The organism is Bifidobacterium sp. LH_426, from assembly GCF_056356875.1.
Genome location: NZ_JBKEVB010000004.1, coordinates 1 through 115,343, shown reverse-complemented (window position 1 = coordinate 115,343; position 115,343 = coordinate 1). Strand labels below are relative to the sequence as shown.

Below are 115,343 nucleotides of genomic sequence, written 5' to 3'. Positions count from 1 at the left end.
CGCGGCCGTCCTCCACCTGCAGGAACGGGCTCATCGCGGCGGCACGCTCACGCACCTCGTCGGTGATGCCGGTGGCGGGCGTCGCGCCCACGACGGCGGCGAACGGGCCGAAATAGTAGAGACGGAACGGGTCGTCCTCGTGGCCGAACGCGTCGACCGCCTCCGTCAGATCCGTGGGCGGGAAGCAGCTGACCACGAAATCCACGGCGTCGCTTTCGTCCGGCCAGGTGCCGTCCGCATAACGCGGGTCGTCGGCGGTCATGCCGACCAGCAGCGCCGTGTTGCCGCCCGACGACGTGCCCCAGATGCCGAGCCGGTCCGGGTCGACGTGCCATTGCGCGGCGTTCGCGCGCAGATAGCGGATCGCCGATTTCACGTCCTCGAGATATGCGGGGAACACGTGCTCCGGATTGCGCGAGGCGTTGCGATGGTTCACCGTGGCGACCACGTAGCCTTCACGCGCGAGCTCGGCGAGCTGCGGCAGCTCGTAGTCGCGGTCCGGCGTGGTCCACGCGCTGCCCTGCACGAACACGACGGTGGGGTAGCGGCGGTCGTCGGTGGGGTTGGTGGGGTTCTGCGGCGCGATGATGTCCATGACGAGATTGTCCGGTCCGGTCTTGTACGCCACGTTGCGCGTGACGCGAGCAAGTCCCAGCCGTTGCGGGTTCGCGGGAATGTGGACGGTGGACGCGGTTTGCGCGGTTTGTGCGATGGATTGCGGCGGGAGGGAAACGGTTTGCGATGATGCGGTCGGCATAGGATGCGCAGCTTTCGGTCGGAGTGGGTTGGGTGATGGGAAAGAGGTACGGATTGCTGCCCATGGTAGGCGACGTGCGATCACCGTTCCCGTAACGGTTCATAAAGGATGGATATAGCGGCACCGACCGGTTGCATCGTGTTTTCCGCTATCGTCATGCGCAACGGTACGGGATGGGGCCCGTACCCTCGCATGATTCGGGGGAAACATGACGACGATCGACAGTCAGCGCATCATATCGAAACATGAGCACGGGGAGGCCGACCCGTTGGCGGGATTCGTCACGGCCGACGACCTCGACGGCATCGGCGGTGCGAACAGGGAGGCCGAGAGCATCGTGAACGCCGGGGCGCGGCGTGCGTTCCTCGAGCAAGTGCGGGAGCAGCTCGGTGATGGCGTCATCGTCGACGAGTCCGACGCCATTGCCGAACTCGTGGCGTCGCATCATCATGCGTTCAGCCATGAGAACGCGCCGTTCGCCGTGCTGTTGCCGGGGTCGGAGCATGATGTCAGCGTGATTCTGCGCGCCGCGAACGAGCAGCGCATCGCCGTATATACGCGCGGAGCCGGTACCGGTCTCGGCAAACTGTCGACGATTACGTTGCCGGGGGTGCTGCTGCTTACCGACCGTCTGAATCGGATTCGTGAAATCAACCCGCTTGGGCATTACGCGGTCGTCGAGGCGGGCGTCATCAACGCACGCATCAACGAGGCGACGCGGCAGTACGGGCTGTATTATCCGCCGGATCCGGTCAGCTACGAACGTTCCACCATTGGCGGCAATGTGGCGACCAATGCGGGTGGACTGAAATGCGCGAAATACGGTGTGACCCGTGACTCGCTGCTGTCCCTGACCGTGGTACTCGCCGACGGGCGCATCATCGAGACCGGTCGTCCCACGATGAAGAACGTAGCCGGATTCGACCTGACCGCGTTGTTCACCGGTTCGGAAGGGTTGCTCGGCGTGGTCGTCGCCGCGACCATACGACTGCGGCCTATCCCGCGTGGATTGGCGAAGACCATCGTGTTCGCCGACGACCTGGACCAGGCCGGATTCGCCGTCGACACGGTCCTCGGCACGCAAGTGCAGCCGGCGTCCATGGAACTCATGTCCGCGCCTCCGGACGCCACCGACCTCGACGTGTTCGGCGAAGTGGCGTACGGTGCTCAATGGCTCATCGAAATCACGACGGATGGTGCTTCCGCTCGGCAGGATGCGGACGTTCTGGTTGACGCGCTCAATCGCGCCGGTGCATGCGTGCTGTTGGCGAGTGACGCACAGGCCGAGGCGTTCCTCGCCATGCGCAAGGCCGGCAAGGCGTTCCCGCGCGGCAAGGCGTGGATGGCGGGCAGCGACGTCGCCGTGCCGCTGGACCGCATCTCCGAATTTCTGCGTTATCTCGCCCGCCTCGCGGATGATGCCCACGCGAAACTCACCATCCTCGCCCACGTCGCCGACGGCAACACCCATACCGGGTTCATCCTGCCCAGGAATTCATCGGACGACGTGTTTCCGCCTGCGCTCGCCGAGGCGAACCGGCGGTTGTTCGACTACGTGCTCTCGCACGGTGGCACGATCACCGGCGAACACGGCATCGGACTCGAGCTCAAAGACCGTCTCGTCGCGCAGATCGGCGAAGACAATCTCGATCTGCAGCGTGCCATCAAACGCACGCTCGATCCGAACGGGATTCTCAATCCGGGGAAGTGGGTGTGATTGATGGACACTGGTATGACGATTCTCTCCGATACGGTTTCCGCTGATACGGCCGGTATCGGCACCGGTTCCGCGGCGTCGATTTCGTCTGACGCTCGCATTCGCCGTTCGGCGATTCTTGAAGCATTGCGTCCGGGGGATTCCCTGCGTGGTGGTGCCGTGCCGTCCGTCTCTGCACGCCGGCCTATCGACATCGCCGCCGGCTTGCCGGATGAGACGCTGCTTCCGCGTGAATGCATCGGTGAGGCATTCGCACAGGCGACGTATGCACCTGCGGCGTTGTCCTATCCGTCGCCGTTCGGAGTGGCCGCCTTGCGTGAGATCATCGCCCGTAGGCGCGGTGTGGATGTGGAATCAGTAATCGTGACGAACGGTGCGATGGGCGGCATTTTCCTGTCCATGATGGCGGTGACGAATCCCGGCGACACCGTGCTCGTCGAGAATCCGGCCTTCCCGCAGTGGGCAGGCACGTTCCGGCGGTTCGGTGTGCACGTCGAAGCCGTCGGTCTGACCGAATCGGGCATCGACGTGGACGACGTCGAACGTCGTCTGCGTGCCGGCGGCCGGTATGCGGCCATCTACACGATCCCCGACTTCCAGAATCCGACGGGCGTCGTCTCCTCGCCGGAGACCAAGCGCCGACTGCTGGATGTCGCCGCGCGGTACGGTGTGCCGGTCATCGCCGATAACCCGTACCGGGAGCTATGGTTCACACATGAGCCCGCCGAATTCCCGCGTGAATACCGTGGCACGGCGGGAAGCCCGTTGTTGGAGATCGGGTCGTTCTCGAAGTGGCTGGGGCCGGGGTTGCGCGTCGGCTGGCTTATCGCGGACCCGGATCTGATCGGACGCATCGCCGAATACCGTCTTGCGGTGGATGGTGGTGTCTCGGCGGTCACCCAGCATGCGTTGGCCTCGCTGTTGGCCGATGAGGGGTGGGCTGATGGGTTGCTGGCGGGGCAGCGGGCCGTGTATGCGGATAAAGCCGCCGCACTGGCCGGCGAACTCCGTCGGAATTTCGACGATGACATCCGCTTCGACCGACCGCAAGGCGGATACTTCCTGTGGGCGCGGCTGCCGCGATGGCTGCGCGTGGAGGATGACGCAGTAGCGCGCGAACTCGCGGCGGAGGGCATCAATCCAATCGGTGGCGAGGGGTTCTTCGTCGGCGGCGTGCCGGGTGGTCGTGATGCGGCATACGCCCGATTCTCCTTCGCACACGCGTCACAGGCCGATCTGGTCGAGGGAGTGGCGCGTCTGCGAACCGTGGCGGAACGGGTGCGCCCAAGGTTATAAATCCTGTTTATCACCATATACGCGTCTATAAGTCGGCTTTATGGCGAAATGGGGGAGAATCGGGATAACGAACAGGCGATTCACCAAGTGAAGCGTTGTTAGGCTGTCGGTACGACCTGCAACGGGGGGACACGGAGCAGGTCGGGGGAAACGACTTATCCGCAACATCGCAAAGGGGAATAACGTGAACGCGACGAACGGTTCGAAAGGCACTTGGAAGCAGGCGTGGAAGCTCGTCGCCGCCGGTATGTCGGCGACGGCGCTCATGGCCCTCGCCGCTTGCGGTTCCGGTTCGGCGGCGCAGACCGCGTCCGGCGACACCGGAACGCCGCAGCAGGGTGGTTCGGTGACCATCGTCGAATCGCCCGACAGCCTCCAGTGCATCGATCCGTTCCAGACCGCGTGGACCCAGTCGCGCACCATCGTGCGCAACTACGTGGATTCGCTCGTCGACCAGGATCCGAAGACCGGTGAGATCAAGCCGTGGCTCGCCAAGAGCTGGACCATCAGCGACGACGGCAAGACCTACACGTTCGCGCTCAAGGACGGCATCACCTTCTCCGACGGTTCCAAGTTCGACGCAGATGCCGTGGTGGACACCTTCACCGAGAACCTGGCCACTCTCAAGGAGAAGCCGGGCACGGTGGGCGGTTTCTACGTGCAGAACCTCACCGGCGTGAGCAAGGTGGACGACCACACCGTCAAGTTCGAGCTCTCCGCGCCGAACGCCAGCTTCCTGCAGGGGCTTGCGACGCCTACGCTCGGCATCATCTCGCGCGCCTCCGCCAAGCTCACCCCGCAGCAGCGCTGCGACGGTCAGGCGGTCGGCACCGGTCCGTTCACCATCGAGAAGTACGACGCCAAGACCGGCGTGACGTTGAAGAAGCGCACGGGATACACGTCCTCGTCGCCGCTTGCCGCGCATCAGGGCGACGCCTACCTCGACTCCATCACCATCTCCTACGTGCCGGAGAATTCGGTGCGCCTCGGCAACTTCGCCTCCGGCACCGCCGACATCGTGTGGACCGACTCCGACTCTCCGTTCGTGCAGAACGACATCACCCAGATCAAGCAGACCGGCGGCACCGTGCAGAGCCGCGCCCTGCCGGGAGCCACGTTCGGTCTGTTCCCGAACGTGCGCAACGGCGGCGTCCTCTCCGACAACGACGTGCGTCAGGCGCTGAGCCTGTCCATCGACCGTACCACCTACGGCAACACGGTGCTGCGTGACGGATATCCGACCGTCAAGGGCGTGATCAGCTCCACCACTCCCGGTTTCAAGGCGGAACCGTCCAGCGTCGAATACGACACGGCGAAGGCCGCGAAACTGCTCGACAAAGCGGGCTGGGAGAAGGGTTCCGACGGCTACCGCTACAAGGATGGCAAGAAGCTGACCGTCACTTTCCTCACCTCCGAGAAGGATGACGGCTATGAGCTCATCCAGGACGAACTCAAGAAGACCGGCTTCGACTTCCAGATCAAAGTGGTCACCAGCGCCCAGTACACGACGCTCACCAATGCCAACAAGTACGACCTTGTCTCGCTGACCTACACGCGCGCCGACCAGAGCGCCATCAACACGCTGCTCGACGAACGCTACGCCACCTTCAAGGCGATCTCCGGCAACACGCAGGATGCGGACTCCCAGGCCACGCTCGAAGCGGCATTCGACAAGGGCACCGCCACCACCGACACCAAGGAACGCACCTCCATCTACGAGGGTGTGCAAGACACGATCAGCAAGGAGAACATCATCATCCCGGTGTTCGAACGACTCCAGGACGTCGGCCTGTCCTCCAAGGTGCATGGCCTGCGCTTCACCGGCGAATCGTTCGGCGACTTCCACGACCTGTGGAAGGCCCAGTGACCGGAGCGAATCGGCTCGGCCGATAAATACGACGCAAGGAATCGAGGGAACCGATGAGAACATCGAAACTGTGGTACGTGCTCGGACGCATCGCGCAGGCGGTGCTGGTGCTGTGGGCCGCGTACACCGTGTGTTACGTCATCCTGAACCTGCTGCCCGCCGACCCGCTGGCGCTCGTCCTGCAGGCCAAGGGAACGGACATCGGCTCCCTCAGCGCCGACCAAGTGGCGACATTGCGTCATTCATACGGGCTTGACGCCAACCCGGTGCAGCAGTACTTCACGATGCTGTTCGCCGCCCTTCACGGTGATTTCGGTACCTCCTACACGCTGGGACAGCCGGTGCTGCCGCTGCTCGTCTCCCGAGTCTCCAGCACGCTGCTCGTCAGCCTGCTCGCGCTCGTCGTCGCCGTGGCGTTCGCCTTCGCGCTGGCGTTCATCGCCGTGTTCACCCGCAATCGCGTGATTCGCGACGTGCTCAGGGCGATTCCGGTCGTGGGCATGTCGGTGCCGTCCTTCTGGGTGGGACTGCTGCTCATGCAGGTATTCAGCTTCTCGCTCGGGTGGTTCCCGTCCATGGGCATGCAGGGATGGAAGAGCCTTGTGTTGCCCACCATCACGATGGCCATCCCCACGGGCGCGCTGCTCGGTCAGCTGCTGCTCAGCGAATTCGACGAGGTGCTGGACAGCCCGCAGGCCGTGGTCGCCAAGGCACACGGGCTGAGCCGCACGCAGGTCATCGTCCATCACGTCATCAGGAACGCGTCGCTGCCGTCCCTCACTATTCTGGGTCTGCTCGTCGGAGACACGTTCACCGGCGCGATCATCGCCGAAACCATCTTCGCCCGACAGGGTCTGGGCATGCTGATCCAGCAGGCCGTCACCCAGCAGGACATCCCGATCGTGCAGGGGGCCGTTGTGCTCGCCGCCGGCGCGTTCGTCCTGGTCAACCTCATCGTCGACCTGATCTATCCGCTGCTCGATCCGCGCATCCGCATCTGACGTTCCAAGGAGACCTGCCATGACCACCCAACTCACACTCGACCTGACCCGTCCCGAACCGAAGGCCGCGCGTCTTCTCGGAGAAACGTCCGTCGTCCGTCGCCGCCGCGGGCGGATCGCATCCGCGTTGCGCAAGACCGCCGCACTGGCACGCAACCATGTGGCCGCCTCGATCGCCGCGCTCTATGTGGCGCTCGTCCTCGTCTCCGCGTTCCGTCCCCAGTGGTTCGCCCATACCGACCCGTATGCCACCGCTCCGGCACAGAGCATGCAGGCGCCCTCCGCCGCGCACTGGTTCGGCACCGACAAGCTCGGACGAGACGTGTTCAGCCGCGTGATCTATGGTGGCCGCACCACGATCACCGCCAGCCTGGTCGCGCTCGCCATCGCGGTCGTCGCCGGACTGCTGCTCGGCGTGGTCGCCGGATACTTCGGAGGCGTCCTCGACGCGCTGCTCATGCGTTTCGTCGACGTGTGGCTCGCCATTCCGGGACTGTTGCTCGCCATCACCATCGTCACGGCCATCGGCTTCGGCACCATGCCGGTCGCCATCGCCATCGGCGTGGGCATCTGCCCGACCTTCGCCCGCACCACGCGCTCGCAGGTGCTCCGCGTCAAGCAGGAGGACTACATCGAAGCGGCGCGCACCAGCGGCTCGTCGAACCTCTCCATCATCGTCAACCACATCCTGCCCAATTCGTTCGGCCCCGTCGGCGTGCTCGCGCTGCTCGACTTCGGCGGCATCATCATGGCCGTCGCCACGTTGAGCTTCCTTGGCTTCGGCGTCAAGCCGCCGGAGGCGGAATGGGGCTCGCTCATCAACGACGGCCGTGACTACCTGCTCACCTCGCCGTGGCTGTCCGTCCTGCCCGGTCTCGTCGTCGTCGCCACCGTGCTCGCCATCACCGTGCTCGGCAACGCCGTGAAGAAGGAGCTGAAATGACCGACGCAACCACTACTGCGGCGCAGAACGCTCCGCTGCTCGACATCGTCGACCTGCGCGTCTCCTACACTTCGCGCCGCCGTTCCATCGACGCCGTGCGCGACGTCACCTTTGCCGTGAAGCAAGGCGAGCGTGTGGCGATTGTCGGCGAATCCGGCTCCGGCAAATCCACGATTATCCGCACCGTGCTCGGCATCCTGCCGGAGAACGCGACCGCCACAGGCAGCGTGCTGCTCGACGGAAGCGACCTGCTCAAGGCCGACGACCGACAGTGGCTCGAAGTAAGACGCACCGCCATCGGCTTCATTCCGCAGGACCCGCAGACCAGTCTCGATCCGACGCTCACCATCGGCCGTCAGTTGGGGCTCATCGTCCGGCTCAAGGAGCATCTTGACGGTGACGCGCTCCAGACGCGCGTCGAGCAGCTGCTCGAGGAGGCCGGCTTCGACAAGCCCGCGCTGCGCGCCAAGCAGTACCCGCACGAACTGTCCGGTGGTCTGAAGCAGCGTGCGCTCATCGCCGAAGCGCTCGTCGGCGACCCGAAACTGCTCGTCGCCGATGAGCCCACCAGCGCGCTGGACGTCACCGTGCAGAAGGAGATTCTCGACCGCATCGACGAACTTGTGCGTGCCAAGGGGCTGTCCCTGCTCATGGTCACCCATGATTTGGCCGTGGCTGCCGACCGTGCCGACACGATCGTCGTCATGCACAACGGCGTCATTGTGGAACAGGGTGAGTCCGACCACGTCGCACGGCATCCGCTGGAGCAGTACACCATCGATCTGTTCAATGCCGCGCCCGCCCACCGTCTCGACGTGCTCACCGCACAGGCGGAGAATGCGGAAGGCTCGAAGGATACGGGTGTAGAGAAGGTCTCCGGCGAATCCGGCCCTGTCGAAGAATCTGCGGTGCGTTGGCATAACGTGACCAAACAGTTCGCGTTGCGGCGCACGCAAGGCGGTGCCGGTGCCCGCACGTTCAAGGCACTCGACGACGTGACGCTCGATGCGCCACGAGGCCGGACCTTGGCGATCGTCGGCGAATCCGGCTCCGGCAAGTCCACGCTGCTCAAGATCGCGCTCGGCCTCGAGAAGCCGGAGAACGGCTACGCGGAGGTCAATGGGATCAACATCACCAAGACCGGCGGCCGTGAGCTGCGCAATGCGCGCCGCACGTTCCAGCTCGTGCAGCAGAATCCGTTCGGCTCACTCGACCCGACCAAGAAGATCTCGCAGATCATCTCCGAACCGCTCAATGCGTTCCATGAAGGTGACAGGGCATCACGTCGTCGCCGTGTCGCCGAACTGCTCGACCGTGTGGCATTGCCCGCAAGCGTGGCGAATGCGAAGCCGAAGGAACTGTCCGGCGGACAGTGCCAGCGCGTCGCCATCGCCCGTGCGCTCGCCATCCGCCCGAACACGTTGTTCCTCGACGAACCGGTGTCCGCGCTGGACGTGACCGTCCAGTCACAGGTCATCGACCTGCTCATCGATCTGCAGAAGGATCTGGGATTGAGCTACGTGTTCGTCACCCATGATTTGTCCGTCGTCTCGCAGATCGCGCACAGGGTGGCCGTCATCGAACGCGGGCATCTCGTCGAGCAGGGACCCGTCGAGCAGGTGCTCACGCATCCGAAGAACGACTACACGAAGCGACTGCTGGCCAGCGTTCCCGGCCAGCGTCACTGACATATCAGATATCAGATTTTCCGGGAATTATTTCCACAACCACATAGCAAACAAGGGGGAAACCATGTCCGAGTGGAGCAAGATCGATCGACTGAACGCGGTCTTCAAGGGGGAGAAGGCCGATCGTCCGCCGGTCAGCTCGTACACGCACGAAGTCGCCGCCGAACGCAACGGCGACGACCTGGTCGCGGCCACGCTGCGCAACGCGCGCAAGTGGGATTGGGACTGGATCAAGCTCAACCCGCGCACCGTCCACTACGCCGAGGCGTGGGGCAACGAGTACGACTACAACGACTACCCAGTGCCGTTCCTGCCGATTCCGGCCCAGAAGAAGGCGATCGTCAATACGCCCGACGACCTGTGGAAGGTGAACGAGCTCGACATCGCCGGCAACGCACCAATCGAGGAACAGGTCGACGTGATCCGCAAGGTGAAGGAAGGCGCGCCGGACACTCCGGTGTTCGCCACCCTGTATTCGCCGATCAACGTGCTCAGCAAGCTCGCCGGTCTGCCGCTCGCGCCCGGTCTGCCCGCGCCCGGCTCCACCACCACGCTCACCATCCACGATCTCTTCAAGGAGAACCGCGCCGGCGCGCACCATGCGCTCCACGCGATCGCCGAGACGCTCGCCAAGTACGCCGCGGCCCAGAAGGAGGCGGGCGCGGACGGCCTCGTGTTCGTCGTCGCCGGCATCACCAACCCTGGCTTCCTGAGCGAAGCCGAGTACAACGAGTTCTCCCGTCCCTACGACGATATCGAGCTTGAGGGCGCGGACGGCCTGCTGCGCATCGTGCACACCTGCGGTGCCGAATCCCATCCGCAGTGGTTCCAGGAGTTCCCGCTGGAGGGCATCAACTGGGATCACGAGGATCCCAGCAACCCGGGCATCGACGTGGCGCTCGACAAGACCAAGGTCGGTGGCGTCAACCACAACCTGCTCGCGCAGGAGCCCACCGTCGAAGTGCTCGACAAGATCCGTCAGGAGGTCACCGAGGCGAGGAAGGTCACCGGCGACGTGCTCGTCGTCGCGCCCACCTGCTCCGTCTCCTCCAAGGCGTCTGACGAGGCGATTGCCGCCTACAAGGAGGCCGCCGTCGCCTGACATCGGGTGCCTCGGTGCAAGCACGCAAGCAACTACGTAATCATCACGGTCGAATCATCCGACACGGCCGAATCATCCCACCACTACACATAAGAAAGCACACGTAAGGAGCGAATATCATGACCTACTTCATCACCGGCGCCACCGGTCACTACGGATCCGCAGTCGTCCGTGAACTCATCGCGCTCGGCACGCCCGCCGACCAGATCATCGCCGCCGGTCGCAACGCGGACAAGCTTGCCGCGCTGAAGAACGAACTCGGCGTCAACACCGCCCAGGTCGACAACGACGATCCGGCGGCTCTCGACAAGGCGCTCGAAGGCGTCGACAAGGTGCTGCTCGTCTCCGGAGGCGACTTCGCCAAGCGCGCCCAGCAGCACCGCAACGTCATCGACGCTGCCAAGAAGAACGGCGTGAAGCTCCTCGCCTACACGTCCGTGCTCAAGGCGGACACGTCGCCGCTGCTCGTCGCCGTCGACCACCGCGCCACCGAAGCCTACCTCGAGACTGCGGGCGTGCCCTACGTGAGCCTGCGCAACACCTGGTACGCCGAGAACTTCATCGACGAGGTGAAGCAGGCCGGCGCGAGCGGCGTACTCGAAACCGCCGCGGGCGACGGTGCGATCGCCGCCGCGTCCCGCGCGGACCTCGCCGCCGTCGGCGCCAAGGTGCTGTTTGACGGCACGCTCGTCAACGCAACCCTCGAACTCAGCTCCGACGCGACGTTCACCTACGCTGACCTCGCACGAATCGCCGGTGAGATTTACGGCAAGGAAGTCGCCTACAAGCCGGTTTCCGTCGAGCAGCGTGGCGAGGACCTCAAGGCGGCCGGCGTGCCGCAGGGTGGCATCGACTGGGTCACCAAGCTCGACGGCGACATCGCCGCCGGTGCGCTCGCCGGACCCACCGGCGGTCTGTCCGCGGTGATCGGCCGCGCGCCGCAGACCATCGAGGACGTGCTTAAGGGTGCGCTCAAGGCCTGAACGAACGGGTCAAACCGAACCGGAACCGGAAACTCACGCAGGGAGGGACGCATGGAAATCGTCGAAGCCACGCCGGAACGCTACGGGGACGTCGCCGACGTCCTGGTGGACGCCTTCGGCTCCACCATCGAACTGTCGTCGTTCTATGAGGCCGACCTGCGCAATGTCGCCGAGCATGCGAAGGAGTACCACGTCTGGATCGCGCAGGAGGACGGCGACATCGCCGGCGTGGTCCTGACGCCGCGTACCACGCTCGGCGACGCGGACGAACTCGCGTTCACCCGACCCGGCGAACGCGAGTTCCGACAGCTGGGCGTTTCGCCGAGGTGCCGGGGGCGAGGCGTCGCGCGTGCGCTCATCGACCATGCGGTGCGCAGTATCGGTGCGCTCGGCATCGGCACGGTGGAGATCCATACTGGCCTGCGCATGGTCGGCGCGCGGCGGCTGTACGAATCCTACGGATTCGAGCGGCGTCCTGAACGCGAGACGTTCGTCGTGGACGGCGGCTACAGGATCGTGACCTACACATACCGGATTCCGGAACAATATGTCGCGCACGACCCGACCGTCGACGAGTGGGAGCGCACGCGGCCATACCGCGGCGACACGGTCGTGGACGGTCCGGGGTCGATCGCCGGATTCGCGCGTGCGCTTGGCGCCGCCGGACTGGGGCGTGTGGTCTCCACCGATCCGGCGGATATCGCCCGTTACGAGTTCCACCGCAGTGAGGCCGACGAGGAACACGGTTTGGCTGTCGCCTGGCCGATTGACACCGAACAGGCTTCGGAGTTGCGGCGTGTGGCCGAACGCTACGGTGTGCCCGTCACGTTGTGGCGTGCGGATACGGTCGTTACCGAACCGCCCGCACGCAGCGGGTTGATCGTGGTGGAGGCGGCTTAGACGATGGGCGAAATCGGGGCGGACGCGTTCGATACCGATGTCCGTCTGTGGAAGAAACTGTTCAACAAGGTGAAGTGGGGGTAGGAATCGAGTATTTCTGACGTACTTGGTGCATGGTGATGACGATGGTGTTATCACCTATACCTATAGCAGGGTACGGCGCTATAAGACGCCTTTATCGTTGTGTGGCGGGAATGGCGATAATAGGACCACCGTGTCGGAATCCCAAGTCGCATAAATTGTGAGCAATGGCCGCGAAGGGCGGTCTGGCACATATTCGACGTGGGATTGGGGCGTTCTGCATGGCCAAGAATCTATTCGATATCAACGGTAAGGTGGTGTTCATCACCGGTGCCGGTTCTGGACTGGGCCGTGACGCAGCGCGCGGATACGCCGAGGCCGGGGCTTCGGTCGTGCTGGCCGACATCGCCTTGGATCGCATTGAAGCCTTGGCTGAAGAGCTTGAATCGGCCGGTCATCCGGCTCTGGCCGTGCAGACCGATGTGTCGCTGGAATCCAGTGTGAAGGCGGCGTTCGAGGCTGCTCATCAGCGTTTCGGCCGTGTCGATATCCTGCTCAATGATGCCGGTATTTGTCCTTCCGACAGCGTGGAGAACTTCTCCGAAGAAGAGTGGAACCAAGTCGTCGGTGTCAACGTCAATGGTATCCGCAACACCGTCAAATACGTGCTTCCTGAATTCAAAGAGCGCGGGTACGGCAAAATCGTCAATATCGCTTCTGTGGTCGCCATCCAATATGATGCTTCGGAACGCTTCGTCAAAGATTCATACTACGTCACGAAGGCGGCGGTCGTGGGTCTAACCAAAGCTCTGGCTGCGCGGTATGCGAAGTATGGCATCACGGTGAACGCTGTGGGACCGGGGCTATACAAGTCGCACATGACTGAGGAATTCTACAACAACCCTGATCGCATCGCCGCCAGTGCCCGTAACAATCCTTCAGGACGTGTGTCTAAGCCCGGGGATCTGAACGGTGCGATTCTGTTCCTTTCATCGGGGGCATCCGATTTTGTGCAGGGGCAGGTCATCTATGTGGATGGCGGCGTCTCGTTGCTGTAATCGATGGCTTCGCCTCGATTCGATGATTCATTAGAGCGCATATCAATATAGGAACGGAACAGACATGGGAATTTTCGCAGACAAATATGGATTCGCGCTGGGGAAGGCATACCCGACGGTGATCCCTTCGGGGCCGAAGGCGTATCTTGATGCCGCCGAACGAGGTGAACGCGTCATCGCCACCCGCCAGCGTAACGCGTATGACGGCGTGTATTGGCTAGGCACCGATACCAGCGCCATTGACTACACGCTGTATCGAGGCATCACTGGACTGGCGTACTTCTATCTGAAGCTTCATACGGTGGCGGGAGGTGAACGATACAGGAACATCGCCGTCCAGTCGTTGGATTACCTGGCTGAGCATTGGCCGACCGTACCGGCCACGCCGAATGATGTCTGGCTCAAGCATCGTGAAAAAGGCTTGTACGGTGGTGCCGCCGGTGTCGGTGCCGTATTGCTGGAGGCTTGGCGCGTTTTCGGCGATGACAAGTATCGTCAGGCGGTGCTGGACATCCTGCAGTGGTATGTGGATAACGCCGAGCATGACGAACATGGTGCTTTTTGGTGCGACAACACATCTGTCATGCTGGACACCGGTGCCGTGCTGTTCCTGATTGATGCATATAGAAAGCTGGAACTGGACGACGAACGTTTGCGTGCGACCATCATTGCGGCGGGTGACCGCGTCCTTGCCACCGGGCAGGCCACAGCTGATGGTGGATTGTGGTTCGATGTGTTCGATGGTGTGGAGGACTTCATCGAACCGGGCTTTGAGCTGGGATCGGCAGGCGTTGGATTCCTGCTCGTGAATCTCTACAAGTTCACCGGTGATCAGCGTTATCTGGATGCGGCAAGGCGCATCGATGCCTACTTGGAAAAGCTGTATGTGCCGCAGACGAAGGGGGCTCTGCTGCCGTACCGTTTCGACAAACAGGGCAATCCGTTGGTGGAGAACGGCAACATCGTCTACTACCTTGGCAATTGCCACGGTCCTGCAGGAACCGCTCGTTTCTACTACGCGTTGGAACAGGCCACCGGTGACACCTCGTATCGGGAGAAGATTGTCCGGTTGGTGGACGGCCTTGAATCATTGGGTGCTCCGGAGCGTCAGAGCGCAGGTCTGTGGAATTCGGTGAACTACTGCTGCGGCCATGCTGGTCTGATTCACTTCTTCATCGGATTGTATGCGGCCGACCATGACGACCGTTGGCTTGACCTAGCCCGGCGTAGTGCCCATGTGGTGCTTGGGCAGGAAGAGATTCTTCCGAACGGTTCCTCTGATTGGCCACTTGCGTTCACACGTGTGGAACCGGATCAGTACACCCGCCCCGTTGGATATTTCGACGGTATCGCTGGAATCGCCGCGTCTCTGCTGGAGCTGTATGCAGTGGAGGAGGGGCAAGAAGCATGGCTGCGTCTTGCGGATGATCCGTTCCCGGAGCATTTCGCTTGATTCTGCCATGACGTTGTAGCCGTTTTTCGTCCATAGAACTTACTCCCGCATAATCCGTTTCAGGAAGAAAGAAAGATCCGCATCATGACCGTTGCATCGCAATTGCGCCGTATCCTCGCTCTCACCGTAGCGGCGGCATCCCTTACATCGCTCGCCGCTTGCGGCCATGTCTCCGATAGCGCCAATGAATCGACCGATAACAACGCGGATGCCCAGACGGTGGTCATCGGTGAGAACACCAAGACCAACAAGCCGTTCAATTACCTCAACGATGCTGGCGAAATCGACGGATACGAGGCGCAGGTCCTGCGCGCGGCGGATAAGCTGTTGCCGCAGTACAAGTTCGAATATCGTTCCTTGGATTGGGCCAACTTGCTGGTCTCCCTGGACACCGGCAAAATCGACGTGGCCGCCAGTTCGTTGCAGCTGAATGACGAGCGCGTCAAGAAATACGGTCACACTACTGTCCCCGCCAACAACTACATCGTCAAACTGGTCGTTCCGGAGAAGAGCGACATCACCAGCATCGACGATCTTGCGGGGAAGACCATGTATGTGTGGAACGGCGAAGCCACCACGAAGTATCTGGAGGATTGGAACGCCGCCCATCCGGACAAGAAGATCAATCTCAAGTACGGTGATTGGACATTCGAACAGGCCGATGCTGCGTTGAAGAGCGGCCAGTCGGCAGCCAAGACCGGTCCGGGTTGGCGCGTCATCAGTGACAACAAAGATAATCCGGATTTCCCGGTCAAGTCCGTTGGAGAGCCGCTACAGCAGGACAACTCCTACTTCCTGCTGGACAAGAAGGACACCAAACTCGCCAAGGCGCTCGATGGTGCCATCACCAAGCTTCGCGAGAACGGTACGCTCAAGAAGCTGTCCGAGAAGTACCTCGGTGATGATTTCACCGAGCCTGTCAAGGATAAGTATTCCTCGGTGTCTGAGTGACGTCGGATAGCGTATCGGATTGGAGCGCCTCGGATGGGTGAGTACTTTTCATGGGATAGGTTGGTTGCGGCCTTCCCCAAAGTGTTGGAGTATCTTCCCGACACGCTCATGATGGTGGGATATGCGCTCGCCATCGGCATTCTGTTGGGACTGGCTTTGGCATATGTGCGCATGTTCCGTGTGCCGGTGCTCAACCAGATTGCCATCGTATTCATCTCGTTCATTCGAGGCACGCCTGAAATCGTCCAGCTGTTCATCGTCTATTACGGCACTCCTCTGCTGGTCTCGGCGCTTACCGGCGTGAATATCGACGACGTTCCCGCGTTCTACTTCGCTGTGCTTGGTCTCGGACTCAACCAGGCAGGATTCATGGCAGAGCTGTTCCGCGGTGCGTTCGAAGCGGTGCCGGTCGGTCAGTTCGAGGCTGGGTATGCAGCTGGATTGACATGGTGGCAGACGTTCCGCAGAGTCGTCATTCCGCAGGCGATTCGCGCCGTTATCCCCGGATTGGGCATCATGACCGTCGGTCTGTTCCAGACCACTGTTCTCGCTTCAGCTCTCGGAGTTATGGATGTTTTGGGCCGTGCGATCGCTATTGGCAACGCCACGTCGCACAGTCTCGAACCGTATGCGGCAGCGGCCATTATCTTCGTCACGGTCAGCGTGCTGCTGGAGTGGTTCTTCCGCTTCATCGACAGGCGCTTCAGCTTCGGAAGGAAGGCTCAGGCATGATTCGCCCGTTCAATTGGGGACAGATATGGTCCAGCATCGCCGCCGCCGTGCAGTTCATTCCGCAGACGCTCATCCTCTCCCTCGCTCCGTTTGCCATTGCGTTGATGTTGGGGACGCTCGTCGCGATAGCCCGTATCTGGAAGGTACCGGTGCTCTCCCAACTGTTCGCAGTGGTGGTCACGGTGCTCAAGGGTATTCCTACCTATTTGCTGCTGGTCGCCGCAAGCTTGATTTCCACGCTGTATTACCGGCAAATCGCCGCTGCTTTTGGGCTTAAGGCAGGGCAGGACGGCATCAATGGAATCGTTCTGGGCGTCATCGTACTGAGTTTCGCCGCGGTGCCCACTGTCTCCGAATCGATCAGGGGCGCCATGCTTACGGTGTCATCGGATCAGAGTGAAGCCGGATACGCTGCCGGTCTCACCCGTGGGCAGATTATGCGTAGAATCATCATTCCGCAGACGATTCCTGAGGCCATCCCGATTCTCACCAATAATCTGGTGTCGATGGTGAAGGCATCCGCATTGTGCTCGCTCGTCGGAGTTTCCGAAGTGTTGAGCGCCTCGATACGTGCCGCAGATGAACGGTACGACCTGTTGGAAGGGTACATCGCGGCGGCACTCGTGTACTGGGTGCTGTGCTTCGTGCTGGAACAGGGGATGAACAAGTTGGCATACGAGACCAGTCGTTTCAAGTTCGCGATCGTCGCATAGGAGGCCTGCAAATGATTACCATCAGCCATGTGGAGAAGTCGTTCGGCCCATTATCGGTGTTGAAGGATGTCAGCCTATCGTTGGACAAAGGCGATGTGGTGGCGATCCTCGGTCCTTCGGGCTCGGGTAAGACCACGTTCCTGCGCTCTCTGAACTTCCTCGAGCGTGCCGACCGCGGCACGTTGCAGCTTGGCGACCGTGCATATGACCTGCACAAAGCTAGCCGCAAAGATGTCCGTGATGTCAGGCTGCATACGGCGTTCGTCTTCCAGCACTACAATCTGTTTAACAACATGACCGCGTTGAGGAACGTCATGGAACCGCTCGTCACGGCTCGCAAGGTTCCTAAGGCGGAGGCGGAACGTCGGGCCAAGGAGGCTTTGACGAAGGTGGGGATGGCCGACAGGCTGGATTACTATCCCTCCCAATTGTCCGGCGGCCAGCAACAGCGTGTCAGTATCGCACGCGCCATCGTGGTCAACCCGGATGTGATTCTGTTTGACGAGCCCACATCGGCCTTGGACCCGGAGCTCATCGGTGAGGTGCTCTCCGTAATGAAGGAACTCGCAGAATCCGGAACCACGATGATCGTCGTGACTCATGAGATGCGTTTCGCGCGTGATGTCGCCAGCAAGGTCGTGTTCATGGAGCATGGCGTCGTCGTGGAGGAGGGGACTCCCGAACGGATTTTCGAGCATGCGCGCGAGGCCAGAACTCGTGAGTTCCTTCGGCAGATTAATCCGGGCGCGGAAGTTGGGACAACGGATGCTGCGCCTGTTGCAGTTCCCGCTGCTGATCCCGTCGCAGTGCCGGCCGCCACGGTTCGTCGCGGGCCCCTTGAGGGGATTCCCCGTTTGGTGCAGCCGCTGCCCGCTTTGGTTTGTACCTGCTGATTCTTCTCCCATTCGGTGGACGTGCGATAGACCAGTGAGGGTTCCCTCCATATTCGTCACGCCTCGCTCCTCGCCAGTCACGCTTCGCTCCGGGGTCAGCCACGTTTTCGCGTGGCAAACCCCGGAGCGAACCGTATGCAATCGGGAGCGAACCGTATGCCCCTGGGAACGAACCGCTGCAGACCGCTGCAGACCAACCGCGAGGGCGATGCGGCTGCCGGTGCCGGCATTGCTGCCGACCCGCACCTGCACCGATCATTCGGCCATGTCCTCGAACGGAACCAGTTGCAGCGCCCCGTCCTTGTCGGCCAGATGTTTGAGGTCGTCGGTGAAGCCGCTTTTCGAGAACAGGATGTAGTGCTTGTCGGGGTACGGCAGCAGCAGGCCGCGACGCCGGAGTGTGTGGTATTCGGCCTCGCCCATGGGATTGTTGCGCCATTCGCATTCGCAGAAGATCGCCTGTGAAGGATCGTTTCCGGTGGCGATGATGTCGATTTCCTCCTGCTGCCGGGTCTTCGGGTCCGAGCCCCACCAGCGTCCGGCCTGCAGCACCGGGAACGGCAGCTGGTCGTATCCGCGTCCCCACAGCCATTGCAGGCTCATGTCCTCGAATACCTGTCCCATGAATCGTGGCAGATCGTCCATGACCATGTCGGCCACGAGGTCGAGTCTGCGGGCCTGCAGCGCGGACATGCTACGCGGAACATACCGGTACCAGAAGCGGAAGAACGAGTCCTTGATCCGATAGATGGTCTTCCGGTGGCTCTTCGCGCCGAACGGCGTTTCCTTGTCGAGGATGCCGAGATCGATCATGTTGGTCAGATATGCCTGTGCCTGTCCTGTCGGCATGTGGCTGGCCGAAGCGATTTCGCTCATCCGTGATGAGCCGGTCGCGATGTTGCCGATCATCGCATTGTATTCGGCCGGCTTGCGTACCTCCTGCTGCAGGAGCATGTAGGGCTCGTCGAACAGGTTGCATGAGGGGGAGAGCATCCTGTCCCTGATCGTGGCGCGGATGTCGTCGGCGGGGTCGAGCCATTCGAGGTATTGGGCCACGCCTCCGGTCAGCCCGTAGGCGATGGCCGAGTGCTCCTTCGTCAGCTCGTGCGTGTATTCGCGTGTCTCTTCGAAGGTGAACGGGTTGAGTCTGATGGATCCGGTCCTCCGGCCATATAGGGGGCTTTTGTAGTCGAGTACCTGTCGTTCCATGAAGGACATGCTCGACCCGCAAAGGATGAGCATCAGGTGGCTGTCGTCCTTATGGCGGTCGATGGCATGCTGCAGTATCGACGACACCGACCGATCGGCCTGTGCGAGGAATGGGTACTCGTCGATCACCCACACCAGGCGTTGGCTCTTCGCCATGTCGAAAACGGCGTCCACCGCGCTTTGGAAGTCACGGTAGATTGGAGCGTTCGTCTCCAGTCCGCCGCCGTTGCGGTAGGCGCCGATGGCATTGCTGAGCGCGATGAGGTTTCCCTGCATGGTGGACTCGATCGCCGAGTAGAAGATGCTGGGCTTGTCTTCGAGGAATCGGTTGATGAGCGTGGTTTTGCCGATTCGGCGACGGCCGTATACGACGATGCATTCGAACCGTCCTGAATCGTATGCCTGCTCGAGTTGACGCTGTTCCTCGCTTCGCCCTACGAACATGACTCCGTGCCCTTTCTCAATTAGGTATATCGCAATATAGTATATTGCGATATACTAGTATATCGCACTGCGGAATCACCGATGATGAACCTCTCGACCCCGCCTGATGGCCGCTACAGACAGTGCGCCATGTACAAGGGCAGTCTCACGCGTTCCCCCTCGACTTCCATCTGCCGGGGATGCAGTACGTACTCCTTGCCGAGCCGGTTGCCGTACAATGCGCGGAACTTGTCGAGTGACGACGTGCCATACCGTTTGGTGGATTTCACTGGCGTTTCGGTATGTTCCGCCACAAGATACACGAAATCAATGGTGTGGAATCGCCTGCTTCTACACGAAATCAACAGTATGAAACTACCGGATTCTACACGAAATCAACAGTATGGAGTTGCCGATTTCTACACGAAATCAACGGTATGGCCGCAGATTCCGGTGTCTTCCCCACATCCCCGGCCCATCGCCCATAACCGGTTCCTATAGACGCGTTCCGCCAATCGCGATACCGGCGCGACGGGTCGTGAGCCGGATGCCTGATAGCATGCGTGCAGTGCCGCCGCAGGTGGCGGTCGCGAAGGACTCGAATCGTCGTGGCATGCGATCGCGGCGATACGCATGAAGGGGAATGACCATGGCCGATACATCGAATACACCAAATACGCCGAATACACCAAACGCAACGAATCCGCGCACGGCGGTCGTCACCGGGGCGAGCGGTGGCGTGGGCGGCGCATTGGCGCGGTTGCTGGCCGCTCACGGCTGGCGCGTGATCGCGCCGGTGCGCTCGCAGGCCGCGTTGTCCGAACTCGACGCGATCGACGGCGTCGAAGCCGAACGACTCGACTTGTCGGACGGCGAGCAGGTGCGGCGGTGGGCGGAGCGGACCGCCGCACGGCTCGACCGTCTCGACCTGCTGGCGCACGTCGCCGCGGCCGGTCCCACCGGCAAAGCGGTGGACGCCGGCCTCGACCTGTGGGAATCGACGTTCGCCGTCAACGTGATCGCGCCGGCGACGCTCACCTCGGGATTGATCGCGCCGATCCGCGCGGCGCGTGGCACCGTCGTGTTCGTGAACTCCGGTGCCGGGACGCGCGGCGTGCCGAACCACGCCGTCTACGCCGCAAGCAAGCACGCGCTGCGCGGTTACGCGGACACGTTGCGTCTGGAGGAGTCGGCGAACGGCGTGCGCGTGAGCACGGTCGCGCCCGGTCCGATGGATACGAGGATGCTGCGCGAGGACGACAGCTGGGGCGCGTTCCGTCACGAGGACGTCATCGATCCGGCGAGCGTCGCGAACGCAATCGCATGGGTCGCCGATGCCACCCCGGACGTGCAGATCACCAACGTCGACGTCCGCCCCCGCCAGGAGCTCTCCATCAAAGTGAAGTGACGAGGGTGTCTTGCACCTTTGTGAAAGGCGTTATCGTCACTATAATTAGTGGTGTTAAAAGCCACCACTGCCTCTCACTGAAGCACACTAGGGTGGCATTTTCGTATCATCACCCGCGGCCGGCGTAGGGCGCGGGGAAGCGGATGATGAGCGGTTGGGCGGCGGCGCATTGGCCGACGGGGACGAAGACGGGCGTGGCCTGCGGCGCGCCCGTCTTCGGCGTATCGGGGCGTCGGTCCAGTCCCAGCAGCCGCAGCAGCATCGTCAGTCCGGATGATTTCGTCGGATCGTGTGATTCCCTATTGCGTTGCGTCGCCATCGTTCCCCCGTTGCCGAATGTGCGCGCCCCCGCGCGTCACGTTTGAAAACCAGCGTATCCGGCCCGCGGCCGGGCCATTCCGGCGCCGTTAGCCGGTTTCGCTATGGACGGTCATCCATCGAATCTATGACTCTGCCGCGCACGCCCTGCGCCGTTGCGGCGCGCGGGTCTGATAGTCGCGTATAGGCAACGGTTATACGTGACGGCGCATTTCCGCGTTCGTCGTGCCGTATATTCGCTGTCGTCCGCGATTCGTCGCGGGCAGGTTGGGGAACATCGTGGGGGATGGCGGATGACGGGAACGTCGTCCGCCATGGTCCGCGGCATCATCGCATGATTCGGGGGAATCGGAACATGACTTTGCGGCTCAAGGGGATTGGCTACCGCGTCAAGGGGCGCACCATCCTGGACGGCGTCAATCTGACGGTCGAGGCGGGGCGTACCGCCGTGATCCTCGGCCCGTCCGGCGTGGGCAAGTCGACGCTGCTGAAGAACATCACGTTCCTCAAGCCCCCGGCCCAGGGCAGCGTCACGCTGGACGACCGCACGGTCGCCGCCGGCGAGGCGAAACCGGCCGACGTGGCGTGGCTGCGCCGCACCATCGCCACCGTCTTCCAGACCTACCCGCTGTTCAACCACCGCACGGTACTGGAGAACATCGTCGAGCCGTTGCGGCTCGTGCACGGGCTCAAGCGCGAGGAGGCGGAACGGCTGGCGAAGACCAATCTCGAGCAGCTGCGTCTGGGGTCGAAGTTCGACGCCATGCCACGCGAACTGTCCGGCGGCGAGAAGCAGCGCGTGTCCATCGCGCGCGCCCTCGCCGCCAAGCCGAAGGCCGTGCTGTTCGACGAGCCGACCTCGGCGCTCGACCATGCGCTGGTCGGCGAGGTCTGCCAGACGATCCGCGATCTGGAGGGCAAGGGCATCGCGAACGTCGTGGTCACGCACGACATCGACTTCGCCCGGCGTCTCGACGCGGACGTGTACGAGCTCAACGGCACGCTGCGCCCGCTGAGCGGCGTCGACGAGTTCATCGCCGGCCGCTGAGGCGCCGCGCAATCCGCGATATCGCATATCGCATATCGACAAGACGTCAAGAAGAAGGGGAATCACCATGCCCAAGACCACCATCATCCGCAAAACCATCGCGCTCGCCTGCGCCGCCGCGGCCCTCGCCTCGCTCGCCGCATGCGGGTCCGGCACCGCGTCGAACTCCGGCTCGAACGACGCGAACGCGAAGACCATCAGCATCGCAGTCGCCGCGAACTCGAAGCCGCTGAGCTACACCGACGACAACGGCCAGCTCGCCGGCTACGAGGTGGACGTGCTCAAGGCCATCGACGAGGACCTCAAGGATTACAAGTTCACCTACGAGGCCGTCGCCGACGACGCCGAGACTGTCGGCATCGACTCCGGCAAGTACGCGCTCATCACCGGCGGCTACTTCAAGACCGACGAACGCGTCAAGAAGTACCTGATCCCGGACGAGACGACCGGCATCTCGCTGATGAAGATCTACACGCTGCCGGGGGAGAAGGACATCAAGTCCCTCGACGACCTGCACGGCAAGAAGGTCGCCCCGATCTCCCCGGACGGCGGCGTCAACAAGCTCGTCACCAAGTACAACGCGGCCAATCCGGACAAGGCCATCACCGTCACCCACCAGGACAACGTGACGATGGCCCAGAACTTCCAGGGTCTCGTCGACAAGAAGTACGACGCGGTGATCGAACCGGAGCAGAGCTTCGACGTGAACGCCATCAAGAAGAGCCTCGGCGTCGACTTCCGCGCCACCGAGCCGGTGGAGGTCGACCAGCAGTACTTCCTGGTCTCCAAGAAGCAGCCCGAGTTCTTCAAGGCGCTCAACAAGTCCATCACCAAGCTCAAGAAGGCCGGCACGCTGAAGCAGCTGTCCATCAAGGACTACGGCGAGGACGTCTTCAAGTACGACACCCAGCAGTGACGTCGCCGACGCCGCCGGCATCGCCATGACGTCGCCGGCGTCGCCGCCATGACCCCGCACCGCACCATCATCGACGATCATCGACAAAGGACCCGCATCCCGTGGATTTCGCATACGTACTCACCCTGCTGCCGGCGTTTCTCGTGAAACTGCCGTACACGCTGGCCATCGTCGCCGGCTGCTACGCCGTCGCGTTCGCGCTCGCGTTCCTGATATTGCGAGCCCGCGTCGACCGGATCCCGGTCCTGTCCGCGATCCTCGACGTGTACGTGTCGTTCGTGCGGTGCGAGCCGATCGTGCTGCTGCTGTTCCTCATCTACTTCGGCCTGCCGCAGCTGCTCGGCAACTTCGGCATCGACATCACGTCGCTGAGCAAGACGACGTTCGCATGCGTCACGCTCGTCTTCTTCAACGCGGGCTGGCTGAGCGAGATCCTGCGCGGCGCGTACCTGAGCGTCACACCCGACCAGTTCGAACTCGCCGACTCGCTCGGCTACACCAAGGGCCAGCTGTGGCGGCACACGCTGCTGCCGCAGATCGTCGGCATCGCGATCCCGGACCTGGGCAACGCGGCCGTCGACCTGCTCAAGGACACGTCGCTGCTGTTCACGATCGGCGTGGTCGACATGATGGGCCTCGCCTCGATCAAGGTGGCGAACAACTACGGCGTCAAACAGTCCGAGGTGTATCTCGCCGTCGCGCTCATCTACTGGGTGGCGGCGCTCGTCATCGAAGCCGTCGTCCATCTCGCGAAACGCTCTAACCGCTACTACCGCGTGGTCGACGAGGCCTCGCGCGCCCGTCTCGCCGCGGACGCGGCCTGACGGACGCGACCGGAAGCCCGCAAACGAAGGAAGAACGAAGGAAACCACCCATGCCGGCATTACTGGACTATCTCATCAAAATCGCCGTCATCGTGCCGTCCGTGCTGCTGCACGCGATCGTCATCCTCGCGCTCGGCCTGTTGTTCGCGATTCCGGTCGCGCTCGCCTTCCGCGCCCGCGTGCCCGTGCTCTCGCAGCTGCTGCGCCTGTACACGTCGTTCTTCCGCGGCACGCCGATCCTCGTGCAGCTGCTGTTCTGGTACTACGCGCTGCCGCAATGGTCGTCGGCGATGCTCGGCACGGTGGGCATCCACGTGAGCAAGAACTCGGTGAACGCGACCGTCGTGCTCATCTTCACGTTCGTGCTCGTCTACATCGCCTACCTGCAGGAGACCGTGCAGGCCTCGCTCGCCTCCATCGACCCGAACCAGCTGGAGCTCGCCGATTCGCTCGGCTACACGCGCTGGCAGAAGGCGATCCACGTGATCGTCCCGCAGGCCGTCGTCTACGCGTTGCCGAACCTGTTCAACATGTTCATGAACATCATCAAGGCGCTGTCGATGGGCTTCACGATCGCCGTGATCGACATCTTCGCGCAGGCGAAGCTCATCGCCGGCCTCAACGGCGACTACATGACCTCGTACACGGCGGCCGCGCTCGTCTACTGGGCGTTGTGCGGCGTGCTGTTCGTCCTCATGAACCTCTACCTGCGCCGCCGCGACGCCTCGCTCACCGGCGTGCGCCTGTGACGTGACCCGCGCGTCCGCCATCCATCCTTACCCATCGAACAACACCGTCGCCGCCACCGCCGCATGACGACGACGCCACCCACGCGGCAAACGAAAGGCACCATCATGACCCGCGACCGCAGACAGGAATTCCACGACCTCGCCAAGGGGGAGGGCAGCACGCCGTACCTGACCAGCGCATGGCAGCATTTCGTCGGCGACGAATACGACGTGGAGCGGCAGGCGCAGGCGCACATCGACTTCGTGCGCAAATGGGACTGGGACTACGTGAAGATCAACCCGCGCTCCGCCTACTACGCGGAAGCGTTCGGCGCGCACTTCGACCCGGACGACTACGGCACCGGCCGCTCCCCGCGCCTGCTCGACTACCCGGTGAACGCTCCGGAGGACCTGGCGAAGATCGCGCCCGTCGACCCGACCGCGAGCAAGCCGTTCGCCGACCAGATCGCCTCCGCGCGAATTATCCGCAGGGAGCTCGGCGACCGCGCGATCCTCGAGACCGTGTTCTCGCCGCTCACCGTGCTCCTGTTCGTCGCCGGTCTGCCGCGCATCAACGGCAAGCCGCTCTACGGCGCCGCCCCGAAGCTCGACAAGGACACGCTCCTGTTCACCGACAAGGAGGCCACCGTCAAGGCGCTCGACGCGATCACCGAGACGCTCATCGCCTACGTGAAGACCGTGCTCGCGCCGGTCGAACAGGGCGGTGCCGGCCTCGACGGCATCTTCTACGCGGAGACCGGCATGGCCAGCCGCGGCTACTTCACGCACGAGCAGTTCGAGGAGCTCGCCCGCCCCTACGACGAGCGCATCCTGGCCGCGGTCGGCGACGGCGTGAAGCTGCTGCACACCTGCCGCGACCATGCGAACCCCGACTGGTTCGCCGACTATCCGATCGACTTCCTCCAGTGGGACCCGTACGTGCCCGGCAATCCGCCGATCAGCGACGACTTCAACGCCGTACCGGTCAGCGGCCCCGACGCCGTGCTCATCGGCGAAGGCACCGACATCGACGAGCTGAAGCGCCAGGTCGCGGACACGGTGAAGGCGCGCGAGGGCAAGCCGTTCCTGCTCGCCCCGAGCTGCACCGTCCCGCCGAAGCCGGACGACGCCCACCTGCGCGTGCTGCGCGAGGCGTGAGCCCAGACACGAGAACGCCTCCCGTACCGTGTGGTACGGGAGGCGTTCGTCGTTTCGTTTTCGTCGCGTCGTCGCCGTCTTCCGCAACGTGACGGAAGACGGCGACGTTCCGGCTACAGGCTGCGGTAGCGCGCCTTGCCGATCGTCACGTCGAAGGACTTGCCGGCCGGCGCCTCGTACTGGAGTTCGGTGATGGCGTTGCGTCCGCCGCGCACGAACCGCCACACGCGGCCCTCGCCCACGTTGAGGTCGATATAGCCGTCGCCGTCCGTGCGTTCCAGGTCGAACACGTCCGACCAGTGGGCGGCCACTGCCTCCGGATCGGGCACCTCGAACAGCGCGCGGCGCGTGTTCACCTCGCCGATCGCGTGCTGGTGCAGCAGCCCGCTCTTTTCGTAGCGTTCCAGCTGTTCGGCCTCGCTCGCGCCCCAATCGATGACGAACGGGTAGCGCAGACCCTGGTCGTCGCCCTTGATCCACAGCAGCTGCCAGCGGATCTCCTCGCCTTCGGCGGTGGTGCGGTTGCCCGGCACGATCTCGCCCAGATCGAGGCCCTTGGCGCGCAGACGCTCGGCCGCCGCCTCGATGCCGTGCACGTGCAGCGCCGGGCGGTAGAAGCCGACGAAATCGGGCAGCAGCTCGCCCGCCTCGTGGAAGATTAGGCCGCGGTCCGGCGTCTCCGCCAGCGCCTCGTCGCGGCTGTAGAGCGTGAGGAACTCGAGGTAGTTGTCGGTGAAGTAGGCGAGCGAGTTCTCGGTGCCGTGCCCGACGTGCTTGCCGCCGTAGCGCGCGGTGAGCCCCGCCTTCGCGAAACGCTGCTCCGCCTCCTTCAGGTCGTTGACGAATTCGACCGTGTGGTCCCAAGTGAATTGCTGTGCCATGTGTCTGCTAGGTCTCCTGTCCCTGTCCTTGTTGTCCGTCCTCTTGCGTCACTTCGCGTTCGCGCCCAGCGACGTGGTGCGCTCCACGGCGGCGAGCACGGCCGTCTGCACGGAGGCCGCGAAGCCCGTCTTGTTGAGCGTGTACGCCTCGGTGATGCCGACGCCGCCCGGCGAATTGTTGATGTTGAGCAGCACCTGCGGCAGCACGTCCTTCTGCTTGAGGAACTCGGTGCCGCCGATGATTGTGTCGAGCGCGATCGCCTTCGCCACGTCGCGCGGCAGGCCGGCGAGTACGCCCGCGTCCACGTAGGCGTCGATGAAGTGGTAGACGATGTTCGGCGGGTAGAAGCCGGTGATGATGTCGATCAGACGCTCCTCCACGTACAGCACCTTGCCGAACGTGTTGAGGAACGCGTCCACGTCCTCCTTGCGCGCGTTCGCGTTGAGCGCGGCGCCGCTGTAGCCGTAGTCGACGGTGGTGAGCGTATTCGGGATGATGCGCACGACGCGCCAGCCCTCGCCGAGGCTCTGCTCGAGCTTCTCGATCGTGTACCCGGCGACGATCGAGACCACGGTGGTTTTCGCCGGGTCGAAGCGCTTCGCCACCGATGCGGCGACGCCGGCCACGTCGTCCTGCGGACGCACGGCGATCACGACGATGTCCGCGTCGGGCGTGTCCGTCGGCTTGGCGGGCTCCACGCCGTACGTGTCCTTCAGGAACGCGGCGCGCGCCTCGGAGATCTCCTCCACCCGGATGTGGTCCACCGGGTAGGTCGCCTCCTTGCGCCTCACCGCCTCGATGATGGCGGTCGGCATGTTGCCGCCGCCGATGAAATACAGGTTCGCTCCCATGATGATTCCCCTTCCGTGGGCTCGTGGTCGTTCGCGGTTTTCGATATACACATCCCGTCATACCGGATGATTCCGCGCGCCGCAGCCGTTCGACCGCCAAACGCCTATAGGTGTTATCGATAGGGAATTGCAAATCCCAGCAGCCGCCGGGCGCGGATAAGACGCTATAAGAAAAGCGAGTAATGCAAAGGTGGGTTTCCGTTTGACAGCGCCGCCGCGCATCGGTTTCGATGGTTGGCATCGGGGAATACCATCCACACCATTCGAGACAGGGAGGGGACCATGACGGATCGTCGCAGCGTCTTCCATGACATCATCAACCACAAGCCGACCGATGTGCCGTACCTCGTCGGCGCATGGCAGCATCTCGTCGGCCACGAATACGGCGCCGAGGGGTTCGCCGCCGCCTACATCGACTTCGTCAAGCGCTGGGACTGGGACTGGGTGAAGATCAACCCGCGCGCCGTCTACTACGCGGAGGCCTGGGGCTCCCGTTACGACAAGGACGACTACGCCGGATTCGTGCTGCCCAAGCGTGTCTCCTCCGCCATCGAGACGCCCGACGACGTGAGGAAGATCAAGGAGTTCGCCGCCGCCGAGAACGAGTACTTCGCCGAGGCGATCGCCGCCGCCGCGCTCATCCGCAAGGGCCTCCAGGACCGCGCCGTGCTCCAGACCATCTTCTCGCCGCTGAGCGTGCTTCTGCAGATCGCCGACCTGCCGCTGTACCCGGGCGACGACTACGCGACCGGCACGCTTACCGTCAAGGAACTGATCGACGACCAGCCGGAGGTCGCCAAGCTCGCGCTCGCCAACATCGCCCACACGCTCGCCTCCTACGCGCGCGCCCTCGTCAAGCCCGTCTCCGAAGGCGGCGCCGGCCTCGACGGCGTCTTCTACGCGGTCACCGGCACGGTGAGCGAGGACTACTTCGACGCGGCCCGCTACCAGGAGTTCTCCGAACCCTACGACCGCATCGTCATCGACGCGGTCAAGCGCGCCAACCCGGACGCCGTCGTGCTGCTGCACACCTGCCGCGCGCACTCGCACCCGAACTGGTTCGACGTGCACGGCGTGGACGCGCTGCACTGGGACCAGTACCTGCCCGGCAACCCGAAGGCGGACGCCGACCTGACCGCCGTGCCGGTCGCCGGCGCCAACTACGAGTTGTTCGCCCCCGGCGGCGACGTCGACCAGCTGCGCCGCGAGCTCAAGGAGAGCATCGCCCTGCGCGAGGGCAGGCCGTTCCTGCTCGCCCCCAGCTGCACGGTGCCGACGCCCGCCTCCGACGAGGCGCTGCAGGCGCTCGCCGACGCCCGCGCGACCCGCTGAATCGCCGCGGGTTTCCGAACAAGACTTCCGATCGAGACTTCCAATCCGAACGCATGGTTTTTTAGGAGAGAGGACAACACCATGAAGACATCACTGATCCGCAAGGCCGTCGCCGGCCTCGTGGCCGCCGGCACGCTGCTGGGCGTGTCCGCCTGCGGCCTGCAGGGCGATTCCGCCAGCTCCGGTTCGGGCTCCGGCTCGGACACCGTGAACATCGGCGTCATCTACCCGAAGACCGGCCAGTACGCCGAATACGGCAAGCTGTTCCAGCAGGGCTTCGACCTGGCCGTCGCCAAGGTGAACAAGGACGGCGGCGTCAAGGGCAAGAAGCTCGGCCTCAAGTACTTCGACACCCAGTCCGACGCCAAGCAGGATGCGGCCGTCGCGCCGAAGCTCGTGGCCGACAAGTCGATCATCGCCGTGGTCGGCGACTACGCGTCCCCGGCCTCCGCCGCCGCCTCGCCGACCTTCCAGCAGGCCGGCCTCGTCCACTACGGCTTCAACAACTCGGCCCCGACCTTCACCGACACCGGCGACCACGTGTGGACGCCGCAGATCGGCCAGGACAAGTACCAGAAGGCCAACGCGGACATCGTCGCCAAGAAGGCGAAGAAGATCTCCGTCGTCTACATCGAGAACGACTGGGGCAAGCAGGCCTACCAGTACTTCAAGCAGGAGGCCGAGAAGAACGGCACGCAGATCGTGTACGAGTCCAGCTACCTGCCCGACTCCACCGACCTCTCGCCGATCCTGATCCCGGCGCGCGACGCCAAGCCGGACGCGGTCGTCGACATCGGCTACGGCCCGGACGGCGCGCTCGTCATCAACACGCTGCGCGACAAGCTCGGCTACACCGGCCCGTACTACGGCGGTCAGGAGACCAAGGAGTTCCTCGACCTCGCCGGCAAGAACGCCGAAGGCTCGATCATCACCGGCTCGTTCTCCGCCACCGGCACCAAGGACGCCAAGGCCCAGCAGTTCGTCAAGGACTTCAAGGCCAAGTACGGCAACAACCCGGGCAACTTCGAGGTGACCGCCTACCAGGCGATCATCGACCTCGCCTACGCGGCCAACAAGACCGAGCCGACCCGCGAGGGCATCCAGAAGGCGCTGCAGACCGTGACCGACTTCCCGCTCTACCAGGGCAACGGCGGCACGTTCAAGTTCAACCAGAAGACCCGCCGCGCCGACAACATCGAGCCGATCCTGCTCATCGCGAAGGACGGCAAGTTCCAGCAGTACGAAGGCTGATCTCCGCGGCCTTCCCGTATCCCGCCACCCCGGCCGCGCCATCCGCGCGCGGCCGGGGTCCGGCGGGTCTCGGGAGGGCCATCGTAGATCGAGGATGAGATAGGACAACAATGTTTGATGTGCTTTTCGCCGGCGTGATCCACGGCAGCGCCTACGCGCTGGTCGCCGTCGGCATGTCGCTGATCTTCGGCGTGACCAACGTGGCCAACTTCGCGCAGGGCTCCATCGTCGCGGTCGGCATGATGGTCGCCTGGTGGCTCGGCACCACGGCCGGCTGGGGCATCGTGCCCACGTTCGTCGCCGTGGTCGTCGTCACCGGACTGCTCGGCCTCGTCATGAACGTGGCCGTCATCGCCCCGCTCGAAGGCCGCAAGCCGATCGCCGCGCTGCTCGCCACGATCGGCGTCGGCCAGGTGCTCGACAACGGCCTGCAGATGATCTTCGGGCCGCAGACCCGCCCGTTCCCGAAGCTGCTGCCCACCTACAACCTCCAGTTCGCCGGCGTGCGCTTCGGCACCTCCGACGTGGTGATGGTCATCCTCGCCGTCGTCTCGATGCTCGGCCTGTGGGCGTTCCTCAAATACGGCAAGTCCGGCCAGGCGATCCGCTCCACCTCGCAGGACCCGGAGGCCGCCCTGCAGATGGGCATCCCCGTCAAGGCGATCCGCAACCTGTCCTTCGTGATCGGCTCCGTGCTCGCCGGCGTCTCCGGCATCTTCGTCGGCCTGTTCAACGCGAACATCAACCCGATGAACGGCGGCACGATCGGCATGACCGCGTTCGTCGCCGCCACGATCGGCGGCCTCGGCTCGATCCCCGGCGCCGTGGTCGGCGGCCTCGTGCTCGGCGTGGTCGAGGCGTTCGGCATCTCCCTGTTCGGCGATGGTGCGCACGACCTCATCACCTTCGGCGCGCTGCTCATCATCCTCATCCTCAAGCCGCAGGGCCTGCTCGGCCCGAAGAACGACGTCAGGTCCGAGCCGCTCACCGGCACGTTCCTCGGCGGCGGCCGGCCCATCCAACTGCCTTGGTGGGGCAACCTGATCGGCGCGGTCGTGCTGCTCGCCACCCCGTTCTTCTTCTCCGACTATCTCGCCGGCATCGGCACGCAGGTCGCCATCTACGCGATCGCCGCCGTCGGCCTCACCATGATCTCCGGCTCCGCCGGCCAGACGATCCTCGGCATGGCCGGACCGTTCGCCGTCGGCGCCTACGCCTCCGCGCTGCTCACCACCGAAGCGCACTGGCCGTTCCTCGCCGCCCTGCTCGCCGCAGGCGTGATCGCCGCCGTCGCCGCCAGCATCCTCACGTTCCCCGTGTGGAAGCTCTCCGGCCACTACGTCGCGATCGCCACGATCGGCGTGGGCGCGGTCATGGTCGCGATCATCCGCCTCGCCGAGCCGATCACCAAGGGCTCGCTCGGCATCCAGGGCATCCCGTTCCCCAAGGTGTTCGGCTTCACCCTGTACACGCAGCAGATGATGTACCTGCTCGACGTCATCGTCCTGCTGCTCACGCTCGTCATCGTCACGCGTCTGCGCGCCACGCACCTGGGCCGCGTGTTCGAGGCCGTCGGCTCCGACCGTGAGGCCTCCGAGGCGCTGAGCATCCGCACCGGCGCGTACAAGGCGCTCGCCTACGCGCTCGCCACGTTCTTCGCCGGCCTCGCCGGATCGCTCCTCGCGCACCAGTACACGTACATCGATCCGACGATCTTCAACTCGAACATGTCGATCCTGATCCTCACGATCATCGTGCTCGGCGGCATGAACTCGCCGGTCGGCGCGGTGCTCGGCTCGATCATCCTCATCGGCGCGCCCGAACTGCTGCGCTTCGCCACCGACGCGCGCATCCTCCTGTACGGCGTGCTGCTCGTCCTCGTCATCCTGTTCCGTCCGCAGGGCCTGTTCGCCCGGAAAGCCTGAGTGGTAGCCATGACCGACTCCGAATACTCCACCGTCGACACCGTCACCGGCATCGACATCGACAACGAGCGGCTCACGAACCCCGAGGCGCTCGCCGAATACTCCGCCAAGCACCGCAAGGCCGTGCTCGAGGCGCCCGTCGTGCTGCGCGTGCGCGACCTCGACAAGTCCTTCAACGGCCTGCACGCCGTCAACAAGGTCTCGTTCGACCTGCATCGCGGCGAGGTCATCTCGATCATCGGGCCGAACGGCTCCGGCAAGTCGACGACCATCAACCTGATCTCCGGCTTCCTCGAGCCCGACTCCGGCATCATCGACCTGGACGACGAGCCGGTCGCCGGCTACCCGTCCGCCGAGATGTCCGAACGCGGGCTCGCCCGCACGTTCCAGAACGGCCGCGTGTTCGGCGCGCTCACCGTCGACGAGAACATCAACCTCGGCTACCACAAGCGCCTGCGCGCGCTGCGCCCGTTCAAGAACCTGCAGCGCTACCCGATCGTGCGCTGGCTGCCGCTGCTCGCCGAGACCGGCGTCGCGCTCATCCCCGGACCGAAGGCGCGCAAGGAGGCCAAGGAGGTCGACATCCGCGTCGGCCGCGAGATCGACCGCTTCCGCGAACGCCTCGGCTCCCGCCGCAACGACTACGCGTACACGCTCTCCTACGCGAACCGCCGCCGCACCGAGATCGCCCGCGCGCACATCAGCGAACCGAAGATCCTGCTCCTCGACGAGCCGACCGCCGGCATGAACCAGTCGGAGACCGCCGAAGTGCTCCAGCAGCTGCAATACCTGAAGGCGCAGGGGCACACGATCCTACTCGTCGAACACAAGATCGAACTCGTCACCGCCCTCTCCGACCGCGTCATCGCGATGGACGGCGGCCGCATCATCGCCGAGGGCGCGCCGGACGACGTGCGCAAGGCGCCGCAGGTCGTCGAGGCGTATCTCGGCAAACGCCGCGAGATCAACCACACGCGCGTCTCCGGCCAGAGCAACGTGCTCGCCATGCAGAACGCCATCGAATCGGACAGTGCGTCCGGCTCCCTCGCCAAGGTCGAGGAGCACGACGCCGACCTCGAACAGGACAAGGCCGCGGCGCGCAAGGCCGACGAGTCGGCGCTGCTCGCGCTCGACGACGTCAACGTGTTCTACGGGCAGGTGCACGCGCTGCAGAACGTGTCCATCCGCGTGCCGCAGGGCGCGATCGTCTCGCTGCTCGGCGGCAACGCGTCCGGCAAATCCACGACGATGAAGACGATCCTCGGCATCAACCACCCGAAGACCGGCTCCCTGTGGTACCAGGGACAGGACATCACCAGACTGTCCACGCGCAAACGCGTGGAGACCGGCATCGCCGCCGTGCCGGAGGCCCGCCGCGTCTTCCCGCAGATGACCGTCGAGGAGAACCTGCTCTCCGGCGCGTACACCCGCAACGACAAGTCCGGCATCGCCACCGACCTCGAAGCCATGTACGAACGCTTCCCGCGCCTCAAGGAACGTCGCATGCAGCAGGCCGGCACGATGTCCGGCGGCGAACAGCAGATGCTCGCGTTCGCCCGCGCGCTGATGAGCCGCCCGAAGATCATCTGCATGGACGAGCCCACGATGGGCCTGTCGCCGAAACTCGTCGAGGACGTGCTGGAACAGATCGCGAAGCTGCGCGACGAGCTCGGCGTCTCCGTACTCATGGTCGAACAGCAGGCCGAGCTCGCGCTGTCCATCGCCGACTACGGCTACGTGCTGCAGAACGGACGCATCCGTCTGCACGGCAAGGCCGCCGACCTTCTCGGCAACGAACAAGTGCAGGAAGCCTACCTGGGAGGAACGAAACAATGACCGACGCCGCGACCGAAAAAGCCACGACCGAAGCCACGCAGGCCACGACCGCGCTGGAGGCGGAACTGCTCGACCACTACCGCTGGTTCCACCGCCACCCGGAACCCTCCTACGAGGAGCACGCCACCACGGCGAAACTGAGGGAGATTCTCGAAGCGCACGGCATCGAGATTCTCGACTCCGGACTCAGGACCGGACTCGTCGCCATCGTGCGCGGCGCGCTGGATGGCCCGGTCGTCGCCATCCGCGGCGACATCGACGGCTTGCCCATCACCGAGAACACCGGACTGCCGTACACGTCCGAGAACGTCGGATACATGCACGGCTGCGGCCACGACTTCAACATGACCGTCGCGCTCGGCGCCGCCATCCTGCTCCAGTCGCGCAAGGACGAGCTGCACGGCACGGTCAAGGTGATCCTCCAGCCCGCCGAGGAAGGCAAAGCCACGAAGGAACGCCCCACCGGCGCCGTCCAGGTGCTCGACACCGGCGTGCTCGACGACGTGCAGGCGTTCTTCGGCACGCACGACGCGCCCGGCGAGACCGGAGCCATCGCCATCCGCGAAGGCGGCATCTCCGGCGCCGTCGACAAATTCCAGGCGACCATCCACGGCACCGGCTCGCACGCCGCCGAACCCGACCGCGGCATCGACCCGATCGCCGTGCTCGGCGCCGTGCTGCAGGGCCTGCAGACCGTGACCGCACGCAGCCTCGACCCGGTCGACCCGCGCGTGCTCTCCGTCACGCACGTCGAAGCCGGCAGCACGTGGAACGTCATCCCGCAGGACGCGTTCCTCGAAGGCACGGTGCGCACCACCGAACCGAAGGACCGCCACCTCGCCAAGGACAAGGCCGTCGCCATCATCGAACGCACCGCCGAGGCGTACGGTGCCACCGCCGACGTCAACTGGTTCTTCGGCTCGCCATCCGTCGTCAACGACGGCGCATGGGCCGCGTTCGGCCGCCGCGTCGCACGCGACGAAGGTCTCGCCGTGGCCGACGATCGCCCGCAGCTCGGCGGCGAGGACTTCTCCTACTATCTCCAGCGCAAGCCGGGCCTGTTCGTGCACATCGGCGCCGGCGACGCCGGAGCCGCGCACACGCCCGCGTTCCGCCCCGATCCGGCCGGAATCTGGCCGGGGGCTCGCTTCCTCGCCGCGCTCGCCTTCCGCGCGTTGGACGAATGGGACGACGCCGCTCCCGCCGGCCGTATCATCCATGCTGATACCGAACGATAAACAACGCCTGTATCGGCAGGTACGTGTCGCTGCGACTACGTTCCTACACTGGTGACCATTCACGACTTCAAGGGGAGAATACGCACATGACGCAAGCCTTCGCCACAGCGGCCATCCATGCCGGCTACGACCGACTCCAGCACGACGACGCGGTGAGCACGCCGATTTACGCCTCGGCGGCGTTCGACATGGAAAGCGCCGTCCGCGGCGACGCGCTCGCGGCCGGCGAGACGACGGGATTCTCGTACTCGCGTGTGGCCAACCCGACCGTCGACGCGCTCGAGCAGCGCATCGCGGCGCTCGAAGGCGGCACCAGCGCCGTCGCCGTCGCCTCCGGCATGGCGGCCGTCTCGTTCGCGCTGCTGTGCGCCGCCGAGAACGGCGGGCGCATCATCTCGCCCTCCAACCTGTACGGCGCCTCGGTCGACGCGATGGAGAGCTTCTTCCCGCACTTCGGCGTGCACACTGATTTCGTGAAGAACATCAACGACCTCGACGAGGTCGCCTCGAAGATCGGTCCGGACACGCGCGCCATCTTCGCCGAATCCGTGGCGAACCCGTCCACCGAGATCACCGACCTGGAGCCGCTCGCCGAACTCGCGCACAAGCACGGCATCCCGCTGATCGTCGACAACACCGTGCCCACGCCCTACCTGCTGCGCCCGTTCGACTTCGGCGCCGACATCGTCGTGCACTCCACGACGAAGGGCATCACCGGGCATGGCAATGCGATCGGCGGCGTCGTGGTCGACGCGGGTCGCTTCGACTGGGCGAACGGCCGCTTCCCGCAGTTCACCGAGAACGAGCAGGTGATCAGTGACGAACGTAACGGCGTCGAGCACAGCTTCGCCGAACGCTACGGCAAGGACGCGTTCATCCGCCGCATCCGCATCAAGTACCTGCGCACGTTCGGCGCCGTGCCGAGCCCGTTCAACGCGTACCTGTCGCTCGTCGGCGTGGAGACGCTGCCGCAGCGCGTGCGCCAGGAGGTCGAGACAGCCACGGCGGTCGCGCGCCACCTCACGCGCACCCCGCACGTCATCAAGGTCAACTACTCCGGACTCGGCAATACGCCGCAGTTCGACCTGCTGCCCAAGTACTTCCCGAAGGGCGTCGGCACGATCCTGTCGTTCCTCGTGGACGGCGACGAAAGCAACGTGCGCCGCATCCTCGACGGCACCAAGGTGTTCTCCTACGTGCCGAACATCGGCGATGCACGCTCGCTCATCGTCGACCCGGCCCGCATCACCCACCGCGAGGTCCCGGCCGAATACCGTCTCGCCGCCGGCGTGACCGACAACCTGATCCGCCTGTCCATCGGCCTGGAGGACCCCGCCGACCTGATCGCCGACCTCGACCAGGCCATCGCCGCCGCCTACTGACGCCTCGCCGCCGGGCCGTGCGCATTGCGGTGTATCCGCATGCGCATGGCCCGGCGGCGTGATTATCGGCTCAATGATTGTCCGCAAACGGATTGTTGTCCGTAAATACCCGTAATTGTCCGTAAATTGGCTGATACTGGTCTGTAATCAGAGTTATTGTCCGCAAAATGGCTGATTCGGGGTGGATATGTTCGATTTACGGTCATTGGATGACTTGCGAGAAGGCAATCGTCTGGAAGCCAAGGAAGCCGCCGGCGGTGTGCCGAAGAGCGTATGGGAGACGTATTCGGCGTTCGCGAACACCAACGGCGGAGTGATTCTGATGGGCGTGAGCGAAGACCGGCAACATAATCTGACCGCCACGGGGGTGCGTGACCCGGAACGCACGGTGAAGGATTTTTGGGACACGGTCAACAACCGCAACAAAGTCAGCGCGAATGTGCTTGCCGACGAAGACGTGTCGATCGAGCAGGTCGATGGCGCATCGGTCGTCGTCGTGCGTGTGCCGCGTGCCAGCCGTGAATCCAAACCCGTGTATATAGACCGCAATCCCGTCGGCGGGACATACCGCCGCAACGGCGAAGGCGATTACAAGTGCTCGGAAGAGGAATACCGTGCCATGGTGCGCGATAACGGCACCGGTTCCGAGACGCTCGACCATATGCCGTTGGAACGGTTCGGAATCGAAGATCTCGATGCGGATACGGTAGGCTCCTACCGCAACACCCTCAGCGCCGTCCGTCCGGGGCATCCGTGGCTGGCTCTGGACATGGACGAATTCCTGATGCGCTTGGGCGCGGTGGCCAAAGGCGATGACGGTCGGCCGCATCCGACCCGTGCCGGCCTGCTGATGTTCGGCCACGATTGGAAGATCACGCAGGAATTCCCCTACTATTTCCTCGACTATCGGGAGGTCTCGGATGGCGTGCGTCGCTGGGATCACCGCATCGTCAGCGGTGATGGGGAATGGAGCGGCAACCTGTATGATTTCTGGCTCAAGGTCTGGGCGCGGCTGGCGCAGGCCGTTCGTCGTCCGTTCGCCGTCGACGCCGATATGCGGCGCGTGGACGATACGCCGTTGCATCTGGCGTTGCGTGAGGCGTTGGCGAATACGCTCATCCACGCCGACTACTACATGCGTGGCAACACGGTGATCATCCGGAACCGGGAATCCATTTCCTTCTCGAACCCTGGAGGATTGCGCATCCCCGCCGATGTGGCCATGGCGGGAGGGCTGTCCGACTCCCGTAACCCCACGTTGCTGAAGATGTTCGCATTGATTTCCGTCGTCGAACGCGCCGGCAGCGGCTTCGACGCCATGCGTTGGGGTTGCGATTGGGCCCATATCCCGCACCCGAAGTTGACTGAATCCTTCGACCCGGATCGGACGATGTTGGAGTTCCAAGTCGACGATGCGGATGCGTGGGATGGCGGCTCGTCGCAGTCCTCCTCTGTCGTGTCGGCGTCGGGGGAGGGGATTCCCCAAGTGAAGTCGAAACCGGACGCGCGCGACATCGTGATCGACTATCTGCGGCGTGAACGTTCCATCAGCAGGGCCGCAGTGGAACGGTTGGCTGATGTCAGCGCCTCCAAGGCGAAGTACGTGCTGAGAGGCCTTGTGGACGAGGGGATAATCGAGCAGCAGGGCCGAGGGCGAGGAACGCGCTATACGTTGCGTTGATCGTCGTTCCGTGCGCGCGCGTTCCGCGCCGTGAAGCCGCCCGTGACGCACGTCGTGCGTACGGGCGGCTTCACGCGTACAGTATGCGTACGGGTGACGCGCACGTCGCGTGGAGCGTGTGTCGCGTGAACGAAACGAAACGGATGATGACGAGGGGAGCGTGGCAGGCATGACGGCATACATGGACCACAAGGATCTGGCGAACGAGACGATCGACGAGACGCGCACGCGCGAGATCGCCGACGGCGTCAAGCGCGTGCTTGACGGCATCGCCGAGGCGGAGCAGGCGGCCGGACGCGACGCCGGATCGGTCAGGCTGCTCGCCGCGACGAAGACGCGCGACGTGGGCGAGATCATGGCCGCGATCGACGCGGGCGTGCGCATGATCGGCGAGAACCGCCCGCAGGAAGTGCAGGCGAAGGCCGAGGGATTGGCGCGACAGTGCGCCGCACGCGGCCTCGAACTCGGCCGCGACGTGCCGTTCCACTTGATCGGGCAATTGCAGTCCAACAAGATCGGCAAGGTGCTGCCCGTCGTCAACACCATCGAATCGGTGGACTCGATCGAACTGGCGGAGAAGATCGCCCGCCGCGCGGTCATGCGCGACATGACCATCGGCGTGCTGCTCGAAGTCAACGAATCCGGCGAGGAATCGAAGTCCGGCTGCGCGCCCAGCCACGCCATCGACCTCGCCAAGCGCATCGGCGCGATGGGTGGACTGGAGCTTCAGGGACTGATGACGATCGGCGCGCATGTGGACGACGAGGCGACGATCCGCGCCGGATTCGCCCACCTGCGCCGCACCCGCGACCAGATCCTCGCCTCCGGCGCGCAAGGCACCGAAGGCTGCAAGGAACTGTCGATGGGCATGACGCAGGACATGGCGATCGCCATCGAGGAAGGCTCCACGATCGTGCGCGTAGGCACCGCCATCTTCGGCCCCCGCGCCTTCATCTGAGTCGATTAGGCCTCCAGCGCTTCCTTGATCGCGCCGACGAAGTAGTCGAGGTCGTCGGGCTTGCGGGAGGTGATGAGCTTCCAGCCGTTGTTGTCGTCGACGTGCAGCTGCTCGTCGACGTAGTGGCCGCCCGCGTTCTCGATGTCGGCGGCGATGTAGCGGCACGGCGCGGCGGTCTTGCCGGCCACGAGGCCCGCGTTCACCAGCAGCCAGGCGCCGTGGCAGATCGCGGCGATCGGCTTGCCCTCATGCGCGAACTCCTGCGCGAGCGTGATCGCGTCCTCGTTCACGCGGATGCGGTCCACGTTGCAGGTGCCGCCGGGCACGACCAGCAGGTCGTAGTCGGCCGCCTGCACGTCGGAGAGCGTCGTGTCCGGGGTGAGCGTCTCGCCCTCATACCGGTCGTGCTGCACGGTCTCGCACTTGTCGAGCGTGGTCGCGGCGAGCGTCACCTGCGCGCCCGCGGCCTTCAGGTCGCGCAGCGGACGGGTGAGTTCCGTCTCCTCGATGCCCCAGTTGTTCACGATGATGAGCACCTTCTTGTCCGCGATGGCCATGGTTCCTCCTTGGAATGCCTTGGTGATGCGCTGGCTGTCCGGACGGACCGGAACGGCCGGCCGCATATGTGGTTGCTTGCCGTACCCCATTATGCCGCGGGCCGCGTCGCGCGCGTCGGTTCAGCGCGCGCTAAGCTGAGGGAGATACGTCGAGCCATGCCCGCGGGGCTTCTTCCCGACAACAGGCTGACGGAGGACGGGGGAGAGAAAGCCGTCATTCGGAATCACGCAGGATGAACCGGTGATCCTGCGAACCGGCACACTGACGCAGCCGACGCAATCGGCGAGGAGGACGCAATGAGCGAACCATACAATACGAATCCCAATCCCTATACGAATCCCAATCCGGTCGACCCCGATACGAACCCCGCCGACGTTCCGGCGCAGGAGCCGTACGGCGCGACGTCGCCCGACCCGTATGCGCCGGCGACGCCCGCAAACCCGTATGCGCAGGCCGCGCCGGAGCCCGCCGCCGGTGGCGCGCCGTACGGTGCGTACGCGCCGGCCGGCGCGGCTGTGCCGCCGGTGCCGCCGGCACAGCCCGCGTACGGCGTCGCTTCCGGTGGCGTTCCGGGCGGCGTGCCCGGCAACCCATATGTTTCGGGCGCCGCGTACCAGCCGTACTACCAGCCGGAGCCGCGCTGGAACGCGATGGCCATCGCCGGGTTCGTCGCGTCGTTCATGGTCTCGATCGTCGGTCTGGTCCTCAGCATCATCGGTCTCAACCAGATCAACAGGACCGGCGAGAAAGGCAGGGGCCTCGCCATCGCCGGCATCATCGTCGGCGCGCTGTCCACGCTCGTGTCCGTCGTGTTCGTCGTCCTGTTCGTCACGGCCGTCGTCGACGCGTCATCGCACGGCTACGACTATTCGTATGATGACGGCGGCGACGGCTACGACTATTCCGACGAAGGCGACGACACGACGAACGCCGCCGACCGTCTCGCCGCCGCACCGGACAGCGCGACCGCACGTCTCGACGTGATCGTCGCCGCGACCGCCGCGACCCTGTCGACCCGCTGACTGCCGCATACGCCGGAACGCACGCCGGAACGCGCCGGACGGCGCGACGGCGTGCGGCTAGACTTAGCAGCATGAGAATCGCACGTTTTTCATTGAATGACACGCCGCGATACGCCTTCGTGCAGAAGGACGAATCGGACGGCAAGGATTATCTCGTCGAACTCGACGGCCACCCGCTGCTCGGCGGCAAGGTCGCCCCGACCGGCAAGCGCTACGCGCTCGACGCCGACGGCATCCGTCTGCTCTCGCCGGTCCTGCCGAGCAAGGTGTACGGACTCGCCAAGAACTACGAGGCGCACGCGCAGTACATGCACGAGGCCGGCCACTCCGAGATCTCGCACGCCCCGGAGGACATGGTCATCTTCACCAAGCCGTCCACCTCGGTGATCGGCCCGGACGATCCGATCGTGTACCCGGCCTGCTCGAAGGACATGAACTTCGAGCCGGAACTCGCCGTCGTCATGGGCCGCGTCGCCAAGAACGTGCCGGTCGAGAAGGCCATGGACTACGTGCTCGGCTTCACCTGCGTCAACGACGTGACGCTGCGCGACCTGCAGGGCCTCGACCCGACGTGGACGCGCGCCAAGGGCTTCGATACGTCCTGCCCGCTGGGGCCCTGGATCGTCACGCGCGACGACGTGAACTGGAAGGACGCGAAGATCTCGTTCACGCTCAACGGCGAGGACGTGGCGATGGCGTCCGGCACGACCGCGAACCTCATCCACGGCATCCCCGAGCAGATCGCCGCGATCAGCTCGTTCTCGACGCTCCTGCCCGGCGACGTCATCATGACCGGCACGCCGAACGCGTCCGGCCACCTCGACCCCGGTGACGAGACCATCGTCCACGTCGAAGGCGTCGGCGACCTGCGCAACGTGATCGTGCGCGCGTAAGGCGCATTGTTTCTGCGCCCCCTTGAGGGGGAGCTGGCAGCCGAAGGCTGACTGAGGGGGTGCCCGCCGGATCGCCGGCGAGTGCCCCCTCAGTCTCGCTGCGTTCGACAGCTCCCCCTGAAGGGGGCGCAATGCGTGGTGACGTCGTTTTCGCAGCGATGAAATGAAACTTGAGCCGACGGCGCTCAAGTTTTGGGAATAGAATGTCCTCCGGGTTGGTTGAACGTGTCAGAAACACGAACAACCACAAGACTTGGAGGACAGACTTATGGAACAGAAGTTCACGACCATGGCCCAGGAGGCCATCGGCGACGCCATCCAGAGCGCTGCCGCCGCGGGCAACGCGCAGGTCGAGACCCTGCACGTGATGGACGCGCTGCTGCGCCAGGAGCAGGGCGTCGTGCGCGGGCTCATCCAGGCCGCGGGCGGCGACCCGCAGGCCATCGGCGCGGCCGTGCGCAACGCATTGGTGGCGCTGCCGAGCGCGTCCGGCTCGACCACGTCGCAGCCGCAGGCGAGCCGCCAGCTGACCGCCGCGCTCGCGCAGGCCGAGAAGGAGATGCAGCAGATGGGGGACGAGTACGTCTCCACCGAACACCTGCTCATCGGCATCGCCGCATCGGCCCCGAACCAGTCGGCTGAGATCCTGAAGAAGAACGGCGTCACGCCTGAGGCCCTGCGCAAGGCCGTGCCCGGTGTGCGTGGCGGCGCGAAGGTGACCAGCCCGGACGCGGAAGGCAGCTACAAGGCGTTGGAGAAGTACTCCACCGACCTGACCGCCGCCGCGAAGGAAGGCAAGCTCGACCCGGTGATCGGCCGCGATCAGGAGATCCGCCGCGTCATCCAGATTCTGAGCCGTCGTACGAAGAACAACCCGGTGCTGATCGGCGAGCCCGGCGTCGGCAAGACCGCCGTCGTCGAAGGCCTCGCGCAGCGCATCGTCGCCGGCGACGTGCCGACCACGCTGCAGGGCAAGAAGCTCATCAGCCTCGACCTCGGCTCCATGGTGGCCGGCTCGAAGTACCGTGGCGAGTTCGAGGAGCGTCTGAAGGCGGTCCTCAACGAGATCAAGAACGCAAACGGCCAGATCATCACGTTCATCGACGAGATCCATACGATTGTCGGCGCCGGCGCGGCCGAAGGCTCGATGGACGCCGGCAACATGTTGAAGCCGATGCTCGCCCGCGGCGAACTGCGCCTGATCGGCGCGACCACGCTCGACGAGTACCGCGAGAACATCGAAAAGGATCCGGCGCTGGAGCGTCGTTTCCAGCAGGTGTTCGTCGGCGAGCCCTCCGTGGAGGACACGATCGCGATTCTGCGTGGCCTCAAGCAGCGTTACGAGGCGCACCACAAGGTGACGATCGGCGACGACGCGCTCGTGGCCGCCGCGACCCTGTCCAACCGGTACATCTCCGGCCGCCAGCTGCCCGACAAGGCCATCGACCTGGTCGACGAGGCGGCCGCTCATCTGCGTATGGAACTCGACTCTTCCCCGGAGGAGATCGACGAGCTCCAGCGCAAGGTGACCCGCTACGAGATGGAGGAGATGCAGCTCAAGAAGGCCGAGGACCCGGCCTCCAAGGAGCGTTTGGAGAAGCTGCAGGCCGAAATGGCCGACGCGCGCGAGAAGCTCGCCGGACTCAAGGCCCGTTGGGAGGCGGAGAAGGCCGGCCACAACAAGGTCGGCGACCTGCGCGCCAAGCTCGACTCGCTGCGCGTCCAGGCGGACAAGTTCACCCGTGAGGGCAACCTCGCCGAGGCGAGCCGCATCCTGTACGGCGAGATCCCGGCCATCCAGAAGGAGCTCGCCGCCGCCGAGAAGGCGGACGCCGAGTCGAAGGAAGGCGGCGAAGACGCGAACAAGCCCGAGCCGATGGTCCCGGACCATGTGGACGCCGACTCCGTCGCGGAGATCGTCTCCGACTGGACCGGCATCCCCGTCGGCCGCCTCATGCAGGGCGAGAACGAGAAGCTGCTCCACATGGAGAACTACCTCGGCAAGCGCGTGATCGGCCAGAAGGAAGCCATCCAGGCCGTGTCCGACGCGGTGCGCCGCTCGCGTGCCGGCATCTCGGACCCGAACCGTCCGACCGGCTCGTTCCTGTTCCTCGGCCCCACCGGCGTCGGCAAGACCGAGCTCGCCAAGGCGCTCGCGGACTTCCTGTTCGACGACGAGAAGGCCATGGTGCGCATCGACATGTCCGAGTACATGGAGAAGGCGAGCGTGAGCCGTCTGATCGGCGCCGCGCCGGGCTACGTCGGCTACGAGCAGGGCGGCCAGCTCACCGAGGCCGTGCGTCGTCGCCCGTACTCCGTCGTGCTGTTCGACGAGGTCGAGAAGGCGAATCCGGAGATCTTCGACGTGCTGCTGCAGGTGCTTGACGACGGCCGTCTGACCGACGGTCAGGGCAGGACCGTGGACTTCAAGAACACGATCCTCATCATGACCTCCAACCTCGGCTCCCAGTTCCTCGTCAACGAGGATATGGACGCCGATGCGAAGAAGAAGGCCGTGATGGACGCGGTACACATGAACTTCAAGCCGGAGTTCCTCAACCGCTTGGACGACATTGTGATGTTCCACCCGCTCACCCGCGAGGAGCTCGGCGGCATCGTCGACATCCAGGTGAAGAGCGTGGCCGCGCGACTCACCGACCGCCGCATCAAGCTGCATGTGACGGCCGCCGCCCGCGAATGGCTCGCCAACACGGGCTACGATCCGGCGTACGGCGCCCGTCCGCTGCGCCGCCTCGTGCAGACCGAGGTCGGCGACCAGCTGGCCCGCATGCTGCTCGCCGGCAAGGTGCACGACGGCGACACGGTGCTCGTCGACCAGACCGGCGGCGAACACCTGGAGCTCACCGCCATGCCCGAGGACCCGCTCGCGGGTTCCGGTGCCGGTGACACGTCCGCGCCCGACGACCCCGACGTCAACGTCGAGGACGTCAAGACCGACGAGTGATTGCACGGTCTGCGGCACCCTATGACGGGTGAGGAGAGCGCATAAGCTCCATCTCCTGCGCCCCCTTCTAGGGGGAGCTGTCGAGCGTAGCGAGACTGAGGGGGTGTCCGGCAGGCATAACAAGCCGCCGGGCACCCCCTCAGTCGTCCTTCGGACGCCAGCTCCCCCTCAAGGGGGCGCAACAAGGCTCAGGAACTAGCGGTTGTCCGGAACGAAGGCTTCGAAGATGTGGTGGTCGAAGTACCGGTCGCACTGCGTGAGCTCGTCGCTGGAACGCACCGTCCAGGAGACGGCGATCGCGCCCATCGAACGGGCGAGACGCACCTGCGGCAACGCGCCGCCCGTCCAGTCGTAGGCGATGAAGTCGGGGCGGGACAGCCAGTCGAAGGCGAGCAGACCCGCGGCGAACTCGGCCGGACCGTTCTTCGTGAGCGAGGCGGGCCAGCTCAACTGGCCGCGGCACACCTCCGGATGATGCGTCTTGTACCAGTTCACCGCACCCGGGTTGAACGATTCGATGACGTACGGACCCGCATACGCCTCGAGCAACGCGTGGCCCTTCTCCATCAGCTCGGTCTCGCGCTCGCCCCACGCGGCGTTGTCGTTGAACTTGTATTCCACGATGAGCGGTGCACGCCCCGCCACCACCTTGAGCACGTCGGCGAACAACGGCACATGCTGGTAGTAGCCTTCCGGCGCGGTGGCCGGCGTGACGACCAACGGCGGATTCTCGTCCGCGCCCGGCAGCGGATGCGCCTTGAGGTCCCCCGGCTTCGAACCGCGGGAGACTGGGAATAGGGGGATGCGCGTCAGCTCGTCATAAGTGAGATCCTCGATGCGGCGCGGGTCGCCCGCCACACGCAGAAGGTTCGCGTCATGCACGACGACCACCTGGCCGTCAAGCGTCAGTTGCAGGTCGAGTTCGATGCCGTAGCCGGCCTCGCAGGCTGCGGCGAACGCGGCGAGCGAGTTCTCCGGCGCGATCGGCCCGGTCTCGTCCGCCGTGCCGTACCCGGCCTTCAAGGCCATGCGCCGGGCGAGCGCCACATAATCGGCGTTCTCGGCGATCGAGGCGTCGGTCGTGTCCGCCTTCGCACTGACCGGATTGTCGCCGCCGTAATCGGGGATATCCGTGACGTTCACGAGCCCCGAACCCGCGTCGTGCAGACCGCGGTGCGCATACCAGACGTCGGGGATGACGGGCACGTAGTTGCGGCGTTTGTCGTTGAACGTGCGCGGCGCCATGGCCCACGCGGCGGCTCCCGCGGCCGCGATGCCGCCGATCAGAACGTTTCTCAGGGCCTTCGACATGGCAATCCTTCCATACGTGTGACGTGACGCCGGCGGGGAGCGACGCGCGAGGCGGTGCCGTGCGGTGTGCCGTGAGGCCCGCGTCGCGTCGCTCCTGCGCCGGATATTGCCCCCAGACTACACCGCGCGAATGGGCGGCGGGTCATATCGCCCGCGCAGGTGGCGGCGGCCCGTGCCGTCCGCGTCGCGACCGCGCTGTGGTCTCGCTACGGCAGCGCTATGGCCGCAGCGCGTCGGCGAGCCACGTGGGCATCAGCGGATCGTCGGGGTCGAGGCGTCGGTCCGCATGTTCCGCGCGCAACGGCTTCCAGCCGTCCGCGCGGAACACGTCGAGCAGGTCGCGTGCCGTGCATGGTTCCGGCGTTTCGGCGAGACGCAGCAGCCACGCGCACACGCCCGTCACCTGCGCCGCCGTCACGCCGCGCTCCCGCAGCGCGCCCATGTCCAGCGAACGTTCACGCTTGGCGAGCCGACGGCCCGCCGCATTGTCGACGAGCGGGATATGCGCGTATGCGGGGCGCGCGGGAGTGGGGTGGTCTGGTTGCGGGCGATTGGCGGGTTGCGGGCGATCGTATGCGTGATTGCGGGGGATTGTGGATTGCGCGGTGATTGTGGATTGCGCGGACTTTGCGCGGGCGGTCTCTCCCCCAGTCAGCCTACGGCTGACAGCCCCCTCGTCAGAGGGGGCCGGAGAGGTGCTCGGACAGTCGTTCGGCAGTGCGCGAAGGCTGACGGCCCTCTTGTCAGAGGGGGTCGAGGACTCGTGCGAGGGGAGTGCGACGTGCCAGCCGGCGGCGATGAGGCGCTCGCGGATGTAGATTTGCAGGGCGGTGGAGCGCAGCAGGTCGCGGCCGCGGACGATCGAGTCGACGCCCATCGCGAGATCGTCGACCGTGACGACGAACTGGTAGCCGAACAATCCATCCGACCGGCGGATCACCGAATCGCCGATTTCGCATGCAAGATTGAACGACTGCGGCCCGAACGCCGCATCGTCGAACGTGACAACGGTGCTCTCGGTCGTTCCGATATCGGGCATCGCGATGCGCAGGGAGTGGCGGTCGCCGCGCGCGAGACGTGCGCGCACCTCGCCGGGGCGGTCGCGCATGAGACGGCGGCAGGTACCGGGGTAGATTTGGAATCCGTCGCCCTCCTGCGGCGCGGACGCGGCGCGGATGTCCGCACGCGAACAGAAGCACGGGTAGATGAGCGGAATGCCGTCGACGGTCTGCGATTCGAGCAGCCGCAACGCCTGCTCGTATAGGTCGGTGCGCTGCGACTGGTAGACGGGTTCGCCGTCCCAGTCGAGGCCGAGCCAGTCGAGATCGTCCGTGATCCACCGGTCGGCGTCCGGCAGCACGCGCGGGGTGTCGATGTCCTCGATGCGCAGCAGCATGCGCTGGCCGCGCGCCCGTGAGTCGAGCCACGCGGCCAGCATCGCCGTCATATTGCCGATATGCATGCGCCCCGAAGGCGTAGGTGCGAATCGTCCCGTCATGCGACCCAGCCTACACGCGGCACGGGCGGGCGGGGCGTATACACCCCCTCAGTCGTGCTCCGCACGACAGCTCCCCCTGAAGGGGCGCAGAATGCACGGTCATATGCCTGCGGCACATGCGATTCATCGCGCCCCTTCAGGGGGAGCTGTCCGCGAAGCGGACTGGGGGAGAGTCTGCGCCCCCCCTTCAGGGGGAGCTGGCCGCCGTAGGCGGACTGAGGGGGTTCCGGGCGCCCCGAGCCCGCCCCTACTTGTGGTACGGCTCTCCCGCGTTGATCTTATAGGCCCGGTAGATTTGCTCCAGCAGGATGACGCGCATGAGCTGGTGTGGGAACGTCATCTTCGAGAAGCTCAACTTGAAATCGGCCCGGCGCAGAATCGCGTCGTCCAATCCGATCGAACCGCCGATGACCAGCTGGATGTGGCTGGTGCCGCGCAGCCCGAGATCGTTGATCTTCGCGGCGAGTTCTTCGCTGGACAATTGCTTCCCGTCGATCGCCAGGGCGATGACGAACGCGTTGTCGCGCAAGTGCTTGGCGATGCGCTCGCCCTCCTTCGCCTTGATCTGGCGTTCCACGCCCGCCGAGGCGTGTTCGGGCGTCTTCTCGTCGGCGACTTCGATGATGTTGAGCTTGCAGTAGCGCGACAGCCGTTTCGAGTATTCGTCGATGGCGTCGCGCAGGTAGCGTTCCTTGACGCGCCCCGGCGCGATGATGTCGATTTGCATCGGTCAGACTTCCGTTGTGGGGGATCGATGACGCGTGTGTCGTCAAGGCGCACCGAGGGAAGGCGTACGAAGGTACGTCGACCGAGGGGCAATGCCGACGACACTCCGTCAGTCGATCACCCCGTAGAGGCGGTCGCCGGCGTCGCCCAGTCCCGGCACGATGTAGCACTTGTCGTTGAGCTTCTCGTCGACGGCGCAGACCACGACCTTGAAGTCGATGGACGGGTCGATGTGCTCCTCGACGTACTTGATGCCTTCCGGCGCGGCGATGATGTTGATCGCGGTGACGTCCTTCGCGCCGCGTTCGGCCAGATAGTGCGTGGCGGCGACGAGCGTGCCGCCGGTGGCGAGCATCGGGTCGATGAGGAAGCACTGACGGCCGGTCAGGTCGTCGGGCAGACGGTTCGCGTACGTGATCTGCTGGGTGGGGTGGTCCTCGTCGCGCTTCATGCCGAGGAAGCCGACTTCGGCGGTGGGCAGCAGGCGGGTCATGCCGTCGAGCATGCCGAGGCCGGCGCGCAGCACGGGCACGATGATCGGGCGGGGTTCGGCGAGCTTCTTGCCGGTCATCGGCGCGACCGGGGTCTCGATCGGCGTGGCCACGACGGACAGGTCGCGTGTGGCCTCGTACGCTTCGAGCATGACGAGTTCGGAGACGAGCTCGCGGAAGGTGGAGGACGGGGTGTTCTTGTCGCGGAGCACGGTCAGCTTGTGCTCGACGAGCGGATGATTCAAAACGTGAAGTTCCATGCCTCCCAAGCCTACCCGCCCCACGCGTCCGCATGGTGGATACGCGTGGCGGCGGGGCGGTCGTCTCCGGGGCGGAATCGCTGGAAAACCACGCGCCCGCGCGATGCCACGGGCGTGTAACCGTCATGTCACGGGGGATATGGAATCGAAACACGGGGGCAATTTGCCGTCAACTGGGCGCTGCCATTCTTGCGTCTTACGGAATCGCTTCTGCGGAACCGGTTTCACTGAATCATCGAATCGGACAAACCCGAACGTTCGGCATACGTGAAGAGGGAGAAGGACGTATGGCCATATCACATCGACTGAAGGCGGCCGCGGCGTGTTGCGTGACGGCCGCCGTACTCGCCACCGGCGGCTGCGGCTGGGGCCGCACCGTCGCCGAGAAGGAGGCGCAGGAATCCGGCGCCTCCACGGCGAGCACCGCGAGCTCATGCGTCGACACCTCCGGCGACACCATCAAGATCGGATTCGTCAACTCGCTGTCCGGCACGATGGCGATCTCCGAACAGACGGTCAGCGATTCGCTGCACATGGCCGTCGACGAGATCAACGCGAAGGGCGGCGTGCTCGGCAAGAAGCTCAAGGTCGTCCAGCAGGACGGCAAGTCCGAGCCGGCCGTGTTCGCCGAGAAGGCCAAGACGCTCATCGAGAAGGAATGTGTGGCCGCGGTGTTCGGCGGCTGGACGTCCTCCTCCCGCAAGGCCATGCTGCCCGTGTTCGAGGCGGACAACGCGCTGCTGTTCTACCCGCTGCAGTACGAGGGCATGGAGGCGAGCCCGAACATCTTCTACTCGGGCGCCGCCCCGAACCAGCAGATCGTGCCCGCCCTCGACTACCTCAAGGAGAAGGGCTACAAGAAGCTGTTCCTCGTCGGCTCCGACTACGTGTTCCCGCAGACCGCGAACCGCGTGGTCAAGGCGTACGCGGAAGGCAACGGCATGCAGGTCGTCGGCGAGGAGTACACGCCGATGGGCTCCACCGACTTCACGACGATCGTCAACAAGCTCAAGTTCTCCGGCGCGGACGCGGTGGTGAACACGCTGAACGGCGATTCCAACGTCGCGTTCTTCAAGGAGTACAAGGCGTCCGGCCTCAAGGCGGACACGGTGCCCGTGATCTCCATGTCGATCGCCGAGGAGGAGGTCTCCGCCATCGGCGTCGACAACGTGAAGGACCAGCTGACCGCCTGGAACTACTACCAGACGCTCGACAACAAGCAGAACACGACGTTCGTGAAGAACTTCAAGGCGAAGTACGGCCAGAACCGGCCCACCTCCGATCCGATGGAATCGGCGTACACGTCCGTCTACCTGTGGAAGGGCATGGTCGAGAAGGCCAAGTCGTTCGACGTGGACAAGGTCAAGGCGGCGGCCGACGGCGTCACCTTCGACGCCCCGGAGGGCCGCGTCAAGGTGGACGGCAAGAACCACCACATCTACAAGACCTCGTACATCGGCAAGATCGGCGACGACAAGCTCATCCACACCGTGTGGAAGTCCGACGGCCCGATCAAGCCGGACCCGTACCTGACCACCTACGACTGGGCGAAGAGCCTGAGCGCCGGGGCGAAGGACGAGGTCGCGTCGAGCACGTCCGGCGCGTCGAGCGCATCGGGCAAGTAACGAGAGCGGAAGGGAACACGAAACCATGGGTATGTTATTTCCACAGATCGTGGCGGGTCTGTCCAACGGATCGATCCTGCTGCTCGCCGCGCTCGGACTGTCGCTGACGTTCGGCCAGATGGGCGTCATCAACAACGCGCACGGCGAGTTCATGATGGCCGGCGCGTACACCGCCTACGTGATGAGCACGGTCATCGGCAACAAGGCCGTCTCGCTGGGCGTCGCGCTCGTCGTCGGATTCCTCGTCGCCGGACTGCTCGGCCTGCTGCTCGACGTGCTGCTGCTCGAACGCATGCGCACCCGTCCGCTGGACACGCTGCTCGTCACGTTCGGCGTCTCGCTCGTCCTCCAGCAGCTGGCGCGTGACATCTTCGGCGCGACCCCGGTCTACGCCTCCGCGCCCGACGCGCTCACCAACCCGGTGACCGTCTTCGGCTACAGCTTCTCCGCCGGACGCCTGTTCATCTTCATCCTGTCCGTCGTGTGCGTGGCCGCGCTGTATGCGATCCTCAAGCTCACGCCGCTCGGCCGCCAGATCCGCGCCACCTCCGAGAACCGCGACCTCGCCGAGGTCTCCGGCATCTCCACGAGGACCGTCGACCACGTCACGTTCTTCCTCGGCTCCGGCATCGCGGGCATCGCCGGCGTGGCATTGAGCCTGCTCAACTCGATCAGCTTCAACTTCGGCACCACGTTCATCGTGCAGGCGTTCCTCGTGGTCGTAGCCGGCGGCGTCGGCCAGCTGAAGGGCGCGGTCATCGCCTCCTTCGTGCTCGGCCTCGCCCAGTCCGCGATCGAGCTGCCGACGTCCGCGTCGATCGGCCAGGTCGCCGTGTTCCTGATCGTCGTCGTCTTCCTGCAGTTCCGCCCGCAGGGACTCGTTTCCATCCGTTCGAGGAACCTCGCGTAAGGGGAGGGGAGAATCATCATGAACAACGCTTCTCTGAACGCATTCGCCGTGAAATACAAGCCGTGGATCGGCACCGTCATCGCCATCGTGCTGATCTTCCTCGCGCCGTCCGTCATGAGCGTGTACAACCTCGGCCTGCTGTCGAAGTACCTGTGCTACGCGATGGTCGCGATCGGCATCGGCCTCGCCTGGGGCCAGGGCGGCATGCTGACGCTCGGCCAGGGCCTGTTCTTCGGTCTCGGCGCGTACGTGATGGCCATCCACATGAAGCTCGAGGACATCGGCCCCGGCCAGGTGCCCGACTTCATGGCCCAGTACGGCATCGACAAGGTCCCCGGATTCTGGGAGCTGTTCCGCAACCCGGTGATCGCCGTGATCGGCGTGGCCGCCGTGCCGGGCGCGATCGCCGCGCTGCTCGGTCTCGCCGTGTTCGGACGCGGCGTCCGCGGCGCCTACTTCGCGATTCTGTCGCAGGCGCTCGTCGCCGCCTTCTCCGTGCTGCTCATCGGCCAGTCGAAGACCACCGGCGGCACCAACGGCCTCAATGATTTCAAGGGCTTCTTCGGCTACGACCTCACCGACGACGCGAACAAGCAGATGATCTACTACATCTGCGCGTTCCTCACGCTCGCCATGGTGCTCATCGTCTACTGGATCCGCAAGTCGTTCATGGGCGACCTCATCATCGGCGTGCGCGACCAGGAGAACCGCATGAAGTTCCTCGGCTACAACCCCGCGTCCATCAAGGTGTTCGCGTTCTCGATGGCCGCCATGTTCGCCGGCATCGGCGGTGCGATGTTCGTGCCTGTCGTCGGCATCATCTCCCCGTCCGACATCGGCGTGACCCCGTCCATCCTGATGCTCGCCGGCGTCGTGATCGGCGGGCGCACCACGCTGCTCGGCCCGCTCGTCGGCACGCTCATCATCCGTTTCGCGGAGACGCAGCTGTCCGAGGCGTACCCGTCCGCGTGGACGTACATCGAAGGCCTCATCTTCATCCTGGTGATCGCCTTCGTGCCGATGGGACTCGGCCAGTTCAAGGGCGTGTGGCCCTGGATCAAGGAGAAGCTCGGAGGCGGCGCGGCCGGTGCCGCGGCCGCGTCCGCCGGAACGGCTGCTGGAACCACTGTCGCCGGAACCACTACTGCTAAGGCGGTGAACGCATGAGCGAGAAGAACGTGAAGAACACGGCGACGGCTGCGGCTTCGGTTGCGGCGAAGGCACCCGCCTCGCAGGAGGATCTGGAGAACCTGCGCGCCGAAATGGTCGCCATGCGCGACGAGGCCAAGCGCCTGCGCGACGAGGCGGCCGCCATGAAGGCCGAGATCGTCGAGGAGCGCGAACGGCTGCACGAGCAGCTCACCGCGCTCGACGACCGCGGCGGCCAGTGGAACGACTACCTCGAGATCAAGGGCCTGCACGTCGAATTCGACGGATTCGTGGCTGTCAAGGACCTCGACCTGACCGTCGAACACGGCGACCTGCGCTTCCTCATCGGCCCGAACGGCGCCGGCAAGACCACGATCATCGACGCGATTACCGGTCTCGTCCCCGCCACCGGCTCCGCCAAATTCCGTGGCGAGGAGCTGCTCGGACGCAAGCCGAACGACATCGTCAAACTCGGCGTCGGACGCACCTTCCAGACCGCGTCCGTCGTCGAGGAGCTGAGCGTGCTCGAGAACCTGCAGCTCGCCGAAGGCTTCCGCAAGAAGGGTCGCGACCTGTTCAAGCCGATGGGCGGCGTCACGCAGAACATCGAATACATGATGGACGTGTGCAACCTCACCGAGGACGCGCACAAGCCCGCCGGCATCCTGCCGCACGGCAAGAAGCAGTGGCTGGAGATCGGCATGCTGCTCGTCCAGGACGCGCACCTGCTGCTCCTCGACGAGCCGGTCGCCGGCATGACCCCGGCCGAGCGCATCGCCACCGGCGAACTGCTCAAGCGATGCAGCAAGAACCGCACGGTCATCATCGTCGAGCACGACATGGAGTTCATGCGCCAGTTCGCCGACTCCGTCACCGTGCTCAATCAGGGCGAAATCCTCGCCGAAGGCTCGGTCGAGGATATCCAGAACAACGAGGAAGTCGTCAAAATTTATTTGGGTGGAGGTGAGAACTGATGGCAATGCTGGAAGTGAAGGACCTGAACACCGGCTACGGCAAGGTGACGGTCGTCAACGACATCACGTTCGACGTGGCCGCCGGCCAGTGGGTGAGCATCGTCGGCAACAACGGCGCCGGCAAGACCACGCTGCTCAAGTCGATCCTCGGCCTGCTGCCGGTCTCGTCCGGCACGGTCACGTTCGACGGCGAGGACATCACGAAGGCCGCGCCGAACAAGCGCATCCGCAAGGGTATGGCGTTCGTGCCGCAGGGCCAGCAGTCGTTCGGCACGATGACCGTCGACGAGAACCTGCACGTGGTCGCCGACCGTTACGGCGCCGAGGCGAAGGCCCGCTACGACGAGGCCGTCGCGATGTTCCCGGTGCTCAAGGAGTTCTCCGGGCGCCGCGCCGGCCTGCTGTCCGGCGGCCAGCGCCAGCAGTTGGCGATCGCGCGTGCGCTCATCACCCGGCCGAAGCTCATGATTCTCGACGAGCCGACCGAGGGCATCCAGCCGAACATCGTCGCCGAGATCCAGCAGGCAATCCGGTCGATGGCCGAGCAGAAAGGCATCGGCGTGGTGCTCGTCGAGCAGAAGGTGCAGTTCGCCGTCGAACGCGCGGACAAGTACTATGTGCTCGCCTCCGGTCGTTTCATCGCCGCCGGCGAGGGCGGTCCCGACCAGGTCGAGGCGGCGAAGGACGCGATGAGGGTGTGATCGCGCGCGGCGTGGTGTGGTTCGCGTGGTTCGCGTGGTTCTCGCGGTTCGCGGCGTGATGCGTTGCAATTGCGGCGTGATGCGCGTGTGATAGCCTGACTCACGATTTCAGCGGTGCGGCCCCACGGTTCTCTCCCATGCCGATTGCGGCGGGAAGTGGACCGTGGGGCCGCACGCGTACGCGCGGATCGCAGGACGGGAAAGGATGCCTTGCTTCCCTTGCCTCGCGATCCGCCTCGAGAACGAGGGGAACCACCGATGAAGAAGAGTCTGCTGGCCGTCGCCGCCGGGGCGTTCGTGCTCGGCGCCGCCGAATTCGTGATGATGGGCATCCTGCCCCAGGCCGCGGCGGCCACGCACGTATCCATCCCGACCGCCGGCCATTTCATCTCCGCATACGCGATCGGCGTGTGCGTGGGCGTCACCATGCTCGTGTTCGGGCGCAAGGCGAGTCCGAAGCATCTCGTCATCCTGTTCATGGCGCTGGCGCTCGCCGGCAACGCGTTGAGCGCCGTCGCGCCCACCGCCGGCGTGCTCGTCGCCGCGCGCTTCATCGCCGGACTTCCGCACGGCGCGTTCTTCGGCACCGGAACCGTGATCGCGAAGACGCTCGCCGACAAAGGCAAGGAAGGCAAGGCGGTCGCCGTGATGGTGACCGGACAGACCATCGCCAACATGTTCGGCGTACCCGCCGGAACGCTGCTCGCCGAATACCTGAACTGGCGGCTCGCGTTCACGATCCTGGCGATCGGCGCCACCCTCACCATCGCACTCACGCTCGCATGGATGCCGCTCGTTCCCGCCGTTCCGGACGCGGGTCTCGCCGGACAGTTCCGCTTCCTCGCCAAGCCCGGACCGTGGCTGGTGCTCGGCGCCGTGTTCATCGGCAACACCGGCGTCTTCTGCTGGTGGAGCTACGTGAGCCCGTGGCTGCAGAAGACCGGCGGCTACGATTCGCGATTCGTGCCGCTGCTGATGATGCTCGCCGGATTCGGCATGGTGGTCGGCGGACTCGCCGGCGGGCACCTCGCCGACCGGTGGCTGCACGCGGCGACCGCCGCGGTCGGCCAGTCGATCTCCGCGGTCGGACTGTTGCTCGTGTTCCTGCTGCCCGGCAATCTCGTGACCTGCGCGATTCTGACGTTCTGGATCGCGTTCGGCCTGTTCTTCATCAACGGGCCGCAGCAGCTGCTCATGGCCGACGCGGGCAAGGGCGGCGGCGAGCTCATCGGCGGCGCGGCCGTGCAGATCGGTTTCAACGGCGGCAACGCGGTCGGCTCGCTCGTCGGCGGCATGGCGCTCAACGCCTCCGGCATGAACTACCACATGACCGGTCTGGCCGGCATGCCGTTCACCGTGATCGCGGTGATCCTGCTCACGGCGTTCGCGCTGCGGTTCGAGCGGGCTCGGCGGTGATACGTGTGATGCGGTTGCGGCGTGATGACACGGTGGCGCGGTGACGTCTCGACGCGGACTTTTCGGCGGCGTTTTTTACGGAGGTGAGCCCCTTAGTCCGTAAAAAACGCCGCTTACCGTTGCTCAGTGTCGCTTTTTACGGATATGGCCGTTATCTTCCGTACATTGGGACGCTGAGCCGCCTTCAGCGTCCCAATGTACGGAGCCGATGAGGCGATTGCGTACTGTCCGTCGCTGAGGGAGCGGCGGGCATTTATGCTGCTAAGCGCACACAATCAGTGATCCTGCTCGATGGGATAGTGCTTCTTATCGCGGAAGTATTCGATGACTGGTCGTTGGATATATGTTCCGAACGACTGCTGATACGGGTATCCACAGCCTCCGTTCATCGCGTAGAGATTCTTATCGTTGTCGAAGCTCAGGATGCGATCTTCGCGGTCATCGGTGGCGGATGTAACGACCACCAACAGTCGGTTACGGTCGAAACGGGCAGTCGGGGCAAGGGAACTCTTGGGTACGGCCGCCTGGATCTCCTTCCCTAGGCGTTGTTCGAAGGTATCTCTGTCGATGTGGGGGTTATCTTGGGCGAATTTATGTGCGATTCGCTCCAGAATTTCCTGCTTGCCGATTTTGTATGCGGCATGCCCCTCCTCGGTCCAATTCCATTTGGAGAAGTCCCGACCTACGGAATCCGTTGTCTGGTTCACGGCCATCGGTGTAATCTGCATGATGCGTTTGACGGTGCTGAGCTTCATGTCGGTGAACACTTGGTTGCGAAGGTACCGTTGCGCATATAGGAACTCATTTTTGCCAATGACGTTCGAAACCGACGACGGGAGGCCGTTCGTCTGCTGGTTGGTATCGTCGGATGTCTCTTCGCTCTCGGTGATGTCATGTATGAAGTCGAGGGAGGAGAGCTTGGTCTCCAACTGTTCGGCGTCGATGGTGTTGACGTATTGTGCGATTTTCGCGTAAAGGCCCGGCCACGAGACCTGCAATCCCAGCAGATATAGGAACGCCTTCTGATCTACCGGTTCGGCTGCGTCGTGCAGTCGGTCCCAGAACATGCTTGACAGCAACAGGAACGTGTTGATGAAGCGCTTCGTCTGTCGTGGGTTGGATTGCAATGCCTCCAGTGCGATTATGCGTACATCATCCTTGAGACTTCTGTCAAGCCAAGTGCCCAGGATCTTCCCCCAGCTTTTCTTGCCTACGAGATTTTCGATAGTGACCTGTGTGCCGGCGTTCTGGGAGAATTCGGATAGCGGGATGGTAAATGGCAGCTGGATGATCTTTTCGAGATACCGGGTTCCGTCGATGGCGCTGCCGTGTGATTTGTAGTGCGTCTCCAAAGCACTGACGATGTAGTTGCGATCCAAGGCAAGCACGAAAATCATGCCGGCTCGTCCGGTCAGGGAACTGATGGTCTCTATGGAACGAGTGATGCTGTCCGGGGCGCAACGATCTAAGTCATCGATGAGAATGACGAGCCGTTTGTTGGCTACCGCTAGGCATCCGGCAAGCAGGTCGAGAGCCTGAGACATGGAAAAACTGTTCTCGTTGAATGGAAGTGTTTCCAGTATCTCGGATACGCGCTTCAACGTGGGATTGGCCGATTGTTTAAGGTCAGGGATTGCGTTGGCGTATTGGGCGAGGGTGAATTCCGTTGTCACGGGACCGTTCGCACCGACAGTGACGGTTGTATTGGCCGCTGCATGTGCCAACCCGGCGAGAAGGCTTTTCATGTATTGGATTGCGGTACGTGCATGGTCGGACAGGGTATGCTTCTTGGTGCTTTCCTCCTGTTCAAGCATATTTTTTACCGCTTGATACATTGCGCCGATGAGTTCCTGATCAAGGTTGGAGGAACGCTCGTGGTGCCATGCATTGAAACTGATGACGATGGACTGTTGCCTCGACTGCTTTTCGACTTTCTGTTGGATGCTGCTCAGCAACGTGGATTTTCCGCTTCCCCATGGTGCGAACAGTCCGATGGTCATCGGCGTGTTATCGAGTGCGGAGCCGTTTGCGTTATCGCTCGTATCGTCACCACAGATGATTGTGGCCAATGTATTCGCATAGGCTTCGTAGCCGAGTTGGGGCTTGTCCATGATCGGCAGGTCGTTCAACATAGGGATGGGTGTTGTGGGCTTGGGGGTTGTGCTCGTACGCGTTTGGGGTGCCATCCGTACCTACTTCCGGGGAGTCAGCGCTGAATCATTCCGCAACAACGATACATCGGATGATTCGGTGAACGAGGAAGCGGAAACGCTGTTCGGACATCAGTGGGCAGAGAGATGAGTTTGCAACGGTGCGCAATGGTGCAATTAGGTACGCAATCGTGTAATTAGGTGTGTTTTGCTGCGGGGGCATTATATGACGCCTCGATTCGCGCGGAAACCCCACGGAAACCGTTGGGAAACCGTCGGTAACGTCATGTTCCCGAATTGGAAACCGTGTGGATTCGCTCCTGCAAACAACGGCGACGATGATGCCTCTCAATCGTGATTCCGGCATGGCCGATGTCGTGCGGATCATCACGCAGCCATGAGAGAGAGGAAGCGTCATGTCGAACTCATTGCGCCGACGGGAGCAAACGCGTCGCCCTATATTCACCAGATTCGCCGCCGCGATGAGCGGTGTGGCGATGCTCGCCACGTTCGGACTCGCGTCCGCCGCGGCGGGAAGCATCACCGCCACCGCCTACGCCGATCCGTTCACCAGCAGTCAGACCGCGTCCGCTGCCACCGTGACCAGTGGCACGATTCCCGCCGGGCAGCTCTCCGTCGTGAATTTCGCTCCGAAATGGGGCGACAAGCAGGCCAACAAGGCGAGCATGCTCAAGTACATCGCCGATGCGCATGCGTCCGGTGTCAAGATGATCGTCTTCCCTGAAATGGCGCTCACCGGATACGTGTACTCCTCCGACCCGGATTCGCCTGACTATAAGATGGCGGTCTCGCAGGCGGAGACGACGGAAAGCCCCATCACACGCGAAATCGCCACGGCTGCGGCGGCCGACGGCATGTGGGTCATCTACGGCACTTCCGAGAAGATTCCCGGCGACACGAACCACGCCTATAACTCCGCGTTCGCCATTTCGCCGGAAGGCAAGGTCACCTCCTATCAGAAAATCGCGCCGGTCGAAGGCGATTGGGCGACGCCCGGCACCACGCCGGTCATCCTCCAGACCGAATGGGGGCTGATGGGATTGAGCATCTGCTACGACACGTACGCGCAGCCGGAGATTGAACGATACTATGCGGCGCAGGGCGTCAGCCTGCTCGTCAACCCCACCGCCACGTCGCGTAGCTACACCGACATCGACGGTGATGGCGTGAAGGACGCGAAAGGTTGGGAATGGTACTACCGTAACCGCCTTGAATCCATTGCGTCACGTGACGGACTGACCATCGCCAGCGCCGACCTCGTCGGGCCGGACGGGTATACGGGCGATGACGGCACCCAACCCTACGATTTCCCCGGCGGCAGCGTCATCCTCCAGGGCGGGTTTGGCTCGGCGAAATACTATGCCGGGCAGAACACCGATGGCACGCTTGTCACCGCGAAGGCAGGCGCGCTCGTCAACGACACGGATCTGCGCCTCGGCGCCGGCAGCACCACGCAGGTCGCTAACGATTTCCACCCCGATTACTACGCGAAGTGGTACGCGGAACTTGCTGATAAGCAGGAAAGCGGCGACGGACTGTCGTACACCTTCGGCTCCAAGGACGGTCCCACCACCGCGGTCGCGAACGTCAGCGGTGTCTGGGGCGACAAGGAGAAGAACGTCGACATGATGCTCCGCTACGTCAAGGAGGCGCACGAGAAGGGCGTGGATGTCATCGTGTTCCCCGAGACGATTCTCACCGGTTATGACAGCACCGATCCGGCCGGCAAGAACGACGCCCACACCGCCAATCCGGAAGTCAACAAGACGCTCGCGAACAGCAATGACTACATGCAGGTGCTGCTCGCCGAGAAGGTGAAGGGCGCGGACGGCGACACGTCGCGTGGCCCCTCCGTACAGAAGATGGCTGCCGCCGCCAAGGAATACGGTATGTACATCATCTTCGGGCTGCCCGAAATGCCCGACGGTGGGCCGATCACCGACAGTGATGGCATCCGCAAGGTCTACAATTCCGCGGCGATTTGCTTCCCCGACGGTCATACTGACTCCTACCAGAAGATGCATCGTGCCGGCAACGAGGAGAAGGTCTGGTCCGTGCCCGGCGACACCCCCGTCATGTTCGACATGCCGGAGTGGAAGGGCAAGGACGGCAAGGCGCTCAAGGTGGGCATCGACATCTGCCGCGACGGCCACTTCTACCCGGAACTTGGACGCTATTACGCGGCGAGCGGCGCCGAACTCCTGCTGCACCCGACCGCCACTACCGGCAACGCCTGGTACCGTGAGACCCGCATGGGCAGCTACACGGATCGTGACGGACTCGGCGTCGTCAGTGACAACGTGTGGGGGCCCGACGGATATCCGCTCGATGCGGACGGCAATCCCGTGTACTCGGTAGATGATTCCGGCGAGACCGTGTCCAGCGGCAAACCGGTCGCCGGATACAACTACGCCGGAGTCGGCAACGACCCGTTCCGCACCTCCAGCCTGATTATCAACGCATGGTCCGGCAAGAACGGCACTCGCTTCGACTATGCGACCGGCAGCGCGCTCGACACGAGCGGTAGCGGCAAGGGCGCGTCCGCCGATACCTCCGTCGACATGACGTTTGCGCAGGGCGCGTACGATCCCGACAACCTCGAATACCGTACGATGAACCTGTCGCAGGCCGGATTCCGCATCACGAACTTCCAAGCAAGGCTGTACTCGAAGATGTACGATGCGCTCGCCGTCCGTACGATCGCCGGCTACCAATCGATGTACCCGGCGATGAGCGGCTTGGACAAGTCCGCACTCGATGAGCCGATTGCAAAGGCGGAGACGATTCTCGGTGCGTCGGAAGGTACCGGCAAATACACGGACGAATCCGTGACGACGCTGACCACAGCGTACGAGGAGGCGCTGTCGCTGAAGAACAACACCACGTTCAGCAGCGAACAGAGCGATCTGGTGACCGCGGCTGTGAGCGATCTGGATACGGCCTTGGCTGCGCTGACCGCGAAGCCGGGGACCGGAACCGGAAATGGCTCCGGTACGGGTGCAACACCCGGTTCCGGTTCGGGCAGCTCCGATGCCACCGGCAAGAAGTCGGACGCGGCGAGCGGTTCCGATACGAAGACGAAGCAGCCTGCTTCCATGCCCGGCACCGGTGCCGATACCGCGACCGTGGTCGCCGTAGCCATCCTTCTCCTCGGCGCAGGTGCCAGTGGTGTGCTGATTCGCACACGCTTCCGTAGCAGGTGTGAACGATAGCTTGTTGCTGACTATATTCGGTGGGGGCACGTGATATCTATCGCGTGCCCCCCACCTATTCGTATTTGTGCATGTCAGGAGTGGAGTGCGCGTAGGGAATCGCCGCATGCTGCCCGAACATCGTGCGGCTGTCGGTGGTAGAGTAGGGGCGATCGAAGGAGATTGGGGGAATCGCGATGTGGCGTTTTAAAAGGATTTTGGCGTCTTGTGCAGGCGTGGTGCTGGCTCTGGCGATATGTGCGCCATCTGCCTATGCGTGGGGTCCGGAGCGGAAGACCTTCACGATGGAGAATCCAGCTCCGTACAACACATTCAATTCAATAACGGACAATCCTGATGTCGGAGACGAGCGCAATTTCTTCAGAGTGCGTAACGTTGATCAAAACAAATGGGATAAGAAATCAGTTAATGGGTGGATGGACACTATCGAACTGAAAGATGGGGAAGAATATGAGGCGCGCGTGTATGTAGCCAATTCAGCAGAAAACAAGTCGTTGCAAGCTAAGAACGTTCATGTTGCCGTAAATATGCCGACTAAAGATAGTGTTTTTGGGTATGCGTTTGAAGTGAATGCTTTCGTGTCGGCCGACAACGTCGAGCCGAGGCAAATCTGGGACAATGTGGTATTAAAAAGCGAATATCCCTTTCATGTGAAAATAGTTAGTGCTGTATATTGCAATAATATTAAAACAAAAAAGAACTCTGGTTTCAAACTTGGAGAGGATTTGTTTACGAGAACGGGTTCCTTGATTGGGTATAAAAAGATGGATGGTATGATGCCGGCATCCTTTGCGGCTTCAGGCTATGTCCTTATCCGTTTTAAGTATGTCGGACATCCTTTTTGGGAATGGATGGATTCCCGTGTGCTTGGTCGTATAGCAAATAGTTGGGATATGGGAATGAGTAAGAAAACTGAATGTTCTCCTGGTGAGTTTTGTGATTTTTGAAATCGGCATATGATGGGAGTGGAATGATGGCTATGTTGAAATACGGTAAATGGTTCCTGCTTCAGGGAATATGTTCAGCGTTATTGATTATGTCGTCATTGGGAGTGGAGCGTCTGTTTGGCAAACAGTATAAAGTGCTTAACGTAACATTATATTTTCTGCTCATTCTTAGCATTTGGGCACTTGTGCTTGTTTGGAGGGCTGTGCAATGTGGGCGTTCCTTGGGCTTGATTCATGAGGCGTCGGTATTCCCTATAATCTCATTGGTGATATTCGTGTTTCCGGTTCTCCCCATACCTGGGACCAGCGGATTCGTAAGTACGTTGAGTGAGACTATGGTGGGATTTGTGATTATCTCTCAAGCGGAAGCGCTGTGGAAGATTCATTGTGATCTTTCCGTTGCGCCTTTTAAAAAGACAAAAAATAAATTTCGTAATGCATGATAGCCGATTGTTTAATATCGGTGCAACATTAGAGTCGTATATGAAAAAGTTGAGCGTTGTTGATTGGGTATTGGTTGTTTCATATATTGCCGCAACGCGGTTGGAAAAACTGATTCGCGGTAGGGCTAGGCGTCCCTCGTTGAATGACTTGCGTCCTTGGTATCTTCCTATTGTAAGTCAAATGCGTTCTGCTGTAGAAGCTAGACTCATGTCTTTTGTTGCTATTTGGTTTGTTGGCATCTTGTTTTCATTTCCCATGCTTTTCATATTGCTTTCTTATGTGCCTCATATTGATAAGACTATTGATGGGCTTGAACGATATCAAACCGTAATTCGTGTTGGGGCGGCATTGTTTGTTATTGTATTCGGTTTCATTATTTCATATATTATTTCCTTAGTGTCAAAGCGTGATGAATTTGTTGCATATTTGTCGTCTTTGATGATTCTTGTTTGTGTTTACTCTTTGATAATGTTGGTATTCGTTCCTAACTCCGTTTTGCTGTTCATGGTGCGGGCGTTGCCGTTGATGCTAGTCGTGCTGCCCTTCGTCAGTGGCATAATTCAGAGCGTGGCTTGGAGATGGGGAGCTTCGAAGACAATCGAAAAGCGTGCGTTGTGTTCCGTCACATGGCGTATGCGTTTGCAGACGGTACAGATTCTGCTGATGGTCTTCTTAGTGTGCAGTTGGGCCGTCGTACTATGCAGGACGGCCAAGCCGGAATACCTGGAAGTCAACCTTCGCATACTGTGGGATATATATACGGCGCACGGTCTGGGGAATTTGTAGTTTCTTTCCATCAGCAGTTTCCCGAAACACGAGGTGAGTATGGTGGCCGAGTGGAGAAGGGAGAGACGTGTCTCGGTTATCGATGATGCGCCACGCGGCGCAATCCCCTCTTGCGGAATGACGGCGCCGCAGAAAGCAGGGGGGCATGGAGCTCTTTGACGGGAACCGGCGATCATCGGCATCCTCGCAGTCGGTGAAGCAGGCAAGAGACAGTCGATACGGCACTCGCGGTGCCAGATACGTCGGTCGCGCAGGCGTTCGCAGCATGACGCGCGTCATCGCATCTATGATTGCGGCGGGTGTGACCGTCGGCATGGCGTTGGGCGTGCCGACAGCGGCCACAGCTGCGCCGAAATCGACGAATGGCGCCGCTTCGGCGCAGACCGTGAACGTCGGTCCCGGAACGGATGGAGGCCGTACCGGACTGCAATTGTCCGACAACTACCTGAGCCATGGTGCTGCCGGGACGTACAGCCTTAACGGTGCGAACGACGAGCCGAGCAAAACCCGTCAGGACAAGGAATACGATTATCCGGGCGGTACCACCAGCCAATACGACTACAAAGACGCCACCCGCGACTACGTATACATCGACACCGGCATCGATAGCGACAAGGACGGGCAGACCGACCTCGTCCGCGCCGACTTCATCCGCCCCAGCGATACGCAGCTCGATGGCAGGAAAATTCCGGCGATTATGGATGCGAGCCCGTACTACGGCGATCTGCAGGCCAAGCAATATGAGGATATGAACGACAAGGCCAACAGCCGTCAGACCTCGTTCGCCGGAAACTACGACAACTTCTTCGTGCCGCGCGGCTATGCGTACATCATGCTCGACATCACCGGCACCGCACTGTCGCAAGGGTGCACCGACATCGAGGGCCCGAATGATGTCGCGTCCGCGAAGGCCGTTGTCGACTGGCTCAACGGTCGTGTCAAGGGCTATCGTTCCCTTACCAACCGCAGCCAGGCCAACGAGGAGAAAGCCGACTGGTCCAATGGGTTGATCGGCGTGGAAGGCGGATCATACGATGGTGCCGCGGCCAACGCACTTGCCGTCACCGGCGTCGAAGGCCTCAAGACCGTCATTCCTGAAGAATCCATCAGCAGCCAATACAACTGGTACCGCAACAACGGTGCGCAGCTCAGCAACTGGTGGGAACCGGACGCGTTCGCGAACTCGCTCGTCACTGATCCAACTCAGAACGCGAAGTGCGCGGCCGCTGGCCATTGGAACGCAATGAACAAGGGGGCTGAGCTCTCCACCCGCAACTACAACGACTTCTGGGCGGCGCGCAACTACGAGGATAAGGTCGGCAACATCAAGGCCAGCGTATTCCTCATCCAAGGCGTCAACGATCTCAACACCAAGATGAACAACGTGGATAAGTACTGGGAGTTGCTTCAGAAGCACCATGTGCCCAGCAAGATTTGGATCACTCAGAACGGTCACGATAATCCGAAATACTACCGTCATGACGAGTGGATTCTCACCCTGCACAAGTGGTATGACCATTGGCTGTACGGCATCGACAACGGCATCATGAGCGAGCCGCAGGCATCCGTCGAGTCTTCTGACGGCACATGGAAGGACTATGCATCTTGGCCGACGCCCGACGCGAAGAACGTGACGTTGACACTCGACTCCGCGAAGAATGGTACGAGCGCAGGAACGCTTGGAACCAGCGCGCATGCCGTTTCCGGCACTGAGGAGGGCTTCGGCGGCTACCGTGTGGATGAAGGCGTTGAGGACGAGACGACTGACCAGCTCGGGCAGCCGCTCGACAGCGCACGGTCCATTCCTCAGGAGAATCGTCTCGCTTATCTGACGGAGCCGTTGCAGGCCCCAGCCCACATTTCCGGTACGCCTGCACTGTCGCTGAAGGTCAAGGCCTCCGATGCCGATGCCAATCTATCGTTCGCGCTCGTCGATTACGGCAACGGCACCCGCATCAAGGCCACGCCCGCACTATCCACGGTGGAATATGACGAGAACCACATGTTGTGCCTCGGAGGTGAAGGTCAATACGACGACGGTTGTTCGCCAACCGGATCCGAACGCAAAGTGACCTCCGATGCGTATGTGATCACGCGCGGATACGTAAATACCGCCCACAAGGATTCGCTGACCGCGCTTACTCCAACGCCGGTCAACGAGTACTATCCGATTTCTTGGGACGCGTACGCCACCGACTACACGGTTCCTGCCGGGCATCGGCTTGGGCTCGTCATCTTCAATACGTCGACTCGACTGGCCGATACCGGTCGCTTGTCCGACTTCACTGTGAGCACTGCTGATGCCAAGCTCACCCTGCCATTGAGCACTACGGCGAAATCCGCGGCACCTACCAGTGTGACGGCGCAATCGAAGCCGGTCCGTGGCGGTGGCGATGTCACCGTGGCGTGGAAGTCGCCGGAAGGCAATGACTCGCTGCTAACCGTGGACGGCTATGAAATCCAAGCGGTGCCTGCGCAGGTGGGAACCGATGCGAAGAGCTACTCGACAAAGGTATCTGGCACGGATGCGACGACCGGTGTGATTAGTGGTGTTCCCGCTGGCGATTACACAGTGCGTGTGCGTGCGCTGACCGGCGAATCCGCATCGGACTGGTCGGATTCCGCGTCGGTGATGGTGACGGCCGCTCCGGAAAGGCCTGAACCCGGCACGAACGGGGCCGGTCCCGTGACAGGCACGGCCCGACCGGTCTCCGGCAATAACGGCTCGTCCGATCGGAACCCGCTCTCCAACACCGGATCGGCGATTCTGGCGGTGGTCATCGTGGCGGTGGTCGCGTGCGCGGCCGGCGTCACCGTGATGGTCATCCGCCGTCGCCACCGCCAGTGATTGCGTGACGCGCATGCGCCTTGCGCTGGGCGACTGACGGCAATACCAGTTGCCGCGCAAGAAATCCCGGGAATCCACGTCGATTTCCGGGATTTCTTGCGTTGAGACCGTCTCAGTGCAAAGATTCCCGGACAATAACGCTGTCGTCCCGGATTTCTTGCGCTGAGTCGTGGTGGGTGCACATATTCCCGGACATGGCTGATGATTTCCGGGATTCTTTGCGCCGCGGTTCGTTGGGCCGCGCCAAGATCCGCAGTGTCCGAACCTTCTGGCGCTCGTATAACCCGCCTCTATGACGACACATATGTTTTTGTTGTTGGACAGCAACGCGGCTGATGGTGTTTACTGCCGGGTACGGGGAAAACGAGAGGAAGGAGAAGCGCGGGGCGGTCGTGTCCCGCGCGAAACATCATATGACCGCATCATCCACAACAGCATCGTCGATCGGATTATCGACCACGGCGACATCATCGACGGCAACAGCATCGTCATCATCATCCGCGACGTCATCATCCGCGACGTCATCCGCCCCGACATCGCCCGCGACGGCGGTCGCAACCGCAGCAACAACCTTAACGGCTACCACGCGACGCAGCGGAACCACGCGACTGCGCAAGGCGGCGGCGCTCGCGCTCGCCGCCGCGCTGTCGCTGTCCACCGCGGCGATCGTCACGCCGGCGTCGTATGCGACGCAACAGAACGCGAACGCCGTCACGGCCAGTGCGGCGGCAACCGCAACCAACACCACCAATGCCGCGCCGTTCGACGCTACTGAGCGCGCTGCTCGACGGCATCGACGACGACTACATGCTGAAGAACGTGCAGTACGTGCACGACAACATCGGTCCGCGCGTCGCCGGAACGCCGGCGGACGAGGCGAGCGCCGACTACTTCGCGAACGACTTCAAGGAACTCGGCTACGGACCGTTCTCGCAGGCGACCGCGGCGGACGGGACCGACGACTACTTCGACACTTTCGCCAACGACCGCGTCAACAGCCGCATCGGCGCATCCGTCACCATCGACGGACGCGAGTACACGGCGCTCGCGCCGGGCTGGGCGGACGACAGCGTGTACAAGGGCTACGAGACGCCCACCGTCACCGGCGACACCGTCTACTACGCGGACGTGGACGACGCCGTCGCCGCGAACGCGAACGACATCGCCGGGAAGATCGTGCTGACCAACCGCAAGACCTACGACCAGTGGGACCGCAACAGCACCGCCTACGCGGACGTGGCCCGCGCGCTGCAGGCCAAAGGCGCGAAGGCCGTCGTGTTCTTCCACAGCAAGTACACGGTCAACGAGGACGGCGGCACCTCCGCCGAGCGGCCGTTCCCCGCACCCAAGACCGGCGGCGACATCACCATCCCGGTGATCCTCGCCTCCTACCTCGACGGGCGGCAGATCGTGAAGAAGCTCGGCGCGGCCGGCAGCGGCGCGGCCGACGGCAAGCCGCAGAGTGTGCAGGCGACGGTCGTCAACCGCCGCAACACGAACACGAGCAACATCCTCGCCGTCAAGAAGGCCGCGCAGCCGTCCGACAAATACGTGATCGTCGGCGCGCACCGCGACAGCGTGTTCGGCGCGGAAGGCGCGAACGACAACCTGTCCGGCACAGTCAACGTGCTCGCCATCGCCAAGGCGCTGAAGAACATTCCCACGAACGTGAACGTCGTGTTCGCGCTCTGGGCCGCGGAGGAGGACGGGCTCGTCGGCTCCGCGCACTTCTACAGCAGCTTCCTGTACCCGAACGACTGGGGCAAACAGCATGTAATCGCCTACTACAACATGGACATGGCCGCCACCTCGCAGACGCGCAACAGCGTGCTCACCGTGCACACGCCCTACCGTGACGCCGACGGCAAGCCGCAGCAGAGCGTCGCCGGCGACGTGGCCGAACGCCAGGCCGAACGCTACTGGGACTACACGGACGGCAAGTACGCGAAATGGTGGACCAAGGGCCCTGACGACACCGTCGACCTCCAGTACTTCGGCAGCTGCTCCGACCACGCGACCATCACCGGCGCGACGGGCGCGAACGGTACGCCCAAGCTCGGATTCGGCGAAGGCATCCCCAGCGTGTACATCTTCTGGGGCGACCGCATCGGCGACGGGCGCAACGACGTCACCGAGCAGAACTACCACGTGATCGGCGACATCTACCAGTGGCCCTCGGACGAGGACCGGTTCACCGTCGTCAGCGACGACCACCCGTTCACCGGCAACTACAGCATCGAACGCGCCACGATTCTCGCCAGCGTGTTCGCGCTCTCCGTGTACAACACGGCCGCCGCGCCCGTGCAGGGCCTCGAGAACGGCAAGACCTACACCGGCGACACGACGTTCCACGTGGCCTACAACTACCGTAACGACGTGAAGGTCGACGGCAAACCGGCCTCCGTGGATGAGAACGGCGACGTCACCCTCGCCGCCGACGACGCCGACCACACGGTGAGCGTCGTCGACATGTTCGGCGAATCCGCCACGTACAACGCGCATGTGGCGAAGGGGGATAACGGGAATGGTGATGGTGCCGGTAACGCGGGGGCCGGGAATAACGCCGGTTCCGGCTCTGCCGCCGGGAACGCCAATGCCGGGAATGCCAACGCGGCCGGACAGGGATCCGCGCAGGCGTCCGGTTCCGGAGACCGGAACGGCAATGGCCTGTCGAACACCGGTTCCGCTGTCGCCGGACCACTCGCCGTGGCCGCCGTGCTGCTGATCGCCGCTGTCGGCCTGCTTCGCGTGCGCGGCGTGCGCGACGGATACGCGGGATCCGACGGGAAGCGGGAGTAGCTTTCCGGGGACGATTCTGGGGCGGCTGCCCCTGGAAGCGGCCCCAGAAACTGCCTTGCGGCGTTCCAACGTGTCTCAGGGGCGGGAATCGAGTATCGACCTCCCACCCCTGAGACGTTTGTGTATGGTTCCGCGGCTTATGTGCATGGTTTGAGGTCGAACGTGCAGGGTTTTCGGCCCAACGTGCATGATTTTCGATGCAACGTGCAGTCCCTGAGCCGTAATGTGCGTACACAGGTGCCGAAGAAGACGCGTGAGCCCGATGCCGACGATGTGGGGAGCCTTGGAATTCCAAGGCTCCCCACATCGCGGTTTGGTCGGTTTCGCTTGCTCTTCACGGGGTGCCCCTACACGTTGTGCCCTCGATTCCACACGCTGGGGGCGCGACTTTACAGATTGCACCTTCAACCGTGCAGGAAAGCCGTCGAACCATACACATCACGTGCCGGACCATACACATTGCACCCATCGTCATCGTCATCGCTTGGCGAGAACCATCGGAGTGGAAGGAAGTACGGGCCCATTACCCCGTGCCGTGCGACGACCTCACTTATCCCAGCCCATGCACTTGCGGGCGAGACCGAAGTCGACGGCCTCCAGGTGTGACGCCTCGCTACTCGCAGGCTACGCCGTCGCGGTCGCGGTCGAGCTTGGTGGAGTAGCCGGGCTGGCCCTGGTAGAGCGGGGCCTTGCCGGCGGCGCGCACGGCCGAGCAGTTCGGGTAGTAGACGTTCGCGTCCTGCTGGGCTTGCTGCTGCGCTTGGGCTTGGGCCTGCGCCTGCGCTTCGGCTTGACGCTGCGCCTCCTCCGCGGCCTTGCGTTGGGCCTCCTCAGCCGCGGCCTTGGCGGCCGCCTCCTCTTCCGCCTTGCGCTGCGCTTCCGCCGCTGCCGCATCGGCCGCCGCCTGCGCCTCGTCGTTCAGCGGCACGGTCTGCGTCGGGCAGGTGACGAGCACCTTCGTCATCGCCTTGCGTTCCGCTTTGGTGACCCACAGCGAGTACTTCGCCTTCACGCCGATCTGGCGCGCCACGTACTCGCAACGGAACGACTTGTTCTTCGGCAGCCAGGTGGCCGCGTCGCCGTCGCTCTTCTTCTGGTTCGACGGGCCGTCGACCGCGAGCAGGTTGTACGGGTCGTTGGCGAGATTCCTGCGCTGCGACTTGGACAGCTTCTGCGCGCCCTTCTGCCATGCGTCGGACAGGGCGACCACATGGTCGATCTGCACGGCGCTGCTCGTCTTGTTGCCGCGCTTGAAGCTGATCGTCTTGCCCGTGTACGGGTCGGCGAGTGTGCCCGACGTGACGATGCAGTCGTGGGTACCCGCCTTGAACGTCACGTCGGTCATGTCGCGTTTGAGGATGTCATTGCGCGTATCGCAGCCGTTGTGGTCGACGTCCGCCCACGCCGCGCCGAACTGCGTGCGCGCGTATCCGGTCTTCGGCGCGCGTCCCTTGGTCTTGAGCGTCGTCAGCACCTCGGTCGCGGCCTTGCCCTCGAAGTCGGTGGTCGCGGCGAACGCCGGTGCCGGCGCGACCAGCATCGTCGCCGCCATCGCGATCGTCGCCGCCGCGGCGAGCGCCGTCGCGAATATGTCTGTTCCATGACGATGGATTCCGAACATGATGATTCCTTCCTTTCTCTCTGAATCGCGTCGACGCAGGCTACGTGTGCGGGATGATCTGCCGCTTTGCATGGTGCCGTCACGCTGTGCCGCGCCGATGCGGTCGAACCGGATTCCGGTCCGGCACGGTTTGTCGCATGAGTCATTATGCACGGTTCGGGAGGATTTGCGAAATGCTCACGAACCGTGATGCCGAGATTGGCCACTTGGGGGACGATTCACGGTTAAGTGTCGAAAAATGTCGTCTGCGACATTTTTATCCACCAAAAATGCGTTCCACGACATTTTTCGGCACTTAAGCCGTTCCCGGATATCTGATGCGGCGCGATTGCGGCTGTGCAATGTCGCGGCTGTGCCGGTGCATCAGAGTTGTGGCGGACCCGTCTTTCAGCGGCGTCCGTCGTAGATCTGATCGACCTGCGGCATGATGCGTCGCACGAATTCCGCCATCCGCGGCACGGAGAACGCGACCTGTCCGTATCCGGACGCGTAGATGAGGCCGAGTTCGATGAGCGAGGCGCGGGCGCTTGCCGCCGAGCCCTCATTGGCGAACCGCTTCTTCACATCCGCGGTGCGCACCGGACCATCCGACAGATCCGCCATGATGCGCAGGTAGGCGCGCCCGTTCTCCGTGGCGCGCAGCCATCGGGCCATGTACAAGCCGTGATCGAGCATGTCCAATGCCTCCGGCTCGCCCTGCTCCACCGCCGTGACGTTGATTGGATTAGTGGTCGAGGCGTTCCATGTGGCCGCACCGTACGCCTGGATGAAATACGGATAGCCCTGCGACAGTGCCTCCAGCTTGTCGAGGGCCGCGTCGTCGAACGGGCGTCCCGTTTTCTTCGCCGGGGTCTGGAAGCCCTCGCGGGTCGCCGTGCTGTCCAGCTTGTCGATTTCCCGATAGTCGAACAGGCGCTCCGCATACGAGCGTGCCTTGGATAGAACGCCGGGCAGGTCCGGCAGTCCGGCGCCGATGATGTAGAAGGGGAGTCCGCGCTGCCCCATCTCGTGCTGGATGGTGATGAGATCGCTCAGCGGCGTCTTGTGCATCTCCTGCATCTCGTCGATGAACAGGTACAGACCTGAGTTGTCGCTCTTGAGCTCTTTGCAGATGCCTTCGATGAGCAGTTGGAGCCGGTACGATTCGGTGCGGAAATCGGGCTTGCCGTTCAGTTCCGCGGAGGCTTTGACTCCCATGAAATCGAAGGATACCGATTCCACGTTGGAGAAGACCTTGGCCACGCGCTCGCGGATGTCGGTTTTGCCGATGCGCGCTATCGCCAAGGGGATTTCGTGAAACAGGGCGTCATACGTCGTGGCGGCGTTGGCGCTCGCCTCGATCTTGAGGGTCGCCATGTGGCGTTGGTCGGCGATGTCGCGCATGTGCATCAGCAGCACGGTCTTGCCGATGCCGCGTAAACCGTACAGCATGACGCCGCGGTTGAGGAGTTGCAGCTTCGTCCGCGCCGCCATCCTATCGATGAGGGCGATTTCGTGTTCGCGCCCTACCAAGGCGGGCGGTTGCAGTCCTGCACCCGGCATAAACGGGTTCAACGCCTGCAGCGGTGTCGTCATGTCGCCCATACGCCCTCCAGATAAGTTCAGATAACCTCAGATATCTTCAATATAGTCAGATAAACCGGATAATTTCAGATAAGTTTTGTGATGTGAGTGGGACGGAATCGGACTTTGTTTTGGCCGATACCGAAGGCCGGTATCCTGAGGGGTATGAATTCCGAATCCATCGCGCAGATCCGAGACGAGGCCGCGGCGTCGCTGGTTCCCGAGCGGCAGCAGCAGTGGGAGCAGTTTCTGACGCCCATGCCCGTCGCCGAGCAGGCGGTGGGATTGTTCACGGGATCCGATGAGCCGCAGCAGATTCTCGACCTCGGGTCGGGTTCCGGCATTCTGGGTGCGGTCACGGCGAAACGGTTCGCGGATGGCGCCAGCGTGCTCGCCATTGAGCGGGATGTCGCGTTGGCACAGGCTTCCGAAACGTCGTTGCGTCAGGTGTGCGACGATGTCACGGTTCTCAACGATTCGGTCTTCGACGTCGCGCTGGAGCCTCGCTTCAGCCGGGTGATTCTCAATCCGCCGTACAAGAAGATCGCTCCGACCGTCATCGCGACGAACAGCGGCGACGTCAAGGTGACGAATCTGTATACGGCGTTCCTGGTCATTGCGATTCAGGCGCTTGCCGCGGGAGGCGAGTGCGTGGCGATCATTCCCCGATCGTGGATGAACGGCGACTATTTCAAGGATTTCCGCAAGTGGATGCTGCGTGAATGCAGTCTGGACGCGATGGTCGTGTATGGCTCGCGGCAGGAGCATTTCAAGGATATGGGCATTCTGCAGGAGATCATGCTGCTGAAGGTGTCGAAGCGCTCGCAGGTGAAGAAGGTCACCGTGTTTCCCGACGCATCGCCGGCGACGCCGCTGGAACGGCAGTCGCAGGAGATGGTCGCGCTTCGTGCGCTCAGCATGGGGCGTGACCGTATCCTGCGCATCCAACGGCAGGATGCGCGTCTTGCCGGGTTCAAGACGCTGGCCGATGAGGGATTGTGGGTGTCTACCGGCAAGCTGGTGTGGTTCCGGAACCGTGATGTGTTGTCGGATGACGAGGTGGTCGGCGGGCATCCGTTGTACTGGTCGGACAATCAGGATGGTCTGCGTATGGAGCATCCGGTCGAGTGCGACCGTGCGCAGTGGGTGACCGGTGCTGCCGACGATCGGCATGTTGTGCTGCCTGCGGGTGGCTACTGCATGGTGAACCGGTTCTCCGCGAAGGAGCAACGGCACCGCATTTACGCGTCGTATCTCAACAGCGATGTGGATTTCGTGGCGGACAACAAGCTCAATTACGTGCATCAGGGGACGTCGCGCAAGACGATTCCACTGGATGATGCGGTCGCGCGTGGGCTGACGTTGTGGCTGTCGTCGTCGATTGTCGACGAATGGTATCGGCAGGTGTCCGGCAGCACGCAGGTCAACGCTACGGATCTGAGGCAGATGCCGTGCCCGTCGAAGCAACAGCTCGCCGTGTTGGCTGGTATGCTGTCAGTCAACGATGCACCGGACCAGAGTCTCGTCGACGAGACGATTGGGGGACTGTTCGAATGGGCGAAGGCAAGCTGATTGACGAAGCCATGGAGCTGCTGCGCCGATTCGAACTCGGCGACCAGCAGCTCAACAGGCGGAGCGCGATGATTCTGCTCGCACTGCTGCAACTCAGGGACGGGGATTCTTGGGATAAGGCCGAGAACCCGATGTTGGGCACTCGCGCGATTATGGATTGGATTCGTGATGAGTTCGGTGTCGCCTATAAGCCGAACACGCGTGAGACCGTCCGACGATTCTCACTGCACCAGTTCGTCATCGCGGGACTCGTGGAGGAGAACGCCGATCAGCCGAATAGGCCGATCAACTCACCGAAGTGGAACTACCGGGTGACCGATGATGCGCTGAAGGTGATTCGCAAATATGGTACGGAGCGGTTCTCTTCCGAGCTTGATGTGTTCCTGGCCGCCCACACGTCATACCAGTCGCTCGCCGAGGAGCGACGGCATATGCCGAAGACTCCGGTGACGCTGCCTTCCGGCCGTGATATCCGTCTGTCCTCGCAAGGGCAGTCCACGCTCATCAAGGCGATGGTGGAGGAGATGCTGCCGCGGTTCGCGCCGGGATGTCAGGTCGCGTTCATCGATGACACCGACCACCAGCATGGTGTTGTGGATACCTCGTTGATGGATGAGTTGGGTATTACACTTCGGGCGCGCGAGAAGGCACCGGACGTGATCGCGTGGGATGCCGAACGCGGATGGCTGTTCCTGATGGAGGCGGCCAGCACGCACGGCCCCGTGGATGTGACCCGCAAAGTCGAGTTGCATGACCTGTTCGCCGACCAATGGGACAAGGTGGTGCTGGTCTCCTGCTTCCCGAACCGTTCGGTCATGCAACGCTACTGCGCGCAGCTCGCATGGGAAACCGAAGTCTGGTGCGCCGACACCCCCGACCACATGATCCACCTCAACGGCTCCAGATTCATGGGGCCGTATGGCTCCTTTTAAGAGCGACTTTGTTTTTTCGTGAGGAAAAAGGTTTTGGGATTAGAAAGAGAGAATCAAAATGAAGATTGAAAGCATGTCTGTTTCGAATTATAGGTCAATTGGGAAACAGACTACATTTAAAATTGGTAATATGACTACGCTTGTTGGTCCCAATAATGAAGGTAAGACGAACCTTATTAGAGCGCTTGTCGTTGGTATGAATTTAATACGACTGAGGGCAAATTACTCAAATTCCGATTGGAGTAAATCGGTATATTCCCCATGGAAGAGGTATAATTTTTCGCATCAATCTTTGAGGGATGAAGGGTATGACTGGGAATATGATTTCCCGCTCTCAAAGCAAAAAAATAAAAGCGGAATGACGCGCATTAGGGTGACATTTAGCTTGAATGAAACTGAAGTTGATGAATTTGTTCAATCGACTGGGATTCGGACGAATGGCACCTTGCCAATCCAAATTGACCTAAGGCGGGATTCGGCCACTCTTAGTATTGTAAAACAAGGTAATAGTAAACGGAACTATGAGAATAAGGCTCAAAGCATAGCTAAATTCATTTCCGGAAAGATAAATGTGATATATGTTCCTGCGGTTAGGACGGAAGAACAGGCGCGTAGATTACTGAATAATTTGCTATCGATAAAAATGAGGTCATTGTTTGATGATCCTCAATATAATAAACTAATTGAAGAGATTAATGATAAAAGACGTGCTATTATTGAAGAAATAGAAAGTACTATTCGGGGCTCGGTTAGTGAGTATATGACCTCGGTGAGTCGAGTCCATATATCAACCGATCGTTTGGAGTCATTTTCCAGTCGTGTTCTAGATGTCTCTATTGATGATGGTTTTTTAACTCCTCTTGGCCAAAAGGGTGACGGCATTAAAAGTTTGTTCACGCTTGCTTTAATGCAGGAGCTGTCTAAAGAAAAATCCTCTGCGCATAGTTATTTGTTGATAGTCGATGAGCCTGAGGCTCATTTGCACCCTAATGCAGTTCGTGAGTTGCAGAGAATCTTGGAAATTTTTTCGGAAACTCAACAGGTGTTGGTTGCGACTCATAATCCAATTATGGTTAATAGGGAAGATGTCTCTTCGAATGTTCTTGTTGCGAATAGTACAGCCAAGCCTGTGCAGAGATTGGCAAAAATTCGTGAATCCCTTGGAGTGCAGGTTTCCGATAATTTGTCGTCTGCTGAAATTGTGATTCTTGTTGAAGGGCCTTCTGATGTGCAAATTATTTCTAATGTTTTAAAAAAAAGGAGTACTTTATTTGCAAATCATCTTTTGCATCATAATATTGTGATTCAAGATGTTGGTGGAACTCATGGAATGATTAATGAGATTAAGCGCCAAAAAAGTAATATTTGTAGAATCATCTCCGTTCTGGATAACGATAATGCCGGTATACAGACGCGCGATAGGATTCTAGAAAGCGGCTTGCTTCCTGAAAGGGATGTGTTTATGATTGGCATCCATAGTGGTGGTGAAAATGAAATAGAAAATTCCATTAATCCAGATGTTTATTGTGGGTCTTTGCATGATGAATTTGGTAGAGATTTTTCTCCTAATCAATTCAGAAATCCGTCCATTAAATGGTCTAAGAAGTTTTCTGATTACTGTATTAGTCTCGGAATGGGAGATTCTGATGAAGATAGAATAGACAGAGCCAAGAAGATTGTTGCCGACTCTGTTATGCGCTATAATGGGGATCCGTTGATTGATGCCGCGAGGCCACTTTTTGATGCATTATTGCAAGTTATCTTCCCTAATAGGTCTTAATTGTTTCTTAAATGAAACATCCTGTTTTCACTAACGGAATATACTTTCTTTGTTTCTTTGCATTGGTATGACGAGGGGAGCCTGATGAGACTTACACCACGGGAGACGGATAAGCTGATGCTGTACTTGGCGGGGCAGCTCGCCAAGGACCGCAAGGCTCGGGGCGTCAAGCTGAACTATGTGGAGGCGATTGCGCTGATCTCCTCCGAGTGCGTGGAACGGGCGCGCGAAGGCGCGACAGTCGCCGAACTCATGCAGTACGGGCGCACGCTGCTTAAGCCCGAGGACGTGATGGACGGCGTGGCCGAGATGCTCGAAGTCGTCGAGGTCGAGGCCACGTTCCCCGACGGCACGAAGCTCGTGTCCATCCACAACCCCATCGAATCGACCGAAAAGCTCGTGCCCGGCGAATACCTGCTCGCCGACGGCGACCTCACCATCAACGAAGGCAAGGACGCCATCGAACTCGACGTGGTCAACACCGCCGACCGACCTATCCAGATCGGCTCCCACTTCCACTTCTTCGAAGTCAACAAGTACCTCAAGTTCGACCGCAAGGCCGCGTACGGCAAGCGCCTCGACATCGCCGCCGGCACCGCCGTGCGCTTCGAACCGGGCGAATCGCACCGCGTGCGGCTCATCGACATCGGCGGCACGCGTGAGATCCACGGATTCAGCGCGCTCGTCGACGGCAAGCTCGACGACCCGATCGTGAAGGAAGCGGCGTTCAGGAAGGCGAAGGAGGAGGGGTTCCTGGGGGCTTGAGGACCCCCTCAGTCCGCCGGAGGCGGACAGCTCCCCTGACAAGGGGAGCCGGGAATTACACCCCGACAGGGGAGGGCACAGGACTACCCCTCAGTCGGCTTTGCCGACAGTTCCTCTGGCAAGGGGAGCCGGAATAAGAGACTTAAGGATTTGATATGAGCAGGATCATTACTCGTAAGGATTATGCGGGGATGTTCGGGCCGACCACGGGGGACCGCGTGCGACTCGGCGACACCAGCCTCGTCATCGAAGTGGAGAAGGACTACACGCACTACGGCGACGAACTGAAGTTCGGCGGCGGCAAATCGTTCCGCGACGGCATGGGCCAATCCTCCGTCCAACTCGATGCCGAATCGCCCGACACGGTCATCACCAACGCGCTCATCGTCGACTGGACCGGCATCTACAAAGCCGACATCGGCATCAAAAACGGCAAAATCAGCGCCATCGGCAAAGCCGGCAACCCGCAGACCATGACCGGCGTCACGCCCGGACTCGAAGTCGGCTCCGGCACCGAAGCCATCGCCGGCGAAGGCCTCATCATCACCGCGGGCGGCCTCGACACGCACATCCACTTCATCTCGCCGCAACAGGTGCGCACCGCACTCGCCGGCGGCGTCACCACGATGATCGGCGGCGGCACCGGCCCGGCCGACGGCACCAACGCGACCACCTGCAACCCGGGCGCGTTCCACCTCGCCCGCATGATCGAGGCGGCCGAAGCGCTGCCCGTCAACATCGCCTACCTCGGCAAAGGCAACGACTCCAGTCCCGAACCGCTACGCGAACAGATCCGCGCCGGCGCGGCCGGACTCAAGATCCACGAGGACTGGGGCTCCACGCCCGCCGTGATCGACACGTGCCTCGGCGTCGCCGACGAAACCGACACGCAGGTCGCCATCCACACGGACACGCTCAACGAGGGCGGCTGCGTGGAGGACACGATCGCCGCGTTCAAAGGCCGCACCATCCACACGTACCATACGGAAGGCGCGGGCGGCGGCCACGCGCCGGACATCATCCGCGCGGCCGGATTCCCGAACGTCCTGCCGAGCTCCACGAACCCGACCATGCCGTACACGCGCAACACGATCGACGAGCATCTCGACATGATGATGGTCTGCCACCATCTCGACCGCAACGTGCCCGAGGACATCTCGTTCGCCGACTCGCGCATCCGTCCCGAGACCATCGGCGCCGAGGACGTGCTGCACGACATGGGCATCATCTCCATGATGAGCTCCGACTCGCAGGCCATGGGCCGCGTGGGCGAGGTCATCACGCGCACCATCCAGACCGCCGACAAGATGAAGAAGCAGCGCGGCCCGCTCCCCGAGGACGAGCACGACAACAACCGCAACGACAACTTCCGCGTCAAGCGCTACGTGAGCAAGTTCACCATCAACCCGGCCATCACGCACGGCGTCTCCGACTACGTCGGCTCCGTCGAAGTCGGCAAGATGGCGGACCTCGTGCTGTGGCAGCCGTCCATGTTCGGCGCGAAGCCGGAGATGGTCATCAAGGGCGGCTCCATCGCCTACTCGCGCATGGGCGACGCGAACGCGTCCATCCCCACGCCGGAACCCGTCTACTACCGCGACATGTTCGGTGCGCTCGGCCGCGCGCTCGGCTCGTCGTGCGCGACCTTCGTCTCGCAGGCCGCCATCGACGACGACATCAAGGGCAAGCTCAACCTGCAGCGCCAGGTCCTGCCCGTGCACGGATGCCGCACGCCCGGCAAGAAGGACCTCAAGTTCAACGACGTCCTCGCCGACATCCAGGTCAACCCGGAGACCTTCCAGGTGACGGTCGACGGCGAGCTCGTGCACTCGGATCCCGCGTACGAGCTGCCGTTGACGCAGCGGTACTTCCTGTTCTAGGGGATTCCGGGGTTTCTCTTCCGGGGTTTCTCGGGGAGGGATGGTGCGGATGTTGCGTTCCGGCTATCTCTCCCCCAGTCCGCTGCGCGGACAGCCCCCTCGTCAGAGGGGGCCGGATGCGGGGCTTGCGTTAGAGCGGGCTGAGGTGATGGTTCCTCAGTCAGTACCCCCTCAGTCCGCTGCGCGGACAGCTCCCCCTAGAAGGGGGAGCAGAATGTTAAGGAGTCGCGAGTATGCCGGCGGGTGCCTTGGCTCGCTCCCCCTTTGAAAGGGGGAGCAGAGGCGGGTTAGGATTCGGTGGCCATGGCGGCGATGTCTTGGATGAGGTCGAAGGCGTCGTCGCCGCGTTTGGTGAGGACTCGGACGCAGACGCCGTCGATCGCGCGGCTTGCGCCCAGCTCGCCGGCGAAGCCGATCGCGTCGGCGTGCGCGCGGATACGGTCGATCAGCGCGTCCTCGGCGGCAATGCGCGCCGTCTCGACGCGCTCGCGGACCGCGTCGGGCGACATGTCAACGTCGTCGTCGGCCGCGTTCGGATCAGCCGGGTCGAGTTCGGGGAGGTGGACGTAGAGGACGCCGCAGTGGGTGAACTCGCGCCACATGCCCATCTCCGTGTAGTCGAACGACTCCGGTTCCAGCAACATGCGGTCGGCGAACGCGAGACGCGACTGCGGACCGTCCGATTTGCGTGGACGGCCGGGATGGGAACGCGCCGCGGCGAACGCTTTGGTCACGGCGGCGGGTTCGTCGACGATGACTCGTAGGCGGTTCGTGAAGCGGCGCATCGCCCAGCGTTCGTCCATGCCGACGCGGCCGCACGTGACCACGTCGCCGTAGACGAACGTCGATTCGGCGGAGATGCGCGCCGTGGTGAGGTTCTCGAACGTGCTGTTGCGGAACGGGATGACCGGGAACGGGAGGAACACGGCCTTCGCGTCGCCGCGGGCCGTCAGGTCGATGGTGCGCGCCGCCATGCCGTCGGACGTGTCGAGCACCTTCTCGTAGCTCTGCGTCCTGATCGTCGAATCCGTGCCGGGGGCGAAATCGATGGCGATATGCGCCTCGTCACCCTTGAGGAAGCCGGGGGAGGCGAGCATCACGATGAAATCCGAATGACGGCCGTTCGTGAACGGCGTCATCAGCTTGAACGGGGCCTCGAAATACACGTCGTCGATCTTCGTGCGCCCATGGCGGAACGCGGTGGTCAAACGGAACGTGCTGCTTCCCATGGACGGGCCTTTCTGCGTGGCGGCGGCGAAACAGGTTCATTATGCCGCGCATCGGGCAACGCAATGTTTCGATGCGGGCGGGCCGGCCGCGCGGTACGGGGCGGTACGGGGATGCGGGCACACGGACGGGCGGTTGCATGGTGTGTGGGCGGTGGTGTCGCGCGTGGTGCCGGCGTGGTGTACAGTAGGGGAGTTGCATGTCGCGGCGTGTGCCCTTGGGCGGCCCGCGGATGCATGATTCTGGGTTCGTAGCTCAGTGGATAGAGCGTCTGTCTCCGGAACAGAAGGTCGAGGGTTCGAACCCCTTCGAGCCCACCCGGAAGCGAGGCCCCGCATCGTAGGATGCGGGGCCTTCGGCGTCTCCGGCCGGGAAGAGCGGCAGGGGGCATGGAAAGTCGTAGGGGACAGGTCCAAGTGAGTGGCCTGAATCTGCGGTGGACCTGGATCTGCATGGTTGGAGGGGAACCTGCATGGTTCAAGAGCGAACGTGCGTGGTTCGGCGACGTACCTGCGTGGTTCGGCGACATACCTGCATGAGACGAGGGCGAACCTGTACGGTGGGGTGCTGAAGAATGGGGCTTCATCGTGTCGGAGCCTTGGCAGGATTGTTGGAATATGGCCGATTCATTGTTCGTGATGGACGTCTGCGGCGGGTGCCTACTGAAGGGTGGTGTGCAGGTTCGGATAACAATCCTGCAGGTTCGTGCTCGAATCATGCAGGTTGGACGTCGAATCACGCAGGTTCGTCTTCGGACTTCGCAGGTTCGTACGTTAATCGGCATGTACTCACGGATGACGAGGCCTAGAGAATGACCCTGAATTTTCCCTGAGATAACCATGAGGAGGCCATGAAATCGTGCATGGCTCCCACTCGGCGGGCGCATAATGAATCCTGCTTCAACCAGCAGGAGGTGTGTGATGGGAAAGCAGGAATCGAGGAATCGCGGCGGGAACGACGTGACCCGTGGGGCTCGTGACACCCGTGACGTCCGTGGAACTCGTGATGTCCGTGAGGACATGGGTGGTGGAACGGTGACCCGAGTGGCCGCTGCCAAGGGATCGTCCGCCGTGGGCGAGCAGTCGCCGTCCGTGCCGTCCGCGGATCCCGCGGATCCCGCGGATTCCGCGTCGGCTCCCCATCATCGCTGGATCGCGCATCTCGTCATCCTGGCCATCGCGCTCGCGCTCGTCATCGGCGGTGCGGCCGCCGCGAACCTGCGTCGTCGCGAACGCGACGGACTGGACGGTTCCGGCGTCATCGCCGGCGTCGCGGGATTGTTCGGGCACGGGGCGTTCGACGGATTCGGCGTTGCGCCCACGGCCGATCCGTTCTCGCGGGACGCCGCCGGCACGCAGGCCGCCCGCGACTCGCGCGACATGTGGACGGTGCGGCCGCTCGCCATCGCTCATCGCGGCGACGATTCCGCACCCGAGAACTCGTTGCACGCGATCGCCAACGCGGGCGCGCGCGGCGCCGACTACGCCGAGATCGATATCCGTCTCGACGCGGACGGCACTCCCGTTGTCTTCCACGACCAACGCACCGGACGACTGTCCGCCGACGGGCGCGACGTGCCGGTCTCGTCCATGCCGACGCACGAACTGCAGCACATGCCGATGCGCCAGAACGGTGAGACCTTCCATATCCCCACGCTCGCGCAGGCGATCCTCACCGCGCAGCATACGAACGACCATCTCGGATTGCTGCTGCATCTCAAGACCGATGACCGCCATGCGCCGCGCGTCACCGAGGCGGTCGCACGGCAGATCGAACGCCACGACTTCGCGTCCCGCGTGATGCTCATGTCCACGGACGACACCGCCATCCGACTCGTCCATCGCGCGCACCCGAGCTGGCTGGTCGGCAAGTGCGTGAGCCCGGCCGGGCACGCCCGCATCGAATGGCCGCGTGGCGCGAGCTTCGTCGTCATGCGCGGCAACCGGCTCGACCCGCGTGTGGCCCGTCGCGCCGCACGGGACGATATGCCCGTCTACGCGGGCGTGAGCGGCGACTACCGCGAGGCGAACCGGTGCCTGAGGCTCGGGGCGAGTGGCGTGCTCGGCGACAGCGCGCGGCGGCTCGACCACGTGGTCGACCGCCACGCGGTGCGCATCGACGGGCGTGACATGGGCGACGGGGCTCGGGCCGGGGCGCGAGGCGACGCGGTGCCGTGGGCGCGGCCGATCGCATGACGATATGGCCGCGCGGCCGCTCGTGTGACCGTGTGACCGCATGACGGGCATCACGCACGGCGGCGACACGTGCGCTCACTACACTGCTGCGTAATCGCTCGTGCGGCATCGGGCGAGCAGGCAACCGAGAGGAGCACATCATGAGCGAAAAGATGGAAGCGGTCGCGACCTCCGAGGCGCCGGCGGCGCTGGGCGCGTACAGCCAGGCGGTCAAGGCCAACGGCTTCGTGTTCGTGTCCGGCCAGCTGGGCATCGACCCGGCCACCGGCGAGCTCGCGGGCGAGACCGCGGGCGAGCAGGCCGCGCAGGCGCTGAAGAACATCAAGCACATCCTCGACACGGCCGGTACCGGCATCGAGCATGTCGTGCGCGCCACCATCTACCTGAAGAACGTGGAGGACTTCAAGGAGGTGGACGCCCGCTATGCCGAGGTGTTCATCGGCTCCGTGAAGCCGGCGCGCGTCGCGTTCGGCGGCAACGACATCCCGAAGGGCGCGCTCGTCGAGATCGACGCGATCGCCGTGCTGTGATCGGCTGATCGCGCGTGTGATTCGAGGGATGCGTGCGGCGTCGCACGAATCGTGACGCGTAACGTGCATGCGTAGCGACGCATGGTCGGAGGCCCGTCCGGACGATGTTCCGGGCGGGTCTCCCGTCGTTTCGCCGGCTTGCGCGGCGGTCGGCGGCACTGTCACGTGTATCCGGTGATGACATGTCGATACGCGTGGAAAACCCAAGGATTCTCAGAAATCGCTAAGACAATTAGCGTTGTTATCACAACGTTCCCTAAAGTTCATCTCAGGTCGGCGTGGGAGCGCTAACGAAACCTAACGTGGGGAATATGCAATCTGCATATATGTATATGAGAAGAGCGGGCATCGCCGCTCTAGTAGCCGCGAGCTGCTTTGCACTGACCACCCCGGCGGCCTATGCGAATGACAACCCGTCGACCCAGCCTTCCGAAACCACCATCACGTCCACCGGACTCAAGCCCGGCCAGATCAAGCACGTGTGGACCATCATCCTCGAGAACAAGTCGTATGACGCCACGTTCACCGGACTGAACCAGAACAGCTACCTGTGGAAGGAACTCCCCGCCCAGGGCGCGCTGCTCACGAACTACTACGGCACCGGCCACTACAGCATGGACAACTACATCACGCTGGTCTCCGGCCAGGCCACGTCGAAGGACCTGCAGGAGGACTGCGGTGTCCGGAACTTCGACTTCGGCAAGAACTCCGACATCATCACCGAGCACACCGGCGACAAGCAGTTCGGCCAGTACGACAACTACGGCCAGGTGAAGTCCCCGGCCGGCCCGAACGCCAAGAACGGCGACAACGGCTGCACCCTGCCGAAGGACGCCCCGACGCTGTTCAACCAGCTCGACGCCGCGGGCAAGACCTGGAAGGGCTACGCGCAGGACCTGCGCAACCAGCCCGGCCGTGAGGACGGCCTCGGCGGCGCGCCCGGCACCCGCGAGAACGACCCGACCAACAACCCGAAGACCATGACGCCCTCGGCGACCGACAAGCAGAACGGCATCACTTCGTTCACCGGCGCCCAGGCCAACGACCAGTACGTCGCCAAGCACTTCCCGTTCCCGTGGTTCCACTCCATCATCGGCGACGACAACACCGGCAACGACTCGCTGACCAAGCCGGCCAACGGCGGCACGATGACCGACGAGAACCACATCGCCAACCTCGACGACGCCAACTACGGCCTCATCGCCGACCTGAAGAAGCCCGCCGACCAGGTTCCGGCGTTCAACTGGATCACGCCGAACAACTGCTCCGATGCGCATGACGCGGTCTGCAAGGGCAACAACATGTCCGGCCTGTTCGACGACAACCTCCAGCCCGACTACACGAAGCCGCTCAACACCGCGCCGAAGAACCACACCGGCGGCCTGTACGCGGCCGACCTGTGGCTGCGCTACTACGTCCCGCTCATCGAACGCTCCGACGCGTTCAAGGACGGCGGCCTGATCGACATCACGTTCGACGAGGCGAACCCGCCGTTCTACGGCATGTCGTTCAACAACGCCACCGATGACAGTGACGTCGCGAAGGACGCCGCCAAGAACGAGCGCTACCAGTACCAGGTCCCCACCATCAAGGACTTCCAGGAAGGCTACAAGCAGTACTCCGCCGGCACCTTCCCGCAGCCCGGCCCGATGGCCAAGAACTACATCCAGGCCGATCTCGCCGGCCAGAACATCAACGGCCAGAACGTCAACTGGGAGCCGGAAGGCCCGAACACCCCGCTCGCGCAGGACGCCAACGGCAACCAGCTCTACCCGGGCTCCGGCGACAACGGCTACATCACCCGTCCGCCGTCGTGCGACGATCCGCAGGACGCCGATCTGGTGAACGCCGACAAGAGCAACTGCGTGCCCGGTGCCAAGAACACGAGCTCCGGCTTCTCCGGCGCGGATGACCTCGACGTGAGCGCCCCCGCGGGCACCGACACCATCCAGGGTTCGGTGAACGTCACCGACATCGGCCGCAAGGTCACCGGCGAGGGCATCCCCGACGGCGCCTACGTCGGCTCCGTCGTGAACGAGGGCCCGAACACCGACGACTCCAAGCCGGTCGTGGACTCCTCCTTCAAGATCGTCGACCAGCAGGGCAACCCGCTGCAGACCACCGCGGCCGTGACCAAGGTCACGCTCTCCGCGCTCGGCATCCCGGGCCACCTCAACGAGGGCGAATCCCCGCTGTCCACCTTCGACGCGCAGGATGCCACCCCCGGCGGCGGCGCCACCGGCTCCGTGCTCATCTCCCCGCTCATCAAGCCCGGCACCGTGTCCACCACGAACTACAACCACTACTCGTGGCTGCGCACCATGGAGGACATCTTCCAGGTCTCTAAGGGCACCGATACGAAGCCGCTGACCGCCGGCTCCGTCAGCGGCGGTCTCGACGGCAAGGGCCACCTCGGCTTCGCCGCGCAGGACGGCCTCACCCCGTTCGGCACCGACGTGTTCACCAACGCCGCCTCCGACAACAGCGGCAACGGTGGCAACAACGGCAACAACAATGGCAATAACAACGGCAACAACGCCGGTAATCAGTCCGGTGCCGGCAACCAGTCCGGTCAGTCCGGTCAGAACGCCGGCAAGCACCAGAACGCGAACGCCGCCGCGCAGGCCGGAGCCAAGGGCAACGGCCTGTCGCGCACGGGCGCCGCGGTGGCCGGCATCGCCGGCGCCGTGGTGGTCCTGCTCGTCGTCGCGGGCGTGACGCTGGTCCTGCGCCGTCGCCACGGAACGCGATAAGGAGGCATGATGCGCAGCAAGACCAAGACATTGCGAATCGCGGCGATTCTCCTCAGCGTGGCCGCCATGACGGCCTCGCTGGCCGCCTGCGGAGGCAGCTCGTCGGCCTCGTCCCAGTCCGTGGCGGACAGCATCGGCTCGATGCCGAGCTACCTGCCCAAGACCGACGGCACGGTGAAGACCGTCCGCGGCACGACCGGCAATCCGGCGCTGTCCTACCCGGGCAGCCCGGTGCTCGTCAAGGTCGGTGATGGCGAGGTGCGCGTCGACATCGGCGGCCCCAGCTACCCGTCCACCGGCAAGACGAACGATTCGGCCGTCCCCGCCTCGTTCCCCGTCACGATCACCAATACCGCGGCGAAGGGCGGCAAGGCCGTCTCCCTCGACAAGGCCGTGTTCGACGTGCTCGACAACGCCGGCGCCACGCACGTGCTCATCCCGACGCCCGCCCTGCCCAAGAGCCTCGCTCCCGGGCAGAAGGTCAAGGTGACGCTCCGCACGACGACGCCCAGCGGCGAAGGCCTGCTGCGGTTCCGTCCCGACGGCGGCGATTCGGCCGCCGGCTGGGACTTCATCCTGGAGATCGACTGATCTCAATCGAGATCCAGTGAAGTCGACTGAAATCGACTGAAATCGACTGAAATCGACTGAAATCGACTGAATGATCGACCGAGGCCGGCCGGACTCCCCAATCGGGCGTCCGGCCGGCCTCGTCGTTCCGTCGGAGGCCGCGTTCCCCACGGTGCGGGCGTTGGTATCATACGGTAGTCGCCGCATGACGACTTGACACGGATGATATAAGGAGTCCCAGCATGGCCCACGCCGGCAATTCCGACGACACACAGGACAACGGCCTCGAACGCAAGATGGAGTCGCGCCACCTGACGATGATCTCGCTCGGCGGCGTGATCGGCACCGGCCTGTTCGTCTCGTCCGGCTACACGATCCACCAGGCCGGCCCGCTCGGCGCGATTCTCGCGTACGCGGTCGGCTCCGTGCTCGTCTACTGCGTGATGGTCTCGCTCGGCGAACTGTCCGTCGCGATGCCGTACGCGGGCAGCTTCCACATGTACGCGAAGCGCTTCATCGGCCCCGGCACCGCGTTCGTGATCGCCGTGCTCTACTGGCTCAACTGGGCGGTGGCGCTCGCCAGCGAGTTCACGGCGGCGGGCCTGCTCATGCAACGTTGGTTCCCGGACAGCCCCGCATGGGTGTGGTCGGCGGTGTTCATCGCCGTCGTGTTCGCGCTCAACATCCTGTCCGTACGCCTCTACGGCGAGGCGGAGTTCTGGTTCGCGTCGATCAAGGTGTTCGCGATCGTCGCGTTCATCGTGATCGGCCTGCTCGCGATCTTCGGCGCGATCCCGATCGCCGGCTACGCGCATGCGCCGCTGTTCGGCAACTTCACGGCCGACGGATGGTTCCCGAACGGTTTCGCGCCCGTGTTCTCCACGCTGCTCACCGTCGTGTTCGCGTTCTCCGGCACCGAGGTGGTGGGCGTCGCGGCCGGCGAGACGAAGGATCCTTCGCGCGCGATTCCGAAGGCCGTGCACACGACCGTGCTGCGCCTCGCGATCTTCTTCATCGGTTCGATCCTCGTGATGGCCGCGTTGATCCCGTGGCACAAGGCGGGCGTGGAGACCAGTCCGTTCGTGCTCGTGTTCCAGTCGATCGGCATGCCGTTCGCCGGCGACGTGATGAACTTCGTCGTGTTGACGGCGGTGCTGTCGGCCGCGAACTCCGGTCTGTATGTGTGCTCGCGCATGGTGTGGTCGCTCGCGAAGGAGCGTCTGATTCCGGCGCGGTTCGCGAAGACGAACTTCCGCGGCGTGCCCGTGTGGGCGGTGCTGTTCTCGATGGCGGGTTCGCTGCTCGCGCTACTGTCGTCCGTGGTCGCCGCGTCCACCGTGTATCTCGTGTTGGTCGCGGTCTCCGGCCTCGCGACGCTGGTCGTGTGGTTTTCGGTATGCGTGTGCCACCTGCGGTTCCGGCGTGAGTGGAAGGCGGGCGGCCATACGGCGGAGGAGCTCGGCTACCGTGCGCCGGGATTCCCGGTATTGCCGTGGATGGCGATCGTGATGTGCATCGGCGCGCTGGTGCTCGTCGTGCTCGACGAGACGCAGCGTTCGACGTTGTTCTATATGGTCCCGTTCGTCGCGCTGTGCTACGGCGGCTACCATCTGCTGGAACGTCGGCGCGGCAGCGCCACTGGTCGGTGACGTTGCGGTGTCGTGACGGTGCAGCGCAAGAATTCCCGGGAATAATCCGTATCGTCCGGGATTCCTTGCGCTGAGACGTGGTCAGTGCAAGAAATCCCGGGAATGTGGGTCGGCTTCCGGGATTTCTTGTGCTGGGAGACGGTCAGTACAAGAAATCCGGGATGACGGGGATGTTTTCCGGGATTTCTTGCGCCGGTCGGCTTGGGAGGGACGATGATGACGATGGACGGGGGGAACGTCGGCGCGGTCGGTATTCTTGGAAGAATGAATCCTGAAGCGTTGAGCGAACTCATTTCGCGTATTGCCCACGAGCTTGTCGCCGCCGGAAAGGCCGGACAGCTCACCGAAGACCTCATCCCGCCGGTCGCCAAATTCGCCGTCATGCGTCCGAAGGACCGCGCGCACGGCGACTGGGCGTCGAACGCCGCGATGCAGCTCGCCAAGAAGGCCGGCATGAAGCCGCGCGACCTGGCCGACCTGTTCGCCGCCGAACTCACCGCCGCCGACGGCATCGCCAAGGTGGAGGTCGCCGGCCCCGGCTTCATCAACATCACCCTCGACTCCGCGTCCGCCGCGGCCGTCGTCGACGCGGTGCTCGCCGCGCCGCGCACCGACGCCGGCGTCTCCGCGTTCGGCCGCAACGACCATCTCGGCGGCGAGACCCTGAACCTCGAGTTCGTCTCCGCCAACCCGACCGGCCCGATCCACATCGGCGGCACCCGCTGGGCCGCCACCGGCGATTCGATGGCCCGCGTGCTCGAAGCCAACGGCGCGAAGGTCGTGCGCGAATACTACTTCAACGACCACGGCGAGCAGATCAACCGCTTCGCCAAGTCCCTCGTCGCCGCCTGGGCGCACGACAACGATTTGGGCGCGCAGGGCTACCAGACCGAGACCCCGTTCGACGGCTACAAGGGCGCGTACATCGACGAGATCGCCCGTCGCGTCGAGGCCGAGGCCAAGGCCGACGGCGTCGATCTGACCGCGCTGGGCCACGAGGACCAGGGCCTCAACGCGGACGGCGAGCCGATCGGCGAATCCGATTCCGAGCTGCGCGAGGAGTTCCGCAAGCGCGCCGTGCCGATGATGTTCGACGAGATCCGCAAGTCGATGAAGGACTTCCACGTCGACTTCGACGTGTGGTTCCACGAGAACAGCCTCTACCAGGACGGCGAGGTGGAGCGCGCCATCGCCGAACTGCGAGGTCGCGGCGACATCTACGAGAAGAACGGCGCCACCTGGTTCGCGTCCACCAAGCACGGCGACGACAAGGACCGCGTCATCATCAAGTCCAACGGCGAATTCGCGTACTTCGCCGCCGACATCGCCTACTACTGGAACAAGCGCCACCGCGCGCAGGACCCGGCCGACGTGGCGATCTACATGCTCGGCGCCGACCACCACGGCTACATCGGCCGCATGATGGCCATGTGCGAGGCGTTCGGCGACAAGCCGGGCGAGAACATGCAGATCCTCATCGGACAGCTCGTCAACGTGCTCAAGGACGGCAAGGCCGTGCGCATGTCCAAGCGCGCCGGCAACGTCGTCACCATCGACGACCTCGTCGACGCGATCGGCGTGGACGCGTCCCGCTACTCGCTCGCGCGCACCGACTACAACTCGCCGGTCGACATCGACCTGAACCTGCTCGCCTCCCACTCGAACGACAACCCGATGTACTACGTGCAGTACGCGCACGCGCGCTCCTGCAACGTGGACCGCAACGCGGCCGCCGCGAACGTCACCACGGAAGGTGCCAACCTCGGCCTGCTCGACACCGAGGCGGACGGCGAGGTGCTCGCCGCGCTCGCCCAGTGGCCGGCCGTCGTCAAGGAGGCCGGCGACAAGCGCGCCCCGCACCGTGTGGCCCGCTACCTCGAGGACCTCGCCGCCACCTACCACAAGTGGTACAACGTGGAGCGCGTCGTGCCGATGGACCTGACCGGACTCGAGGAGCGCGGAAGCGAAGCCGAACGCGAGGCCCTGCGCATCGCCAAGGCCCCCGAACCGGCTCGCGCCGCCGCCCGACTCAAGCTCAACGACGCCGTCCAGGCGGTCATCGCCTCCGGCCTCGACCTGCTCGGCGTCTCCGCCCCGGACAAGATGTGATCGTTCCCCCCGGCTCCCCTTGACAGGGGAGCTGTCGGCATAGCCGACTGAGGGGTAGACGAAACCTAAGGAGATTCCATGCCCATCACACCGATCTGGCCGGCCGCCTCGGCCGTCGACCCTGAAACCGGCGCGCTCACCTTCCACGGGCGCACCGCCGAATCCCTGCTCGACGAGTTCGGATCGCCGCTCTACCTCATCGACACCGACGAGGTGCGCGACCGCGCCCGTTACTTCGTCAAGGCCGCCGCCGACGCGTTCCACACGTCCACCACGCACGTGAGCTTCGCTGGCAAGGCGTTCCTCTCCAAGGAGATCGTGCGCATCGTCACCGAAGCGGGCATGCTCGTCGACACCTGCTCGATGGGCGAGATGCGGATCGCGCTCGCCGCCGGCGCGCCCGGCCGCCGCCTCGTGCTCCACGGCAACAACAAGTCCGACGAGGAGATCGCGCTCGCCATCGAGGAAGGCTTCGCGAAGATCGTCGTCGACTCGCCCGACGAGCCGGCGCGCATCGCCGCCATCGCCGAAAAGCTCGGCAAGCGCGCCAAGGTGATGCTGCGCGTCACCGCCGGCATCCACGCGGGCGGCCACGAATACATCTCCACCGCGCACGAGGACCAGAAGTTCGGCGTGCCGCTGCTGCCCGCCGGCGCGGACGCGGGCGTGCTCGGCGTGCTCGACACGCTCGCCGCCGAACCGACCGCCGCGACCCCGGCCGCGACCAACGCGCGGCTCACGCAGCGAGACGGCGCGGCCGGCGGCGAACGCGAACTGCAGTACGACGTGAAATACCCGTACGACCTGAGCCACGAGCAGGTCTCCGAGACGGACAAGGCGCTCGCCGAGGCGATGAGCACCGTGGCCGACGGTCCGGCGCTCGCCGTGCTCAAGGACATCCTCCGTCATCAGGACACGCTCGAACTGGTCGGCATCCATTCGCACATCGGCTCGAACATCCACGATGCGGACGCGTTCATCCAGGCCGCCAAGCGCATGATGCTGCTGCGCAAGACGTTCTACGCGACCGACGCGTACACGCTGCCCGAAGTCGACCTGGGCGGCGGCTACTCCGTCGCGTACACGGACGGCGAGGATTCGATGGACGTGCGCCGCGAGCTCGCGCGCCTCGCCGAGGCGGTCACGGGTATCAACCGCGCGCTCGGCATGCCCGCGCCGGCGATCAGCTTCGAGCCGGGCCGTTGGATCGTCGCGCCCGCCGGCGTGACCCTCTACCGTGTCGGCACCATCAAGCCCGTGCACCTGAGCGACGCGAAGGACAAGGCGGGCGAGCCGATTACGGAACGTGTGTACGTGTCCGTCGACGGCGGCATGAGCGACAACATCCGCCCCGCCCTGTACGGCGCCGACTACACGGCCCGTCTCGCCAACCGCCGCGGATCCGACGAGGCGATGCTCGCGCGCGTCGTTGGCATGCACTGCGAGTCCGGCGACATCGTCGTGCACGAGGTGCGGTTGCCCGCCGACCTCAAGCGAGGGGACATCCTCGCCGTGCCGGTCACCGGCGCGTACGGCCGCACGATGGCGTCGAACTACAACCAGGCGCTGATCCCGGCGGTCGTGGGCGTGGGGGAGGACGGCGCGCACGTGATGCTGCGCCGCCAGACCATCGACGACCTGCTCGCGCTCGATGTGAGCGAGTGAGGCGGAGGGCGGTCGCCCGATACCCCCTCAGTCGCGCGAAGCGCGACAGCTCCCCCTGAGAGGGGGAGCCAAGCGAATATGAACGCGGAGCGCGACAGCTCCCCCTGAGAGGGGGAGCAGGGGATGGCGACCGAGGGGTTGCGTGTCGGAAAGAGGCCGTAGGATGGACGGGTAGACTCGCCGTCCATCAGAAGGGAATTTCCGTGGCTGACCAGAACGCAACCCCCATCCGCGTCGGACTGCTGGGTGCCGGCACCGTGGGCTCGCAGACCGCACGTCTCATCGTCGAGCAGAAGGACGAGCTCGCCGCCCGCATCGGCCGTCCCATCGAGCTGACCGGCGTCGCCTGCCTCGATCCGAAGGAGACCGAGCGGTTCCCGTGGATCGACCAGTCGATCGTCACCACCGACACGATGAGCGTCGCCACGAACTCCGACATCGTCATCGAGCTGATCGGCGGCACCACCGTGGCGCGCAAGTTCGTGCTCGCCGCCATCGAATCCGGCGCGTCCGTCGTGACCGCGAACAAGGCGCTGCTCGCCAAGTACGGCCCGGAGATCTACGCGGCTGCCGAGGCCAAGGGCGTCGACATCTACTTCGAGGCGGCCGTGGGCGGCGCGATCCCGTTCCTGCGCCCGCTGCGCGAATCCCTCGTCGGCGACAAGGTGACGAGCATGCTCGGCATCGTCAACGGCACCACCAACTACATCCTCGACGAGATGACCGTCAAGGGCCTCCAGTTCGACGACGTCCTCAAGGACGCGCAGGCCAAGGGCTACGCCGAGGCCGACCCGACCGGCGACATCGAAGGCTACGACGCCGCCAACAAGGCCGCCATCATGGCCACGCTCGGCTTCCACACCGCCGTCACCATCGACGACGTCTCCGTCGAGGGCATCACCAGAATCACCGCCGACGACATCGCCGCCGCCACCGCCGAGCACAAGGTCATCAAGCTGCTCGCCGTCGTCGAGAACGGCGAGGCCGGCGTCTCCGCGCGCGTCTACCCGGCGCTCATCCCCGAGACCCATCCGCTCGCCAGCGTGCACGGCTCCTTCAACGCGATCTTCGTCAAGGCCGAGGCCGCCGACGACCTCATGTTCTACGGCCGCGGCGCCGGCGGCGCGCCGACCGCCTCCGCCGTCGTCGGCGACGTCGTCACCGTCGCCCGCCACATCGCCGCCGGCTGCACTGGTCCGTCCATCCCGCTGTACAAGGACCTGAAGAAGGCGCCGATCAACGCGACGAAGGCCGCGTTCGCCGTGCGCTTCCTCATCCACGACAAGCCGGGCGTGCTGGCCGCCATCGCCACCGAGTTCGCCCGCAACGGCGTGTCGATCAACGGCGTCAACCAGGATCTCAAGCCGTCCCTCAAGGCCCCGGGCTATGACGGTGAGGTCCAGCAGCTGCGCCTCGTCACGCACGCGACCGACGAGATCACCCTGCGCGAGACCGTCAAGGCCGTCCAGGCCCTCGACTTCGTCACCGGCCAGCCGTCCATCCTGCGCGTCCTCGACTGATTCCCAGAGGAAACCATGAATCCCATCTGCAATCAGGTCACGGTGCGCGTGCCGGCGACCAGCGCCAACCTCGGCTCCGGTTTCGACACGGTCGGTCTCGCGCTCGACTACCACGATGAACTCACGTTCACGCTGAACGACGATCCGACCGACGGCGTCGCGCACGTCATCATCCACGGCGAAGGCGAGGACACGCTGCCGCGCGACGAGACGCATCTCGTCGTCTCCACGTTCCGCCGCGCCTGCGCCACGTTCGGTCTCGGCCGGCTCGGCTTCACGCTCGAGGCGACGAACAACATCCCGCAGGCGCGCGGCATGGGCTCGTCCGCCGAGGCGATCGTCGCCGGCATCGCCGCGGCCGCCGCGTTCGCGCAGCCCGGCGCGCTCAACCGTCCGGCCATCTTCGACATGGCCGCCCAGATCGAAGGCCACCCGGACAACGTGGCGCCCGCCGTGTTCGGCGGTCTCACCGTCTCCTGGGACTTCGAGACCGCGGAGGGCGTCGGCTCGGTCGCCATCCCCGGCGGCGACCCGCTGCACGGCGGCTTCCACACGGTCAACTATCCGGTCGACAAGGCGATCACCGCCGCCGTGTTCGTGCCCGACTACGAACTGTCCACCGAGAAGGCGCGTCAGGCGCTGCCCGGCGAACTGCCGTACAAGGACGCCGTGTACAACGTCTCGCGCGTGGGGCTCCTGCCCGCCGCGATGAACCCGTCCATGCTCGCCACGACCGGCGGGGCCGCCGAGGGGGAGGGCTCCGACGCCGGCCACGAGGCGAACGCGCTGCTGTTCACCGCCACGCAGGACAAGCTGCACCAGCCGTACCGCGGCGCGCTCATGCCGCCGTCGACCGAGCTGATCCGTCTGTTCCGTTCCAAGGGGTATGCGGCCGCCGTCTCCGGCGCCGGCCCGTGCGTGCTCGTCCTGCATTACGGCGACGCGCGTGAGGCCATCGACGAGATCGCCGCCGAACAGCTCGCCTCCGGGCATTGGCGCGTCCTCCACCTGCCCATCAACACCGCCGGCGTGGAGGTCGTGCGCCGGTAGTCTCTCCCTCCGTCGCGCTTCGCGCGCCACCTCCCTCGTCAGAGGGAGGCTTCCATGATGAGGCACGGCCGCCTCCCTCGTCAGAGGGAGGCTTGTATCGAAGGAGTTTTATGTCCATTCCGCTGATTCTCGCATCGAAGTCGAAGCCGCGCCGCGACGTGCTGTATGCGGCGGGCGTGTGTCCGACGATCCGCGTCTCGCACGTCGACGAGCCGGCCGCGCTCGAGGCGGCGGCCCGCGAATCCGGCGTCGCCGTCGACGATCTCACCATCGAACGTCGCGTGACGATCCTCGCCGGCGCGAAGGCCGAGGCCGTGCATCGCGCGTATCGCGACGTCGCGGCCACGGCGTCGGCCGCGACGGGCGAACGCGTCATCGCGTACCCGTTGCGTGCGGAGAGCGTGATCGCCGCCGACGCGCGTGCCGCGGCGGCCGGCGGCGATGGCGACGCCGCTGCCGTCGACCCCGCGACCATCGACTATTCGCGCGACGAGATCGCCACGACGCGTGATTTCTCCGGCGTGGACATGCCGACCATCACCGAGCCGATCTCCAACGTGATCGCGCTGCAGCCGGGATTGACGCGCTCGACCGTCGGACCACTAATCGTCGGCTGTGATTCGATGTTCCTGCTCGACGGCGAATGCTACGGCAAACCGCACAGCGTCGACGTGGCGCGCGAACGGCTGCGCCGCATGAGCGGCGCGACCGGTGAGCTGTGGACCGGACACTGCGTGATCGACTTCGCGACCGGACGCGTCGCGCGCGGCGCGAGCCACGCGACCGTGCGTTTCGGCGAGTTCACCGACCGCGACATCGAACGCTACATTGCGACCGGCGAGCCGCTGGAGGTCGCCGGATCGTTCACGCTCGAAGGATTCGGCGGCGCGTTCATCGACTCGATCGACGGCGACCCGCACGGCATCATCGGCATCAGCCTGCCGCTGCTTCGTCGTCTCGTCGGCGAGCTCGGCGTCGACTGGACGGACCTGTGGAACGTGGCGCGCGGCGAGGACCTGCCGGGCGTGCTCGACAAGGACGGCAACGAGATCCCGCCGAAGGAGAACGTGCACCAGCCGGGTGATGGCTGGGTGGACTGCGCGTGCGGCCGCAAGCATTGGGGCGTGAACGGCGCGTCCGGCGTGCTGCTCGCCCGCCGCGACAGGACGAGCGGCGAGGTGACGCACGTCGTCATGCAGCACCGCGCGACATGGTCGGCGGAAGGCGGCACGTGGGGCATCCCCGGCGGCGCGACCGCGGACGGCGAATCGCCGATTGAAGGCGCGCTGCGCGAAAGCTTCGAGGAGGCGAACATCACCCCGGAGGATATCGAGGTGGTCGGCTCCTACCGCGAGGACCACGGGCCGTGGGCGTACACCACCGTGTTCGCGTTCGAGAAGCCGGGGCACGAGGTGCATCCGCGCGCGAACGACGACGAAAGCATGGAGATCGCCTGGGTGCCGATCGACGAGGTGCCGGACCGGAAGCTCCTCACGGCGATGAGGACCGACTGGCCGCGCTTCGACGCACGGCTCAGGGCGCTGGCCGCGGACGCGGCGAATCGGGAGCGGTAGGCGCGGCACGTTGCGGTAGGCGCGTGCCCGCGACCGTCCGGACGCCGCCGGCGCGGCATCACTGCGCCGGCGGCACCGTGCTCTCGCGGGCGACGATGCTGGTCGGCAGGATGACGTGCGGCTCCGTCTCCCGCTCCTCGCGCGTGTCGACGATCATCCGCACCGCACGCCGCCCGATCTCATCGAACGGCTGGTGCACGCTGCTCAGCGACGGCATGAGGACATCCGCGGGAAAGATGTCATCGAAGCCCAATACCGACAGCTGGCCGGGCAGCGCGATGTGGTGCTCGCGCGCGGCGCGGTAGGTGCTCACCGCGGACAGGTCGTTGCAGCAGAAGATCGCGGTGGGGCGTTCGGGCAGCTCCAGCAGTTCGCAGGCCGCGCGGTAGCTGGTCTGGGCGGGGAAGTAGTCGCCCTGCCGCACGTAGTCGTCGGGAAGCGGCACGCCGGCCTGCCGCAGCGCCGCCTCGAAGCCGTTGAACCGCGCGGTCGCGGTCTGCAGGTTCTCCGGGCCGCGTATCGCGCCGATGCGCCGGTGGCCGAGCGACGTGAGATGACGCCCCGCCTGGTAGCCGGCGGTCCAGTTGTCGATCGCCACGCTCATCACGTCGTCGTCGACCATGTCGATCGGATCGATGACGACGATCGGGATGCCGCGCGAACGCAGCAGCGACTTCGCCAGATCGTTGAGCCCGCCCATCTGCTGCATGATGACGCCCTGGGGGTTGCGGTCGATGATGCCGCGGAAGCATTCCTCGGTGGCCTCGCCGTGGTTCGTCTGCGTGACGGTGATCGCGAGGCCCTCCTGCTGGGCCCAGTACGAGGCGTATTTGATGAGCTCCATCGTGCCGTTGTGCTCGATGTACTCCACGACGAGCTCGATGGTGGGGGAGAGCTTCGTGCTCACGAGCGGGCGCGAATACCCGTGGTCGCGCAGCACCTGCTCGACCTGGCGGCGCGTCTCGTCGGAGACGCCGGGCCTGCCGTTGATGACCTTCGAGACCGTGGACGGCGTGACCGGCGGCGTGCGGCGAAACGCGTCCGCTGCGAAAGGAACATCATGAACAGGACAGACGCCATGCCGCGCATCATCATCACCGCGGGCGGCCGCACGTACGAGACGCGGGCCGTGCTGTGGGACCTCGACGGCACGCTCGTCGACTCCGACCCGATGTGGGTGGAGGCCGAACGCCGGTGCGCCGAACGCCACGGCGTCGCATGGAGCGACGCGCTGAGCCGCGCGATGACCGCCGCGCCGCTGCCCGTCTGCGCGCGCGTCCTGCGCGAGGCCGGCGTGGGGGAGAGCGCCGACGCGGTGATACAGGGGCTCGTCGCCGACGTGACCGCCATGTACGAGGCGGGCGCGGATCGCGGCGCGGGGAACGGCGCCTCCTCCATTCCGTGGACGCCGGGAGCATGGGATCTGATGCTCGCCCTGCGCGCCGCATCCGTGCCGTCCGTGCTCGTCACCGGCTCGTCGCGCTCGCTCGGGGAACGCGTCATCGCCGCCGCGCCCGCCGGCGTGTTCGCGGGACTCGTCGCCGGCGACGACGGGCTCGCGCACAAACCCGACCCCGCGCCCTACCTCGCCGGCGCACGGCTGGCCGGCGTCGATCCGCGCGACTGCCTCGTCTTCGAGGATTCGGCGGGAGGGCTGACGGCCGCGCTCGCCGCCGGAGCGCACGCGGTCGGCGTCGAGGCATGCGCGCGCGTGCCGCTGCCGCGCGACATGGGCTGCCCGATCGTGGATTCGCTGGAGGCGGTCAGCTCAGCATCGCCGCGATGACGGCGATGAAGATCGGGCTGGTCATCGTGCTCATCAGGATGCCGTCCCTCGCGAACGTGAGGCCCACGTTGTAGCGGGCCGCGTAGTTGTACACGTTCTGACCGGTCGGCAGGGCGGCGAGCACGACGCACGCGTACAGCTCCGGCCCGCGGAAGCCCATCATGAAGTAGGCGAGCAGGAACGCGATGATCGGCATCACGACGTTCTTCAGCGCCGCCACCGTGAAGATCGCGGGAATGTCGCCCTTCTGCTGCAGCGGCCTCGTGCCGTGCAGCGACATGCCGAACGCCATGAGGATCATCGGCACCGCCGACTCGCCGATCATGTTGATCGGATCGTAGATGTAGTTCGGCACGGGGAACCATCCGAGCTTCGCGTTCAACGCGGAGACCACGATGCCGAGCAGCGAGCCGATGAGCAGCGGCTGGTGCAGCGGCTGCTTCGCGATCTCCTTGAGCGACACCTTGCCCTTCGTGGTCACGTCGAGCACGGTCAGGCCGATCGGCGTGAACAGCGCCTGCTGCATGACGAGGATCGGCGCGACCAGCGCGCCGTTGCCGAGGATGTACGTGGCGACCGGCAGACCGATGTTGTTCGAGTTCAGGTACAGCGAGTTCAGCGCGCCGATCGTCGCGTCCGGGGCCTTGAGATGGAAGAACATGCGATTGAGGACGAGGAACACGACGCCGACGAGCAGCGCCGACAGGAACGCCACGATGATCGACGGGTGGAAGATGTCGAAGATCGGCTCCTTCGACAGGATCGCGAACATCAGGCACGGGCTCGACACGAAGAACGAGAAGCGGTTGAGCACCATCTGCGCGCTCGGGCCGCCGATGCGCATGCGCGCCGCCACATAGCCCACGAAAATCACGATGCCGATGACGCAGAACCCCTGCATCGCGCTCAACAGACCCGGCATACCCGTAAAGCCCCCTCGTCGTCCTTATCGATTCTTCGATTTCCTATGAACCAGTCACCTTGAGTGTGGCACAACGCCTCGCCCTCCGCCCTGAAATCTCACCCAATGGCCGGGACGTGCGGCGGAACCCCCTCAGTCTCGCTACGCGAGCCAGCTCCCCCTCAAAGGGGGAGCAAGGAGTCAGTATGCTGCTCCCCCTTCAGGGGGAGCTGTCGGCGGAGCCGACTGAGGGGGTGTCGGCCGAGGGGTGTCGGCCGAGGGGGGTGAAAACGGGACGCGCGCCTTGCATGCGCCGTCGCGCCGTTAGGATGGACGGCATGACGATTTCCCTGAACACCGCCGCGCCGCGCGGCGAACAGCTCGAATCCCTGCTCGACCAGATCATGGGCGTGTACTCCGTCAGCGACGACGAGACCGCGCTCGCCGACGACATCGAGTCGTTCCTCAAGACCTACCCGCATCTCGACGTGCGCCGCCACGGCGACACGGTCGTCGCCTCCACCGCGTTCGGACGCGATTCCCGCGTGATCCTCGCCGGCCACATCGACACGGTGCCGGTCATCGACAACTTCCCGCCGAAGTGGCTCGAACCCGGCGACCCGCTCATCCGCGAGGACGTGGCCGCCGCCCACCCGGGCGAACGCGTGCTGTGGGGGCGCGGCGCCACCGACATGAAGGCGTCCGACGCGGTCATGCTGTACCTCGCCGCCGTGCTTGACGGTTCCACGCCCGAGGCCACGCCGAAGGCCGACCTCACGTTCGTCTTCTACGATCATGAGGAGGTCGCCGCCGAGAAGAACGGTCTGAGGAAGGTCGTCGAAAGCCATCCCGACTGGATCCAGGGCGATTTCGCGATCATCGGCGAGCCGACCAACTGCGGCATCGAGGGCGGCTGCAACGGCACGATCCGCTTCGACGTGGTCACGCACGGCGTCGCCGCGCACTCCGCCCGCGCATGGATGGGCGAGAACGCGATTCACAAGGCGGCGGGCATTCTTAACCGTCTCGCCGCATACGAGCCGGCGGACGTGGAGGTGGACGGCCTGACCTACCGCGAGGGCCTCAACGCCACGCTCATCTCCGGCGGCAAGGGCACGAACGTGATCCCCGACGAATGCCGCGTGCACGTCAACTACCGGTTCGCGCCGGACAAGACGCTGCCCGAGGCCAAGGCATTGATGATGGGCGCGGACGCGGGCGCCGAACTCGGCAACGGCGAGCATGTCGCCACCGGCGGCGTGTTCGAGGGCTACGGCATCGAGATGAAGGACGAGTCGCCGTCCGCCCGCCCCGGCATGGACGCGCCGCTCGCCGTCTCGCTCGCCGACCTCGTGCGTGAGCGCACCGGCCGCGAGCCTCTGGCGAAGCTCGGGTGGACCGACGTGGCGCGCTTCTCGCAGCTCGGCATCCCGGCCGTGAACCTCGGCGCCGGCGACCCGCTGCTCGCCCACAAGCACGACGAGCAGCTGCCCGCCTCCGAACTGCCACTCCTCGCCGACATCCTCCTCGCCTGGCTCGTCTGATTCGTCGGGAGACATGGGCCGTGCGTGAACACGCTCCGCTCAAAGTTGTGGCATACTGGAGGATGGCGGTTCTGCAAGCCGCCGACGTGCCAGATGGCGTCGATCCCCTCGCATCGGGTCTTTCCCCCGAATCTTCGCGCGAGCGCCGGTGTCCGCCGTCCGAGCCGCACAGACTTTGACTGGATTTGCTTCTGCGGGCGCAATCGATGCGCGGCCACGGTGAGAGCGTGGTGTGACAGCCGCAGCGAGCCTGAGTAAGGCCTGGCATGGTGCAGCATGCCGGCGAGGAGCATTGTGCCCACTGTGAACAACGATGGGGCCGACGAGGTCGGCGCCCTGAACATCAACGTACCCGAATCCGCCGATTCCTCCGCCGACGCATCGTCGTCCGCGTCCCCCGTGCCCACCCGTCGCCGTCGCGGCGGCCGTCGCGTGGTGCGCGGCGCCGGTGCCGCCGGTGCGTCGCTCGAACTGAAGGTCGAGGACCACTCCGCGCCGATGTTCGAGGAGCCGAAGCTGCCGGCCGCCGACCAGCCGTCGGAGGCTGCCGACGCGTCGTCGTCCGACTCTGCGCCCGTCGCGTCTGACGACGCCGACGAGGCGCCGGTGCGTTCGCGCCGTCGTCGCGTCTCCCGAGACGATCGCGACGACGCCGACGATCGTCCGTCCCGTTCGCGCCGTCGCGCGCGCTTCGACGACGATGACGACGACCGTGACGACGACCGTCCGTCCCGCTCCCGTCGCCGCGCCCGGTTCGATGACGATGATGATGACGTCGAGCCGGCCGAGCGTCTGTCGCGTCGTCGTCGCGCCTCCCGCGACGATGACGATTATGATCGTCCGGTGCGTTCGCGCCGTCGTCGCGCCGCGTTGCACGACGACTACGACGATGACGACGATTACCCGCGCTACTCCCGTTCCCGCCGCGACGAGCGCGAGGACGACGACGAGCAGCTGGAACGCGCCGAGGAGCTGCTTGACGTGCTGCCGATCCACGATCGCGACGAGCGTGATGACCGCGATGATCGCGGTGACAACGGCGGCCGCCGCGCCAAGCCGATGACCTCGCTGCTGTTCCAGGAGCCCGTGCTGCCGGCCGGATCGGCGCGCACGCGCGACGATGATGACGACGAGACGGAATCCCGCGACGAGCGTGAGGGTTCCGACCATGACGACGAGCGCGGTGACGGCGCCCGCGAGGGCCGCCGCACGCGCCGTCGTCGTCGCGCCGACCGCGACGTCGCCGACACGCGCGCCGACGACCGCGACGAGCGTTCGGAACGTGACGAACGTGACGAACGCGCCGCCGACGCCCAGGACGAGGAATCCGGCTCGACGCGCACGCGCCGCGGCCGCAACCGCCGCCTCAACGCGCAGGAGCGCCGCGCCGCCGCCGAAGTCGAGCAGATCGAGGAGGACCTCGAACTCGACGACATCTCCTACCGTCCGATCGACGAGGAGGAGAACGACGAGAACGCCGACGAGACGCGCACGCGCCGCCGTCGTCGCCGCCGCAACAAGGCCGACCAGACGTCCGGCGACGAGCGTTCCGCGCGCGAGACCGACGATCGCGACGAGCGTGACGAGCGCGCCTCCCGCGACGAGGAGGAGACGGTCACGCGCCGTCGCCGTCGCCGTCGCAACAAGGGAGGCGACGACGAGCAGATCGTCGCGCGCCGCTCCCGCAAGCAGCAGTACATCGACGAGATCACCGACGTGGAGGGCTCGACCCGACTCGAGGCCAAGAAGCAGCGCCGCCGCGACAACCGCCGCGAACGCTCCCGCCAGTCGCAGCTCATGGAACAGGACTTCCTCGCACGCCGCGAGAACGTCGAACGCCTGATGGTCGTGCGCGAGAAGGAACAGCACACGCAGATCTCCGTGGTGGAGGACAACGTGCTCGTCGAGCACTACGTGTCCGACATCCAGGAGGTGCAGACCGTCGGCAACGTGTACCTCGGCCGCGTGCAGAATGTGCTGCCGAGCATGGAGGCGGCGTTCGTCGACATCGGACAGGCACGCAACGGCGTGCTGTACGCCGGCGAGGTCAACTGGGACGCGACGCGCCTCGAAGGCCAGCCGCGCCGCATCGAACTCGCGTTCAAGTCCGGCGACCCGGTGCTCGTGCAGGTCACCAAGGACCCGATCGGCCACAAGGGCGCGCGACTGACCTCGCAGGTCACGCTCGCCGGCCGCTTCCTCGTGCTCGTGCCGTCCGGCGGCATGACCGGCGTGAGCCGCAAGCTTTCGGAGCGTGAGCGCTCCCGCCTGAAGAACATCGTCTCGAAGATCGCCCCGAAGGACATGGGCGTGATCATCCGCACCGCGGCCGAGGGCGCGAGCGAGGAGGCGATCGTCAAGGATCTGGAGAGCCTCGTGCGCCAGTGGGAGCGCATCAACGCCAAGCGCGAGGAGTTCTGGCACGGCAAGCGTCCGAAGCTGCTGCAGGGCGAGCCGGACGTGGCGATCCGCGTCGTGCGCGACATCTTCAACGACGACTTCACGAAGCTCATCGTGGAGGGCGACAAGGTGTACGAGCGCATCGAGGAGTACCTCGACACGATGGCCCCCGACCTGAAGGACAAGCTGGAGAAGTGGGATCCGGCCGACCATCAGGGCAAGGACGTGTTCGACAAGTGGCAGATCGACTCGCAGCTCCGCAAGGGCATGGAACGTCAGGTGTACCTGCCGTCCGGCGGTTCGATCGTCATCGACCGCACCGAGGCGATGACCACGATCGACGTGAACACCGGCCGCTTCATCGGCCGCGGCAAGTCGCTCGAGGAGACCGTCACCCGATGCAACCTCGAGGCCAGCGAGGAGATCGCGCGCCAGCTGCGTCTGCGCGACATCGGCGGCATGATCATGATCGACTACGTCGACATGGTGATGCCCGCCAACCGCGACCTCGTGCTGCGTCGACTCGTCGAATGCCTGGCGCGCGACCGCACCAAGCACCAGGTGGCGGAGGTCACCTCGCTCGGCCTCGTGCAGATGACGCGCAAGCGCATCGGCCAGGGTCTGGTGGAGGCGTTCTCCGAGGAGTGCCCGACCTGCAAGGGCCGCGGCTTCATCCTGCACGACAAGCCGATCGTCAACGCCGATTACGACGACCCGTACGCGCTGCGCGGCGGCGACCCGTTCGTCAAGACGAACAAGCATGGCCGCGGCACCACCCCCGCGCCGGAGCCGGCCGGCTCCACGCCGGACGTGAAGGCCAAACTCGCCCAGATCGCCGCCGCGGCCGTCGCCGCCGGCAACGAGGACTGAGTATCGGTTTTCGACCCCCGGTTTTCGGCCCCCTCTGACGAGGGGGCTCCCGCGAAGCGGGTGGGGGAGAGACCCCTATAACACATCCACACCTGACACGCGGACGGAACACGGTTGCGTTAGTCCGCGCGTCGGTGTAAGTTCGACTGTTGGTGTCTGACCGCGAGCCCGGCATATCCGGGTGAGTCAGGCAAGAAGCTTGCCAATTCAATAAAGGAACGATTATGTACGCGATTGTGAAGGCCGGTGGCCATCAGGAAAAGGTCGAGGTCGGCGACGTCATCCTCGTCAACCGTCTTGACGCGAAGCAGGGCGATACCGTGGAATTCCCGGTCGCGCTCGTGGTCGACGGTGCGAACGTCACCCTCGCCGCCGCTGATCTCGCCAAGGTCTCCGTCAAGGCCGAGGTCGTGAAGGACGACGCCAAGGGCCCGAAGATCAACATCCAGAAGTACAAGAACAAGACCGGCGTCGCCCGCCGCAAGGGCCACCGTCAGAAGCTGACGATGGTGAAGATCACCGAGATCGCCTGAGTTCTTGACAGCAGGTTTTCCAAACAAGCTTAATTAGTACCGAAAGGAAACGATCATGGCACATAAGAAGGGTGCTTCCAGCTCGCGTAACGGTCGCGATTCAAATCCTCAATACCTCGGTGTGAAGAAGTTCGGCGGTGAGGCCGTCGTCGCCGGCAACATCATCGTCCGCCAGCGCGGCACCAACTTCCACCCGGGCCAGAACGTCGGCATGGGCAAGGATCACACCCTGTTCGCGCTGACCAACGGCTCCGTCAAGTTCGGCGTCCGTCGTGACCGCAAGGTCGTCGACGTCATCGCCGCCTGAGCGACCAGCTGAGATTTCAGCGACAAGCGTTTCGAGAAGCCGCGCCCGCAAGGACGCGGCTTTTTCGTATCCGGCGTATTTCGAACGACCATGAACCAAGGGTCAGGATAGGGTAACAAGTTATGAGTGATTTTGTGGATCGAGTGACCGTCCATGTGAAGGGCGGCGACGGCGGCAACGGCTCGGCCGGCATCCGTCGTGAGAAGTACAAGCCGTTGGCCGGCCCGAACGGCGGCAACGGCGGTGACGGCGGCTCCGTCATCTTCGAGGCGACGCGCAACGCGACCAGCCTGCTGGACTACCGTTTCATGCCGCACCGCGTCGCGCCCAGCGGCACGATGGGCCTGGGCGACAACAAGGACGGCGTCAAGGGCAGGGACCTGATCCTGCCCGTGCCGTGCGGCACCGTGATCTTCACGGCCAAGGGCGAGCAGGGGAGCCCCAAGCACCCCGGCGAGGAGCTCGCCGACCTGCGCCATGAGGGCGACCGCTTCATCGCCGCGGAAGGCGGCGCCGGCGGCCTCGGCAACATCGCGCTGGCGAACCGCACGCGCCGCGCCCCCGGCTTCGCCCTGCTCGGCGAGCTCGGCGAGGAACGCGACGTGATTCTCGAGCTCAAGTCCATCGCCGACGTGGCGCTCGTGGGCTTCCCGTCCGCCGGCAAGTCGAGCCTCATCGCCGCGATGAGCTCCGCCAAGCCGAAGATCGCCGACTACCCGTTCACCACGCTCGTGCCGAACCTCGGCGTGGTCATCGCCGGCGACCGCCGCTACACGATCGCCGACGTGCCGGGTCTGATTCCGGGCGCCTCCCAGGGCAAGGGCCTGGGCCTCGAATTCCTGCGCCACATCGAACGCACCGAGATCATCGCGCACGTCATCGATTGCGCGACGCTCGAGGACGGTCGCGACCCGGTCAGCGACTACGAGGCGCTGGAGCACGAGCTCGCCGAATACGCGGGCTCGCTGGAGCTGCCGCTCGGCGCGATCCCGATCCCGGAGCGTCCGCGCATCATCATCCTCAACAAGGCCGACGTGCCGGAGGCCAAGGAGCTCGCCGAGTTCGTCAAGCCCGAATTCGAGAAGATGGGCATGAAGGTGTTCATCATCTCCACCGCCTCGCACGAGGGCCTGAAGGAGCTCAACTTCGCGCTGGCCGAGATGGTCGCCGAGATGCGCGACGAGGTCGCCAAGCGTGAGCAGGCCGAGGAGGAGACCCGCGTCGTCATCAAGCCGCTGGAGACGCGCGGGCGTCGCCGCCGTTCCGCCGACGAGCACGGCACCCCGGTCGACTTCACCGTCGAACGCAAGGAGAACAAGCTCGGCGAATTCTGGTTCGAGGTCACCGGACGCAAGCCGGAACGCTGGGTGCAGCAGACCAACTTCGACAACGACGAGGCCGTCGGCTACCTCGCCGACCGCCTCGCCAAGCTGGGCGTCGAGGACGAGCTGCGCCGCAAAGGCGCCAAGCCGGGCGACGAGGTACGTATCGGCCGCGGCGACCGTGCCGTCGACTTCGACTGGGATCCGACCATCGCCGCCGGCGCGGAGCGTCTCGACGGCGCGCCGCTGGGCGCGCGCGGCCAGGATCTGCGCCTCGACGCCGAACAGCCGGGCTCCCGCCGCCGCACGAACGCGGAACGCCGTCGCGAATACCACGCGATGATGGACGCGAAGGCCGCCGTGCGCGAGGCGATGATGAAGGAACGCAAGGCCGGCCACTGGGCCGACCCGTCCATCGACGACGACCGCCACGACGAGAAGAGCCTGTTTGGTCACGGCGAAGAGGTCGAAGAGCAATAGTCATCGTGGCTCCCTCTGACGAGGGAGCTGGACCGCGCAGCGGGACTGAGGGAGAGACCACCCGGGGGCATGCGGATCTCTCCCTCAGTCGGCTTGCAGCCGACAGCTCCCTCGTCAGAGGGAGCCGAAACGGAAGGGGAATCATGTCCACACCATCACAGGCCGAGATTCGCAGGCGGGTGGCCGAGGCGGAGACCGTCGTCGTCAAGGTCGGTTCGAGCTCGCTCACGCAGGCGGACGGCCATCTCGACGCCGGCAAGCTCGACGCGCTGGTCGGCGCGCTCGCCTCGACGCACCTGATGGGCGCGCGCGTCGTGCTCGTCTCGTCGGGCGCCATCGCCGCCGGCTTCGGCCCGCTCGGCTTCGACGCGCGGCCGACCGACGTCGCCACGCAGCAGGCGACCGCGGCCGTCGGCCAGGGCCTGCTGATGGCGCAGTACGAGGCATCGTTCGGACGGTTCGGCGTGCGCGTCGGGCAGATCCTCATCACCGCGGAGGACACGATCCGCGCCACCCAGTACCGCAACGTGCAGCGTACGCTCGACCGGCTGCTCGACCTGGGCGTCGTGCCGATCATCAACGAGAACGACTCCCTCGCCTCGAACGAGATCCGTTTCGGCGACAATGACCGACTGTCGGCGCTCGTCGCGAACCTCGTGCGCGCCGACGCGCTCGTCCTGCTCACCGACGTCGACGGCCTGTACACGGCCCCGCCGTCGGAACCCGGATCGAAACGCATCGGCTACGTGCCGAACGTCGTGGACGCGCTCGGCGAGGTGAAGGTCGGCGGGACCGGCTCGAAGGTCGGCACCGGCGGCATGGTCACGAAACTGGAGGCGGCGCGCGTCGCGGCCGTCTCCGGCATTCCCACCGTGCTCACGTGCGCGGGCAATGCGGGACCGGCGCTGATGGGCGATCCGGTGGGCACCGCGTTCGCGCCGGTGAAACGCCGTGGCTCGACGCGACGGCTGTGGATCGGCTTCGCCGCCGAGCCACGCGGCACGATCATCGTCGACGCCGGCGCGGCCGAGGCCGTGCGCGGCGGACATGCGTCGCTCCTCGCCGCCGGTGCGGTCGAGGTGCGCGGCGCGTTCTCCGCCGGCGACCCGGTGTGGGTCGACGCGGAGGACGGCACGCATCTGGCGCGCGGACTCGCCGGCTACGACTCCGAGGAGGTGCCGCGCATGCTCGGACGCAACACGACGCAGCTCAAGCGCATCCTCGGCGAGGAGTACGCGCATCCGCTCGTCCACCGCGACAATCTCGTGCTTGTCTGAAACGTCGCCGACTCACCAGGGGAACAGCCCGTCGGACTGTTCCCTTTTTCGCTCCCCGGGTTTATTGTGGGAGCCATGACTATGGCTGATTGGCAGACTCTCTCCGACCGTATCAATCACGTGACCCCGAGCGCCACGCTCGCCGTCGACTCCAAGGCGAAGGCCATGAAGGCCGCCGGACTCGACGTCATCGGCTTCGGCGCCGGCGAGCCGAACTTCCCGACGCCCGACTACGTCGTCGACGCGGCGGCGGCCGCCTGCCGCGACCCGAAGAACTACAAGTACACGCCCACGCCGGGCCTGCCCGAGCTGCGTCGCGCCATCGCCGACAAGACGCTGCGCGACTCCGGCTACGAGGTGACGCCCGAGCAGGTCGTCGTGACCAACGGCGGCAAGCAGGCCGTCTACTCGACGTTCCAGATCCTGCTGGACGAGGGCGACGAGGTCATCATCCCGACGCCGTACTGGACCAGCTATCCGGAGGCCGTCAAGCTCGCCGGCGGCAAGCCGGTCGAGGTGTTCGCCGGCGCCGACCGCGGCTTCGAGCCGGACCTCGCCGCGATCGAGGCGGCCCGCACCGAGCGCACCAAGGCGATCATCGTGACCTCCCCGAACAACCCGACCGGCGCCGTGTGGAGCGCCGAGACGATCGAAGGCATCGCCAAGTGGGCGATCGAGCACCACGTGTGGGTCATCTCCGACGAAATCTACGAGCACCTCAACTACGACGACGCGCACACCACGTACATCGGCACCGCCGTGCCCGAGGTGCGCGACCAGCTCATCGTGCTCAACGGCGTCGCCAAGACCTACGCGATGCCCGGCTGGCGCGTCGGCTGGCTCATCGCCCCCGAGCCGGTCGCCAAGGCCGCCGCCAAGCTGCAGGGCCACATGACCTCCAACGTGGCGAACGTCTCCCAGCGCGCCGCCATCGCCGCCGTCTCCGGCCCGCTCGACGCCGTGTACCGCATGCGCGAGGCGTTCGACGTGCGCCGCAAGGCGATCGTCGCCGCGCTGAACGACATCGAGGGCGTGAACTGCCCGACGCCGACCGGCGCGTTCTACGCGTTCGCCGACATCACCGCGCTGCTGGGCAAGCCGCTCGGCCCCAACGGCACCGTCTCGCACTCCTCCTCCGAGTTCGCCGCCGCGCTGCTCGACGAGGCGCACGTCGCCGCCGTCCCGGGCGAGGCGTTCGGCGCGCCCGGCTACCTGCGCTTCTCCTACGCGCTGGCCGACGACCAGCTCGCCGAGGGCATGCGCCGCATGAAGGCGTACGTCGAGGCGTGACGCGTGCGTTTCGCGTAGATCGCGACATGCCGTAACATCGTTGGAATCCCGTGGTTTTGCCACGGGATTCTCTGTATGTGGACACCTCGAATTGACGGATTCCGGACGAGCCGCTACTATATCTGCTTGGCGGTTTTCGCCGGGCGAAGCGTTCTCTCGAGGATGCCGAGCAAGGTGATTTTCACCTAGGGAAGTGGCGCAATTGGTAGCGCAACGGTCTCCAAAACCGTAGGTTGTGGGTTCGAGTCCCGCCTTCCCTGCCAAGGATCTATGAATACCCTGAGCGAAGGATGAATATGGCGAAGGCTAGCAAGAGCGAAAAGGCCATCAAGCCGAACGTCTTCATGCGCATCGGTCTGTTTATCAAGCAGATCATCGATGAGCTTCGCAAGGTCGTGACCCCCACCGCCAAGGAACTGTTCTTCTGGTCTCTGGCCGTTTTCATCTTCGTGCTGCTGCTGATGGCGCTCGTCACCGGCATGGACTACGGTCTGGGCAAGCTTACGCTGTGGGTGTTCGGCTGATCGTACTGACACACGACAACGAAACCCGAAGGTGAATACGCATGAGTGATGAAGTGAATCTCGAGAATCTCGACGCGCTGCCCGACCTGCCGGAGACCGCTCCGGCCGAGACCGCCGACGTGAACGCCGACGACACGGCTTCCGCCGATGCCGCCGCCCAGACTTCCGAGACCGCGGAATCCGATGCGACCGCCTCCGAGGTTCCGGCCGAAGCGTCCGAGTCCTCCGAGACCCCGGTCGCCTCCGTCGAAACGCCCTCCATCTCCCTCGACGATGATGAGGAGCAGGAGACCAACGAATCCGAGCAGGCCGAGGACACTGACGCCGGCCAGGCCGCCGTCGAAGCGTTCTCCAAGTCGCTGCGCACCCTCGATGGCAAGTGGTACGTGCTCCACACGTACTCCGGCTACGAGAAGCGCGTCAAGACCAACGTCGAATCCCGCATCCAGTCCTTCGGCCTCGAAGACACCATCTTCCAGATCGAAGTCCCGATGGAGGAAGTCGAGAAGCACACCGAAAAGGGCAAGAAGGTCATCACCCGCGTGCGCGTCCCCGGCTACGTGCTCATCCGCATGTGGCCCGACGAGAACGCCCGCCGCATCGTCCGCGAGACCGAAGGCGTCACCGGCTTCGTCGGCCCCACCAAGGACCCGGCCCCGCTCTCCCGCAAGGAAGTCGTCGCCATGATGGCCCCGATGATTGCCTCCGAAGCGCTCAAGAAGGCCGGCGACAAGCCCGCCGCCGCCAAGAAGCGCACCGTCGAGGTCTCCTACGCCATCGGCGACCAGGTCACCGTCACCGACGGCCCCTTCGCCACCATGGCCGCCGTCGTCTCCGACGTCGAGCCCACCACGCAGAAGCTCACCGTGCTCGTGTCCATCTTCGGCCGCGATACGCCGGTGGAGCTGGGCTTCAACCAAGTCCAGAAGCTCGACTGAGCTTCGGCGACGGAGCGCCGGCTGCGTTGCTCCTCGGTCGCGGTACTTTGGTACCGCTTCCCTCGGTGCGCCTCGCTACCGCACGCATCGTTGAATTTCAGCAGTGAACTGAAATCGGTTGACTGACATTCTTGGAATCCCCGCCTTGGGCGGGGATTTTTCGTATCTGGGGGCATGCGCGATGCGCGGGAATCGCACATCGTGGGGAAATGTGAGGTATCTTACATTTCTTTGCGAGACAGGCGGGGGCGAGGCCGGCGGAATCGAACCGGTTGATGCCAATGTTCCCAGTGCGTCCGCGAACGCGGAACGGCCGCCGGAACGGTATGCGGCACGCGGTCATGCGCGCCGGAAATGCACGCGCAAACGGCGGAAATGTGCGGATTAGTTCGTCTTTGTCTTGGATTGTTTGAAATAAATAGCAATATGTTCGATACAAGTTGCGATTTTGTAAAGGTGGGTTTATATTAATACCGGTAACGCAAACATCGGCAGTGAGACCGATGCCTGTGTTCAAGGAAGAACAACTCTAGGAAAGAGGGAGCGGCATGATTGATCTTGCTGCCGGGGAATCCGCGATTCGCCTGTCGCTGAGCTGGGTGGATTGGCTTATCCTCATCGTCTACTTCGCCATGATCGTCTGGATCGGCTATTCGATCCACAAGCAGCAGAAGTCCTCCGAGGACTTCCTGCTCGCCGGTCGTTCGATGCCGGCCTGGATCGCAGGCCTCGCGTTCTGCGCCGCCAACCTGGGCGCCACCGAGATCCTGGGCATGGCCGCCAACGGCGCCCAGATCGGTATGCCGACCATCCACTACTACCTGATCGGCGCCGTGCCGGGCATGGTGTTCCTCGGCATCTTCATGATGCCGTTCTACTACGGCTCCGGCGTGCGTTCGGTGCCTGAGTTCATGTACCAGCGCTTCGGCAAGGGCGCGCACGTCATCGTGTCGCTGTGCTTCGCCGTCTCCACGATCCTCCAGGCCGGCATCAACCTGTACGCCATGGCCCTGATCCTCCAGGCCATGCTCGGCTGGAACCAGTGGACCGCCATCATCGTGTCCGCCGTGTTCGTGCTCGCCTACATCACCCTCGGCGGCCTGACCTCCGCCATCTACAACGAGGTCATGCAGTTCTTCGTCATCGTCGCGGCCCTCATCCCGGTCACCGTCATCGGCCTGTCCCACGTGGGCGGCTGGAGCGGCCTGACCGCCAAGCTCGACAGCATGAAGGATTGGTCCGGCTCCATCCACGCCTGGGCCGGCACCGGCTTCGGCAACGTGACCAACCCGGTCGGCGGCGACTGGTTCTCCATCCTCATGGGCCTCGGCTTCGTGCTCGGCTTCGGCTACTGGACCACCAACTTCACCGAGGTGCAGCGCGCCTTCGCCGCGAAGAGCATGACCGCCGCCCGCATGACGCCTATCCTCGGCGCCATCCCGAAGATGCTCATCTGGATCATCATCATCATCCCGGGCCTGATCGCGGCCGCCACCGTCGGTAACCTGTTCTCCGGCGCCCACCCGGTTCTGCAGTACAACGAAGCCATCCCGTACCTGTTCAAGATGTACCTGCCGAACGGCGTCCTCGGCGTCGCCATCACCGGCATGATGGCCTCCTTCATGGCCGGCATGGCCGCGAACGTCTCCTCGTTCAACACCGTGTTCACCTACGATCTGTGGCAGGACTACGTCAAGCCGGGCCAGAGCGACAAGTACTACCTGAACATGGGCCGCGTCATCACCGTGATCGGCGTGTTCATCTCCGTGTTCACCGCGTGGATCGCGTCGCAGTTCGGCAACATCATGACGTACCTGCAAACGCTGTTCAGCTTCTTCAACGCCCCGCTGTTCGCCGTGTTCATCCTCGGCCTCGTGTGGAAGCGCGTCTCCAACGTCGCCGGCACCGTCGGCTACGTGTGCGGCATCATCGCCCCGCTCATCACCTACATCCTGTACCTGCAGTCCGTCGCCGCCGGCAACCCGATCTTCGGCTCCGCCACCGCCGAGACCTGGTACGGCGCCATCATCTCCTGCCTGGCCACCTGGATCGTGGCGGCGGTCATCACGCCGTTCACCAAGGCCAAGTCCGACAAGGAGCTCGAGGGCCTGACCTTCGGCACCAACGGCATCAAGTACTTCAAGGAGGCTTCCGCCGAGGAGCTCGAGGACGCCAAGCGCGCCGCGAAGGAAGCCGGAAAGGACGTCGCCGTCGTGAAGGTCCCGTGGTACAAGAAGCCGCTCATCCTGGGCACCGTGATCTTCGTGCTCGGCCTCGTCTTCTACATCCCGTTCTTCTAAACCCATCGGGTTGACCCATAGTACGTAGGAACGTCTTAAGGAGTTTGCAATGGCAGAAGAGACTCAGGGCAAGGACCTGCTGACTCAGGCCGAGAAGGACCAGGCGGTCAAGGCGGCGCGCAACAACGATCTGCGCCGGCTCATCGCCATCCTGTTCATCATCTACGGCGTGATTGTCACGATCGTCGGCATCGTCGCGCCGAACATGAACGGCGCCGACACCAACGGCATCGCGATCAACCTGTGGACCGGCATCATCATGCTGGTCGTCGGCATCGCGTTCGAACTGTGGTGCCGCCTCAAGCCGCTGTCGGCCGAGGACATCATCGCCTCCGCTGAGGAGTCCGTGCGCAAGGCACAGGTCCAGCACGAAAGCTCGAAGTGAGTCACGTGAGGTGACTCGCGTGTGAGGCGACATCCGCGCGCGGCCGGTACGCCGGCGTCGCGCGGAACGTCGCCATCGCGCGGAAAGAGGGCCGTCGGGAGCATCACTCTCCCGACGGCCCTTCGCGTATCGTCGCGCGCGTCGCGTCGCGACGGACGACGCGCGACGTTCGTCACGACGACGTCGACGGTTCGCGACGGTTCGCGACGACGCGTGTGACGCGACATGCGTGTCGACGATGCCGATGATGTCGGGACGGCACCGCATAATGGGATGGTTTGTGTCTGGAGGGGAGACCCGCTAGCACAGCACAGCGATATAAGTTGCGGGAGGAGACCGTGCGGACGGCCACGCATCGCTTCGGCGGCGCGTGCGGACGGACGGCGACCGATTGCACCGCGTTATAGAAAGAAGAACCATAACATGGCTCCCAAGAAGAAAGTCACCGCGCTGATCAAGCTGCAGATCCAGGCCGGCAAGGCCAACCCGGCCCCGCCGCTGGGCCCTGCGCTCGGTTCGCACGGCGTCAACATCATGGACTTCTGCAAGGCGTACAACGCCCAGACGCAGGACAAGATGGGACAGGTGATCCCGGTCGAGATCACCGTCTACGAAGATCGTTCCTTCACCTTCATTCTCAAGACCCCGCCGGCCGCGGCTCTGCTCAAGAAGGCCGCCGGCATCGACAAGGGCACCGAGAACCCGCTGACCCACAAGGTCGGCTCCGTCACCAAGGCGCAGGTTCGTGAGATCGCCGAGACCAAGATGGCCGATCTCTCCGCCCGTGACATCGAGGCCGGCATGAAGATCATCGAAGGTACCGCCCGCTCCATGGGCATCACGGTGACCGACTGATAAGGAGAAGGACAGATGGCTAAGCATTCCAAGAAGTACCTTGAGGCGGCCGAGAAGGTCGATCGCAACAACCTGTACACCCCCGACCAGGCCATCGCGCTGCTCAAGAGCATGCCGACCCGCAACTTCGACGAGTCCGTCGAAGCGGTGCTTCGCCTGAACGTCGACCCGCGCAAGGCCGACCAGCTGGTCCGCGGCACCGTGAGCCTGCCTCACGGCACCGGTAAGACCGTCAAGGTCCTCGTCTTCGCCCGTGGCCCGCAGGCCACCGCGGCGCAGGAGGCCGGCGCCGACATCGTCGGTGACGACGAGCTCATCGCCAAGGTGCAGGGCGGCTTCCTCGACTTCGATTCCGTCGTCGCCACCCCGGACATGATGGGCAAGGTCGGCCGCCTCGGCCGTGTGCTCGGTCCGCGTGGCCTCATGCCGAACCCGAAGACCGGCACCGTGACCATGGACGTCGCCAAGGCCGTCAAGGACATCAAGGCCGGTAAGATCGAGTTCCGCGTCGACAAGAACGGCAACCTCTCCTTCCTGATCGGCAAGGCCTCCTTCGAGGAGTCCGCTCTGGACGAGAACTTCCGCGCTGTCGCCGACGAGGTCAAGCGCCTCAAGCCGACCACCGTGAAGGGCCGCTACATCACCAAGGCGACCATCACCTCCACGATGGGCCCCGGCATCCCGGTCGACCCGAACGCGGTTGCCTGATGCCGTCGCTATGGTGTGACGCCGTTTCGGCGTGATGCCGTGACGTATTGAAGATCCCCGGTTCCGTAAGGAGCCGGGGATCTTTTCGTATGTGCGTGGGGCGTCGTCGTTCCTGGCCCCCTCTGTCGAGGGGGCTCCCGGCTGCGCCGGGTGGGGGAGAGTCTGCTCCCCTTGTGAGGGGGAGCTGCCGAGCCGTTCTCGCCGGGCGCGACCTTGACGACGTCTGCTCCCCCTGTGAGGGGGAGCTGCCCGCCGGGGCGGGCTGTGGGGGTTGTCGGGTTGGGTGAATGTGTGGTTGGTTGTGGGTGAATTGTGTTGGTTGGGGTGTGTGTGGTGGTGTGTGGCCGGGTAGGCTGGTGGGTGTAGGGGGTTTGGGCCCTTGTTTTCGACACGCCGTGGGAGCGCCGTCGTTGCAACGTTTCGGGCGTGTTTTTCGTGTGCTGGTTTGCGGTGTGGCGTGGGTTGGTGTATGTTTTTCTCTTGCTGCCGGTCGGCTTCTGGTTCTTTCCTTTGTGTGGTTGGTTTCCGGGGTTGGCCGTGTGTGGTGGTTTGAGAACTCAAGAGTGTGTTGTACTACTTACTTCTTTATAGTCAATGATTGCCAGTCCGATTCCCGCTCGTTTTCGAGTACCCGAGGGGGTTTGATGGGGGTCGGGGTTTTTGTGCGAACCTCTTTCCTTATTAGAGGTTCCGTCTTTTTTCTTTTTTGGGAGCCGTTTGTTTGGTTCTCTTCATGAAGTTTTTTTTGTGGAGGGTTCGATTCTGGCTCAGGATGAACGCTGGCGGCGTGCTTAACACATGCAAGTCGAACGGGATCCT

The 115,343-nt window shown here is 64.0% G+C and carries 91 protein-coding genes, 2 tRNA genes and 1 rRNA gene (1 of these 94 running past the window's edge); 77 read left to right on the top strand and 17 right to left on the bottom strand.

What is annotated here, in order from left to right:
- A protein-coding gene (locus AC1AYD_RS05605) for an alpha/beta hydrolase fold domain-containing protein (RefSeq protein WP_476532666.1) crosses the window boundary here: on the bottom strand, nt 1–757 show its 5' portion. Its footprint begins 218 nt before the window's first position; only the first 757 of its 975 coding nucleotides appear in the window; it begins with the start codon at nt 755–757; the stop codon falls past the left edge of the window.
- A 208-nt stretch (nt 758–965) separates the two neighbouring features.
- Here AC1AYD_RS05605 and AC1AYD_RS05600 point away from each other — a divergent pair, with 208 nt between their 5' ends.
- From AC1AYD_RS05600 to AC1AYD_RS05530, 15 genes are all read left to right on the top strand, one after another.
- Nucleotides 966–2,474: an FAD-binding oxidoreductase gene (locus AC1AYD_RS05600; RefSeq protein WP_476532665.1), complete on the top strand. Its 1,509-nt coding sequence runs from the start codon at nt 966–968 to the stop codon at nt 2,472–2,474.
- Nucleotides 2,475–2,489: 15 nt separating this feature from the next.
- Nucleotides 2,490–3,770, top strand: a complete 1,281-nt coding sequence (locus tag AC1AYD_RS05595) for an aminotransferase-like domain-containing protein (RefSeq protein WP_476532664.1) — start codon at nt 2,490–2,492, stop codon at nt 3,768–3,770.
- Nucleotides 3,771–3,954: 184 nt separating this feature from the next.
- The gene (locus AC1AYD_RS05590; RefSeq protein ID WP_476532663.1) at nt 3,955–5,637 is read left to right on the top strand and encodes an ABC transporter substrate-binding protein; all 1,683 of its coding nucleotides are present in this window, start codon (nt 3,955–3,957) and stop codon (nt 5,635–5,637) included.
- Nucleotides 5,638–5,690: 53 nt separating this feature from the next.
- Nucleotides 5,691–6,638 carry an ABC transporter permease gene (locus tag AC1AYD_RS05585; RefSeq protein ID WP_476532662.1) on the top strand — a complete coding sequence of 316 codons (948 nt, stop codon included), beginning with the start codon at nt 5,691–5,693 and terminating at the stop codon, nt 6,636–6,638.
- Nucleotides 6,639–6,657: 19 nt separating this feature from the next.
- Nucleotides 6,658–7,581, top strand: coding sequence for an ABC transporter permease (locus tag AC1AYD_RS05580; RefSeq protein WP_476532661.1), 924 nt, complete (start codon nt 6,658–6,660; stop codon nt 7,579–7,581).
- Nucleotides 7,578–9,269 carry a dipeptide ABC transporter ATP-binding protein gene (locus AC1AYD_RS05575; RefSeq protein WP_476532660.1) on the top strand — a complete coding sequence of 564 codons (1,692 nt, stop codon included), beginning with the start codon at nt 7,578–7,580 and terminating at the stop codon, nt 9,267–9,269. The genes AC1AYD_RS05580 and AC1AYD_RS05575 overlap by 4 nt, the downstream gene beginning before the upstream one ends.
- Nucleotides 9,270–9,333: 64 nt before the next feature.
- Complete coding sequence (locus AC1AYD_RS05570; protein ID WP_476532659.1) at nt 9,334–10,371, top strand: uroporphyrinogen decarboxylase family protein; 1,038 nt, start codon at nt 9,334–9,336, stop codon at nt 10,369–10,371.
- Nucleotides 10,372–10,490: 119 nt separating this feature from the next.
- The gene (locus tag AC1AYD_RS05565) at nt 10,491–11,354 is read left to right on the top strand and encodes an NAD(P)H-binding protein (protein ID WP_476532658.1); all 864 of its coding nucleotides are present in this window, start codon (nt 10,491–10,493) and stop codon (nt 11,352–11,354) included.
- Nucleotides 11,355–11,405: 51 nt separating this feature from the next.
- Nucleotides 11,406–12,254 carry a GNAT family N-acetyltransferase gene (locus tag AC1AYD_RS05560; RefSeq protein ID WP_476532657.1) on the top strand — a complete coding sequence of 283 codons (849 nt, stop codon included), beginning with the start codon at nt 11,406–11,408 and terminating at the stop codon, nt 12,252–12,254.
- Nucleotides 12,255–12,502: 248 nt separating this feature from the next.
- Complete coding sequence (locus AC1AYD_RS05555) at nt 12,503–13,333, top strand: SDR family NAD(P)-dependent oxidoreductase (RefSeq protein ID WP_476544810.1); 831 nt, start codon at nt 12,503–12,505, stop codon at nt 13,331–13,333.
- A 64-nt stretch (nt 13,334–13,397) separates the two neighbouring features.
- A complete protein-coding gene (locus AC1AYD_RS05550; RefSeq protein ID WP_476532655.1) occupies nt 13,398–14,786 on the top strand; it encodes a lanthionine synthetase LanC family protein in 1,389 nt (462 codons plus the stop codon).
- Nucleotides 14,787–14,870: 84 nt separating this feature from the next.
- The gene (locus tag AC1AYD_RS05545) at nt 14,871–15,737 is read left to right on the top strand and encodes a transporter substrate-binding domain-containing protein (protein WP_476532654.1); all 867 of its coding nucleotides are present in this window, start codon (nt 14,871–14,873) and stop codon (nt 15,735–15,737) included.
- A gap of 33 nt (nt 15,738–15,770) precedes the next feature.
- Nucleotides 15,771–16,469: an amino acid ABC transporter permease gene (locus tag AC1AYD_RS05540; protein WP_476532653.1), complete on the top strand. Its 699-nt coding sequence runs from the start codon at nt 15,771–15,773 to the stop codon at nt 16,467–16,469.
- Nucleotides 16,466–17,182 (top strand): amino acid ABC transporter permease, encoded by a 717-nt coding sequence (locus AC1AYD_RS05535; RefSeq protein WP_476532652.1) that lies wholly within the window; start codon nt 16,466–16,468, stop codon nt 17,180–17,182. Before AC1AYD_RS05540 ends, AC1AYD_RS05535 begins: the two co-directional genes overlap by 4 nt.
- An 11-nt stretch (nt 17,183–17,193) precedes the next feature.
- On the top strand, nt 17,194–18,075 hold the full coding sequence (locus AC1AYD_RS05530; RefSeq protein WP_476532651.1) for an amino acid ABC transporter ATP-binding protein: 882 nt from the start codon (nt 17,194–17,196) through the stop codon (nt 18,073–18,075).
- Between the two features lie 255 nt (nt 18,076–18,330).
- Here the strand turns inward: AC1AYD_RS05530 and AC1AYD_RS05525 are convergent, their stop codons facing one another.
- Both AC1AYD_RS05525 and AC1AYD_RS05520 read right to left on the bottom strand, forming a co-directional pair.
- Nucleotides 18,331–19,728 carry an ATP-binding protein gene (locus AC1AYD_RS05525; RefSeq protein WP_476532650.1) on the bottom strand — a complete coding sequence of 466 codons (1,398 nt, stop codon included), beginning with the start codon at nt 19,726–19,728 and terminating at the stop codon, nt 18,331–18,333.
- A gap of 113 nt (nt 19,729–19,841) precedes the next feature.
- Nucleotides 19,842–19,997: a hypothetical protein gene (locus tag AC1AYD_RS05520; RefSeq protein ID WP_476544809.1), complete on the bottom strand. Its 156-nt coding sequence runs from the start codon at nt 19,995–19,997 to the stop codon at nt 19,842–19,844.
- A 359-nt stretch (nt 19,998–20,356) separates the two neighbouring features.
- On the opposite strand from AC1AYD_RS05520, the gene AC1AYD_RS05515 reads away from it, so the two are divergent.
- Nucleotides 20,357–21,115: an SDR family NAD(P)-dependent oxidoreductase gene (locus AC1AYD_RS05515; protein WP_476532649.1), complete on the top strand. Its 759-nt coding sequence runs from the start codon at nt 20,357–20,359 to the stop codon at nt 21,113–21,115.
- 109 nt (nt 21,116–21,224) lie between these two features.
- Here AC1AYD_RS05515 and AC1AYD_RS05510 read toward each other — a convergent pair whose 3' ends face one another.
- A complete protein-coding gene (locus AC1AYD_RS05510) occupies nt 21,225–21,434 on the bottom strand; it encodes a hypothetical protein (protein WP_476532648.1) in 210 nt (69 codons plus the stop codon).
- Nucleotides 21,435–21,788: 354 nt separating this feature from the next.
- Here AC1AYD_RS05510 and AC1AYD_RS05505 point away from each other — a divergent pair, with 354 nt between their 5' ends.
- The 5 genes from AC1AYD_RS05505 to AC1AYD_RS05485 all read left to right on the top strand — a co-directional run bounded on the left by AC1AYD_RS05505 (nt 21,789) and on the right by AC1AYD_RS05485 (nt 26,107).
- The gene (locus AC1AYD_RS05505; protein ID WP_476532647.1) at nt 21,789–22,481 is read left to right on the top strand and encodes an amino acid ABC transporter ATP-binding protein; all 693 of its coding nucleotides are present in this window, start codon (nt 21,789–21,791) and stop codon (nt 22,479–22,481) included.
- 67 nt (nt 22,482–22,548) lie between these two features.
- On the top strand, nt 22,549–23,397 hold the full coding sequence (locus AC1AYD_RS05500; RefSeq protein ID WP_476532646.1) for a transporter substrate-binding domain-containing protein: 849 nt from the start codon (nt 22,549–22,551) through the stop codon (nt 23,395–23,397).
- A gap of 101 nt (nt 23,398–23,498) precedes the next feature.
- Nucleotides 23,499–24,221: an amino acid ABC transporter permease gene (locus AC1AYD_RS05495; RefSeq protein ID WP_476532645.1), complete on the top strand. Its 723-nt coding sequence runs from the start codon at nt 23,499–23,501 to the stop codon at nt 24,219–24,221.
- A gap of 50 nt (nt 24,222–24,271) precedes the next feature.
- Nucleotides 24,272–24,970 carry an amino acid ABC transporter permease gene (locus tag AC1AYD_RS05490; RefSeq protein WP_476502776.1) on the top strand — a complete coding sequence of 233 codons (699 nt, stop codon included), beginning with the start codon at nt 24,272–24,274 and terminating at the stop codon, nt 24,968–24,970.
- Between the two features lie 105 nt (nt 24,971–25,075).
- Nucleotides 25,076–26,107: a uroporphyrinogen decarboxylase family protein gene (locus AC1AYD_RS05485; protein ID WP_476532644.1), complete on the top strand. Its 1,032-nt coding sequence runs from the start codon at nt 25,076–25,078 to the stop codon at nt 26,105–26,107.
- Between the two features lie 113 nt (nt 26,108–26,220).
- Here AC1AYD_RS05485 and AC1AYD_RS05480 read toward each other — a convergent pair whose 3' ends face one another.
- Together AC1AYD_RS05480 and AC1AYD_RS05475 are read right to left on the bottom strand one after the other, a co-directional pair.
- Entirely contained in the window at nt 26,221–26,988 is a 768-nt protein-coding gene (locus tag AC1AYD_RS05480; protein ID WP_476532643.1) for a VOC family protein, read from the bottom strand.
- A 48-nt stretch (nt 26,989–27,036) separates the two neighbouring features.
- Nucleotides 27,037–27,840, bottom strand: coding sequence for a pyrroline-5-carboxylate reductase family protein (locus AC1AYD_RS05475; RefSeq protein WP_476532642.1), 804 nt, complete (start codon nt 27,838–27,840; stop codon nt 27,037–27,039).
- Between the two features lie 282 nt (nt 27,841–28,122).
- Here AC1AYD_RS05475 and AC1AYD_RS05470 point away from each other — a divergent pair, with 282 nt between their 5' ends.
- From AC1AYD_RS05470 to AC1AYD_RS05435, 8 genes are all read left to right on the top strand, one after another.
- Nucleotides 28,123–29,172 carry a uroporphyrinogen decarboxylase family protein gene (locus AC1AYD_RS05470; RefSeq protein WP_476532641.1) on the top strand — a complete coding sequence of 350 codons (1,050 nt, stop codon included), beginning with the start codon at nt 28,123–28,125 and terminating at the stop codon, nt 29,170–29,172.
- Nucleotides 29,173–29,253: 81 nt separating this feature from the next.
- Nucleotides 29,254–30,423, top strand: coding sequence for an ABC transporter substrate-binding protein (locus tag AC1AYD_RS05465; RefSeq protein WP_476502771.1), 1,170 nt, complete (start codon nt 29,254–29,256; stop codon nt 30,421–30,423).
- A 110-nt stretch (nt 30,424–30,533) separates the two neighbouring features.
- Nucleotides 30,534–32,348, top strand: a complete 1,815-nt coding sequence (locus AC1AYD_RS05460) for an ABC transporter permease (protein ID WP_476502770.1) — start codon at nt 30,534–30,536, stop codon at nt 32,346–32,348.
- A 9-nt stretch (nt 32,349–32,357) separates the two neighbouring features.
- Nucleotides 32,358–34,184: an ATP-binding cassette domain-containing protein gene (locus AC1AYD_RS05455; RefSeq protein ID WP_476544808.1), complete on the top strand. Its 1,827-nt coding sequence runs from the start codon at nt 32,358–32,360 to the stop codon at nt 34,182–34,184.
- Complete coding sequence (locus AC1AYD_RS05450; protein WP_476502768.1) at nt 34,181–35,422, top strand: amidohydrolase; 1,242 nt, start codon at nt 34,181–34,183, stop codon at nt 35,420–35,422. Before AC1AYD_RS05455 ends, AC1AYD_RS05450 begins: the two co-directional genes overlap by 4 nt.
- 86 nt (nt 35,423–35,508) lie before the next feature.
- Nucleotides 35,509–36,804: an O-acetylhomoserine aminocarboxypropyltransferase/cysteine synthase family protein gene (locus AC1AYD_RS05445; protein WP_476532638.1), complete on the top strand. Its 1,296-nt coding sequence runs from the start codon at nt 35,509–35,511 to the stop codon at nt 36,802–36,804.
- A 187-nt stretch (nt 36,805–36,991) separates the two neighbouring features.
- Nucleotides 36,992–38,485, top strand: a complete 1,494-nt coding sequence (locus AC1AYD_RS05440; protein WP_476532637.1) for an RNA-binding domain-containing protein — start codon at nt 36,992–36,994, stop codon at nt 38,483–38,485.
- 169 nt (nt 38,486–38,654) lie between these two features.
- Nucleotides 38,655–39,443, top strand: a complete 789-nt coding sequence (locus AC1AYD_RS05435; RefSeq protein ID WP_476502765.1) for a YggS family pyridoxal phosphate-dependent enzyme — start codon at nt 38,655–38,657, stop codon at nt 39,441–39,443.
- Between the two features lie 5 nt (nt 39,444–39,448).
- Here the strand turns inward: AC1AYD_RS05435 and AC1AYD_RS05430 are convergent, their stop codons facing one another.
- Nucleotides 39,449–40,000: a type 1 glutamine amidotransferase domain-containing protein gene (locus tag AC1AYD_RS05430; protein ID WP_476502764.1), complete on the bottom strand. Its 552-nt coding sequence runs from the start codon at nt 39,998–40,000 to the stop codon at nt 39,449–39,451.
- 297 nt (nt 40,001–40,297) lie between these two features.
- Here AC1AYD_RS05430 and AC1AYD_RS05425 point away from each other — a divergent pair, with 297 nt between their 5' ends.
- The 3 genes from AC1AYD_RS05425 to clpB all read left to right on the top strand — a co-directional run bounded on the left by AC1AYD_RS05425 (nt 40,298) and on the right by clpB (nt 44,881).
- On the top strand, nt 40,298–41,023 hold the full coding sequence (locus AC1AYD_RS05425) for a DUF4190 domain-containing protein (protein ID WP_476532636.1): 726 nt from the start codon (nt 40,298–40,300) through the stop codon (nt 41,021–41,023).
- Between the two features lie 71 nt (nt 41,024–41,094).
- The gene (locus tag AC1AYD_RS05420; protein ID WP_034529047.1) at nt 41,095–41,916 is read left to right on the top strand and encodes a fumarylacetoacetate hydrolase family protein; all 822 of its coding nucleotides are present in this window, start codon (nt 41,095–41,097) and stop codon (nt 41,914–41,916) included.
- Between the two features lie 268 nt (nt 41,917–42,184).
- Nucleotides 42,185–44,881, top strand: coding sequence for an ATP-dependent chaperone ClpB (gene clpB / locus AC1AYD_RS05415; protein WP_476532635.1), 2,697 nt, complete (start codon nt 42,185–42,187; stop codon nt 44,879–44,881).
- A 195-nt stretch (nt 44,882–45,076) separates the two neighbouring features.
- Here clpB and AC1AYD_RS05410 read toward each other — a convergent pair whose 3' ends face one another.
- The 4 genes from AC1AYD_RS05410 to upp form a co-directional block, all read right to left on the bottom strand.
- Nucleotides 45,077–46,192 carry a glycerophosphodiester phosphodiesterase family protein gene (locus tag AC1AYD_RS05410; protein ID WP_476532634.1) on the bottom strand — a complete coding sequence of 372 codons (1,116 nt, stop codon included), beginning with the start codon at nt 46,190–46,192 and terminating at the stop codon, nt 45,077–45,079.
- A 217-nt stretch (nt 46,193–46,409) separates the two neighbouring features.
- Nucleotides 46,410–47,690, bottom strand: a complete 1,281-nt coding sequence (locus AC1AYD_RS05405; protein WP_476532633.1) for a glutamate--tRNA ligase family protein — start codon at nt 47,688–47,690, stop codon at nt 46,410–46,412.
- A gap of 247 nt (nt 47,691–47,937) precedes the next feature.
- The gene (gene rlmH, locus AC1AYD_RS05400; protein ID WP_476532632.1) at nt 47,938–48,417 is read right to left on the bottom strand and encodes a 23S rRNA (pseudouridine(1915)-N(3))-methyltransferase RlmH; all 480 of its coding nucleotides are present in this window, start codon (nt 48,415–48,417) and stop codon (nt 47,938–47,940) included.
- Between the two features lie 108 nt (nt 48,418–48,525).
- Nucleotides 48,526–49,167, bottom strand: coding sequence for a uracil phosphoribosyltransferase (gene upp, locus AC1AYD_RS05395; protein WP_034529067.1), 642 nt, complete (start codon nt 49,165–49,167; stop codon nt 48,526–48,528).
- A gap of 287 nt (nt 49,168–49,454) precedes the next feature.
- Between upp and urtA the strand changes: the two genes are divergently transcribed.
- From urtA to AC1AYD_RS05365, 6 genes are all read left to right on the top strand, one after another.
- Nucleotides 49,455–50,792, top strand: coding sequence for an urea ABC transporter substrate-binding protein (urtA, locus tag AC1AYD_RS05390; RefSeq protein WP_476502758.1), 1,338 nt, complete (start codon nt 49,455–49,457; stop codon nt 50,790–50,792).
- Between the two features lie 25 nt (nt 50,793–50,817).
- Nucleotides 50,818–51,702, top strand: coding sequence for an urea ABC transporter permease subunit UrtB (urtB, locus tag AC1AYD_RS05385; protein ID WP_476532631.1), 885 nt, complete (start codon nt 50,818–50,820; stop codon nt 51,700–51,702).
- Nucleotides 51,703–51,720: 18 nt separating this feature from the next.
- Entirely contained in the window at nt 51,721–52,869 is a 1,149-nt protein-coding gene (gene urtC / locus AC1AYD_RS05380; RefSeq protein ID WP_476532630.1) for an urea ABC transporter permease subunit UrtC, read from the top strand.
- On the top strand, nt 52,866–53,825 hold the full coding sequence (gene urtD, locus AC1AYD_RS05375) for an urea ABC transporter ATP-binding protein UrtD (protein ID WP_476532629.1): 960 nt from the start codon (nt 52,866–52,868) through the stop codon (nt 53,823–53,825). The genes urtC and urtD overlap by 4 nt, the downstream gene beginning before the upstream one ends.
- The gene (gene urtE / locus AC1AYD_RS05370; RefSeq protein WP_476502754.1) at nt 53,825–54,526 is read left to right on the top strand and encodes an urea ABC transporter ATP-binding subunit UrtE; all 702 of its coding nucleotides are present in this window, start codon (nt 53,825–53,827) and stop codon (nt 54,524–54,526) included. The genes urtD and urtE overlap by 1 nt, the downstream gene beginning before the upstream one ends.
- 258 nt (nt 54,527–54,784) lie before the next feature.
- Nucleotides 54,785–55,942, top strand: coding sequence for an MFS transporter (locus AC1AYD_RS05365; RefSeq protein WP_476532628.1), 1,158 nt, complete (start codon nt 54,785–54,787; stop codon nt 55,940–55,942).
- Nucleotides 55,943–56,217: 275 nt separating this feature from the next.
- On the opposite strand, the gene AC1AYD_RS05360 is transcribed toward AC1AYD_RS05365, so the two are convergent.
- Nucleotides 56,218–58,074, bottom strand: coding sequence for a KAP family P-loop NTPase fold protein (locus AC1AYD_RS05360; RefSeq protein ID WP_476544807.1), 1,857 nt, complete (start codon nt 58,072–58,074; stop codon nt 56,218–56,220).
- A gap of 500 nt (nt 58,075–58,574) precedes the next feature.
- Here AC1AYD_RS05360 and AC1AYD_RS05355 point away from each other — a divergent pair, with 500 nt between their 5' ends.
- The 7 genes from AC1AYD_RS05355 to AC1AYD_RS05325 all read left to right on the top strand — a co-directional run bounded on the left by AC1AYD_RS05355 (nt 58,575) and on the right by AC1AYD_RS05325 (nt 69,149).
- Nucleotides 58,575–61,325, top strand: a complete 2,751-nt coding sequence (locus AC1AYD_RS05355; protein WP_476544806.1) for a nitrilase-related carbon-nitrogen hydrolase — start codon at nt 58,575–58,577, stop codon at nt 61,323–61,325.
- 176 nt (nt 61,326–61,501) lie between these two features.
- Nucleotides 61,502–62,272, top strand: coding sequence for a restriction endonuclease subunit S domain-containing protein (locus AC1AYD_RS05350; RefSeq protein ID WP_476532625.1), 771 nt, complete (start codon nt 61,502–61,504; stop codon nt 62,270–62,272).
- Between the two features lie 23 nt (nt 62,273–62,295).
- A complete protein-coding gene (locus AC1AYD_RS05345) occupies nt 62,296–62,715 on the top strand; it encodes a hypothetical protein (RefSeq protein WP_476532624.1) in 420 nt (139 codons plus the stop codon).
- Nucleotides 62,708–63,502 carry a hypothetical protein gene (locus AC1AYD_RS05340; protein ID WP_476532623.1) on the top strand — a complete coding sequence of 265 codons (795 nt, stop codon included), beginning with the start codon at nt 62,708–62,710 and terminating at the stop codon, nt 63,500–63,502. The genes AC1AYD_RS05345 and AC1AYD_RS05340 overlap by 8 nt, the downstream gene beginning before the upstream one ends.
- Before the next feature lie 265 nt (nt 63,503–63,767).
- A complete protein-coding gene (locus AC1AYD_RS05335; RefSeq protein ID WP_476532622.1) occupies nt 63,768–66,350 on the top strand; it encodes a CocE/NonD family hydrolase in 2,583 nt (860 codons plus the stop codon).
- 304 nt (nt 66,351–66,654) lie between these two features.
- Nucleotides 66,655–67,125 (top strand): hypothetical protein, encoded by a 471-nt coding sequence (locus AC1AYD_RS05330; RefSeq protein ID WP_476544805.1) that lies wholly within the window; start codon nt 66,655–66,657, stop codon nt 67,123–67,125.
- A complete protein-coding gene (locus AC1AYD_RS05325) occupies nt 67,101–69,149 on the top strand; it encodes a M28 family peptidase (protein ID WP_476544804.1) in 2,049 nt (682 codons plus the stop codon). Before AC1AYD_RS05330 ends, AC1AYD_RS05325 begins: the two co-directional genes overlap by 25 nt.
- 613 nt (nt 69,150–69,762) lie before the next feature.
- Here the strand turns inward: AC1AYD_RS05325 and AC1AYD_RS05320 are convergent.
- Nucleotides 69,763–70,689 (bottom strand): GmrSD restriction endonuclease domain-containing protein, encoded by a 927-nt coding sequence (locus tag AC1AYD_RS05320; protein WP_476532738.1) that lies wholly within the window; start codon nt 70,687–70,689, stop codon nt 69,763–69,765.
- 468 nt (nt 70,690–71,157) lie between these two features.
- The gene (locus AC1AYD_RS05315) at nt 71,158–72,345 is read right to left on the bottom strand and encodes an ATP-binding protein (RefSeq protein ID WP_476544803.1); all 1,188 of its coding nucleotides are present in this window, start codon (nt 72,343–72,345) and stop codon (nt 71,158–71,160) included.
- A gap of 153 nt (nt 72,346–72,498) precedes the next feature.
- Here AC1AYD_RS05315 and AC1AYD_RS05310 point away from each other — a divergent pair, with 153 nt between their 5' ends.
- The 5 genes from AC1AYD_RS05310 to ureC all read left to right on the top strand — a co-directional run bounded on the left by AC1AYD_RS05310 (nt 72,499) and on the right by ureC (nt 79,262).
- Entirely contained in the window at nt 72,499–73,905 is a 1,407-nt protein-coding gene (locus AC1AYD_RS05310; protein ID WP_476502746.1) for an Eco57I restriction-modification methylase domain-containing protein, read from the top strand.
- A complete protein-coding gene (locus tag AC1AYD_RS05305) occupies nt 73,887–74,837 on the top strand; it encodes a BsuBI/PstI family type II restriction endonuclease (protein WP_476502745.1) in 951 nt (316 codons plus the stop codon). Before AC1AYD_RS05310 ends, AC1AYD_RS05305 begins: the two co-directional genes overlap by 19 nt.
- Before the next feature lie 58 nt (nt 74,838–74,895).
- Nucleotides 74,896–76,617 (top strand): ATP-dependent nuclease, encoded by a 1,722-nt coding sequence (locus AC1AYD_RS05300; protein WP_476544802.1) that lies wholly within the window; start codon nt 74,896–74,898, stop codon nt 76,615–76,617.
- An 84-nt stretch (nt 76,618–76,701) separates the two neighbouring features.
- A complete protein-coding gene (gene ureA, locus AC1AYD_RS05295; protein ID WP_476502742.1) occupies nt 76,702–77,382 on the top strand; it encodes an urease subunit gamma in 681 nt (226 codons plus the stop codon).
- A gap of 155 nt (nt 77,383–77,537) precedes the next feature.
- Complete coding sequence (gene ureC / locus AC1AYD_RS05290; RefSeq protein ID WP_476502741.1) at nt 77,538–79,262, top strand: urease subunit alpha; 1,725 nt, start codon at nt 77,538–77,540, stop codon at nt 79,260–79,262.
- Nucleotides 79,263–79,549: 287 nt separating this feature from the next.
- On the opposite strand, the gene AC1AYD_RS05285 is transcribed toward ureC, so the two are convergent.
- Nucleotides 79,550–80,491, bottom strand: coding sequence for an urease accessory protein UreD (locus tag AC1AYD_RS05285; RefSeq protein WP_476544801.1), 942 nt, complete (start codon nt 80,489–80,491; stop codon nt 79,550–79,552).
- 242 nt (nt 80,492–80,733) lie between these two features.
- Between AC1AYD_RS05285 and AC1AYD_RS05280 the strand changes: the two genes are divergently transcribed.
- From AC1AYD_RS05280 to AC1AYD_RS05230, 11 genes are all read left to right on the top strand, one after another.
- A tRNA-Arg gene (locus AC1AYD_RS05280) sits at nt 80,734–80,806 on the top strand.
- Between the two features lie 726 nt (nt 80,807–81,532).
- A complete protein-coding gene (locus AC1AYD_RS05275) occupies nt 81,533–82,684 on the top strand; it encodes a glycerophosphodiester phosphodiesterase family protein (protein ID WP_476502739.1) in 1,152 nt (383 codons plus the stop codon).
- A 140-nt stretch (nt 82,685–82,824) separates the two neighbouring features.
- Nucleotides 82,825–83,214, top strand: coding sequence for a Rid family detoxifying hydrolase (locus AC1AYD_RS05270; protein WP_034527123.1), 390 nt, complete (start codon nt 82,825–82,827; stop codon nt 83,212–83,214).
- A 326-nt stretch (nt 83,215–83,540) separates the two neighbouring features.
- Nucleotides 83,541–85,967 carry an alkaline phosphatase family protein gene (locus AC1AYD_RS05265; RefSeq protein ID WP_476544800.1) on the top strand — a complete coding sequence of 809 codons (2,427 nt, stop codon included), beginning with the start codon at nt 83,541–83,543 and terminating at the stop codon, nt 85,965–85,967.
- Nucleotides 85,968–85,973: 6 nt separating this feature from the next.
- On the top strand, nt 85,974–86,558 hold the full coding sequence (locus tag AC1AYD_RS05260) for a hypothetical protein (protein ID WP_476532611.1): 585 nt from the start codon (nt 85,974–85,976) through the stop codon (nt 86,556–86,558).
- 221 nt (nt 86,559–86,779) lie between these two features.
- A complete protein-coding gene (locus AC1AYD_RS05255; protein ID WP_476544799.1) occupies nt 86,780–88,186 on the top strand; it encodes an amino acid permease in 1,407 nt (468 codons plus the stop codon).
- A gap of 264 nt (nt 88,187–88,450) precedes the next feature.
- Nucleotides 88,451–90,295, top strand: a complete 1,845-nt coding sequence (argS, locus tag AC1AYD_RS05250; protein ID WP_476544798.1) for an arginine--tRNA ligase — start codon at nt 88,451–88,453, stop codon at nt 90,293–90,295.
- A gap of 78 nt (nt 90,296–90,373) precedes the next feature.
- On the top strand, nt 90,374–91,960 hold the full coding sequence (locus tag AC1AYD_RS05245; RefSeq protein WP_476544797.1) for a diaminopimelate decarboxylase family protein: 1,587 nt from the start codon (nt 90,374–90,376) through the stop codon (nt 91,958–91,960).
- Nucleotides 91,961–92,163: 203 nt separating this feature from the next.
- A complete protein-coding gene (locus AC1AYD_RS05240; RefSeq protein ID WP_476532607.1) occupies nt 92,164–93,480 on the top strand; it encodes a homoserine dehydrogenase in 1,317 nt (438 codons plus the stop codon).
- 15 nt (nt 93,481–93,495) lie between these two features.
- Nucleotides 93,496–94,530, top strand: coding sequence for a homoserine kinase (locus AC1AYD_RS05235; RefSeq protein WP_476544796.1), 1,035 nt, complete (start codon nt 93,496–93,498; stop codon nt 94,528–94,530).
- Nucleotides 94,531–94,640: 110 nt separating this feature from the next.
- Nucleotides 94,641–96,104: a Maf family protein gene (locus AC1AYD_RS05230; protein ID WP_476544795.1), complete on the top strand. Its 1,464-nt coding sequence runs from the start codon at nt 94,641–94,643 to the stop codon at nt 96,102–96,104.
- Nucleotides 96,105–96,162: 58 nt separating this feature from the next.
- Here AC1AYD_RS05230 and AC1AYD_RS05225 read toward each other — a convergent pair whose 3' ends face one another.
- Complete coding sequence (locus AC1AYD_RS05225; protein ID WP_476544841.1) at nt 96,163–96,948, bottom strand: substrate-binding domain-containing protein; 786 nt, start codon at nt 96,946–96,948, stop codon at nt 96,163–96,165.
- A gap of 216 nt (nt 96,949–97,164) precedes the next feature.
- Here AC1AYD_RS05225 and AC1AYD_RS05220 point away from each other — a divergent pair, with 216 nt between their 5' ends.
- On the top strand, nt 97,165–97,890 hold the full coding sequence (locus AC1AYD_RS05220; RefSeq protein ID WP_476502730.1) for an HAD family hydrolase: 726 nt from the start codon (nt 97,165–97,167) through the stop codon (nt 97,888–97,890).
- Here the strand turns inward: AC1AYD_RS05220 and AC1AYD_RS05215 are convergent.
- The gene (locus AC1AYD_RS05215) at nt 97,868–98,812 is read right to left on the bottom strand and encodes an AEC family transporter (RefSeq protein WP_476502729.1); all 945 of its coding nucleotides are present in this window, start codon (nt 98,810–98,812) and stop codon (nt 97,868–97,870) included. The two genes, AC1AYD_RS05220 and AC1AYD_RS05215, sit on opposite strands and share 23 nt — an antisense overlap.
- Nucleotides 98,813–99,129: 317 nt before the next feature.
- Here AC1AYD_RS05215 and dapE point away from each other — a divergent pair, with 317 nt between their 5' ends.
- The 15 genes from dapE to AC1AYD_RS05140 all read left to right on the top strand — a co-directional run.
- Nucleotides 99,130–100,335 carry a succinyl-diaminopimelate desuccinylase gene (gene dapE, locus AC1AYD_RS05210; protein ID WP_476544794.1) on the top strand — a complete coding sequence of 402 codons (1,206 nt, stop codon included), beginning with the start codon at nt 99,130–99,132 and terminating at the stop codon, nt 100,333–100,335.
- Nucleotides 100,336–100,611: 276 nt separating this feature from the next.
- The gene (locus tag AC1AYD_RS05205; protein WP_476544793.1) at nt 100,612–103,605 is read left to right on the top strand and encodes an Rne/Rng family ribonuclease; all 2,994 of its coding nucleotides are present in this window, start codon (nt 100,612–100,614) and stop codon (nt 103,603–103,605) included.
- A 224-nt stretch (nt 103,606–103,829) separates the two neighbouring features.
- Nucleotides 103,830–104,138, top strand: a complete 309-nt coding sequence (gene rplU / locus AC1AYD_RS05200; RefSeq protein WP_476502726.1) for a 50S ribosomal protein L21 — start codon at nt 103,830–103,832, stop codon at nt 104,136–104,138.
- A 55-nt stretch (nt 104,139–104,193) separates the two neighbouring features.
- Entirely contained in the window at nt 104,194–104,445 is a 252-nt protein-coding gene (rpmA, locus tag AC1AYD_RS05195) for a 50S ribosomal protein L27 (protein ID WP_476502725.1), read from the top strand.
- 122 nt (nt 104,446–104,567) lie between these two features.
- Nucleotides 104,568–106,247, top strand: a complete 1,680-nt coding sequence (gene obgE / locus AC1AYD_RS05190; RefSeq protein WP_476544792.1) for a GTPase ObgE — start codon at nt 104,568–104,570, stop codon at nt 106,245–106,247.
- A gap of 143 nt (nt 106,248–106,390) precedes the next feature.
- Nucleotides 106,391–107,524: a glutamate 5-kinase gene (gene proB, locus AC1AYD_RS05185; protein ID WP_476544791.1), complete on the top strand. Its 1,134-nt coding sequence runs from the start codon at nt 106,391–106,393 to the stop codon at nt 107,522–107,524.
- A gap of 81 nt (nt 107,525–107,605) precedes the next feature.
- Nucleotides 107,606–108,814 carry a pyridoxal phosphate-dependent aminotransferase gene (locus AC1AYD_RS05180; protein ID WP_476532599.1) on the top strand — a complete coding sequence of 403 codons (1,209 nt, stop codon included), beginning with the start codon at nt 107,606–107,608 and terminating at the stop codon, nt 108,812–108,814.
- 187 nt (nt 108,815–109,001) lie between these two features.
- Nucleotides 109,002–109,077 (top strand) — tRNA-Trp (locus AC1AYD_RS05175).
- A gap of 33 nt (nt 109,078–109,110) precedes the next feature.
- On the top strand, nt 109,111–109,338 hold the full coding sequence (secE, locus tag AC1AYD_RS05170) for a preprotein translocase subunit SecE (protein ID WP_476532598.1): 228 nt from the start codon (nt 109,111–109,113) through the stop codon (nt 109,336–109,338).
- Between the two features lie 41 nt (nt 109,339–109,379).
- Nucleotides 109,380–110,276 (top strand): transcription termination/antitermination protein NusG, encoded by an 897-nt coding sequence (gene nusG, locus AC1AYD_RS05165; RefSeq protein WP_476544790.1) that lies wholly within the window; start codon nt 109,380–109,382, stop codon nt 110,274–110,276.
- A 548-nt stretch (nt 110,277–110,824) separates the two neighbouring features.
- Nucleotides 110,825–112,576: a sodium:solute symporter family protein gene (locus tag AC1AYD_RS05160; protein WP_476544789.1), complete on the top strand. Its 1,752-nt coding sequence runs from the start codon at nt 110,825–110,827 to the stop codon at nt 112,574–112,576.
- A gap of 49 nt (nt 112,577–112,625) precedes the next feature.
- Complete coding sequence (locus tag AC1AYD_RS05155; protein ID WP_476502718.1) at nt 112,626–112,961, top strand: hypothetical protein; 336 nt, start codon at nt 112,626–112,628, stop codon at nt 112,959–112,961.
- Between the two features lie 423 nt (nt 112,962–113,384).
- Entirely contained in the window at nt 113,385–113,816 is a 432-nt protein-coding gene (gene rplK / locus AC1AYD_RS05150) for a 50S ribosomal protein L11 (protein WP_476502717.1), read from the top strand.
- Between the two features lie 15 nt (nt 113,817–113,831).
- Nucleotides 113,832–114,524 (top strand): 50S ribosomal protein L1, encoded by a 693-nt coding sequence (gene rplA, locus AC1AYD_RS05145; protein WP_476502716.1) that lies wholly within the window; start codon nt 113,832–113,834, stop codon nt 114,522–114,524.
- 744 nt (nt 114,525–115,268) lie between these two features.
- Nucleotides 115,269–115,343, top strand: a 16S ribosomal RNA gene (locus AC1AYD_RS05140); the annotation flags it as partial.

Excerpts from the sequence above, each read along its gene's own strand:
- AC1AYD_RS05470 (WP_476532641.1), top strand. The coding sequence starts at position 28,123 with ATGACGGATCGTCGCAGCGTCTTCCATGACATCATCAACCACAAGCCG.
- AC1AYD_RS05500 (WP_476532646.1), top strand. The coding sequence starts at position 22,549 with ATGCCCAAGACCACCATCATCCGCAAAACCATCGCGCTCGCCTGCGCC.
- AC1AYD_RS05410 (WP_476532634.1), bottom strand. The coding sequence starts at position 46,192 with ATGTCGAAGGCCCTGAGAAACGTTCTGATCGGCGGCATCGCGGCCGCG.
- AC1AYD_RS05595 (WP_476532664.1), top strand. The coding sequence starts at position 2,490 with ATGACGATTCTCTCCGATACGGTTTCCGCTGATACGGCCGGTATCGGC.
- secE (WP_476532598.1), top strand. The coding sequence starts at position 109,111 with ATGGCGAAGGCTAGCAAGAGCGAAAAGGCCATCAAGCCGAACGTCTTC.
- AC1AYD_RS05460 (WP_476502770.1), top strand. The coding sequence starts at position 30,534 with ATGTTTGATGTGCTTTTCGCCGGCGTGATCCACGGCAGCGCCTACGCG.
- clpB (WP_476532635.1), top strand. The coding sequence starts at position 42,185 with ATGGAACAGAAGTTCACGACCATGGCCCAGGAGGCCATCGGCGACGCC.
- AC1AYD_RS05510 (WP_476532648.1), bottom strand. The coding sequence starts at position 21,434 with ATGGCGACGCAACGCAATAGGGAATCACACGATCCGACGAAATCATCC.
- AC1AYD_RS05325 (WP_476544804.1), top strand. The coding sequence starts at position 67,101 with ATGCCGCGCCGTTCGACGCTACTGAGCGCGCTGCTCGACGGCATCGAC.
- ureA (WP_476502742.1), top strand. The coding sequence starts at position 76,702 with ATGAGACTTACACCACGGGAGACGGATAAGCTGATGCTGTACTTGGCG.
- AC1AYD_RS05320 (WP_476532738.1), bottom strand. The coding sequence starts at position 70,689 with ATGCTGGTCGCGCCGGCACCGGCGTTCGCCGCGACCACCGACTTCGAG.
- AC1AYD_RS05405 (WP_476532633.1), bottom strand. The coding sequence starts at position 47,690 with ATGACGGGACGATTCGCACCTACGCCTTCGGGGCGCATGCATATCGGC.
- AC1AYD_RS05155 (WP_476502718.1), top strand. The coding sequence starts at position 112,626 with ATGGCAGAAGAGACTCAGGGCAAGGACCTGCTGACTCAGGCCGAGAAG.
- proB (WP_476544791.1), top strand. The coding sequence starts at position 106,391 with ATGTCCACACCATCACAGGCCGAGATTCGCAGGCGGGTGGCCGAGGCG.
- AC1AYD_RS05565 (WP_476532658.1), top strand. The coding sequence starts at position 10,491 with ATGACCTACTTCATCACCGGCGCCACCGGTCACTACGGATCCGCAGTC.
- rlmH (WP_476532632.1), bottom strand. The coding sequence starts at position 48,417 with ATGCAAATCGACATCATCGCGCCGGGGCGCGTCAAGGAACGCTACCTG.
- AC1AYD_RS05425 (WP_476532636.1), top strand. The coding sequence starts at position 40,298 with ATGAGCGAACCATACAATACGAATCCCAATCCCTATACGAATCCCAAT.
- rplU (WP_476502726.1), top strand. The coding sequence starts at position 103,830 with ATGTACGCGATTGTGAAGGCCGGTGGCCATCAGGAAAAGGTCGAGGTC.
- AC1AYD_RS05220 (WP_476502730.1), top strand. The coding sequence starts at position 97,165 with ATGAACAGGACAGACGCCATGCCGCGCATCATCATCACCGCGGGCGGC.
- AC1AYD_RS05330 (WP_476544805.1), top strand. The coding sequence starts at position 66,655 with ATGTTTTTGTTGTTGGACAGCAACGCGGCTGATGGTGTTTACTGCCGG.
- AC1AYD_RS05475 (WP_476532642.1), bottom strand. The coding sequence starts at position 27,840 with ATGGGAGCGAACCTGTATTTCATCGGCGGCGGCAACATGCCGACCGCC.
- AC1AYD_RS05260 (WP_476532611.1), top strand. The coding sequence starts at position 85,974 with ATGATGCGCAGCAAGACCAAGACATTGCGAATCGCGGCGATTCTCCTC.
- AC1AYD_RS05205 (WP_476544793.1), top strand. The coding sequence starts at position 100,612 with ATGCCGGCGAGGAGCATTGTGCCCACTGTGAACAACGATGGGGCCGAC.
- AC1AYD_RS05215 (WP_476502729.1), bottom strand. The coding sequence starts at position 98,812 with ATGCCGGGTCTGTTGAGCGCGATGCAGGGGTTCTGCGTCATCGGCATC.
- urtA (WP_476502758.1), top strand. The coding sequence starts at position 49,455 with ATGGCCATATCACATCGACTGAAGGCGGCCGCGGCGTGTTGCGTGACG.
- AC1AYD_RS05435 (WP_476502765.1), top strand. The coding sequence starts at position 38,655 with ATGACGGCATACATGGACCACAAGGATCTGGCGAACGAGACGATCGAC.
- AC1AYD_RS05585 (WP_476532662.1), top strand. The coding sequence starts at position 5,691 with ATGAGAACATCGAAACTGTGGTACGTGCTCGGACGCATCGCGCAGGCG.
- AC1AYD_RS05285 (WP_476544801.1), bottom strand. The coding sequence starts at position 80,491 with ATGGGAAGCAGCACGTTCCGTTTGACCACCGCGTTCCGCCATGGGCGC.
- AC1AYD_RS05465 (WP_476502771.1), top strand. The coding sequence starts at position 29,254 with ATGAAGACATCACTGATCCGCAAGGCCGTCGCCGGCCTCGTGGCCGCC.
- AC1AYD_RS05335 (WP_476532622.1), top strand. The coding sequence starts at position 63,768 with ATGACGCGCGTCATCGCATCTATGATTGCGGCGGGTGTGACCGTCGGC.
- AC1AYD_RS05480 (WP_476532643.1), bottom strand. The coding sequence starts at position 26,988 with ATGGCACAGCAATTCACTTGGGACCACACGGTCGAATTCGTCAACGAC.
- rplA (WP_476502716.1), top strand. The coding sequence starts at position 113,832 with ATGGCTAAGCATTCCAAGAAGTACCTTGAGGCGGCCGAGAAGGTCGAT.
- AC1AYD_RS05160 (WP_476544789.1), top strand. The coding sequence starts at position 110,825 with ATGATTGATCTTGCTGCCGGGGAATCCGCGATTCGCCTGTCGCTGAGC.
- AC1AYD_RS05265 (WP_476544800.1), top strand. The coding sequence starts at position 83,541 with ATGTATATGAGAAGAGCGGGCATCGCCGCTCTAGTAGCCGCGAGCTGC.
- AC1AYD_RS05550 (WP_476532655.1), top strand. The coding sequence starts at position 13,398 with ATGGGAATTTTCGCAGACAAATATGGATTCGCGCTGGGGAAGGCATAC.
- AC1AYD_RS05340 (WP_476532623.1), top strand. The coding sequence starts at position 62,708 with ATGCATGATAGCCGATTGTTTAATATCGGTGCAACATTAGAGTCGTAT.
- urtE (WP_476502754.1), top strand. The coding sequence starts at position 53,825 with ATGGCAATGCTGGAAGTGAAGGACCTGAACACCGGCTACGGCAAGGTG.
- AC1AYD_RS05230 (WP_476544795.1), top strand. The coding sequence starts at position 94,641 with ATGTCCATTCCGCTGATTCTCGCATCGAAGTCGAAGCCGCGCCGCGAC.
- AC1AYD_RS05485 (WP_476532644.1), top strand. The coding sequence starts at position 25,076 with ATGACCCGCGACCGCAGACAGGAATTCCACGACCTCGCCAAGGGGGAG.
- AC1AYD_RS05490 (WP_476502776.1), top strand. The coding sequence starts at position 24,272 with ATGCCGGCATTACTGGACTATCTCATCAAAATCGCCGTCATCGTGCCG.
- rpmA (WP_476502725.1), top strand. The coding sequence starts at position 104,194 with ATGGCACATAAGAAGGGTGCTTCCAGCTCGCGTAACGGTCGCGATTCA.
- urtD (WP_476532629.1), top strand. The coding sequence starts at position 52,866 with ATGAGCGAGAAGAACGTGAAGAACACGGCGACGGCTGCGGCTTCGGTT.
- AC1AYD_RS05535 (WP_476532652.1), top strand. The coding sequence starts at position 16,466 with ATGATTCGCCCGTTCAATTGGGGACAGATATGGTCCAGCATCGCCGCC.
- AC1AYD_RS05365 (WP_476532628.1), top strand. The coding sequence starts at position 54,785 with ATGAAGAAGAGTCTGCTGGCCGTCGCCGCCGGGGCGTTCGTGCTCGGC.
- AC1AYD_RS05315 (WP_476544803.1), bottom strand. The coding sequence starts at position 72,345 with ATGACGACACCGCTGCAGGCGTTGAACCCGTTTATGCCGGGTGCAGGA.
- AC1AYD_RS05235 (WP_476544796.1), top strand. The coding sequence starts at position 93,496 with ATGAATCCCATCTGCAATCAGGTCACGGTGCGCGTGCCGGCGACCAGC.
- AC1AYD_RS05355 (WP_476544806.1), top strand. The coding sequence starts at position 58,575 with ATGAGCGGTGTGGCGATGCTCGCCACGTTCGGACTCGCGTCCGCCGCG.
- AC1AYD_RS05360 (WP_476544807.1), bottom strand. The coding sequence starts at position 58,074 with ATGTTGAACGACCTGCCGATCATGGACAAGCCCCAACTCGGCTACGAA.
- AC1AYD_RS05600 (WP_476532665.1), top strand. The coding sequence starts at position 966 with ATGACGACGATCGACAGTCAGCGCATCATATCGAAACATGAGCACGGG.
- AC1AYD_RS05430 (WP_476502764.1), bottom strand. The coding sequence starts at position 40,000 with ATGGCCATCGCGGACAAGAAGGTGCTCATCATCGTGAACAACTGGGGC.
- obgE (WP_476544792.1), top strand. The coding sequence starts at position 104,568 with ATGAGTGATTTTGTGGATCGAGTGACCGTCCATGTGAAGGGCGGCGAC.
- urtB (WP_476532631.1), top strand. The coding sequence starts at position 50,818 with ATGGGTATGTTATTTCCACAGATCGTGGCGGGTCTGTCCAACGGATCG.
- AC1AYD_RS05350 (WP_476532625.1), top strand. The coding sequence starts at position 61,502 with ATGTGGCGTTTTAAAAGGATTTTGGCGTCTTGTGCAGGCGTGGTGCTG.
- AC1AYD_RS05420 (WP_034529047.1), top strand. The coding sequence starts at position 41,095 with ATGAGAATCGCACGTTTTTCATTGAATGACACGCCGCGATACGCCTTC.
- AC1AYD_RS05180 (WP_476532599.1), top strand. The coding sequence starts at position 107,606 with ATGGCTGATTGGCAGACTCTCTCCGACCGTATCAATCACGTGACCCCG.
- AC1AYD_RS05580 (WP_476532661.1), top strand. The coding sequence starts at position 6,658 with ATGACCACCCAACTCACACTCGACCTGACCCGTCCCGAACCGAAGGCC.
- AC1AYD_RS05245 (WP_476544797.1), top strand. The coding sequence starts at position 90,374 with ATGCCCATCACACCGATCTGGCCGGCCGCCTCGGCCGTCGACCCTGAA.
- AC1AYD_RS05545 (WP_476532654.1), top strand. The coding sequence starts at position 14,871 with ATGACCGTTGCATCGCAATTGCGCCGTATCCTCGCTCTCACCGTAGCG.
- AC1AYD_RS05570 (WP_476532659.1), top strand. The coding sequence starts at position 9,334 with ATGTCCGAGTGGAGCAAGATCGATCGACTGAACGCGGTCTTCAAGGGG.
- rplK (WP_476502717.1), top strand. The coding sequence starts at position 113,385 with ATGGCTCCCAAGAAGAAAGTCACCGCGCTGATCAAGCTGCAGATCCAG.
- AC1AYD_RS05515 (WP_476532649.1), top strand. The coding sequence starts at position 20,357 with ATGGCCGATACATCGAATACACCAAATACGCCGAATACACCAAACGCA.
- AC1AYD_RS05270 (WP_034527123.1), top strand. The coding sequence starts at position 82,825 with ATGAGCGAAAAGATGGAAGCGGTCGCGACCTCCGAGGCGCCGGCGGCG.
- AC1AYD_RS05300 (WP_476544802.1), top strand. The coding sequence starts at position 74,896 with ATGAAGATTGAAAGCATGTCTGTTTCGAATTATAGGTCAATTGGGAAA.
- AC1AYD_RS05440 (WP_476532637.1), top strand. The coding sequence starts at position 36,992 with ATGTTCGATTTACGGTCATTGGATGACTTGCGAGAAGGCAATCGTCTG.
- AC1AYD_RS05525 (WP_476532650.1), bottom strand. The coding sequence starts at position 19,728 with ATGTTCGTAGGGCGAAGCGAGGAACAGCGTCAACTCGAGCAGGCATAC.
- AC1AYD_RS05530 (WP_476532651.1), top strand. The coding sequence starts at position 17,194 with ATGATTACCATCAGCCATGTGGAGAAGTCGTTCGGCCCATTATCGGTG.
- AC1AYD_RS05305 (WP_476502745.1), top strand. The coding sequence starts at position 73,887 with ATGGGCGAAGGCAAGCTGATTGACGAAGCCATGGAGCTGCTGCGCCGA.
- AC1AYD_RS05540 (WP_476532653.1), top strand. The coding sequence starts at position 15,771 with ATGGGTGAGTACTTTTCATGGGATAGGTTGGTTGCGGCCTTCCCCAAA.
- AC1AYD_RS05555 (WP_476544810.1), top strand. The coding sequence starts at position 12,503 with ATGGCCGCGAAGGGCGGTCTGGCACATATTCGACGTGGGATTGGGGCG.
- upp (WP_034529067.1), bottom strand. The coding sequence starts at position 49,167 with ATGGAACTTCACGTTTTGAATCATCCGCTCGTCGAGCACAAGCTGACC.
- nusG (WP_476544790.1), top strand. The coding sequence starts at position 109,380 with ATGAGTGATGAAGTGAATCTCGAGAATCTCGACGCGCTGCCCGACCTG.
- AC1AYD_RS05450 (WP_476502768.1), top strand. The coding sequence starts at position 34,181 with ATGACCGACGCCGCGACCGAAAAAGCCACGACCGAAGCCACGCAGGCC.
- AC1AYD_RS05560 (WP_476532657.1), top strand. The coding sequence starts at position 11,406 with ATGGAAATCGTCGAAGCCACGCCGGAACGCTACGGGGACGTCGCCGAC.
- AC1AYD_RS05225 (WP_476544841.1), bottom strand. The coding sequence starts at position 96,948 with ATGGAGCTCATCAAATACGCCTCGTACTGGGCCCAGCAGGAGGGCCTC.
- AC1AYD_RS05310 (WP_476502746.1), top strand. The coding sequence starts at position 72,499 with ATGAATTCCGAATCCATCGCGCAGATCCGAGACGAGGCCGCGGCGTCG.
- argS (WP_476544798.1), top strand. The coding sequence starts at position 88,451 with ATGAATCCTGAAGCGTTGAGCGAACTCATTTCGCGTATTGCCCACGAG.
- ureC (WP_476502741.1), top strand. The coding sequence starts at position 77,538 with ATGAGCAGGATCATTACTCGTAAGGATTATGCGGGGATGTTCGGGCCG.
- AC1AYD_RS05345 (WP_476532624.1), top strand. The coding sequence starts at position 62,296 with ATGATGGCTATGTTGAAATACGGTAAATGGTTCCTGCTTCAGGGAATA.
- AC1AYD_RS05255 (WP_476544799.1), top strand. The coding sequence starts at position 86,780 with ATGGCCCACGCCGGCAATTCCGACGACACACAGGACAACGGCCTCGAA.
- AC1AYD_RS05455 (WP_476544808.1), top strand. The coding sequence starts at position 32,358 with ATGACCGACTCCGAATACTCCACCGTCGACACCGTCACCGGCATCGAC.
- AC1AYD_RS05445 (WP_476532638.1), top strand. The coding sequence starts at position 35,509 with ATGACGCAAGCCTTCGCCACAGCGGCCATCCATGCCGGCTACGACCGA.
- AC1AYD_RS05505 (WP_476532647.1), top strand. The coding sequence starts at position 21,789 with ATGACTTTGCGGCTCAAGGGGATTGGCTACCGCGTCAAGGGGCGCACC.
- AC1AYD_RS05575 (WP_476532660.1), top strand. The coding sequence starts at position 7,578 with ATGACCGACGCAACCACTACTGCGGCGCAGAACGCTCCGCTGCTCGAC.
- dapE (WP_476544794.1), top strand. The coding sequence starts at position 99,130 with ATGACGATTTCCCTGAACACCGCCGCGCCGCGCGGCGAACAGCTCGAA.
- urtC (WP_476532630.1), top strand. The coding sequence starts at position 51,721 with ATGAACAACGCTTCTCTGAACGCATTCGCCGTGAAATACAAGCCGTGG.